The 115343-nt window shown below is 69.3% G+C and carries 108 protein-coding genes and 1 tRNA gene (2 of these 109 running past the window's edge); 69 read left to right on the top strand and 40 right to left on the bottom strand.

The window, feature by feature from the left end:
* From EQ874_RS07740 to EQ874_RS07725, 4 genes are all read right to left on the bottom strand, one after another.
* Positions 1 to 1076, bottom strand: the 5' portion of a protein-coding gene (locus tag EQ874_RS07740) for an acetyl/propionyl/methylcrotonyl-CoA carboxylase subunit alpha (protein ID WP_064065303.1). The gene continues 715 nt to the left of window position 1, outside the view; only the first 1076 of its 1791 coding nucleotides appear in the window; its start codon is at positions 1074 to 1076; its stop codon lies beyond the left edge, outside the window.
* A 121-nt stretch (positions 1077 to 1197) separates the two neighbouring features.
* Positions 1198 to 2658, bottom strand: a complete 1461-nt coding sequence (locus EQ874_RS07735) for a condensation domain-containing protein (protein WP_129976426.1) — start codon at positions 2656 to 2658, stop codon at positions 1198 to 1200.
* A gap of 7 nt (positions 2659 to 2665) precedes the next feature.
* Positions 2666 to 3079, bottom strand: coding sequence for a SufE family protein (locus EQ874_RS07730; RefSeq protein WP_016933808.1), 414 nt, complete (start codon positions 3077 to 3079; stop codon positions 2666 to 2668).
* The gene (locus EQ874_RS07725) at positions 3076 to 3969 is read right to left on the bottom strand and encodes a sulfurtransferase (protein ID WP_064065301.1); all 894 of its coding nucleotides are present in this window, start codon (positions 3967 to 3969) and stop codon (positions 3076 to 3078) included. The genes EQ874_RS07730 and EQ874_RS07725 overlap by 4 nt, the downstream gene beginning before the upstream one ends.
* A gap of 62 nt (positions 3970 to 4031) precedes the next feature.
* Here EQ874_RS07725 and EQ874_RS07720 point away from each other — a divergent pair, with 62 nt between their 5' ends.
* Positions 4032 to 4448: a group III truncated hemoglobin gene (locus EQ874_RS07720; protein ID WP_129976425.1), complete on the top strand. Its 417-nt coding sequence runs from the start codon at positions 4032 to 4034 to the stop codon at positions 4446 to 4448.
* A gap of 13 nt (positions 4449 to 4461) precedes the next feature.
* Here the strand turns inward: EQ874_RS07720 and EQ874_RS07715 are convergent, their stop codons facing one another.
* From EQ874_RS07715 to EQ874_RS07705, 3 genes are all read right to left on the bottom strand, one after another.
* Positions 4462 to 5124 (bottom strand): Maf family protein, encoded by a 663-nt coding sequence (locus tag EQ874_RS07715; protein ID WP_129976424.1) that lies wholly within the window; start codon positions 5122 to 5124, stop codon positions 4462 to 4464.
* A 1-nt stretch (position 5125) separates the two neighbouring features.
* Positions 5126 to 5452, bottom strand: a complete 327-nt coding sequence (locus EQ874_RS07710) for an acyl-CoA carboxylase subunit epsilon (protein WP_064065298.1) — start codon at positions 5450 to 5452, stop codon at positions 5126 to 5128.
* Between the two features lie 157 nt (positions 5453 to 5609).
* On the bottom strand, positions 5610 to 7250 hold the full coding sequence (locus EQ874_RS07705; protein WP_016933803.1) for an acyl-CoA carboxylase subunit beta: 1641 nt from the start codon (positions 7248 to 7250) through the stop codon (positions 5610 to 5612).
* Positions 7251 to 7365: 115 nt separating this feature from the next.
* Between EQ874_RS07705 and EQ874_RS07700 the strand changes: the two genes are divergently transcribed.
* The 4 genes from EQ874_RS07700 to EQ874_RS07685 all read left to right on the top strand — a co-directional run bounded on the left by EQ874_RS07700 (position 7366) and on the right by EQ874_RS07685 (position 10907).
* Positions 7366 to 8211 carry a biotin--[acetyl-CoA-carboxylase] ligase gene (locus EQ874_RS07700; RefSeq protein ID WP_129976423.1) on the top strand — a complete coding sequence of 282 codons (846 nt, stop codon included), beginning with the start codon at positions 7366 to 7368 and terminating at the stop codon, positions 8209 to 8211.
* 55 nt (positions 8212 to 8266) lie between these two features.
* Positions 8267 to 8830 carry a PH domain-containing protein gene (locus EQ874_RS07695; protein ID WP_064065296.1) on the top strand — a complete coding sequence of 188 codons (564 nt, stop codon included), beginning with the start codon at positions 8267 to 8269 and terminating at the stop codon, positions 8828 to 8830.
* A gap of 75 nt (positions 8831 to 8905) precedes the next feature.
* Entirely contained in the window at positions 8906 to 9589 is a 684-nt protein-coding gene (locus tag EQ874_RS07690; protein WP_024101522.1) for a response regulator transcription factor, read from the top strand.
* A 10-nt stretch (positions 9590 to 9599) separates the two neighbouring features.
* Complete coding sequence (locus EQ874_RS07685; RefSeq protein ID WP_129976422.1) at positions 9600 to 10907, top strand: HAMP domain-containing sensor histidine kinase; 1308 nt, start codon at positions 9600 to 9602, stop codon at positions 10905 to 10907.
* Positions 10908 to 10929: 22 nt separating this feature from the next.
* Here the strand turns inward: EQ874_RS07685 and EQ874_RS07680 are convergent, their stop codons facing one another.
* A complete protein-coding gene (locus EQ874_RS07680) occupies positions 10930 to 11463 on the bottom strand; it encodes a GtrA family protein (protein ID WP_064065294.1) in 534 nt (177 codons plus the stop codon).
* Positions 11464 to 11597: 134 nt separating this feature from the next.
* On the opposite strand from EQ874_RS07680, the gene EQ874_RS07675 reads away from it, so the two are divergent.
* The 7 genes from EQ874_RS07675 to EQ874_RS07645 all read left to right on the top strand — a co-directional run bounded on the left by EQ874_RS07675 (position 11598) and on the right by EQ874_RS07645 (position 19049).
* Complete coding sequence (locus tag EQ874_RS07675) at positions 11598 to 12872, top strand: 5-(carboxyamino)imidazole ribonucleotide synthase (protein WP_129976421.1); 1275 nt, start codon at positions 11598 to 11600, stop codon at positions 12870 to 12872.
* On the top strand, positions 12865 to 13377 hold the full coding sequence (gene purE, locus EQ874_RS07670) for a 5-(carboxyamino)imidazole ribonucleotide mutase (protein ID WP_016935202.1): 513 nt from the start codon (positions 12865 to 12867) through the stop codon (positions 13375 to 13377). Before EQ874_RS07675 ends, purE begins: the two co-directional genes overlap by 8 nt.
* Before the next feature lie 10 nt (positions 13378 to 13387).
* Complete coding sequence (locus EQ874_RS07665) at positions 13388 to 14557, top strand: histidine kinase (protein ID WP_129976420.1); 1170 nt, start codon at positions 13388 to 13390, stop codon at positions 14555 to 14557.
* Positions 14558 to 14567: 10 nt separating this feature from the next.
* A complete protein-coding gene (locus EQ874_RS07660) occupies positions 14568 to 15269 on the top strand; it encodes a response regulator transcription factor (RefSeq protein WP_277986178.1) in 702 nt (233 codons plus the stop codon).
* Positions 15270 to 15383: 114 nt separating this feature from the next.
* On the top strand, positions 15384 to 16166 hold the full coding sequence (locus tag EQ874_RS07655; RefSeq protein WP_064065291.1) for an ABC transporter ATP-binding protein: 783 nt from the start codon (positions 15384 to 15386) through the stop codon (positions 16164 to 16166).
* Positions 16163 to 18601, top strand: a complete 2439-nt coding sequence (locus tag EQ874_RS07650) for an FtsX-like permease family protein (protein ID WP_129976419.1) — start codon at positions 16163 to 16165, stop codon at positions 18599 to 18601. Before EQ874_RS07655 ends, EQ874_RS07650 begins: the two co-directional genes overlap by 4 nt.
* 52 nt (positions 18602 to 18653) lie before the next feature.
* Positions 18654 to 19049 carry a hypothetical protein gene (locus EQ874_RS07645; protein WP_037224883.1) on the top strand — a complete coding sequence of 132 codons (396 nt, stop codon included), beginning with the start codon at positions 18654 to 18656 and terminating at the stop codon, positions 19047 to 19049.
* On the opposite strand, the gene EQ874_RS07640 is transcribed toward EQ874_RS07645, so the two are convergent.
* Both EQ874_RS07640 and EQ874_RS07635 read right to left on the bottom strand, forming a co-directional pair.
* A complete protein-coding gene (locus EQ874_RS07640) occupies positions 19027 to 19737 on the bottom strand; it encodes a TIGR03089 family protein (protein WP_064065289.1) in 711 nt (236 codons plus the stop codon). The two genes, EQ874_RS07645 and EQ874_RS07640, sit on opposite strands and share 23 nt — an antisense overlap.
* Before the next feature lie 36 nt (positions 19738 to 19773).
* The gene (locus EQ874_RS07635; RefSeq protein WP_129976418.1) at positions 19774 to 21267 is read right to left on the bottom strand and encodes an LCP family protein; all 1494 of its coding nucleotides are present in this window, start codon (positions 21265 to 21267) and stop codon (positions 19774 to 19776) included.
* A gap of 349 nt (positions 21268 to 21616) precedes the next feature.
* On the opposite strand from EQ874_RS07635, the gene rfbD reads away from it, so the two are divergent.
* From rfbD to EQ874_RS07615, 4 genes are read left to right on the top strand one after another with little or no spacing between them, the layout of a single operon-like run.
* Positions 21617 to 22486, top strand: coding sequence for a dTDP-4-dehydrorhamnose reductase (gene rfbD, locus EQ874_RS07630; protein ID WP_064065288.1), 870 nt, complete (start codon positions 21617 to 21619; stop codon positions 22484 to 22486).
* Positions 22487 to 22545: 59 nt separating this feature from the next.
* Complete coding sequence (locus tag EQ874_RS07625) at positions 22546 to 23472, top strand: glycosyltransferase family 2 protein (RefSeq protein WP_051017577.1); 927 nt, start codon at positions 22546 to 22548, stop codon at positions 23470 to 23472.
* Entirely contained in the window at positions 23462 to 24547 is a 1086-nt protein-coding gene (locus EQ874_RS07620) for an NDP-sugar synthase (protein WP_064065287.1), read from the top strand. The genes EQ874_RS07625 and EQ874_RS07620 overlap by 11 nt, the downstream gene beginning before the upstream one ends.
* Positions 24548 to 24561: 14 nt before the next feature.
* Positions 24562 to 25326, top strand: a complete 765-nt coding sequence (locus EQ874_RS07615) for an SGNH/GDSL hydrolase family protein (RefSeq protein ID WP_064065286.1) — start codon at positions 24562 to 24564, stop codon at positions 25324 to 25326.
* A 43-nt stretch (positions 25327 to 25369) separates the two neighbouring features.
* On the opposite strand, the gene EQ874_RS07610 is transcribed toward EQ874_RS07615, so the two are convergent.
* The 3 genes from EQ874_RS07610 to cofD are packed head-to-tail and all read right to left on the bottom strand — an operon-like array spanning position 25370 to position 28283.
* On the bottom strand, positions 25370 to 25924 hold the full coding sequence (locus EQ874_RS07610) for an NUDIX domain-containing protein (RefSeq protein WP_129976417.1): 555 nt from the start codon (positions 25922 to 25924) through the stop codon (positions 25370 to 25372).
* A gap of 2 nt (positions 25925 to 25926) precedes the next feature.
* A complete protein-coding gene (locus tag EQ874_RS07605) occupies positions 25927 to 27294 on the bottom strand; it encodes a coenzyme F420-0:L-glutamate ligase (RefSeq protein ID WP_129976416.1) in 1368 nt (455 codons plus the stop codon).
* The gene (gene cofD / locus EQ874_RS07600; protein ID WP_129976415.1) at positions 27294 to 28283 is read right to left on the bottom strand and encodes a 2-phospho-L-lactate transferase; all 990 of its coding nucleotides are present in this window, start codon (positions 28281 to 28283) and stop codon (positions 27294 to 27296) included. The genes EQ874_RS07605 and cofD overlap by 1 nt, the downstream gene beginning before the upstream one ends.
* Before the next feature lie 334 nt (positions 28284 to 28617).
* On the opposite strand from cofD, the gene EQ874_RS07595 reads away from it, so the two are divergent.
* A complete protein-coding gene (locus EQ874_RS07595) occupies positions 28618 to 28884 on the top strand; it encodes a WhiB family transcriptional regulator (RefSeq protein ID WP_167352118.1) in 267 nt (88 codons plus the stop codon).
* A gap of 123 nt (positions 28885 to 29007) precedes the next feature.
* On the opposite strand, the gene EQ874_RS07590 is transcribed toward EQ874_RS07595, so the two are convergent.
* Positions 29008 to 29502: a metallopeptidase family protein gene (locus EQ874_RS07590; RefSeq protein ID WP_129976414.1), complete on the bottom strand. Its 495-nt coding sequence runs from the start codon at positions 29500 to 29502 to the stop codon at positions 29008 to 29010.
* Positions 29503 to 29589: 87 nt separating this feature from the next.
* On the opposite strand from EQ874_RS07590, the gene EQ874_RS07585 reads away from it, so the two are divergent.
* From EQ874_RS07585 to secA, 16 genes are all read left to right on the top strand, one after another.
* Positions 29590 to 29985 carry a DUF3499 domain-containing protein gene (locus tag EQ874_RS07585; RefSeq protein ID WP_172506056.1) on the top strand — a complete coding sequence of 132 codons (396 nt, stop codon included), beginning with the start codon at positions 29590 to 29592 and terminating at the stop codon, positions 29983 to 29985.
* Positions 29986 to 30062: 77 nt separating this feature from the next.
* Positions 30063 to 31433 (top strand): phosphomannomutase/phosphoglucomutase, encoded by a 1371-nt coding sequence (locus EQ874_RS07580; protein ID WP_064065280.1) that lies wholly within the window; start codon positions 30063 to 30065, stop codon positions 31431 to 31433.
* A gap of 102 nt (positions 31434 to 31535) precedes the next feature.
* Positions 31536 to 32621 (top strand): SIS domain-containing protein, encoded by a 1086-nt coding sequence (locus EQ874_RS07575; protein WP_064065279.1) that lies wholly within the window; start codon positions 31536 to 31538, stop codon positions 32619 to 32621.
* Complete coding sequence (gene manA, locus EQ874_RS07570; RefSeq protein WP_129976413.1) at positions 32621 to 33901, top strand: mannose-6-phosphate isomerase, class I; 1281 nt, start codon at positions 32621 to 32623, stop codon at positions 33899 to 33901. Before EQ874_RS07575 ends, manA begins: the two co-directional genes overlap by 1 nt.
* Positions 33902 to 34109: 208 nt before the next feature.
* Entirely contained in the window at positions 34110 to 35354 is a 1245-nt protein-coding gene (locus EQ874_RS07565; RefSeq protein WP_129976412.1) for an alkane 1-monooxygenase, read from the top strand.
* 2 nt (positions 35355 to 35356) lie between these two features.
* Positions 35357 to 35524, top strand: coding sequence for a rubredoxin (locus EQ874_RS07560; protein ID WP_064065325.1), 168 nt, complete (start codon positions 35357 to 35359; stop codon positions 35522 to 35524).
* Complete coding sequence (locus EQ874_RS07555; RefSeq protein ID WP_016694878.1) at positions 35521 to 35706, top strand: rubredoxin; 186 nt, start codon at positions 35521 to 35523, stop codon at positions 35704 to 35706. The genes EQ874_RS07560 and EQ874_RS07555 overlap by 4 nt, the downstream gene beginning before the upstream one ends.
* 84 nt (positions 35707 to 35790) lie before the next feature.
* Complete coding sequence (locus EQ874_RS07550) at positions 35791 to 36396, top strand: TetR family transcriptional regulator (protein WP_064065276.1); 606 nt, start codon at positions 35791 to 35793, stop codon at positions 36394 to 36396.
* Positions 36397 to 36509: 113 nt separating this feature from the next.
* The gene (gene ahcY, locus EQ874_RS07545) at positions 36510 to 37979 is read left to right on the top strand and encodes an adenosylhomocysteinase (RefSeq protein WP_016934217.1); all 1470 of its coding nucleotides are present in this window, start codon (positions 36510 to 36512) and stop codon (positions 37977 to 37979) included.
* Between the two features lie 31 nt (positions 37980 to 38010).
* Complete coding sequence (locus EQ874_RS07540) at positions 38011 to 38676, top strand: dTMP kinase (protein WP_129976411.1); 666 nt, start codon at positions 38011 to 38013, stop codon at positions 38674 to 38676.
* Entirely contained in the window at positions 38673 to 39359 is a 687-nt protein-coding gene (gene mtrA / locus EQ874_RS07535; protein ID WP_170318473.1) for an MtrAB system response regulator MtrA, read from the top strand. Before EQ874_RS07540 ends, mtrA begins: the two co-directional genes overlap by 4 nt.
* Positions 39360 to 39427: 68 nt before the next feature.
* A complete protein-coding gene (gene mtrB / locus EQ874_RS07530) occupies positions 39428 to 41077 on the top strand; it encodes an MtrAB system histidine kinase MtrB (protein ID WP_242496673.1) in 1650 nt (549 codons plus the stop codon).
* Positions 41074 to 42858 (top strand): MtrAB system accessory lipoprotein LpqB, encoded by a 1785-nt coding sequence (gene lpqB / locus EQ874_RS07525; RefSeq protein WP_064065274.1) that lies wholly within the window; start codon positions 41074 to 41076, stop codon positions 42856 to 42858. Before mtrB ends, lpqB begins: the two co-directional genes overlap by 4 nt.
* Positions 42859 to 42933: 75 nt before the next feature.
* The gene (locus EQ874_RS07520; RefSeq protein WP_129976409.1) at positions 42934 to 43578 is read left to right on the top strand and encodes a ComF family protein; all 645 of its coding nucleotides are present in this window, start codon (positions 42934 to 42936) and stop codon (positions 43576 to 43578) included.
* Positions 43579 to 43812: 234 nt separating this feature from the next.
* The gene (raiA, locus tag EQ874_RS07515) at positions 43813 to 44481 is read left to right on the top strand and encodes a ribosome-associated translation inhibitor RaiA (RefSeq protein ID WP_129976408.1); all 669 of its coding nucleotides are present in this window, start codon (positions 43813 to 43815) and stop codon (positions 44479 to 44481) included.
* Positions 44482 to 44623: 142 nt separating this feature from the next.
* Positions 44624 to 47479 (top strand): preprotein translocase subunit SecA, encoded by a 2856-nt coding sequence (gene secA / locus EQ874_RS07510; protein WP_129976407.1) that lies wholly within the window; start codon positions 44624 to 44626, stop codon positions 47477 to 47479.
* A 60-nt stretch (positions 47480 to 47539) separates the two neighbouring features.
* Here the strand turns inward: secA and EQ874_RS07505 are convergent, their stop codons facing one another.
* Complete coding sequence (locus tag EQ874_RS07505) at positions 47540 to 47905, bottom strand: Rv3235 family protein (RefSeq protein ID WP_242496672.1); 366 nt, start codon at positions 47903 to 47905, stop codon at positions 47540 to 47542.
* Positions 47906 to 48230: 325 nt separating this feature from the next.
* On the opposite strand from EQ874_RS07505, the gene EQ874_RS07500 reads away from it, so the two are divergent.
* The 6 genes from EQ874_RS07500 (at position 48231) to EQ874_RS07475 (ending at position 54477) form a co-directional block, all read left to right on the top strand.
* Positions 48231 to 48719 carry an HAD-IA family hydrolase gene (locus tag EQ874_RS07500; RefSeq protein ID WP_129976523.1) on the top strand — a complete coding sequence of 163 codons (489 nt, stop codon included), beginning with the start codon at positions 48231 to 48233 and terminating at the stop codon, positions 48717 to 48719.
* Positions 48716 to 50125 (top strand): wax ester/triacylglycerol synthase family O-acyltransferase, encoded by a 1410-nt coding sequence (locus tag EQ874_RS07495; protein ID WP_064065270.1) that lies wholly within the window; start codon positions 48716 to 48718, stop codon positions 50123 to 50125. The genes EQ874_RS07500 and EQ874_RS07495 overlap by 4 nt, the downstream gene beginning before the upstream one ends.
* Before the next feature lie 3 nt (positions 50126 to 50128).
* Positions 50129 to 50638, top strand: coding sequence for a hypothetical protein (locus EQ874_RS07490; RefSeq protein WP_129976406.1), 510 nt, complete (start codon positions 50129 to 50131; stop codon positions 50636 to 50638).
* Positions 50639 to 50736: 98 nt separating this feature from the next.
* Complete coding sequence (locus tag EQ874_RS07485) at positions 50737 to 51867, top strand: ferredoxin reductase (RefSeq protein WP_129976405.1); 1131 nt, start codon at positions 50737 to 50739, stop codon at positions 51865 to 51867.
* Between the two features lie 30 nt (positions 51868 to 51897).
* On the top strand, positions 51898 to 53178 hold the full coding sequence (locus EQ874_RS07480; protein WP_129976404.1) for an acyl-CoA desaturase: 1281 nt from the start codon (positions 51898 to 51900) through the stop codon (positions 53176 to 53178).
* 63 nt (positions 53179 to 53241) lie between these two features.
* Entirely contained in the window at positions 53242 to 54477 is a 1236-nt protein-coding gene (locus tag EQ874_RS07475) for a fatty acid desaturase (protein ID WP_129976403.1), read from the top strand.
* Between the two features lie 76 nt (positions 54478 to 54553).
* On the opposite strand, the gene rsgA is transcribed toward EQ874_RS07475, so the two are convergent.
* On the bottom strand, positions 54554 to 55573 hold the full coding sequence (rsgA, locus tag EQ874_RS07470) for a ribosome small subunit-dependent GTPase A (RefSeq protein ID WP_064065266.1): 1020 nt from the start codon (positions 55571 to 55573) through the stop codon (positions 54554 to 54556).
* Positions 55540 to 56826 carry a 3-phosphoshikimate 1-carboxyvinyltransferase gene (gene aroA, locus EQ874_RS07465; RefSeq protein WP_172506116.1) on the bottom strand — a complete coding sequence of 429 codons (1287 nt, stop codon included), beginning with the start codon at positions 56824 to 56826 and terminating at the stop codon, positions 55540 to 55542. Before aroA ends, rsgA begins: the two co-directional genes overlap by 34 nt.
* A 79-nt stretch (positions 56827 to 56905) precedes the next feature.
* Here aroA and EQ874_RS07460 point away from each other — a divergent pair, with 79 nt between their 5' ends.
* Positions 56906 to 57664, top strand: a complete 759-nt coding sequence (locus tag EQ874_RS07460) for an SOS response-associated peptidase (RefSeq protein WP_064065321.1) — start codon at positions 56906 to 56908, stop codon at positions 57662 to 57664.
* Positions 57665 to 57688: 24 nt separating this feature from the next.
* Here EQ874_RS07460 and ybaK read toward each other — a convergent pair whose 3' ends face one another.
* Positions 57689 to 58186, bottom strand: a complete 498-nt coding sequence (gene ybaK / locus EQ874_RS07455; protein WP_129976402.1) for a Cys-tRNA(Pro) deacylase — start codon at positions 58184 to 58186, stop codon at positions 57689 to 57691.
* A gap of 212 nt (positions 58187 to 58398) precedes the next feature.
* On the opposite strand from ybaK, the gene EQ874_RS07450 reads away from it, so the two are divergent.
* The 4 genes from EQ874_RS07450 to EQ874_RS07435 all read left to right on the top strand — a co-directional run bounded on the left by EQ874_RS07450 (position 58399) and on the right by EQ874_RS07435 (position 61312).
* Positions 58399 to 59037: a sigma-70 family RNA polymerase sigma factor gene (locus EQ874_RS07450; protein ID WP_051017571.1), complete on the top strand. Its 639-nt coding sequence runs from the start codon at positions 58399 to 58401 to the stop codon at positions 59035 to 59037.
* Positions 59034 to 59315 carry a mycothiol system anti-sigma-R factor gene (rsrA, locus tag EQ874_RS07445; protein WP_016934542.1) on the top strand — a complete coding sequence of 94 codons (282 nt, stop codon included), beginning with the start codon at positions 59034 to 59036 and terminating at the stop codon, positions 59313 to 59315. The genes EQ874_RS07450 and rsrA overlap by 4 nt, the downstream gene beginning before the upstream one ends.
* Before the next feature lie 271 nt (positions 59316 to 59586).
* The gene (locus tag EQ874_RS07440) at positions 59587 to 59802 is read left to right on the top strand and encodes a biotin/lipoyl-binding carrier protein (protein WP_026003384.1); all 216 of its coding nucleotides are present in this window, start codon (positions 59587 to 59589) and stop codon (positions 59800 to 59802) included.
* A gap of 34 nt (positions 59803 to 59836) precedes the next feature.
* Complete coding sequence (locus tag EQ874_RS07435; RefSeq protein ID WP_129976401.1) at positions 59837 to 61312, top strand: PAS domain-containing sensor histidine kinase; 1476 nt, start codon at positions 59837 to 59839, stop codon at positions 61310 to 61312.
* 91 nt (positions 61313 to 61403) lie between these two features.
* Here the strand turns inward: EQ874_RS07435 and EQ874_RS07430 are convergent, their stop codons facing one another.
* Both EQ874_RS07430 and EQ874_RS07425 read right to left on the bottom strand, forming a co-directional pair.
* Entirely contained in the window at positions 61404 to 61658 is a 255-nt protein-coding gene (locus EQ874_RS07430; RefSeq protein WP_006550236.1) for a WhiB family transcriptional regulator, read from the bottom strand.
* A gap of 259 nt (positions 61659 to 61917) precedes the next feature.
* The gene (locus tag EQ874_RS07425) at positions 61918 to 62868 is read right to left on the bottom strand and encodes a diacylglycerol kinase family protein (protein ID WP_129976400.1); all 951 of its coding nucleotides are present in this window, start codon (positions 62866 to 62868) and stop codon (positions 61918 to 61920) included.
* 86 nt (positions 62869 to 62954) lie between these two features.
* Between EQ874_RS07425 and EQ874_RS07420 the strand changes: the two genes are divergently transcribed.
* Positions 62955 to 63338: a hypothetical protein gene (locus EQ874_RS07420; protein WP_064065262.1), complete on the top strand. Its 384-nt coding sequence runs from the start codon at positions 62955 to 62957 to the stop codon at positions 63336 to 63338.
* Positions 63339 to 63343: 5 nt separating this feature from the next.
* Here EQ874_RS07420 and EQ874_RS07415 read toward each other — a convergent pair whose 3' ends face one another.
* Complete coding sequence (locus EQ874_RS07415) at positions 63344 to 63829, bottom strand: GNAT family N-acetyltransferase (RefSeq protein WP_064065261.1); 486 nt, start codon at positions 63827 to 63829, stop codon at positions 63344 to 63346.
* Positions 63830 to 63903: 74 nt separating this feature from the next.
* On the opposite strand from EQ874_RS07415, the gene EQ874_RS07410 reads away from it, so the two are divergent.
* On the top strand, positions 63904 to 64701 hold the full coding sequence (locus EQ874_RS07410; RefSeq protein ID WP_026003545.1) for an AAA family ATPase: 798 nt from the start codon (positions 63904 to 63906) through the stop codon (positions 64699 to 64701).
* Between the two features lie 40 nt (positions 64702 to 64741).
* Here EQ874_RS07410 and EQ874_RS07405 read toward each other — a convergent pair whose 3' ends face one another.
* Positions 64742 to 65953 (bottom strand): PQQ-binding-like beta-propeller repeat protein, encoded by a 1212-nt coding sequence (locus EQ874_RS07405; protein ID WP_129976399.1) that lies wholly within the window; start codon positions 65951 to 65953, stop codon positions 64742 to 64744.
* 4 nt (positions 65954 to 65957) lie between these two features.
* Positions 65958 to 67628 (bottom strand): DEAD/DEAH box helicase, encoded by a 1671-nt coding sequence (locus EQ874_RS07400; RefSeq protein WP_129976398.1) that lies wholly within the window; start codon positions 67626 to 67628, stop codon positions 65958 to 65960.
* 207 nt (positions 67629 to 67835) lie between these two features.
* Between EQ874_RS07400 and EQ874_RS07395 the strand changes: the two genes are divergently transcribed.
* Together EQ874_RS07395 and EQ874_RS07390 are read left to right on the top strand one after the other, a co-directional pair.
* A complete protein-coding gene (locus EQ874_RS07395; RefSeq protein ID WP_064065259.1) occupies positions 67836 to 68540 on the top strand; it encodes a ferritin-like fold-containing protein in 705 nt (234 codons plus the stop codon).
* A 57-nt stretch (positions 68541 to 68597) separates the two neighbouring features.
* On the top strand, positions 68598 to 68828 hold the full coding sequence (locus tag EQ874_RS07390) for a DUF3107 domain-containing protein (RefSeq protein WP_006550244.1): 231 nt from the start codon (positions 68598 to 68600) through the stop codon (positions 68826 to 68828).
* Positions 68829 to 68973: 145 nt separating this feature from the next.
* On the opposite strand, the gene EQ874_RS07385 is transcribed toward EQ874_RS07390, so the two are convergent.
* The gene (locus tag EQ874_RS07385) at positions 68974 to 69630 is read right to left on the bottom strand and encodes a TetR/AcrR family transcriptional regulator (RefSeq protein ID WP_006550245.1); all 657 of its coding nucleotides are present in this window, start codon (positions 69628 to 69630) and stop codon (positions 68974 to 68976) included.
* Between the two features lie 266 nt (positions 69631 to 69896).
* Between EQ874_RS07385 and EQ874_RS07380 the strand changes: the two genes are divergently transcribed.
* The 8 genes from EQ874_RS07380 (at position 69897) to EQ874_RS07345 (ending at position 79665) form a co-directional block, all read left to right on the top strand.
* On the top strand, positions 69897 to 70883 hold the full coding sequence (locus EQ874_RS07380; protein ID WP_242496692.1) for a DUF3152 domain-containing protein: 987 nt from the start codon (positions 69897 to 69899) through the stop codon (positions 70881 to 70883).
* 85 nt (positions 70884 to 70968) lie between these two features.
* On the top strand, positions 70969 to 72201 hold the full coding sequence (gene moeZ / locus EQ874_RS07375) for an adenylyltransferase/sulfurtransferase MoeZ (RefSeq protein WP_277986177.1): 1233 nt from the start codon (positions 70969 to 70971) through the stop codon (positions 72199 to 72201).
* Positions 72202 to 72276: 75 nt separating this feature from the next.
* Positions 72277 to 73131 (top strand): TIGR02569 family protein, encoded by an 855-nt coding sequence (locus tag EQ874_RS07370; RefSeq protein ID WP_006550248.1) that lies wholly within the window; start codon positions 72277 to 72279, stop codon positions 73129 to 73131.
* A gap of 122 nt (positions 73132 to 73253) precedes the next feature.
* A complete protein-coding gene (locus EQ874_RS07365; RefSeq protein WP_129976396.1) occupies positions 73254 to 74708 on the top strand; it encodes a nitrate/nitrite transporter in 1455 nt (484 codons plus the stop codon).
* Between the two features lie 30 nt (positions 74709 to 74738).
* Complete coding sequence (gene nirB / locus EQ874_RS07360) at positions 74739 to 77255, top strand: nitrite reductase large subunit NirB (RefSeq protein ID WP_129976395.1); 2517 nt, start codon at positions 74739 to 74741, stop codon at positions 77253 to 77255.
* Between the two features lie 90 nt (positions 77256 to 77345).
* Positions 77346 to 77780, top strand: a complete 435-nt coding sequence (gene nirD, locus EQ874_RS07355) for a nitrite reductase small subunit NirD (protein WP_129976394.1) — start codon at positions 77346 to 77348, stop codon at positions 77778 to 77780.
* Positions 77777 to 78916 (top strand): uroporphyrinogen-III synthase, encoded by a 1140-nt coding sequence (locus EQ874_RS07350; protein ID WP_064065253.1) that lies wholly within the window; start codon positions 77777 to 77779, stop codon positions 78914 to 78916. Before nirD ends, EQ874_RS07350 begins: the two co-directional genes overlap by 4 nt.
* Complete coding sequence (locus EQ874_RS07345; protein ID WP_129976393.1) at positions 78913 to 79665, top strand: sirohydrochlorin chelatase; 753 nt, start codon at positions 78913 to 78915, stop codon at positions 79663 to 79665. The genes EQ874_RS07350 and EQ874_RS07345 overlap by 4 nt, the downstream gene beginning before the upstream one ends.
* Position 79666: 1 nt before the next feature.
* Here the strand turns inward: EQ874_RS07345 and EQ874_RS07340 are convergent, their stop codons facing one another.
* On the bottom strand, positions 79667 to 81403 hold the full coding sequence (locus EQ874_RS07340; RefSeq protein ID WP_129976392.1) for an NTP transferase domain-containing protein: 1737 nt from the start codon (positions 81401 to 81403) through the stop codon (positions 79667 to 79669).
* Positions 81404 to 81475: 72 nt separating this feature from the next.
* Here EQ874_RS07340 and EQ874_RS07335 point away from each other — a divergent pair, with 72 nt between their 5' ends.
* From EQ874_RS07335 to EQ874_RS07325, 3 genes are read left to right on the top strand one after another with little or no spacing between them, the layout of a single operon-like run.
* On the top strand, positions 81476 to 81889 hold the full coding sequence (locus tag EQ874_RS07335) for a DUF6412 domain-containing protein (protein WP_064065531.1): 414 nt from the start codon (positions 81476 to 81478) through the stop codon (positions 81887 to 81889).
* A complete protein-coding gene (locus tag EQ874_RS07330; RefSeq protein WP_129976522.1) occupies positions 81855 to 82475 on the top strand; it encodes an ABC transporter ATP-binding protein in 621 nt (206 codons plus the stop codon). The genes EQ874_RS07335 and EQ874_RS07330 overlap by 35 nt, the downstream gene beginning before the upstream one ends.
* Positions 82466 to 83830: a DUF6297 family protein gene (locus tag EQ874_RS07325; protein ID WP_129976391.1), complete on the top strand. Its 1365-nt coding sequence runs from the start codon at positions 82466 to 82468 to the stop codon at positions 83828 to 83830. The genes EQ874_RS07330 and EQ874_RS07325 overlap by 10 nt, the downstream gene beginning before the upstream one ends.
* Here the strand turns inward: EQ874_RS07325 and EQ874_RS07320 are convergent.
* Complete coding sequence (locus EQ874_RS07320) at positions 83789 to 84130, bottom strand: MGMT family protein (protein ID WP_016934115.1); 342 nt, start codon at positions 84128 to 84130, stop codon at positions 83789 to 83791. The two genes, EQ874_RS07325 and EQ874_RS07320, sit on opposite strands and share 42 nt — an antisense overlap.
* Positions 84131 to 84133: 3 nt before the next feature.
* Positions 84134 to 84955, bottom strand: coding sequence for an alpha/beta hydrolase (locus EQ874_RS07315; protein ID WP_165369214.1), 822 nt, complete (start codon positions 84953 to 84955; stop codon positions 84134 to 84136).
* 122 nt (positions 84956 to 85077) lie between these two features.
* Here EQ874_RS07315 and EQ874_RS07310 point away from each other — a divergent pair, with 122 nt between their 5' ends.
* Genes EQ874_RS07310 through EQ874_RS07300 form a run of 3 tightly spaced genes read left to right on the top strand, consistent with a single transcriptional unit; the run spans position 85078 to position 92456 of the window.
* Positions 85078 to 88395: an ATP-dependent DNA helicase gene (locus tag EQ874_RS07310; RefSeq protein ID WP_207213513.1), complete on the top strand. Its 3318-nt coding sequence runs from the start codon at positions 85078 to 85080 to the stop codon at positions 88393 to 88395.
* Entirely contained in the window at positions 88392 to 91763 is a 3372-nt protein-coding gene (locus tag EQ874_RS07305; protein WP_129976389.1) for a UvrD-helicase domain-containing protein, read from the top strand. The genes EQ874_RS07310 and EQ874_RS07305 overlap by 4 nt, the downstream gene beginning before the upstream one ends.
* Positions 91764 to 91772: 9 nt before the next feature.
* Positions 91773 to 92456, top strand: a complete 684-nt coding sequence (locus tag EQ874_RS07300; protein ID WP_064064824.1) for an alpha/beta hydrolase — start codon at positions 91773 to 91775, stop codon at positions 92454 to 92456.
* Positions 92457 to 92522: 66 nt separating this feature from the next.
* Here the strand turns inward: EQ874_RS07300 and EQ874_RS07295 are convergent, their stop codons facing one another.
* Together EQ874_RS07295 and EQ874_RS07290 are read right to left on the bottom strand one after the other, a co-directional pair.
* Positions 92523 to 93587: an NAD-dependent epimerase/dehydratase family protein gene (locus tag EQ874_RS07295; RefSeq protein WP_129976388.1), complete on the bottom strand. Its 1065-nt coding sequence runs from the start codon at positions 93585 to 93587 to the stop codon at positions 92523 to 92525.
* A gap of 52 nt (positions 93588 to 93639) precedes the next feature.
* Positions 93640 to 94029, bottom strand: a complete 390-nt coding sequence (locus EQ874_RS07290; RefSeq protein WP_129976387.1) for a hypothetical protein — start codon at positions 94027 to 94029, stop codon at positions 93640 to 93642.
* Between the two features lie 121 nt (positions 94030 to 94150).
* On the opposite strand from EQ874_RS07290, the gene EQ874_RS07285 reads away from it, so the two are divergent.
* A complete protein-coding gene (locus EQ874_RS07285) occupies positions 94151 to 95239 on the top strand; it encodes a potassium channel family protein (protein ID WP_016934058.1) in 1089 nt (362 codons plus the stop codon).
* Positions 95240 to 95248: 9 nt separating this feature from the next.
* Positions 95249 to 96148, top strand: a complete 900-nt coding sequence (gene nudC / locus EQ874_RS07280) for an NAD(+) diphosphatase (RefSeq protein WP_129976386.1) — start codon at positions 95249 to 95251, stop codon at positions 96146 to 96148.
* Between the two features lie 69 nt (positions 96149 to 96217).
* On the opposite strand, the gene EQ874_RS07275 is transcribed toward nudC, so the two are convergent.
* A complete protein-coding gene (locus EQ874_RS07275; RefSeq protein ID WP_016934060.1) occupies positions 96218 to 96472 on the bottom strand; it encodes a mycoredoxin in 255 nt (84 codons plus the stop codon).
* A 121-nt stretch (positions 96473 to 96593) separates the two neighbouring features.
* On the opposite strand from EQ874_RS07275, the gene EQ874_RS07270 reads away from it, so the two are divergent.
* Positions 96594 to 98726, top strand: a complete 2133-nt coding sequence (locus EQ874_RS07270) for an ATP-dependent DNA helicase UvrD2 (RefSeq protein WP_129976385.1) — start codon at positions 96594 to 96596, stop codon at positions 98724 to 98726.
* A gap of 19 nt (positions 98727 to 98745) precedes the next feature.
* Here the strand turns inward: EQ874_RS07270 and EQ874_RS07265 are convergent, their stop codons facing one another.
* Positions 98746 to 99105 (bottom strand): VOC family protein, encoded by a 360-nt coding sequence (locus EQ874_RS07265; RefSeq protein WP_026002999.1) that lies wholly within the window; start codon positions 99103 to 99105, stop codon positions 98746 to 98748.
* 435 nt (positions 99106 to 99540) lie between these two features.
* On the opposite strand from EQ874_RS07265, the gene EQ874_RS07260 reads away from it, so the two are divergent.
* Positions 99541 to 99915, top strand: coding sequence for a WhiB family transcriptional regulator (locus EQ874_RS07260; protein WP_277986176.1), 375 nt, complete (start codon positions 99541 to 99543; stop codon positions 99913 to 99915).
* Positions 99916 to 99934: 19 nt separating this feature from the next.
* On the opposite strand, the gene EQ874_RS07255 is transcribed toward EQ874_RS07260, so the two are convergent.
* From EQ874_RS07255 to EQ874_RS07245, 3 genes are all read right to left on the bottom strand, one after another.
* Positions 99935 to 101260 carry an AarF/ABC1/UbiB kinase family protein gene (locus tag EQ874_RS07255; protein WP_064064819.1) on the bottom strand — a complete coding sequence of 442 codons (1326 nt, stop codon included), beginning with the start codon at positions 101258 to 101260 and terminating at the stop codon, positions 99935 to 99937.
* Positions 101257 to 102150 (bottom strand): TOMM precursor leader peptide-binding protein, encoded by an 894-nt coding sequence (locus EQ874_RS07250; protein ID WP_129976384.1) that lies wholly within the window; start codon positions 102148 to 102150, stop codon positions 101257 to 101259. Before EQ874_RS07250 ends, EQ874_RS07255 begins: the two co-directional genes overlap by 4 nt.
* A 94-nt stretch (positions 102151 to 102244) precedes the next feature.
* The gene (locus EQ874_RS07245; protein WP_064064817.1) at positions 102245 to 103690 is read right to left on the bottom strand and encodes a zinc-dependent metalloprotease; all 1446 of its coding nucleotides are present in this window, start codon (positions 103688 to 103690) and stop codon (positions 102245 to 102247) included.
* Between the two features lie 133 nt (positions 103691 to 103823).
* Between EQ874_RS07245 and EQ874_RS07240 the strand changes: the two genes are divergently transcribed.
* Positions 103824 to 104849 (top strand): PDZ domain-containing protein, encoded by a 1026-nt coding sequence (locus EQ874_RS07240; protein ID WP_129976383.1) that lies wholly within the window; start codon positions 103824 to 103826, stop codon positions 104847 to 104849.
* Positions 104850 to 104928: 79 nt separating this feature from the next.
* Here EQ874_RS07240 and EQ874_RS07235 read toward each other — a convergent pair whose 3' ends face one another.
* Positions 104929 to 105534 carry a PPA1309 family protein gene (locus EQ874_RS07235; RefSeq protein WP_064064815.1) on the bottom strand — a complete coding sequence of 202 codons (606 nt, stop codon included), beginning with the start codon at positions 105532 to 105534 and terminating at the stop codon, positions 104929 to 104931.
* A 192-nt stretch (positions 105535 to 105726) separates the two neighbouring features.
* On the opposite strand from EQ874_RS07235, the gene EQ874_RS07230 reads away from it, so the two are divergent.
* Positions 105727 to 108744, top strand: coding sequence for a UPF0182 family protein (locus EQ874_RS07230; RefSeq protein ID WP_026002997.1), 3018 nt, complete (start codon positions 105727 to 105729; stop codon positions 108742 to 108744).
* Positions 108745 to 108838: 94 nt separating this feature from the next.
* On the opposite strand, the gene EQ874_RS07225 is transcribed toward EQ874_RS07230, so the two are convergent.
* On the bottom strand, positions 108839 to 109354 hold the full coding sequence (locus EQ874_RS07225; protein WP_129976382.1) for a transglycosylase family protein: 516 nt from the start codon (positions 109352 to 109354) through the stop codon (positions 108839 to 108841).
* Between the two features lie 467 nt (positions 109355 to 109821).
* On the opposite strand from EQ874_RS07225, the gene EQ874_RS07220 reads away from it, so the two are divergent.
* Positions 109822 to 109898 (top strand) — tRNA-Met (locus tag EQ874_RS07220).
* Between the two features lie 48 nt (positions 109899 to 109946).
* Here the strand turns inward: EQ874_RS07220 and EQ874_RS07215 are convergent.
* The 4 genes from EQ874_RS07215 to hisN all read right to left on the bottom strand — a co-directional run.
* Entirely contained in the window at positions 109947 to 111650 is a 1704-nt protein-coding gene (locus EQ874_RS07215) for an acyl-CoA synthetase (RefSeq protein WP_129976381.1), read from the bottom strand.
* A gap of 204 nt (positions 111651 to 111854) precedes the next feature.
* On the bottom strand, positions 111855 to 113069 hold the full coding sequence (locus EQ874_RS07210) for an acyl-CoA dehydrogenase family protein (protein ID WP_129976380.1): 1215 nt from the start codon (positions 113067 to 113069) through the stop codon (positions 111855 to 111857).
* Positions 113070 to 113097: 28 nt separating this feature from the next.
* Positions 113098 to 114492, bottom strand: a complete 1395-nt coding sequence (locus EQ874_RS07205; protein WP_129976379.1) for an acyl-CoA dehydrogenase family protein — start codon at positions 114490 to 114492, stop codon at positions 113098 to 113100.
* Between the two features lie 153 nt (positions 114493 to 114645).
* Positions 114646 to 115343: the 3' portion of a histidinol-phosphatase gene (gene hisN / locus EQ874_RS07200; protein WP_064064810.1), read on the bottom strand. The gene runs 88 nt beyond the window's last position; the window shows 698 of its 786 coding nt (coding positions 89–786); its start codon lies beyond the right edge, outside the window; its stop codon occupies positions 114646 to 114648.

Below are 115343 nucleotides of genomic sequence, written 5' to 3'. Positions count from 1 at the left end.
GGGCCGGGGGCGGGAAGGAAGCCGCGACCGGCGTCCTCACCGTTGATGCGGAACTCGAAGCTGTGGCCGCGCGGGGTCGGGTCCTCGGTGAGCTCGAGCTTCTCACCGTTGGCGATGCGGAACTGCTGACGCACGAGGTCGATGCCGGCGGTCTCCTCGGTGACCGGGTGCTCGACCTGCAGGCGGGTGTTGACCTCGAGGAAGGACACGGTGTCGCCCTGCACGAGGTACTCGACCGTGCCGGCGCCGTAGTAACCGGCCTCGCGGCAGATGGCCTTGGCGGAGTCGTGGATGCGCTTGCGCTGCTCGTCGGTCAGGAACGGCGCGGGAGCCTCCTCGACCAGCTTCTGGAAGCGGCGCTGCAGCGAGCAGTCGCGAGTGCCGGCAACGATGACGTTGCCGTGCTGGTCGGCGATGACCTGGGCTTCGACGTGGCGGGCCTTGTCGAGGTACTGCTCGACGAAGCACTCACCGCGGCCGAAGGCGGCGACGGCCTCACGGGTGGCCGACTCGAACAGCTCGGGGATCTCCTCGATGGTCTGCGCGACCTTCATGCCGCGTCCGCCACCACCGAAGGCGGCCTTGATCGCGACGGGCACGCCGTACTTCTTCGCGAACTCGACGACCTCGTCGGCGTTCTTCACCGGGTCCTTGGTGCCGGCCGCCATCGGGGCCTTGGCGCGCTCGGCGATGTGGCGGGCGGTGACCTTGTCGCCGAGGTCGCGGATGGACTGGGGCGAGGGGCCGATCCAGATGAGGCCGGCGTCGATCACGGCCTGCGCGAAGTCGGCGTTCTCGGAGAGGAAGCCGTAGCCGGGGTGGATGGCGTCGGCGCCGGACTTGGCCGCGGCGTCGAGGATCTTGTCGAACACCAGGTAGGACTCGGCGGAGGTGGTGCCGCCCAGTGCGAACGCCTCGTCGGCGAGCTTCACGAACTGTGCGTCTGCGTCCGGTTCGGCGTAGACGGCGACACTGCCGTAGCCCGCGTCCTTGGCGGCTCGGATGACCCGCACAGCGATCTCGCCGCGGTTCGCGACGAGCACCTTCGTGATCTGCGCGCTGGCATGACTGGGCACGGAGCCTCCTGTTGATCGATCGTTAGGTTATTTCCGTCGACGGGCAGTCTAAGCGCCAATCGGATCGACGACGTAACCGGATGGCCCCTATACATTACGGCGGGCCTTCGAGCATCCGATGCTACTCACCGGTAGGTGGGACCGTCACCGTTTCCGGCTGCGCGATCCACGGCCCGCCGACCGCGACCTCGTGCATCAGCTCGCGGGAGCGTGCGATGAGGCGGGGGACGTTCTCGCCCGCGACCGTGTTGTCGGGGAATCGCGCCGACATGTTCACGCCCTCGGGGGTGCGATTGATCCAGATGTACACGTCGTGCGTGAAGCTGCGGCTGCGCAGGGCCCGGGCGTTCCATTCGGGCCACTGTGCTGCCATGGGAACGAACCGCACGTCCATGTAGGACACGACGAACCGGGGGCGGATGGGGACGCCGAGGAGTTCGCCCACCCGCACGAACGGCACTCGCGCACTCGCCCGGGTGCGGTGCAGTTCGTCGCCGGCGCGCATCGCCAGGACGTCGAAATCCGTTGTGCCCGTAAGGTTCAGGTCGATCGGTCGAAGGCCGACGAACCAGCCGAGCGAACCCGCCCAGATCGGACCGGCGCGGGTGTGCGCGGGCGCGACGGTCCGGAACCGCTCGGCGCCGGTGATCTCGGCCGTCGCCCGGCCGAAACACGCCAGCACGCCGGCGAAGAAACCCGTCCCCGCACGGCGGCAGCACGCGGAGAAGGCACTCGCCTCGTCGTCGTCGAACCAGCGCTCGGACAGTCGCTGCTGGGGTGTGGCGTGCGATGGTCGCGCGCCGATCGGCAGGGGGAAGGCGGGTGGTTCGCCTCCGCATTCGGTCAGGGTGCGCCGCCAGATCTGCACCGCCTCGTGATGGTCGTCCAGCTGTGCGGACTCGTCCCGTTCGGCGGCACCGAAATCGATGTAGCTCCCCACCGGGAACAGGTCGGCCGCGCGACCGGTGCGCTCCTCCTCGTAGAGCGCCGAGATCTCGTGCGCGACGAGTACCACGGAGTACCCGTCGATGATGGAGTGGTCGGCGCCGAAGAAGACCGTGAACCGCTCATCGGTGTCCTTCGCGCCCCCCGTGTCGCCGACATCCCCGTCCGGCGTCCGCTCGAGCGTCGCGAAGACGTAGGACGGCCACAGATGCGGCGTCGTGTAGTCGTCGAACAGGCCGAGCAGGTGGTCGCGGATCGTGTCCGGATCGGCGGGATCGTGCCGGATGGGACGCACCGACACCCTGCCCGGCGGTGCGGTGCGCCGCACCAGGTCGTTCCCGCTCTGCTCCCCCGCGAGGTGGGCGTGGCTGCGCAGCGGTTCGTGCCGGTCGATCCAGCGTTGCAGGGCCCGCCGGAACCGTTCGGTGTCGAGCGGCCCGGCGACTTCGAAGGCCGTGCCGAGCCAGGAGTCGCGGCCGCCGCCGTACCGGATCCCCGAAGTGCGCCTCAGATGCGCCTCGTGGATGTACGAGGCGGGACGGGGATCCTCGCGCCAGTCGTCCTCGGCCGCGCAGGGCAGCCATTCGGTCAGAACGCCGGGAGGGATCCGGTAGTCGGCGAGCTCGGTGAACTCCATGACCGCGTCAGGTTCGGAGGTGCCGCTTGATGCGCGTGAGCATCGCGCTCATCCCTCGCAACCGCAGCGGGCTGACGGCCTCGGCGAGCCCGAGCGAGGCGTAGAAATCGTCGGGCACGTCGAGGATCTCCTGCGCGCTGAGACCGTCGAGTCCCTGGTGCAGGATCGAGGCGAATCCGCGCGTGGTCGGCGCCTCGGGGGGTGCGCTGAAGTGGAGCTTCACCTGCGACCGGTCGGATGCGTCGACGGACAGGAACAGCGGCGACTGGCACTCGGGCACCGGCTCCATCGCCGCTTCCTCGAGTTCGGCGGGAAGCGGCGGGAGCTCGCGGCTGAATTCGAGAAGCAACTGCAGCTTGTCCTGACCTTCGACGGCAGCGAAGTCGTCGACGATCTCGGCGAGGGGGGCGGGGATGCTCATGCGGCCGGCGCTTCTCCGGGCTCGTCGCCCTTGGCGATGGGCACGCGGACCGCGTTGCCCCACTCGGTCCACGAACCGTCGTAGTTGCGCACGTTCGAGTACCCGAGCAGGTGGGTGAGGACGAACCACGTGTGGCTCGACCGCTCGCCGATCCGGCAGTAGGCGATCACGTCGGCGTCCTTCGCGATGTCGCCGTAGATCTCGTCGAGCTCGGCCCGGGCGCGGAACCGGCCGTCGGGCGCCGCGGCCTTCGCCCACGGGATCGACACCGCGGTGGGGATGTGACCGCCGCGCAGGGCGCCCTCCTCCGGGTAGTCGGGCATGTGGGTGCGCTCACCGGTGTACTCCTGCGGCGACCGCACGTCGACCAGCGGACCCGTGCCCAGGTGGGCGAGGACGTCGTCCTTGAATGCGCGGATCCGGGCGTCGTTGCGCTCGACGACCGGGTAGCCGCTCGTCGTGGCGGACGGGATGTCGAGGGTGGTGTCGCGGTTCTCGGAGATCCATGCGTCGCGGCCACCGTCGAGGAGGCGGACGTCCTCGTGACCGAAGAGGGTGAAGACCCACAGCGCGTAGGCGGCCCACCAGTTGGACTTGTCGCCGTAGATGATCACGGTGTCGGTGCGACGGATGCCCTTGCGGTCCATGAGCGCGGCGAACTGCTCGCCGTCGATGTAGTCGCGGGTGACGGGATCGTTGAGATCGAGATGCCAGTCGATCTTCACCGCACCGGGGATGTGCCCCACGTCGTAGAGCAGGACATCCTCGTCGGACTCTACGACCTTCACTTCGGGATGGCCGAGATGAGCGGACAACCACTCCGTCGACACGAGACGGCCGGGATCCGCATATGCGGCGAACGAAGGGTTGCTATCGGGTGCGACGGGCACATGGGCTCCTGAGGCTGTGGTGGCAGGTGCGCCGTCGATTCTAGGCGGTACCGTGACGGGACGTGACCCGCAGCAACCCTCACGCCGGGCGGCCGGCCCGCGCCGAACTCGCATCGCGGGACCACATCGACCTGCTGGTCCGCCGGTTCTACGAACGCGCACTCGCCGATCCCGTGCTCGCACCGGTCTTCGATGTTCTCGCCGTGGTCGGACTCGACGACCATCTGGTGGTCGTGGGCGACTTCTGGGAGCAGATTCTCTTCCGCACGACCCGTTATCGCGGCGCGTTCGTGCCGGTGCACCGGGCGCTGCACGGGCACCACGGACTGACCCCCGCCCGATTCGAGCGGTGGTTGCAGTTGTGGTGCGAGACCGTGGACGAGACGTTCGACGGAGTGGACGCGGACCGCGCGAAGGCCAAGGCCGGGGCGATGGTGACCTCGCTGCAGAAATCCCTGTACGGCGGCGCGACCCGATAGGGCCGGACACGGCCTAGTTCTCGAGCGACTCCAAGGGGATGGCAGCATTCTCGGCCCACAACCGCGCCACGGAGATACCGACCTCGGCGAGCAGGCGCCGCACCAGCGGGAGTCCGATGCCGATGACCGACGACGGATCGCCCTCGATGCGCTCGACGAACCAGCCACCGTGACCGTCGAGCGTGAAGGCGCCGGCCACTTCGAGCGGCTCACCGCTGTCGAGATACGCCTCGAGCTCCTCGTCGGTGGGGGTGCCGAAGTGTACGACGGTGCCGCTGTGGTCGGCGACCTCGGCGACGACCTCGTCGTCCCGGACGCGGAGCACGGCATGACCCGTGAGCAGCTCGCCGCTGCGACCGGCGATCGTCCGCCAGCGCTCCCGGGCCGCCTCGACGGTGCCGGGCTTGCCCTGCAGGTCGTCGTCGATCAGAAGCATCGAGTCGCAGCCGATGACGACGGCGTCCCGCAGACCCTGCTCGCGCAGGACCGGCAGGATGTCGGTGGCCTTGGCGCGGGCCAGCTCGGTGACCACCTGCGCCGGCGGCGTGCCGGGGCCGAGGGACGCGATGAGCGCGTCCTCGTCGACCTCCGACACCTGCACCAACGGCTTCACGCCCGCCGCGTGGAGAACCGCGAGGCGGGCGGGTGAAGCCGAGGCCAGAACGAGCCGGGGCACGTCAGCCGCGGTTCGGGTAGGAATACGGCGAGAACGGCGCCCACCGGCGGTGCATCCGGGTCGGATCCCCCCAGGTCTCGGGCGGCCGGGTGTCGCTCACGTCCTCGCCGGCCGACGCAGCGGCAGCGGCGAGCACGGCGACGAGAGCCGCGATCTCCTCGTCGGTCGGATTGCCCTTGACGATGCGGAGGGCGGCCGCGGTCTCGGCGACCGCGGGGCTCTCCGGAGCGGCTTCTCCCGCTCCGTCGTCGGGCGTGGCCTCGACCGTGGGCGACTGCTCGTCGACTTCGAACTCGGTGATGATCTTGTCCTCTGTCGTCGCTGTCACAGGGCACCCCCCGGATACGCGTCCGCACGGGCATCGGATGCCCACCGGGTCGCTGTCATGTCGATCCCTCTCTCGGGTTCATCGCACGTCGTCGGCGACGTGCTACGCCGTGCAGGTCGCGGCAGGACCGGGGTGCGCCCGGTCCTGCCGCAGAGCGTCACAGCGGAATGTTTCCATGCTTCTTCGGCGGGAGCGAAACCATCTTCCGCTCGAGCAGGCGCAGCGCGGAGACGATCTGGCCGCGCGTGTGCGAGGGCGGGATCACCGCGTCGACGTAGCCGCGCTCGGCTGCGACGTACGGGTTCACCAGGGTGTCCTCGTACTCGTTCTGCAGCTCGAGGCGCAGCGCGTCGACGTCCTCACCGTTCTTCGCGGCCTCGAGCAGGCGCTTGCGGTAGACGAAGCCGACGGCGCCGGAGGCGCCCATGACGGCGATCTGCGCGGTCGGCCACGCGAGGTTGACGTCGGCACCCATGTGCTTGGAACCCATGACGTCGTAGGCGCCGCCGTAGGCCTTGCGGGTGATGACCGTGATCTTGCCGACGGTCGCCTCGCCGTAGGCGTAGAGCAGCTTGGCGCCGCGGCGGATGATGCCGTTGTACTCCTGCTCGGTGCCGGGCAGGAAGCCGGGCACGTCGACGAGCGTGATGATCGGCACGTTGAACGCGTCGCAGGTGCGGACGAAGCGCGCGGCCTTCTCGGACGCGTCGATGTCGAGGCAGCCGGCGAACTGTGTGGGCTGGTTGGCGACGATGCCGACGCTGCGGCCGTCGACGCGGCCGAAGCCGACGATGATGTTCTTCGCGCGCTCGGCCTGCACCTCGAGGAACTCGTCGTCGTCGAGCAGGCGACGGATGACCTCGTGCATGTCGTACGGCTGGTTCGGCGAATCCGGGATGAGCGTGTCGAGCTCGATGTCCTCCGCGGTGAGGGAGTCCTCGATCGACCCGACGATCGGGTCGGTCGGCGCGAGACGCGGCGCGGCGGCCTGGTTGTTGCTCGGCAGGTAGGACAGCAGATCCTTGACGTAGTCCAGGGCGTCCTGCTCGCCGTCGGCGACGTAGTGCGCGACACCCGACTTGACCATGTGGGTGTGGGCGCCGCCGAGGTCCTCCATCGTGACGTCCTCGCCGGTGACGGTCTTGATGACGTCGGGGCCGGTGACGAACATCTGGCTGGTCTGGTCGACCATCACGACGAAGTCGGTGAGTGCGGGGGAGTAGACGTGACCACCGGCGGCGGGGCCCATGATCAGCGAGATCTGCGGGATGACACCGGAGGCCTGCACGTTGCGATGGAAGATCTCACCGTAGAGGCCGAGGGAGACGACACCCTCCTGGATGCGCGCGCCGGCACCCTCGTTGATGCCGATCAGCGGACGGCCGGTCCTGATGGCCAGGTCCATGACCTTGACGATCTTCTCGCCGTAGACCTCGCCGAGGCTACCGCCGAAGACCGTCGCGTCCTGCGAGAAGACGCACACGTCGCGGCCGTCGATGGTGCCGTAGCCGGTGACGACACCGTCGCCGAGCGGACGGTTGTCGGCCAGGCCGAAGTTGGTGCTGCGGTGGCGAGCGAGGGCGTCGAGCTCGACGAACGATCCTTCGTCGAGAAGCGCCTGGATGCGCTCGCGAGCAGTCAGCTTGCCCTTGGCGTGAACCTTCTCGACTGCGGCCTCACCGACCGGGATCCGAGCCTGGGCTTGACGGTTGCGCAGGTCGGCCAGCTTGCCGGCGGTGGTGTGGATATCGGGCGTACTCGCCGCCTCGGGCGCGGACGGCTCCTGGACAGTGGTCATGGCACGTCAGCTTAGCGATCGTCATACAAGGCCGTTGCATCGAGGTCCCGAAGGCCGGGCACCGCGCCGGACCTACCGGCGGGTAGGTGGCGAAGGTCCACTTTAGGCTGTGTACATGGCATCCGACCGTCCCACGACCGATCTTCCCGCCCTCCGCACACCGCTCGACGAGGCGGCGCTACGCGATGTTCTCGTCGGCGCCGAGCGTGAAGGCTTCTACACCCGTCTCGACGTCGTCGCCGACACGGCTTCGACCAACGCGGATCTGCTCGCCGTCGCCGCGACCGGCGACGACCGCCGGGTGCTCCTCGCCGAGTTCCAGCACGGGGGCCGGGGCCGCCACTCGCGCAGCTGGAACGGGGTGCCCGGCGCGCAGATCATCGTCTCGATCCTGCTGCGCCTGCCCGAGTGCCCGCTGCAGAACCTCGGATGGCTCCCGCTGCTGTGCGGCGTCGCCACGGTCGACGCCGTGCGATCGGTCACCGGCGTCGAGGCGAAATTGAAGTGGCCCAACGACGTTCTGGTCGACGGACGCAAGCTCGCCGGCATCCTCGTGGAGGTCGCCACCACCTCGCCGGTGCCCACGGTGGTCGCCGGGATCGGCATCAACGCCACCCTCGGGCGCGACGAACTGCCTGTGCCCACCGCCACCTCTCTGTTGCTCGAGGATGCCGCCGAACTCGATCGCACCCCGCTCGCGCAGGCGCTGCTGGCGGGTTTCGGTGAGCGGATCCGGGCATGGGCCCGCGCGGGATGGGACACCGCCGATCTGGCCGCGGCGTACCGCGAACGGTGCAGCACGATCGGGCAACGCGTCCGTGCGATCCTGCCCGGCGACACCGAGCTGCACGGCGTCGCCACCGACGTCGACGACCAGGGGCGCATCGTGATCCGCCCCGACGGTGGGGGAGATACCGTGGCGGTCGCTGCGGGCGACATCACACATCTGCGCCCGGTCTGATCGCCGGGCGACCGCTCGCATCGGCACGGCACCGGCATATGCCATCGTGAGCGGTATGGGATATCCGGAGGACGCCCTTGCACCCGAGGAAGAGTTGCTGCTGCATCGGCATCCGCACTGGAAGGCGCTCGTGCTGCCGACGGTGATCTTCCTCGCGTCCACGATGATCGCCGGATTCCTGCTGGGCACGATCCAGGCGCGCCTCGACGGTGCGGCCGCGACCGTGTGCGCCGTCGCCGTGGCCGTCGCATGGATCGGCATCGTCGGCCGGCTGTGCGTCCCCCGTTTCGTCGGGTGGCTGACGACGCATTTCATCGTCACCGACCGGCGCGTCCTCGTCCGCACCGGCGTCCTCACCCACACCGGTATCGACATCCCGATGGGCCGGATCAGCAACGTCCAGTTCCGGCACGGTCTCGTCGACCGGATACTGCGGACCGGCACGCTCGTCGTCGTCTCCGCGGCCGACGATCCCATCGAGTTCGACGACATCCCCGACGTGCAGCAGGTGCACGCCCTGCTCTACCGGCAGGCCTTCGACGCTCAGGAGTCGCGCCCCGACGACCGTCACACCACTCGCTACCGGCGCGACGAACACGAGCACCGGAAGGCCTGGTGACGGCGAGTGGAGCGACCGCCGACACAACCCGCTCGTAATCCCGACAAAGCGAACCCCGATCCGTAGGCTGGCGTGGTGACTGCCGTTCTACTCGCCGAAGACGACGACGCCATCGCTGCACCGCTGTCCCGCGCGCTGGGACGCGAAGGGTACGACGTGACCGTCGAGGACAACGGTCCGGCCGCGCTCGAACAGGCACTGTCGGGCAGGTTCGAACTGCTCATCCTCGATCTCGGTCTCCCCGGAATGGACGGACTCGAGGTGTGCCGCCAGATCCGGGCGAGCCGCTCCGATCTCGCCGTCCTCATGCTCACCGCCCGCACCGACGAAGTGGACTTCGTCGTCGGTCTCGATGCCGGTGCCGACGACTACGTCGGCAAACCCTTCCGCCTCGCCGAACTCATGGCGCGTGTGCGCGCGCTGCTGCGTCGCCGTGGCGGTCCGGAGAACGACGACATCGTGGACGTCGCCGGGATCCGGCTCGAGCGCGCCGCGCGCCGCGTCCTCGTGGACGGCTCGGAAGTGACTCTCGCCAACAAGGAGTACGAGCTCCTGCGTGTGCTGCTCGAGCACGCGGGGCAGGTCGTCTCTCGCGACGCCATTCTCGAGGAGGTGTGGGGCGACGCCGATCTGCGCGGTTCGAAGACTCTCGACATGCACATGTCGTGGTTGCGCCGCAAGATCGGCGACGAGGGACCGGCCGGGGAACGTCGCATCGCCACGGTGCGCGGCGTCGGTTTCCGGCTGAACACCGACTAGCCTTTCCGGCGTGCGCAGCCGCATCCTCAACGCCGTCCTGGCGACCGTGCTGCTCGTCGCGTTGTTGCTCGGCGTCCCCCTGGCCTACACGGCCTTCCTGTTCGTCGAGGACACCGCCCGGCGCGACCTGCAGACTCGGCTCGAACGCATGGCCGACGAGATCATCGCCCAGGAGGGCACCGACGGATTCGTCGTCGGGGGGCTCGATACGAGTTCGCTGCGCCTGCTCGTTCCCACCGACGGACGGGCCGTCGTGGTGTATCCGACCCCCGAGAACGTCGCGGCACGCCTGGACATCGGCACGCCGGTGCTCGGGGCGTCGATCGTCGAGTCGTTGTCGATGGGCACGTCGGGCTCGCTGCTCATCGAGGTGCCCTCGGAGAGCATGCGCACCCTGCAGCAACAGGTGCTCGCCGCGGTGAGTCTGCTCGTGTTGCTGTCCGTCGCGGCCGGGGCGCTGGTCGCGGTGGCGACCGCCCGCCGACTCGCCGACCCGCTGCGCGACGTGGCGAACCGGGCGGCCCGCCTCGCCGAGGGAGATTTCCGCCCGGTGGCCCGGCGGCACGGCATTCCCGAGCTGGATCGCGTCTCGGACGTGCTGGACGCGGCCGCCGTCGAGATCTCGCACCGCCTGCAACGCGAGCACGCGCTCGTCGGCGACGTGTCGCATCAGCTCCGCTCCCGGATGACCGCGATCCGGCTGCGCCTGGACGAGTTGTCCACCCACGAGGATCCCGCCGTGGTGGAGGAGGCCGATGCGGCCATGGCCCAGGTGGACCGGTTGACCACCGCGATCGACGGGCTCGTGCGCCAGTCCCGCGACAGCAGCGCCGACCAGCGCACGGACGTCTCGGTGGTCGGCGAACTCACCGGGGTCATCGCCGACTGGCGTGGGCCCTACGAGGAGGCCGGACGGGAACTGGTGCTGCGCGGCGACCCGTCGTTGCGGGCGGCGGTGACCGGTTCGCGGTTGCGGGAGGCGGTCGCGGTGCTGGTCGACAACGCACTCGTGCACGGAGGCGGCACGTGCACGGTCTCGGTGCGGCACGTCGCGACCCGCGGCGAGGTCACGGTGTGCATCGAGGTCGCCGACGAGGGGGAGGGCGTCAGCGACGAGGTCGCCCCGTACGTCTTCGACCGCGGGTTCTCCGGGGGTGGTTCGACCGGGGTGGGCCTGGCGCTGGCGCGTGCCCTCGCGGAGGCGGACGGCGGCCGGCTCGAACTGCAGCGCCGCCGGCCCGCACTGTTCGCCCTGTTCCTCGGGGCACAGCGCGATCGGGACATGCGGCCGGCGAGCGGGACACGCGAACCTCGTTAGACCCGATCGGGCCGGTCGGGGATCAGGATCGGTCGAGCTGCCCGGTGTGCTCGTCGGCGGGGGTGTCCGGAACCATCTCCTCGGGAAAGACGAACTTCCGGAAGCAGTAGAACCGGAAGATCATCTGCAGCAGGTTGCCGATGATGTACGCGCTGACGAAGTCGGCGATGTTCTCCGTCGCGAGGCTCACCTCGGGAACACGCAGGTCGAAGACGTAACTCGAGATCCACAGCGGGATGAAGGACAGCACCACCCCGATCCCGCTGATGAAGAAGAACAGGAACGCCTCGTGGGCACGCTCGCGGCCACCGCGGTTACGGAAGGACCATTCGCGGTTGAGGATGTACGAGCAGATCACTGCGACCACGCCGGCGATGATCTTGGCGGTCACCGGCTTCTCGGCCAGGATCGTGAGCTTGAGCGTGTAGAAGATCGACGAGTCGATCACGAAGGTCGTACCGCCGACGATGGCGAACTTGATCAATTCGCGATGCCGGAGCAACAGCCCCCGCAAAGGCTGGGGAACTCTGCTCAACGCTTCATCGACGACGGCCACTTGGAGAAGTGTACGAAACGTGGAGGTGAATTTCCGAAACCCGACCGCACATGTCGGCATTCCCACACGCCTCCGTCGCTCGTCCGTGGTGCCCCGGGACGGCGTGACGACATGCTGTGACACCATGGACAGCCGTGACAGGCAGACCTGATTCGTCCCCCCGATCCGATACCCCCCGCACCCTGACGACCGGCATGCCCGTCGTCACGATGATCGGCGGAGGCCAGCTCGCGCGGATGACGCATCAGGCGGCCATCGCCCTCGGTCAGACGCTGCGCGTGCTCGCGGCCGGCCCGGACGAACCCGCCGCGCAGGTCAGCCCGAACGTGGTGATCGGCAGTCACGACGACCTCGACGCCCTCCGCCGCGCCGCGACCGGTGCGCACGCGCTCACCTTCGACCACGAAGGCGTTCCCACCGAGCACCTCGAGGTGCTCCAGCGCGAGGGTGTCGCGGTGCTGCCGCCCCCGCAGGCCTTGATCTACGCCCAGGACAAGATCGCGATGCGGAAGCGGCTCGGTGCGCTCGGCGCGCCGATGCCGAAGTTCGCGGAGATCACCTCGGTCGAGGACGCCCGCGCGGCCCTGGACACGCTCGGTGATCCGTACGTGCTCAAGGCCGCGCGCGGTGGTTACGACGGCCGCGGTGTGTGGATCCTCGACGATCACGCCGAACTCGACCGGGTCGTCGCCGAGCAGCTCGCCGCCGGCGTCCCGCTCCTCGCCGAGGAGAAGGTCGAGTGGACGCGGGAACTGTCGGCGATGGTCGCCCGGTCCCCGTTCGGTCAGGGTGCGTCGTGGCCGGTCGTCGAGACCGTCCAACGCGACGGTCAGTGCGCCGTCGTCATCGCACCTGCCCCGGATCTGGCCGAGGACGTCGCGACCGCCGCCGAGCAGCTCGCCCTGCGGATCGCGGGAGAGCTCGGTGTCGTCGGTGTCATGGCAGTCGAGCTGTTCGAGACCCGCTCCGGTGAGCTGGTCGTCAACGAACTCGCGATGCGTCCGCACAATTCCGGCCACTGGGGTATGGACGGTGCACGCACCGGCCAGTTCGAACAGCACCTGCGGGCCGTGCTCGACTATCCGCTCGGCGACACGAGCCCGATCGCCCCGGTGACGGTGATGGCGAACGTGCTCGGTGCGCCCGAGGCGCCGGCGATGAGCATGGACGAGCGTCTGCACCATCTGTTCGCCCGGATGCCCGACGTGCATGTGCACCTCTACGGCAAGGGGGAGCGCAAGGACCGCAAGATCGGCCACGTCAACGTGCTCGGCGCACCGTCCGGATCGATCGACGATCCCGAGTACGTCGCTGCGGTGCGTGAGCGCGCCGAACGCGCGGCGCACTGGCTGTCGCACGCGGTGTGGACCGACGGTTGGAACGAACACACGGGAGAAAACGGTGAATGACGCGGTGCAGGGTGCACAGGTCGGCCTGATCATGGGCAGCGACTCGGACTGGCCGACCATGCAGGCCGCAGCCGAGGCGCTCGTCGAGTTCGGGATCCGCTTCGAGGTGGGTGTCGTCTCGGCGCACCGCACGCCGCAGCGGATGCTCGACTACGCGAAGGACGCCGCCGGTCGCGGTATCAAGGTCGTCATCGCCGGTGCCGGCGGCGCCGCGCACCTGCCGGGCATGGTGGCCTCGGCGACCCCGCTGCCGGTGATCGGTGTGCCGGTACCGCTGAAGTACCTCGACGGTATGGATTCGCTCCTGTCGATCGTGCAGATGCCGGCCGGCGTTCCCGTCGCCACCGTTTCCATCGGCGGCGCCCGCAACGCGGGTCTGCTCGCCGCCCGCATCCTCGGCGCCTCCGATCCGGCGCTGCGCGAGCGGATGGAACGGTTCCAGGCGGGTCTCGAGCAGATGGTGCTCGAGAAGGACGAGGCATTGCGGCAGAAACTGCTCGGCTGACGGGCCGAAGGTGCCTCTGGTCGAGCGGTGGCACCGCTGGAGCCGGGACCATGTCGGGACGATCGACGCGTTCCTCGCCGCTGCGCTCGTACTCCTGAGCGTGGTCGGGACGCTCTCCGCAGACGAAGGACCGTGGGCGACCGGCGTGGCCGTCGCGATGACGGTGCCGCTGGCGTGGCGACGCACTCGTCCCCTCGTCGCCGGGGGGATCGTGGCGGCCGCCGCCTACCTACATCTGGCGATCCTCCCGGAAATGAACGCCGCGGCACCGTTCGCGGTACCGGCCGCGGTGTACGCCCTCGCCGCCTACGCTCCGCGGTGGGCGGCGAACACCGCGCTCGTGGTGTCGGTCGTCGGTGGCGCGATCGCCGGAGTGCGGTACTTCGACCAGTACGAGGGCCGCACACTGTTCGTGACGGTGACGTCCGCGCTGCTCGTCGCGATGTTCGTCGCGGGGGTATGGGCGTTCGGCCGGATGCGTGGTCTGCGCTTGCGTGAGATGGACGCACTGACCGAGCGCAATCGGCTCCTCGAACTCGAACGTCTCAAAGAAGCCGAACTCGCGGCCACTCAGGAACGCACCCGCATCGCCCGGGAGATGCACGACATCGTCGCGCACTCGCTCACCGCGATCATCGCGCAGGCCGACGGCGGGCGATACGCCGCGGCCGCGAACCCGCAGACCGCAGCCGACGTACTCGGCACGATCGCCGACACCGGTCGCCGCGCGCTCACGGATATGCGCTCACTGTTGTCGGTGCTGCGCGAGGACTCGCCACGCGAGTTCACCACCACTCCCGGTGTCGACGACGTGCCCGCGCTCGTCGAGCAGGTGCGCGCGAGCGGTCTCGAGGTCGCGCTGGTGGTCGACGGCCGGGCTCGCGAGGTATCGGAGGGATTCGGGCTGTCGGTCTACCGGATCGTGCAGGAGTCGCTCACCAACGTGCTCAAACATGCCGGTCCGCGCGCACGTGCCCGTGTCTGCCTCGAATGGCGCTCCGAGATGCTCGTCGTGGAGATCGTCGACGACGGCAGGGGAGCGGCCGCGCTCGTCGAAGCGCGGCCGGGTGGGCAGGGACTGACCGGGATCGAGGAGCGTGCGAGATTGCACGGCGGTCGCGCGGTCGCCGGCCCCTGGCAGGGCGGTGGCTATCGTGTCCGCGCAGAACTCCCCACATAGGGTGGCGGACGTGACCGAATCCGCCGATCCCATCCGTGTCGCACTCGTCGACGACCAGCAACTCGTGCGGGCGGGTTTCCGCATGGTGCTCGAATCGCAACCCGACATCGAGGTGGTCGCCGAGGCGTCCGACGGTGAGGCGGCGATCACCGAACTCGCGCGGGTCCGGGCCGACGTGGTGCTCATGGACGTCCAGATGCCACGGGTCGACGGGATCTCGGCGACACGTGAGCTGCTGCGCTCCGTCGATGCGCCGAAGGTCGTGGTGCTCACCACCTTCGACAACGACGACTACGTGGTCCAGGCGATTGCCGCGGGGGCGAGCGGTTTCCTGCTCAAGGACGCACCCCCCGAGGACCTGCTGTCCGCGGTTCGCACCGTCTACCGTGGTGACGCCGTCATGGCGCCGCGCGCGACCCGCTCACTGCTGCAGCATGTCTCACCCCTGCTCGACGGAAGGGGAGCGTCGTCCGGGCGGATGGAGGTGCCGGAGGATCTCACCCCCCGCGAACTCGAGGTGCTCGTCGCGATGGCGCACGGCCTGACCAACGGCGAGATCGCCGAACGATTCGTGCTGTCGCCTGCGACGGTGAAGACCCATGTGGGCCGGGTTCTTGCGAAGACCGGTTCACGAGATCGCGTGCAAGCAGTGCTGTTCGCGTTCCGCGCCGGACTGGTGAGACCCGACGAGTTGCTCGGCGCGGGGGAGTAGGACTCCGGGTGGACCTCGCCCCGAGCGGGTCCTACCCGGGTACGACGGGGGCGACGAGGAAGATCGCACCGCTCTCCGATGTTCTTGTGCGGCAGAATTTCTACGGTTCGTAGTATGACTTCGACCAATTCTTTCGTCCCGGCCTGTTCCGCCGAGGACGTCGTGCGTGTCTACGGACGCGGCGACACCGAGGTGCGTGCCCTCGACGGGGTGTCCGTCGCATTCGAGCGCGGCCGCTTCACCGCGATCATGGGTCCGTCCGGCTCGGGAAAATCGACTCTCATGCATGCGCTCGCCGGCCTCGACGACATCGACGCGGGACGCGTCGTCCTCCACGGTGACGGCCGCCGGGCGGACGTGGAGATCAGTGCGGCGTCCGACGCCGTTCTCACCGGGTTGCGCCGCGACCGCATCGGTTTCGTCTTCCAGGCGTTCAACCTGCTGCCCGTCCTGACCGCCCGGGACAACGTGCTGCTGCCGATGCGGCTCGCCGGTACCCGCCCCTCGGCGGCCTGGTTCGAGGAGGTGACCGGTCGCCTCGGACTGGCCGATCGTCTCGATCACAAGCCCCACGAGATGTCGGGAGGCCAGCAGCAACGTGTCGCGGTGGCCCGTGCACTGCTGCCGCAACCCGACGTCATCTTCGCCGACGAACCGACCGGCAACCTGGATTCGCAGGCCGGAGCGGAAGTGCTCTCCCTGTTGCGGTCGAGTGTGCGGGAGACGGGGCAGACCGTGGTGATGGTGACGCACGACCCCGTCGCCGCCTCGTACTCGGACCGGGTGGTCCTCCTCGCGGACGGACGACTCGCGGGCGAGATCACCGACCCCACCGCCGATACCGTCCTCGACACCATGCGCCACCTCGGTGCATCCTCGGTGGTGTCGGCGCGATGAGACGGCTCGTTCTGGCGCAGGCGCGCGCCCACCGCGGCCGGTACGTCGCGTCCGCGCTCGCCGTACTCGTCGCGGTGGCCTTCGTCGTGACGACACTCGTGCTCGGCGACACGGTCGACTCGTCGATCACGAAGTCCACCGCCGCTCGCTACGACGGAGTCACGGCCGTCGTGGCCGAGGGGGAGTCCGATACGGAGCCGGACGATCTGCTCGCCGCGATCACCGGCGCCCCCGGAGTACGCGCGACGGCGTTGGACGTGTCCGGACCCGTGCACATCGTGGACGAGAACGGCGGATCCGGATACGGCGAGGCCATGTCGGTCGCGGCCGACGAGACCCTGCGCTGGCAGCGACTCCGGGACGGCCGGTGGCCCGCAGGCCCCGATGAGGTGCTCGTCGGTTCGTCGTCCGGGCGAGCGATCGGTGATTCGATGACGATCACCGACGTTCTCGGTACGGCGGTACCGGCGAGCGTCGAGGTGGTCGGCGTCGTCGACCTCGACGGCTCACCCCTCGCGCTGAATTCGCGCACGATCTTCGCCGATGCCGGGCCGGTACGCACGTGGACGGGTGAGATCACGGACTGGGAGGTACGCGTGACCGGGGACCCCGACGTCGTCCGCGACGCCGTGGCGGGCCTGGCACCGGGAGCAGTGGTGATGTCGGGGGCCGAGCGTGCCACGATGGTCGCCGACTCCTATGTCGGCGATATCGCCTTGTTGCGCAATATCCTTCTGTGCTTCGCGGCGATCGCCGTGGTCGTCGCCGGCCTCGTCATCGCGAACACCTTCGCCGTGTTGCTCGCTGCCCGGACCCGCGAGCTCGCACTCATGCGGTGCGTCGGTGTCACCGCCGTGCAGGTGCGCCGCAGCGTGCGGGGAGAGGCGCTCGTCGTCGGGTTCGTCTCGGCGGTTCTCGGAGTTCTGGCCGGGTACGGCCTCGCGGCGGCCGTTGTCGCCCTCGCTCGCGCGGCGGACGTCCCGCTCCCGCTGACATCGATCTCGGTGACCGTCACGACGATCCTGCTCGGCCTCGTGCTGGGAACCGTGGTGACGGTGATCGCCGCGAACGGTGCGGCGCGCGCCGCGACCCGGGTCCCCGCACTCGCGGCGATGCAGCCGCTCGAGACACAGCCCGAACCGATTTCGGATTCCCGGGCCCGGCGCATCTGTGCTGCGCTGGCGATCTCGGCGGGATCGGCGTTGCTCGTGGCCGGCGTCATGACCGCCAACGTGCTCCTCGCGTGCCCCGGAGGGTTGTCGCTCTTCGTCGGGGTGCTCCTCGCATCCCGGCGGACGGTGCCGGCCGCAGTGGGAGCGGTGGGAGATCTGCTGGCCCGATTCGGTGGTCCGACGGCCGCACTGGCCGCGGGCAACGCACGTCGTAATCCGCGTCGCACCGCCTCGACCGCGACCGCCCTGTTCATCGGCGTCACCCTCACATCGACCCTGGTCGTGGGTATCGGCACGGTGAAGGCGGGCGCTCCCGACCTCCTCGACGAGAACCTGCCGGTGGACATCGTGGTGACCGCGCCGGGTTCGGTTCCGGCCGGTGCAACCGACCGGTTGACGGCGATCGACGGCGTCCGGTCGGGCACCGAGGTCGCGACGGGTTCGGTCACCGTCGCGGACACGGAGTTCTCGGTACTCGGTCTCGACGCGCGATCGGCAGCGTCCACAGTCCGCGCCGACCTCCGATTGCCGGAACCGGGAACGATCGTGCTCGAGGAGTCTCTCGCCACCGAGTTGGGGGTGGGTGACGGCGAGATCGTGACGGTCGGCGGCGAGACCGGTACGCGCACACTGACGGTCGCGACGACCGAGCGAGGTGGCCCGGACCTGATGGACATCGGTGATCTGAGTGCGCTCGCTCGTTCCGCGGCGGACACGGTGTGGTTGAAACTGGACGACGGGTTGTCCGACGGCGATCTCGCTGCGGTCTCCGACGAGATCTCCCGAGTCGCCGCGACGGCGTTCCCCGGTAGCAACGTCGAGGGCGCGGTGCAGACGCGGCAGATGTTCGAGAAGGTCCTCGACACCATGCTGATGATCGTCGGCGGGCTGTTGTCGGTAGCGGTGGTGATCGCCTTGATCGGGGTGGGCAACACGATGGCGTTGTCGGTGCTCGAGCGACGCCGGGAGACCGCGGTGCTACGGGCCGTCGGCCTGTCCCGGGCGGGGGTGCGCAGCGTGCTCGTCCGCGAGGCACTGATCATCGCGGGCGTGGCGTCCGTCCTGGGCGTGGCTCTGGGGCTGCTGCTCGGGGCGGCGGGAACCGCGTCGGTGATCGGGGCGAACCACGTCGGCCTCGGATCGGTTCCCTGGTGGCAGCTCGCGGGCATCGTCCTCGCCGGTGGCGGTGCCGGGGTGATCGCCTCGCTGATCCCGGCGCAACGCGCGAGCAGGGTGTCGCCGGTCGCCGCCGCGGCGGGCTGAGGTCGCGGTGCGGCCGGGTCGGTAGAATCGGTTCGTGGCGAACGGAATCGGAATGCCCGACCGCACGACCCGGGCAGCGCGGGGAGTGCCCGCCGTGCGGGTCGTGACGATGCTGGCGCTGTGCTGGGCGCGACTGTGGGGCGGCACCGTGACATTCGATCCCGAGTACGGCCTCTACGTCGCCACCGGCATGCGTGGCGGGTTCGCGCGCGGCGGCACCACCGTCGGCGGGGTCTTCCTCACCCGGAAGGCTCCGCCGCGCCGCCTGGTGCGGCACGAGGCGATCCACGTCGACCAGTGGGCGCGATACGGACTCGGATTCGCGGTCCGCTACCTGGCGGAGGAACTCCGCAACCCCGGTCCCCGCAACAGATTCGAGATCGAGGCGGGTCTTGCGGACGGCGGCTACCGCACCGAGCGCAGCGTTACCCGTCCAGGCGAACCGTGACCTTCTCGCTCGCGACGCGTCGTTCGGTCGCGTCCGGATCGGGATTGCTCACCTGCACCAGGGAGGCCCCCGCCGCGAGCACGGCGAGCAGGCCGTCGACGAGTGCGTCCGGATCGGACCAATCACGGCTCGACAACACGCGATCGCTGCCGCGGATCCCCGCGGAGGCGGCCGAATCTTTCGCCGCCGCCACGACGTCCGGCACGGAGCGTCCGGCGAGGACCTGATCGCCCGACCCCGAGGACCGGAACTGGTCTCCGTGCATCCGCACATCCGTCGCATAGTCCGTGATCCCGGGCGGCAGGTCGCGCACGGGGGCGCCGAAGGCATCGAGCGACAGTGCCGCGACCTCGGGGATCGCATCGACCTCGTCCAGCCGGTCGGAAGTGACGAAAGCGAGCTCGGCGTCCGGATCGGCCTCGAGCACGACCTCGGTACCGGCCCACCACGCACCGAGCAGCACCGCGGCGCTCTGCCAGTGCGCGGGCAGCAGCACTGCGACGCGACCGCCGGGAAGGACGCCGAACTGCTCGCGAATCATGTTGGCCGTCTTGGCGGCCCAGTTCGCGAGGGTCAGGGCCGACAGTTCGATGCGTGCACCGGTCGCGTCGTCGTACCAGGTGATCCGCGGACCCGCCGGATCGTCGGCGAGGATCGGGTCGAGCAGGGCGTCGGTCAGGGTGGTCACGATTGTCTTCTTCCAGGATGTCGGTTCATGCAGCTGTCAGTTCACGCAGCGCGGGCCGTCGGATCCCGCATCGATGGGCGGTGCGGCGGGAGCCGGGGTGGCGGTGCCACCGGCCGGGCTCACACCGACGTCGGCGGCGGACGCGGCCGTGGACGACCCCGTGTAGGACGCCGAGCCCGGACCGGTGTAGTCGCCGGCGAGCACCACCCGCACGGTGCCGGCGGGCAGCGAGGGATCGGACGCGGTGTCGAGGCCACCGAGTGCCGCCGCCACCGCGCGGGTCTCGTCGGAGTCCTCGTCGGCACCGAAGACCGTCGAGGTTCCCACGCCGGAACCGGTGTAGTTGCCCACCTCGCCCTCGACGTATCCCTCGGCGGACAGAGCCGCAGCGACCTGCGAGGCCAGTCCGGACACCGATCCGGCGTTCGCGACATCGACCGTGACGGCCGATGCGTCGATGTCGGGGGCGGGCACCGGCGTGGAGGTGGTCTCGCTGCCGTCGGGCTCCCGGCCGATCAACTCGGCGACGAAGTCGCGTACCTCGTCCGGATCCACCTGGACCACCGATTCGCCGTAGTCGGTCATCGCGTTGATGTCCTGCACCGGGATCGTCGAGAACGTCACGTCGCCTCCGGCCAGGCCCTGCAGCTGGGTGGCCAGCGCCATGATGTCCCAATCGGAGTCGAGCACCACGGACCGCTGCACCGCGGCGGTCAGCTGACTCACCTTGGACGGATTGGACAGGGTCTTGGCGCTGAGCACCTTCTGTGCCAGCGACGCCATGAACACCTGCTGCCGTACGATCCGGTCGAGATCGCCGCGGGGAAGATCGTGACGTTGGCGGACGAAACTCAGAGCATCCGAACCCTGCAGGGTCTGCACACCTGCGTCGAACCTCGCACCCGAGAGCGGTTCGTCCACAGGCGCGTTCAGGCACACGTCGACACCGCCGACGGCGTCGGTGAGCAGCACGAACCCGAGAAGCCCGACCTCGGCGTAATGGTCCACCGTCACCCCGGTGAGGTCGGCGACCGATTCGATCAGGGCTTCCCGGCCCGCCTGGGTGGACTCGGCTTCGAGTTCGGCCTCGCTCGTGTCGGCGTCCGCCTCGATCAGTTCGGTGCGCCGGTTCGCCTTCGTGGCGCCGTACGCCGCGTTGATCTTCGACATCCCGATCTCGGGAACCTCGACATAGGTGTCGCGCGGGATCGACATCGCGGTCGCCGACCGGCCGTCGTTCGGCACGCGGATCAGGATGATGGTGTCGGTGTTGTTCGCTACTTCCTCACCTGCGCGCAGCGCGTCGAGTTCGCGCTGGGAGAGGGGATTGCCGTGCGCGTCGGTACGGCTGTCCGTACCCACCAGCAGGATGTCGACGGCACCGTCCTCCCCGTCGCCGAGGGCGAGCCCCCGTACCGACGCCAGCGACGACTGCAACGCGTCGACGCTGCGCCAGGCCACACCGGTGACGACCAGCACGAGGCACGCCGCGATCGCGACGGCGATCTGCCACGGCCTGCCGTTGTACACCCGCACTTCTCCCGGCGTGGCCCCGGCAGGAGGGGGCGGCCGGCGCCGGGCGGTACGCCGGGGCTGCCCGGCGGCAGAATCGTGACGGGGCTGCCCGGCGGCAGAATCGGGACGGGACCGCCCGGCGCGCGGTTCGCGGCGGTACCTGCCGTCGGCAGCTGTCGGATCGCCCGCACGGGTGCGGCGTCCCGTCGAACTGGGACGCCTTCCGGTGCGGCGACGCGGCTCTGGCGGCACCTGGTGCTCCTCCTGTGGGTGTTACGGGTCGATGGTCGAGTCTCTCGAGTGAAGGCTACTGGTGGGTGCGCTCGCTCGGCGCACACCACTCCGGCGTGCCAGACTTCTTCGAGTGCGTAGCGTTCTCGTCACCGGAGCCCGTGGCCAGCTCGGCCGTCATCTCGTGAACCGCGGCACGGCGGCGGGAATACCGATCCGCGGTGTCGGATCGTCCGAGGTCGACATCACCGACCCGCAGGCCGTGGCTGCCGCGGTCGAACCCGGTTCCGTGGTCGTCAACGCCGCGGCGTACACCGCCGTCGACGCCGCCGAGACCGACGAGGACCGGGCCGCCGAGGTCAACGGCACGGGCCCGGGCGTGTTGGCCGCGGTGTGTGCCGACAAGGGCGCGCATCTCGTCCATGTCTCCACCGACTACGTCTTCGCCGGCGACGCGACCGAGCCCTACCGCGTGGACGCGCCGACCGGCCCGCGCACCGCCTACGGCCGCACCAAACTCGCCGGTGAACGGGCGGTGCTGGAGGTGCTTCCCACCGCGCACGTGGTGCGCACCGCCTGGGTGTACACCGGCGACGGCAACGACTTCGTCGCGACCATGCGGCGGCTCGAGGGCGAGCGGGAGACCCTGCGCGTCGTCGACGACCAACGTGGTTGCCCCACCTACGCGCGCGACCTGGCCGACGGACTGATCGAACTCGCCGGGCACGGTGACCGGATCCCCGGTGGGATCCTGCATGCCACGAACGCCGGAGAAGCGACGTGGTTCGACCTCGCCCGGGCGGTCTTCGAGGAGATCGGCGCCGACCCGGAGCGGGTGCAGCCCTGTGGCAGCGACGAGTTCGTCCGCCCCGCGCCGCGGCCGGCCTATTCGGTGCTCGACGACAGTGCCTGGATCGGTGCCGGCCTGACGCGCTTCCGTCCGTGGCGGGAGGCGTTGCACGAGGCGATCGCCGGTGGCGGAACCGTGCCGCCCGCGCGATGACGTGTGAGGAAACGGCCCGTGAGGTGTCGCACACCGCCGAGGTCGCTAAGGTGACCGGCGTGGATTCGACGCTGGCCGTGGTGACGGTGACCTATTCGCCCGGTGAGCACCTCGAGAACTTTCTCACCTCGCTCACCTCCGCGACCGTTCTGCCGACACAGGTGATCCTGGCCGACAACGGTTCGACCGACGGTGCTCCCGAGGCCGCCGAGGCGGCACACGAGAACGTGCGGCTGCTCCGGACCGGGGGAAACATCGGATACGGCGGGGCGATCAATCGCGCGGTCGCCGAGATCGACCCGTCCGCGGAGTTCGTGATCGTCGTGAACCCGGACGTCCGGTGGCACCCCGGTTCGATCGACGAACTGCTCGAGGCGGCGCGTCGCTGGCCGCGCGCCGGCTCGCTCGGACCGCTGATCCACGAACCCGACGGCAGCGTCTACCCTTCGGCGCGCACCGTCCCCACCCTGGCGTCCGGTGCCGGTCACGCGCTGCTCGGCACCGTCTGGCCCGCCAACCCGTGGACACGCCGCTACCGCCAGGAGAACGAGGAGATCGGCGAGCGCCCCGTCGGCTGGCTGTCCGGATCGTGCCTGCTGCTGCGACGCGCGGCGTTCGATTCGATCGACGGCTTCGATTCGCGATACTTCATGTACATGGAGGACGTGGACCTGGGCGACCGGCTCGGCCGGGCGGGCTGGCTCAACGTGTACGTGCCGTCCGCGGTGGTCACGCACGCCAAGGGCCACGCGGCCGGACGGCACCCCGAACTGATGCTCCCGGCACACCACGAGAGTGCCTACCGCTTCCAGGCGGACCGCCACCCCCATCGGTGGCAGGCGCCGCTGCGATGGGCGTTGCGGGCCGGGCTCGCGGTGCGATCGCGGGTCGCGGTCGCGGCAGCCGTGCGGGAGCGTCGGAACGGGAGGACCGACCGGGACATTCGGGTCGGCACGACAGTGAACAGGGGAGACGATGACGAGTGAGTCGGCACCGCACACCGATGCGGTGATTCTGGTCGGTGGACAGGGCACGCGGCTACGGCCGCTCACCCTGTCGGCACCCAAGCCGATGCTGCCCACCGCGGGGGTGCCTTTCCTCACCCATCTGCTCGCGCGGATCCGTGAGGCGGGCATCAAACACGTCGTCCTCGGCACCTCGTTCAAGGCCGAGGTCTTCGAGCAGCACTTCGCCGACGGTTCCGACTTCGGCCTCGAGATCGAATACGTCACCGAGACCGAGCCGCTCGGCACCGGCGGCGGTATCCGCAACGTGCTGCCGAAGCTGCGCGCCGACAACGTGATGGTCTTCAACGGCGACGTGCTCGGTGGCACCGATCTCGGTGCGGTGCTCGACACCCACGTGCGGACCGAGGCGGACGTGACCCTGCACCTGGTGCGGGTGAGCGATCCGCGTGCCTTCGGCTGCGTCCCCACCGACGACGACGGCCGGGTGACCGCCTTCCTCGAGAAGACTCAGGACCCGCCGACCGATCAGATCAACGCCGGCTGCTACGTCTTCCGCCGCGAGATCATCGAGCAGATCCCCGAGGGCCGTCCGGTGTCGGTGGAGCGCGAGGTGTTCCCGACGCTGCTGACCGAGGGCAAGAAGGTGTACGGGCACGTCGACGCGGCCTATTGGCGCGACATGGGAACCCCGGAGGACTTCGTCCGTGGCTCGGCCGATCTGGTCCGCGGTATCGCTCCGTCCCCGGCGCTCCCGCCGCAGCGCGGCGAGTCGCTCGTGCATCCGGGTGCCTCCGTGGCCCCGGGCGCCCTGCTCATCGGCGGCACGGTCGTCGGCCGCGGCGCCGAGATCGGTGCGGGTGCCCGCCTGGACGGCGCGGTGATCTTCGACGGTGCGCGGGTCGAGGCCGGTGCGGTGGTCGAACGGAGCATCATCGGTTTCGGTGTACGGGTCGGTCCGCGGGCCCTGATCCGCGACGGTGTGATCGGTGACGGCGCCGACATCGGTGCGCGATGCGAGCTGCTGCGCGGTGCCCGGGTGTGGCCGGGAGTGAAGATCCCCGACGGCGGTATCCGGTTCAGTACCGACGTGTGAGTCGAGAGGTCGAAGTGGGTTTCGAAAGGTACGTGGCCCTCGGTGATTCGTTCACCGAGGGTGTGGGTGATCCGGATCCGGCGCGTCCCAACGGGGTACGCGGCTGGGCCGATCTCGTCGCCGGTGAGCTGGCGCGCCGGTCGGAGAACTTCGCGTACGCGAACCTCGCCATCCGGGGCAGGTTGCTGCGACCGATCATCGACGAGCAGCTCGAGACCGCCGTGGCGATGCGTCCCGATCTCGTGACGATCTACGCCGGCGGCAACAACCTCATGCGTCCGAAACTCGACCTCGACGCGCTCGCGGCGGAATACGACGAGGCGGTCGGCAAGCTCGCCGCGACCGGCGCCCGCGTCCTGATGTGGACGGCCTACGACGGCAGCTGGGCGCCGGTCTTCGGGATCCTGCGCGGCCGCTGGGCCGTGTACAACGAGCTCGTCCGGGCGATCGCCGACCGGCACGGCGCGACCATCGTCGACTTCTGGCGTTTCGACGAGTACCGGGATCTGCGCATGTGGGACTTCGACCGGCTGCACATGTCCGCGGCCGGCCACCACAACATGGCGATCCGCGTTCTCGACCTGCTCGGTGTCGAACACGATCTCGGACCGGTGGAGTTCGACGAGGCACCCGTCCTCACCCGGGCCCAGGAACGTGCCGCGGACCGCGCATGGATGCGGGGGTTCCTCGTCCCCTGGATCGGGCGGCGACTGCGCGGAGTCTCCTCCGGCGACGGCATCACCCCGAAATATCCCGAGCTCGGACCGATCCGGTTCTGACCTCCGCTCGTCCCGGCGGCCCGCCGGGACGAGCGCGGGTGTCTCAGGCCCGTCGGGCCGCCGCGAGCCGCACCAGGTGCGCGATCGTCTCGTGCTCGGCCTCCGGTGGCAGCGCGTCGACCGGCCACCACTGCAGGTCGGTGGACTCGTCGCTGCGCACCGGCCGGGCGCCCACGGGTGCCGTCACCAGGAACCGCAGGTCGAGGTGCCGGGTGGGTACTCCGAGCGAGCACGTGATCGGATGGGTGTGCGCCGAGAGCAGATCCGGATCGATCACCAGATCGGCGATGCCCGATTCCTCGGTGGCCTCGCGCAGTGCCGCGGCGACGACGGTCTCGTCCGACGCCTCGCAGTGACCGCCGAGCTGGATCCACCGCCCCACCCGAGGATGCAGGGTGAGCAGCACGTTGCGGTGATCGGCGTCGAGGACGATCGACGATGCCGTGATGTGCCCCGGCACGTGCTCGCGCAGACACCCGTCGGGCGCCGAATCGAGGAACGCCAGCATGGTGTGCCGCAGCGACTCGGCGTCCTCGGAGTCGGTGTGCCAGGTGGTGAGCCGGTCGATCGCCGAGGCGTGCAGGGAACGCGCCGACACGATTACAGCTCCACGAGGGCGTCGCCCGGATCCGCGGGTTCGCGCGGTTCCGGTTCGGTGAGCGGGTAGCCGACGGCGACCGCTCCGAGCGGCGACCATTCGGCGGGCAGCCCGAGTTCCCCGCGGACCACTTCGGGCGCGAAGATCGTCGAACCGATCCAGCAGCTCCCCAGGCCGCGGGTGGCCAGGGACACGAGCAGGCCCTGGACCGCGGCGCCGGCGGCCACGGTGAACATCGTGGCCTCGGCGGCGGTGCGACGCGCGTCGGGGTAGTGGTGTGCGCCGTCGGGCACCCGGAACGGAACGATCACCTCGGGCGCGTCGTAGAGGATCGCGCCGCGGGCGAGGCGGCGTTCGACGGCCACCGGGTCGAGTCCGTCGCCGCGGAGATCCTCGGCCCACTTCTCGCGCATGCGGTCGAGGAGCCGCCGACGGACCTGTTCGGTGCGCACCCACACGAACCGCACCGGGCGGGTGTGGTGGGGTGCGGGGGCGGTGAGGGCCTCGGCGATCGCCTCGCGCAGATCCTCGGGGTCGACGGGTTCGGCAGCGAACTGCCGCACCGACCGGCGCAACAGAAGTGCCTCGCGCCGGCCGCGTTCGAGGGCCTCCTCGGTGCCGAGCCAGAACAGGTCGTCCTCGCCGCTGCGGAGCAGGGCGCGGGCGGTGGAGCCGTCGTCGGGCAGGTCGAGTCCGCGCACCACGGCGACGGGCACACCGCCGAGCTTGCCCTTGACGAGATCGCCGGCCGCGGCGATCTCGTCGGCCACCGCCACGGACGTCACCTGCAGTTCGTTGCCCTGCGAATCGTGCGAGCCCGCGTAGCCGTGGAGGACGGGGAGCCCGGACGACCCGATCGCGGCGTCGGTCTGCCCGTTGCGCCAGGCGCGACCCATCGTGTCGGTGACCACCACGGCGACCCGCACGCCGAGCAGCGCACCGATCCGCTCGCGGAGGGCGGAGGCGCTCGCGTCGGGATCCTCGGGCAGCAGCGCGAGTTCGGCGCTGTCGACGTTCGACCCGTCGATCCCGGAGGCCGCCTGCACGATGCCCAGCTTGTTCTCGGTGATGAGGGTGCGGCCCTTGCGGGCCAGCACGCGCACGGCCTCCTCGTTCACGAGACGCCGGCGCAGTGCGTCTCGGGCATCGGGATCGGTGGGTGCGGCGACGATCCGTCCCTCGACCTTCGAGACCACCTTGCTCGTGACGACGAGGACGTCCCCGTCGGTCAGCCACGGTGCGGCCCGGGCGACGGCCGCAGCCAGGTCGTCTCCCGGGCGGAACTCGGGAAGCCCGGGGACGGGCAGGATCTCGATGGGACCGCCCGGCGCGTGGTCGCGCACCGAGGGGTCGGCGACGGCGTCCGGCATCACAGGTTCACTCCGGCGAGCTCGAGGGCGGCGCGGGCCATGTCGGCCGTCGCGTCGGTGTCGGTCATGAGCAGGGGAACGGACCGGACCTCGACGCCCGGTACCTCGGCGCGGTCGGTCGAGTGCACGAGCCACCCGTCGAGAATGCCCGTGCCGGAGCGGGCACCGTAGTACCGGCCGACGGCCTCGGCGGTGGTCTCCACCCCGATGACGTCCAGGCACGCATCGGCCATCCCGCGCAGGGGCTTGCCGTCGATGACAGGGGAGAGGCCGACGATCTTCGCGGACGTGGTGCGCAATGCGCCCCGGATACCCGGGATCGCGAGGATCGCGCCGACGCTCACGACAGGATTGGACGGGGCCAGCAGGACGGCGTCGGCGTTCTCGATCGCCTCGACCACTCCGGGAGCCGGCTTCGCCTCCTCCGCGCCGATGTGCGCGAAGCTGTGGGTCGGCACCTGGGCGCGGTGGCGGACCCACCATTCCTCGAAGTGCACGGCGCGCTGCTCACCGTCCTCGGGATCGGTGATGACGACGTGTGTCTCGCTGCGGTCGTCGGAGACGGGCAGCAGGGTCACGCCGGGTTTCCACCGGGTGCACAGTGCTTCGGTGACGGCGGAGAGCGGATAGCCGGTCCGCAGCATCTGCGTGCGGACGAGATGCGTGGCGATGTCGCGGTCGCCGAGACCGAACCAGTCGGGGATCGCACCGTAGGCGGCGAGTTCCTCCTTCGCGTTCCAGGTCTCGCCCGCACGGCCCCAGCCGCGTTCGGTGTCGATCCCACCCCCCAGGGTGTACATGCAGGTGTCGAGATCCGGACAGATCCTCAGACCGTGCATCCAGACGTCGTCGCCGACGTTGACGATCGCGGTGATGCGGTGTGCCGCGTCCGGATTCGGCTCGACGCCGGGAGAAATATCGAGAAGTCGGCGCAAACCTGAGAGAAAACGCGCCCCACCGACACCTCCGACCAATACAGTCACATTCACGGCCCAAGCCTAAGCGGTGCGTCATCTACCCGGTCGCGCGCCGTCCGAAACGCGTTTCGGCAAAGCGGCCGATGATATGTGAACAACGCCGCTCCGCTTGACCGCGACACACCCGAAGTGTCTAATCACATACATGTCATTCGATAATCGAATTCGAGATTCCTTGCGGTGAACCCGCATTCGAACGAGTATTCGAGGGATGGCAGCGGGTTGATCCCCGGTCATGATTCGGCGCTGCAGGTGAGGAGGGACAATGGCCGGCGAGCGCGACAGCTTCGAGCTCATTCGAAGCGATACTGCAGTCGAGGCTGTCTGTGACTACCCGGACGTCGGGGTGCCCGTCCTGAGTGTGATTTCGGGATTCGGCGACCCTGCGGATGGCGAGGAGCAGTGGCAGGAGCGTGCGCTCTGTGCGCAGACCGATCCGGAGGCATTCTTCCCCGAGAAGGGGGGATCCACCAGAGAGGCCAAGCGCATCTGCATGGGGTGTGAAGTCCGGGACGAATGTCTCGAATACGCCCTCGCTCACGACGAGCGGTTCGGTATCTGGGGCGGGCTTTCCGAGAGGGAACGCCGTCGCCTCAAGCGCGGAATAGTCTGACGAGGAGTTCGGCCCGGTACGGGGAGTACGGGACCGAGTGAAACACCGAATCGGATGACGAAGGCCGGGTTGCGGCCGTGGGGGACGAGCAACCCGGCCTTCGTCATGTGTCCGGAACGTTTCTCAGTCCTCGTCGTCCTCGTCGAGTGTCGGATCCACCACTTCCGGTTCGACGCCGAGATAAGTGGCCACCTGGTGCACGAGGACGTCGTGGACCAGATCCGTCAGATCGTCCGGATCCTTCGCTCGCACCTCGAGGGGGCGACGGAACAGCACGATCCGCGCCCGGGTGGCGGCCCCTCGTCGATCGATCCCGGCGGGCACGAGCCGGGACAGTGGCACCGGCCCGTCGGCGACCACTTCGTCGGGCCAGTTCACCGAGTCGGGATCGCGCGCCCGGATCTTCGGGACCTCGTCCACGGCGATGTCGAGCTTGGTGAGGCGGTCGTGCCAGCGCGCGTCGATCGGCGCGAACGCCCCGAGTACGAGCAGGTCGAACTTCTCGGCGCGGGTCTTCCAGGCGGGCAGGCTCTGCGGGACCAGGGGACCGCGGATTCCTCTGCCGCGGCGTGCCACGGAACGGGACGACACAGGGCGGGAACGTCGTGCGCGGACCATGCCATGGACACTACGACACGAAAATCCGCCGCCCGTTTCGGTGTGTCCGAATAGTCCTGGAGCGCTCGGCGCGCTACGCTCCCAGTCGTGAGAACACTGCGTCGATGCTGCCGGCCTGGGTGCAAGAACCCTGCTGTTGCGACGCTGACCTACGTGTACTCGGACTCCACCGCCGTCGTCGGCCCCCTGGCGACCGTCGCGGAACCGCACTCGTGGGATCTCTGCGAGATGCACGGTTCACGTATCACGGCCCCCAAGGGATGGGAACTCGTCCGGTACGAGGGAGCGTTCTCGTCGGGCACCCCCGACGAGGACGATCTGACCGCCCTCGCCGAGGCCGTACGCGAGGCCGGACTGGGTGAGCGTTCCCGCTCCGACTCGGCCGACGACGATGCCGAGGAACCCCAGCGGGCCGTCGTGCCGCCGACCACGCGCACCGGCCGACGTGGGCACCTGCGTGTGCTTCCCGATCCCACGTCCTGAGCCGTTCGCACTAGGCTGAGCGAGTGCGATGTCGCGGAGGACGGCATCGCACGAGTCGAGGTTCAGGAGTCAATACAGTGGCGAGAGCTGCCGAGTCGGTGTCAGCGGTCATCAAGGCGTACGACGTACGGGGAGTCGTCGGGGAGCAGATCGACGAAGAGTTCGTCCGCGAGGTCGGAGCGTCGTTCGCACGCCTGTTGCGCAGCGAGGGCAGCGCCGACCGCGTGGTGATCGGGCACGACATGCGCGCCTCGTCCCCCTCGTTGTCCCAGGCCTTCGCCGACGGGGTCACCTCCCGAGGACTCGACGTGGTGCTCATCGGACTCGCGTCCACCGACCAGCTCTACTTCGCGTCGGGTCTGCTCGACGCACCCGGCGCGATGTTCACCGCGAGCCACAACCCTGCGAAGTACAACGGCATCAAGCTCTGCCGTGCCGGTGCCAAGCCCGTCGGTCAGGACACCGGTCTGGCGCAGATCTCGGCCGATCTCGTCGAAGGTGTTCCCGCCTACGAGGGCGAGCGCGGCAGCATCACCGAGCGCGACGTCCTCGACGACTACGCCTCGTTCGTCCGCGGTCTCGTCGACCTTGCGCAGATGCGACCGCTCACGGTGGCGGTCGACGCCGGTAACGGGATGGGCGGCCACACCGTCCCCGCCGTCTTCGGCGCCCTGCCCGTCGACCTCGTCCCGCTGTACTTCGAACTCGACGGCACCTTCCCCAATCACGAGGCCAACCCCCTCGACCCCGCCAACCTCGTCGACCTCCAGCGTCTGGTCGTCGAGTCCGGCGCCGATGTGGGCCTGGCCTTCGACGGCGACGCCGACCGCTGCTTCGTGGTCGACGAGCGCGGCGAGCCGGTCACGCCGTCGGCGGTGACGGCGCTCGTCGCAGCCCGCGAACTCGCCGAGGAACCCGGTTCCACGATCATCCACAACTTGATCACGTCGCGGGTGGTGCCCGAACTCGTCACCGAGCAGGGCGGCAAGCCCGTCCGCACCCGGGTCGGGCATTCGTTCATCAAGCAGCAGATGGCCGAGACCGGCGCCGTCTTCGGCGGCGAACACTCGGCGCACTACTACTTCCGCGACTTCTGGGGCGCCGACTCGGGCATGCTCGCGGCACTGCACGTACTCGCCGCGCTGGCCTCGCAGGACGGCCCGCTCTCCGAGTTGATGAGCTCCTACAACCGGTATGCGGCGTCGGGAGAGATCAATTCGACGGTCGTCGACGCGGCCGAGCGCACCGAGGCGGTCGTCGCGGCGTTCGAGGATCGCGCGGTGTCGGTCGACCGGCTCGACGGTGTCACCGTGGACCTGCCCGACAACGCGTGGTTCAACCTGCGCGCGTCCAACACCGAGCCGCTGCTGCGACTCAACGTGGAGGCGCGCACGGACGGTGAGGTCGAGGCATTGGTGAAGGAGATCCTTTCTGTCGTTCGTGCGTAGACGGAGGGACAACAGGAATAATCGAGGTGCCGGTGCATGGCGTGCCGGGCTCGGTCAGGTGGCTCGCCGAGGTCGCGGCGGCGGAAGGAAGGTGATGCGGTCGTGACGGCACCCTCACCGCTGTTCGACTTCGACGATGCGGGCGGTCTGCTCGCCGCCGATGTCGACGGCATCCTCAGGAGCGCGGCCCTCGGCGGTGCCCAGATCCGTGCGGTCGCCGCGGCGGTCGACGAAGGTGTGCTCGGTCGGCTCACCGACATGCATCCTCGCAGTGTCGTCTTCGTCGGCACCGATGCCCGCGCCCGATCGGCCGCCGAACTGGTCGTCGCGTTGTTCGGGGACCGGGCCGGTGTACCGCTGGTCGCCGCACCGGCCACCCCGCCCTGGGTGGGTGCGCTCGACGTCGTGGTGGTCTCGGGAAACGATGCCGGCGATCCGGAATTGGCCCGCAGCATCGACGCCGGACTGCGGCGCAGCGCGGAGGTCGTCGTCGACGCGCCGGACGAGGGTCCCGTGCGGGCGGTCGCGGCCGGCCGCGCGATGTCGTTGCCGCCCCGGATCCGCGTCCGGACGCGGTACGTGCTCGCCCGGCACGTCGCGGTGTTCTGCGCTGTGCTCGGTGTGCTGCAGCGCGCCGTGCGGATCGCCGGTGTGCCACCGCTCGCCGACGTGGCCGACACGGCCGACGAGGAAGCGGCGCGCAATCATCCGGAGAACGAGGTCTTCCACAATCCTGCGAAGTCGCTCGCGGTGCGCATGCAATCGCGCCGAGTGGTGTTCGCGGGTGATTCCGCCGCGACGACGGTGCTCGCCCGGCACGCGTCGGAATCCTTGCTGCAGGAGGCGGGGGTGGTCTCGGGTGCCGCGGCGCTCGGCGACGTTCTGGTCGCGCGCGATCGGCTCATGGCCGTCGTCACCGCGAGCGGTGAGAACTACGACCCGTTCTTCCACGACGAGGAACTGGACGGACCGGCGCCGATCGCACCGGCGCGGGTGTTCGTGCTCAGCACGGACCCCGACCGGTCGGCGGCGCAGCGGAGGACGGCGGCACTACCGGATGTGGAAGTGATGTCCGTGGTCGGAGAATTCGAGTCGAGCACGGTGCCGACCGTGCTGGAACAGGTGGCAGTGTTGACCGTCCGCACAGAGATGGCGGCTGCATATCTCGGATTGGCAGGGGGGAGATAGTGCACCGACTCGAAGGTGCGGTGCGCTCGTACGCGTGGGGATCGCGAACCGCGATCGCCACCTTGCGTGGCCGCACTGTGCCGTCCCATCACCCCGAGGCCGAGTTGTGGCTCGGTGCGCATCCGGCAGATCCTGCCAGGCTGGTGGATTCGGACGGCGACGAGCACTCGCTGCTCGATCTGCTGTCGGCCGAGCCTCAGCGACATCTCGGCGACCGCGCTGTGGGGGCGTTCGGTCCCCGGCTGCCCTTCCTCCTCAAGCTCCTGGCAGCGGAGGAGCCCTTGTCGTTGCAGGCGCATCCCAGTGCCCGCCAGGCGGCCGAGGGGTTTGCTCGCGAGGAAGCACTGGGAATCCCGATCGACTCGCCCGTCCGCAACTACAAGGACGCGAACCACAAGCCCGAACTCGTGGTGGCGCTGACGCGATTCGAGGCGCTCGCCGGTTTCCGCGATCCGAAGCGGACGGTGGAGCTGTTCGAGGCGCTGGCGGTCCCGGAGCTCGACCCCTATGTGGGACTGCTCGCGGGACAACCCGATTCGAGTGGTCTGCGGGCGCTGTTCACCACCTGGATCACGTTGCCTCCGCCCGCTCTCGCGGCGCTGCTGCCGCGTGTGCTCGACGGCTGCGTGACCTATCTCGCCACCGGCCGGGACGGTGAACGCGACTTCGTTCCGGAGGTGCGTACGGCTCTGCAGCTGGCGGATTTCTACCCGGGCGATGCCGGGGTGCTGGCGTCCCTGCTGCTCAACCGCATCACTCTGCAGCCGGGGGAGGGACTCTATCTCGACGCGGGGAATCTGCATGCCTATCTGCACGGCATGGGCGTCGAGATCATGGCGAATTCCGACAACGTGTTGCGCGGCGGTCTCACTCCCAAGCACGTGGACGTGCCCGAACTGCTGCGCGTGCTCGACTTCGGCGCGGCGTCGGTGCCGATCCTCGAAGCCGTCCCGGAGATCTCGGCAGCGACCGATCCGGGGCAGCTCGGCCCGGCCGAACGCCGCTACCGCACTCCGGCGCCGGAGTTCGCGTTGTCGCGCATCGACCTCGGCGCCGGCGACGCCCTCGAGGTCGGTGCCGACGGCCCCCAGATCCTGTTGTGCACCGCGGGCGATGTGCGGGTCGAATGCGAGGGCGAGTCGGTGACGCTGAAGCCCGGCGACTCGGCGTGGCTGTCGGCCTGCGATCGGCGGCCGGCCGTCCACGGTTGTGCCGCGGACACGCAGGTCTTCCGGGCCCGCCTCGGCGAGGTGTCGGCATCGGTGGTCGACGAGTCCTGAGCCGGGTCCCGGTCGGGACCGATTCGAACGGAAGGCGAGCCCGCACGGGCTCGCCTTCGTCGTTTCCCGCCACCACTCGCGAGATTTACAAATTCGATCAAATGTCTAGACGCCGGACGAATACCGTTCTAGAGTCAAGCTATGAGTGGTGTGCGTCACCAAGGGGATGGCGTGCTCTGCGTTATCGACGGTGATGAGGAGACCCGACATGAGTACGGCATCGGCGGATTCGGTGGCCCGGCCCGATTTCCCATGGCGCGACCGCAAACGCCATCTGTGGCTTCTGGGGCTGGTGCCTCCGACGGCCCTGTTCGTCGCCACCGCGCTGGTGTGGGGCGGTAACCAGCTCGGACTGCAGAGTGTCACCCCGGTCCTGTGGTGGATCGGCCCACTGCTGATCTACGTCCTCGTACCGTTGCTCGACCTGTTCGTCGGGCCCGACGGGGAGAACCCTCCCGACGAGTTGTTCGAACAACTCGAGAACGACCGCTTCTACCGCTACTGCACCTACCTGTATCTGCCCTTCCAGTTCGCGTCGCTGATCTTCGCCTGCTATCTGTGGTCGGCCGACGACCTGTCCTGGCTCGGCATCGACGGCGGCCTCGGCGTGGTGTCGGAGATCGGTCTTGCCATCTCGGTCGGCGTGGTCGCGGGCATCGGGATCAACACGGCGCACGAGCTCGGTCACAAGAAGGTCGAATTCGAACGGCGCCTGTCGAAGTGGGCTCTCGCCCCCGCCTTCTACGGCCACTTCTACATCGAGCACAATCGCGGGCATCATGTGCGCGTCGCGACTCCGGAGGATCCCGCCTCGGCGCGGTTCGGGGAGAGCTTCTGGCGTTTCCTGCCGCGCAGCGTGGTCGGCAGTCTGCGTTCGGCATGGCGTCTCGAGCGGGCCCGCCTCGAACGGCTCGGCAAGCCGGTGTGGAGCGTGCACAACGACGTCCTCAGCGCGTGGGCGATCTCCGTCGCCCTGTACGCGGTGCTCCTCGGCGTCTTCGGTCTCTCCATCGCGCCGTATCTCGTGATCCAGGCGATCTTCGGCTTCTCGCTGCTCGAGGTCGTGAACTATCTCGAGCACTACGGCCTGCTCCGGCAGAAGACCGGTAAGGGGCGTTACGAACGCTGCTCGCCCGCGCACAGCTGGAACAGCGACCATCTGGTGACGAACATCTTCCTCTACCACCTGCAGCGGCACAGCGACCATCACGCCAATCCCACCCGGCGCTACCAGACCCTGCGAAGCATGGAGGTCTCGCCGCAGTTGCCGGCCGGCTACGCGACGATGATCACCCTCGCCTACATCCCACCGTTGTGGCGCAAGGTCATGGATCATCGTGTGCTCGACCACTACGACGGCGACATCACCCGCGCGAACATCGAGCCGCGTCGCCGCGAGAAGATCCTCGCCCGCTACGGAGTAGTGGATCACCCTGCCGCGGAAGGGAAGTGATCGTGGCGTCCTACCGTTGTCCCGTCTGCGAGTTCACCTACGACGAGAGTGCCGGCGCCCCGCGGGAGGGTTTCCCGCCCGGCACCGCGTGGTCCGAGGTGCCGGACGACTGGCCGTGCCCCGACTGCGGAGTCCGGGAGAAGATCGATTTCGAGGAGTACACCCCGTGAGTACCGATTACCGCTTGTTCCGTTGTCTGGTGTGCGGTTTCGAATACGACGAGGCCGAGGGATGGCCCGACGAGGGCATCGAGCCCGGCACCCGGTGGGAGGACATCCCCGACGACTGGTCCTGCCCGGACTGCGGTGCTGCCAAGGCCGACTTCGAGATGGTGGAGATCGTCCGCCGGTGAACCCCTGTGCGGTGAATCACAGCACGGTGGATCACGGTTCGCGTTGCTTTGACGAGCACATCCGTGCGTGAGAGCGTTCCTCCCATGCCGAACGCGCGGGTTCCCTTCCACGAGGCCAGTCGGGTGCTGTTGCGCTCGACGATCCTCGACGCCATGCGGGAGCTGCTGCTCGAACGCGACTGGTCGGCCGTCACGATGAGCGACGTCGCCCGGACCGCCGGCATCAGCCGGCAGACCCTCTACAAGGAATTCTCCTCCCGGCAGGGCCTGGCGCAGGGCTACGCGCTGCGGCTGGTCGACGAGTTCGTCGACGCCGTGGCCGATTCGGTGTACGCGCACGTCGGGGATGCGCGCGCCGCGCTCGTCGACGGCTTCGCGTTCTTCTTCGAGGCCTCCGCCGCCGACCCCCTCGTGCAGTCGCTGCTGAGCGGTGAGGCCAAGCCCGACCTGCTGCGGTTGATCACCACCGACGCCGCCCCCATCCTCGAGCGGGGCGCGGGCCGCCTCACCGAGACCTTCCATCACAGCTGGATCGCGGCGTCCGAATCCGACGCCGGGATCCTGGCGCGCGCCGTCGTGCGGGTGGCGCTGAGTTTCGTCTCCATGCCTCCGGCTTCGGGGCGCGACGTCGCCGCCGACCTCGCCGATCTGCTCGTGCCGTTCGTCGAACGGGCCGCCGTCCGCGGCTGACCGGCCGGTCGGCCGGGGCGGAACCGTCGGTGGACGATCTGCTCGGCCGATCCTTGCTCAGGTTGTATAGCCTGGAACCACCATTGTCTGCCGACAGGAAGAGGCATCTGCACGTGTCCGACACCACGCTCGTCGCCGACCGGGCCAACGGTCTCGATTTCAAGGTCGCCGATCTGTCCCTCGCCGAATTCGGGCGCAAGGAGATCCGGCTCGCCGAACACGAGATGCCGGGCCTGATGGCGCTGCGCCGCGAGTACGCGGAGGTGCAGCCGCTGAAGGGCGCACGGATCTCCGGCTCGCTGCACATGACGGTCCAGACCGCTGTGCTCATCGAAACGCTCGTCTCCCTCGGTGCGCAGGTGCGCTGGGCGTCGTGCAACATCTTCTCCACCCAGGACCACGCCGCCGCGGCGATCGTCGTCGGCCCGCACGGTACCGCCGAGGAGCCCGAGGGTGTCCCGGTCTTCGCGTGGAAGGGCGAGACTCTCGAGGAGTACTGGTGGGCTGCCGAGCAGATGCTCACCTGGCCCGGTGAACCCGCCAACATGATCCTCGACGACGGTGGCGACGCCACGATGCTCGTGCTCAAGGGTGCCCAGTTCGAGAAGGCCGGCGTCGTCCCGCCGATCGACGAGGAGCAGGACTCCGCCGAGTACAAGGTCTTCCTCGAACTGCTGCGCCGCTCGCTCGCCGCCGATTCGAAGAAGTGGACCACCGTCGCGGAGTCGGTCCGGGGCGTCACCGAGGAGACCACCACCGGCGTGCTGCGCCTGTACCAGCTGTCGGCGGCCGGCGAACTCGCGTTCCCGGCGATCAACGTCAACGACTCGGTCACCAAGAGCAAGTTCGACAACAAGTATGGCACCCGGCACTCGCTGCTCGACGGCATCAACCGCGGCACCGACGTGCTCATCGGCGGCAAGGCCGCGCTCGTGTGCGGTTACGGCGACGTCGGCAAGGGTTGCGCCGAGGCGCTGCGCGGCCAGGGTGCACGCGTGTCGGTCACCGAGGTCGACCCGATCAACGCGCTGCAGGCCATGATGGACGGCTACGACGTCGTGACGGTCGAGGACTTCATCGGCCGGGCCGACATCGTCATCACCGCGACGGGCAACAAGGACATCATCACCTTCGAGCACATGAAGGCGATGAAGCACCAGGCCATTCTCGGCAACATCGGCCACTTCGACAACGAGATCGACATGGCCGGCCTCGAGCGCGCAGCCGACGTCACGCGGATCAACATCAAGCCGCAGGTCGACGAGTTCACCTTCGCCGACGGTCATTCGATCATCGTCCTGTCGGAGGGCCGCCTGCTCAACCTCGGCAACGCCACGGGCCACCCTTCCTTCGTGATGAGCAACTCGTTCGCGAACCAGGTGATCGCCCAGATCGAGCTGTGGACCAAGCCCGACGAGTACGACAACGAGGTCTACCGCCTGCCCAAGCATCTCGACGAGAAGGTCGCGAAGATCCACGTCGAGGCGCTCGGCGGGCAGATCACGAAGCTGACCAAGGAACAGGCCGAGTACATCGGCGTCGACGTCGAGGGCCCGTACAAGCCCGAGCACTACCGCTACTGATCCCGGGCACTCGACGGGAAACGCGGAGCGCATGAGTGATCTGATCGTCGTCGAAGGTCTCGACGGGGCCGGCAAACGGACGTTGTCCGCCGGTCTCGTCGAGACCTGGCGCGAGGCCGGACGGAAGGTCGCGACGCTGGCCTTCCCGCGTTACGGGAAGTCGATCCACGCCGATCTGGGCGCGGAGGCGTTGCGCGGGCACCACGGCGACACCGCCTCGAGCGTCGAGGCGATGGCCCTGCTGTGGGCCCTCGACCGTCGTGATGCGGCCGACGAACTGCGGAAACTGCTCGCCGACAACGACATCGTGCTGCTCGACCGGTACGTCGCGTCCAACGCCGCGTACACCGCGGCGCGCCGGAACGAGGACGCGACCGGCCCGGCGGTGGAGTGGATCCGCCGGCTCGAGTTCGAACGATTCGGGCTTCCGGTACCCGATCTGCAGGTGCTGCTCCGCGTTCCCGTCGAATTGGCCGCGGAGCGCGCCCGCCGCCGCGCCGCGACCGAGGCGGACCGAGACCGCGACGCCTACGAGCGCGACGGCGGTCTACAGGAACGCACGGGCGCGGTGTACGACGGGCTCGCGCAGCAGCAGTGGATGTCTCCGTGGGAGGTCGCGGGCCCGCAGACCTCCGCGCCACAACTCGCCGTTCACATCTCAAATCTGCTTCACGACGGTGAAGGGGTGACACGATAGAGGCTATGAAGCCGAGGATTCTGGTAGTCGACGACGACACCGCGCTGGCCGAGATGCTCACGATCGTGCTGCGCGGCGAGGGATTCGAACCGTTCGTGGTGGGGGACGGCACGCAGGCGCTCGGTGCCGTGCGTGAGATCCGGCCCGACCTCGTCCTGCTCGATCTCATGCTCCCCGGCATGAACGGCATCGACGTCTGCCGCGTGCTCCGCGCGGATTCGGGTGTGCCGATCGTGATGCTCACCGCCAAGTCCGACACGGTCGACGTCGTCCTCGGCCTCGAATCCGGCGCCGACGACTACATCGTCAAGCCGTTCAAGCCGAAGGAACTCGTCGCACGCGTGCGGGCCCGTCTGCGCCGCACCGAGCAGGAACCGGCCGAGGTCCTGACGATCGGCGACATCACCATCGACGTCCCCGCCCACAAGGTCACCCGCGGCGACGAGGCGATCTCGCTCACGCCTCTCGAGTTCGACCTGCTCGTGGCCCTCGCGCGCAAGCCGCGCCAGGTGTTCACCCGTGAGGTCCTGCTCGAACAGGTCTGGGGTTACCGGCATGCCGCCGACACCCGGCTCGTGAACGTCCACGTCCAGCGCTTGCGCGCGAAGGTCGAGAAGGATCCCGAGAATCCCGAGGCGGTGCTCACGGTGCGGGGGGTCGGCTACAAGGCCGGACCGCCGTGATCCGAACCTACCGGCTTCGGCGGCGTATCACGCGTAGGACGCTGCCGCTGGTGAGGTGGTCGCGGTCGATGAGCAGCCGACTCGCGCACACCTGGCGACGATCGCTGCAGCTGCGGGTCGTGACCTCGACCCTCACGCTGTCGCTGATCGTCATGTTCGTGCTCGGAGTGGTACTCACGAGCCAGATCACCGACCGTCTGCTCGAAGTGAAGATCGACGCGGCGACCGAGGAGATGGATCGCTCGCGCGCACTCGTCGAGGGGCAGCTCGCGGGCGCCGACGACTCGGGCTCGCTCGCGGTCCGTCTCGACGGTGCCGCGGCGATCCTCACCAGCCGCGGCAGCGACGGGGGACAGGACACCGGCGTCGCCGGAACCTTCGATCCCGTCCTCATCGTCCCCGGCGACGGTCCGCGGGCCCCCACCTCGAGCGGGCCCGCCGACCAGATCCCGCAGAACCTGCGCGCCTTCGTCCAGAACGGGCAGATCGCATACCAGTTCGTGACCGTCGCCGATCCCGAGGGCTACACAGGGCCGGCCCTGATCATGGGCAGCCCCACCGATTCCGACATCTCGACGCTCGAGCTGTATCTCGTCTTCCCGCTCGGCGGTGAGGAACGCACCCTCGCCCTCGTCCGCGGCACCCTGCTCGTCGGTGCCGTGGTTCTGCTCGTCCTGCTGGCGGCGATCTCGATGATCGTCGCCCGGCAGGTCGTGCTGCCCATCCGGTCGGCCTCCCGGATCGCCGTGCGCTTCGCGGACGGGCGGCTCAAGGAACGCATGCCGGTCCGCGGCGAGGACGACATGGCCCGGCTCGCGATGTCGTTCAACGAGATGGCCGAGAGCCTGTCGCGCCAGATCACCCAGCTCGAGGAGTACGGCAACCTGCAGAAGCGGTTCACCTCCGACGTGAGCCACGAACTGCGCACCCCGCTGACGACGGTACGCATGGCCGCCGACCTCATCCACGACGGCAGCGACGACCTCGACCCCGTCCTCAAACGGTCCTCCGAACTGCTCGTCGCCGAACTCGACCGCTTCGAGAGTCTGCTCAACGACCTGCTCGAGATCAGCCGGCACGACGCCGGTGTCGCCGAGCTCGCCTCCGAGCGTCTCGACCTGCGGATGTGTGCGCGTGCCGCCGTCTCGACCGTGCGTCACCTGGCCCGCGAGACCGCGACCGAACTCATCGTCGACATGCCGGACGAACCCGTCGAGGCCGACGTCGATCCGCGTCGTGTCGAACGCATCCTGCGGAACCTCCTCGCCAACGCGATCGATCACGGTGAGGGCAAACCGATCCTGCTGCGGCTGCGCGCCGACGACACCGCCGCGGCCTTCGTCGTGCGCGATCAGGGTGTGGGTCTGCGACCGGGGGAGGAGAAGCTCGTCTTCAACCGGTTCTGGCGTTCGGATCCGTCGCGGGTCCGGCGTTCCGGTGGCACCGGTCTCGGACTCGCCATCAGCGTCGAGGACGCAAACCTGCACAACGGCAAACTCGAGGCATGGGGCGAACCGGGACGAGGTGCCAGCTTCCGGCTGACCCTGCCCCGCGAACGCGGACGTAAAGTGGGTCGCAGCCCCCTCCCTCTCGTGCCCGGCGCCGCGAAGGCCGTGCAGGGCAAGCCCCCACCGGACGACGACACCCCGGAGCAGCCGTCGACCGGAGAGTCCCCGACCGACCCTGCGAGCACGCCGTCCGAAGGAGCCAGTACATGAGCCGCTCGACTCCGCGTGCAGCGGGCGTGCTCGTCGTCCTCCTGACGGTGGCCGGACTCGTGTTGTCGGGATGTGCCACGCTGCCCGATTCGTCCTCCCCGCAGGCCATCGGAACCCTCGAACGCGGTCCCTCGACCACGGAGGTCGCCGCACCGGTGCCGGGTCGCGAACCCGATCTGCTCCTGCGCGACTTCCTGCAGGCCAGCACCGATCCGACCAACCGCCATCGCGCGGCCCGCCAGTTCCTCACGCCCACGATGTCCGACACCTGGGACGACGCCGCGAGCGCGACGATCGTCGACAAGGTCGACGTCCTCGTCGAGGAACGCGACGGCGACAGCGCCACCTATGTGGTGCGGGCGAGTACCGTCGGCTTTCTCGAGGAGGGCGGCATCTACCGCCCCGCCGACGGGGAGTTCGAGGCGCGGTTCTCACTCGTCCGCACCGACGGGGAGTGGCGCATCGACCGGCTGCCGGCCGGCGTCATCATGGACCGCCCCCGTTTCCTCAACACCTATCAGCGGCGCTCGCTGTACTTCCTCGACCCGACGGGCAACGCCGTCGTCCCGGATCCGCGCTGGATCACGGGCACACCCGAGCAGACGGCCTCCCAGCTGATGGGGTTGCTCGTCGAGGGCCCGAAGCAGGTCCTGGCACCTGCGGTCAAGAATCTGCTCGAGGACGTCACCGTCATCGGATCGGTGACGAAGGCCGACGGCCGCACGACCGACGTGGGCGTCGGGCTCGGCGGCATCCGCATCGACTTCCAGGGGGTCGGCTCGATGGGGCGGCAGGATCGCGAACTGCTCGCCGCACAGGTGATCTGGACCCTCGCCAATGCCGACATCAGCGGCCCGTACCAGCTCCTCGCCGACGGCCAGCCGCTCGACGAACGCTTCCCGAACGGGTGGACCACCGCGGACGTGGCGTCGATGAACCCCCTCGCCGCGTCGAGCGTGACGGTGGGTCTGCACGCGCTGCTCGACGGCGCGCTGGTGAGCGTCGCAGAGACGGGTGTGACCCCCGTACGCAGCTTCTTCGGTGCGTCCGACGACCTGCAGTCGGTCGCCCTGTCGCTGGACGGAGAGCTCGTCGCCGCAGTCGAGAACACCGGCAAACCGGCACCGGAACCGGCCGTGCAACTCATGGTGGGGGCCTACAGCGAGGGCGGTGCCGAGCCGGCGGTCGACGGCGAGTCGATCACCCGGCCGTCCTGGTCGCCCAACAACAATTCGGTGTGGGCGGTCGTCAACGGGACCTCGGTGGTGCGCGCGGTGCGCGAACCCGGCACCGGGCGGGTCACCGTCGTCGGGGTGGAGGCGGGCGCGGTCCGCGGTCTCGGCGGCCGCATCACCGAACTGCGCCTGTCGCGCGACGGTGTCCGCGCCGCCATGATCATCGACGGGCGGGTCTTCGTCGCGACCGTCGTGCCGACCACGACCGGCGAGTACTCGCTCACCAATCCGCGCGAGATCGGCTTCGGTCTCGGTGGTCCCGCGCTCGCCCTGGACTGGAGCACGGCCGACACGATCGTCGTCTCCCGCGCGTCGGCCGACGTGCCCGTCGTGCAGGTCGCGGTGGACGGCTCACGCATCGACGCACTGCCGAGCCGCAATCTCACGCCCCCGGTGGTGGCGGTCGAGGCGTCCACGGCGAGCGAGTTCGTCGCGGATTCCCGGACGGTCTTCCAGCTCAACAACCGCGACCCCGCCGGCGACCGGTACTGGCGGGAGGTGCCCGGCCTCGCCGGGATGGCCGCGATTCCCGTCCTGCCGGGCTGAGCGCGGTGCCGGTGACACCGGTTGTCGGTGCTGCCGTCGACCCCGGCTGTCGGTGACATCCGGCACACTCGCGGTGTGCTGACGGCCCTGCTCGATCTCGTCCTGCCCGCCCGGTGCGGGGGATGCGCCGACCCCGGGGTGAACTGGTGCCGAGAGTGCGCGCGGGAACTCGGCGACCATCCCGGGACGGTGACGCCCCGCGTCGAGCCCGGGGTCCCGGTGTGGAGTCTGGGCCCGTACTCCGGCCCCCGGCGTCGCGCGGTGATCGTCGCCAAGGAACGCGCCCGGCGGGATCTCGCCGAGCCTCTCGGGCTCGCGTGGGCGGTCGCGATCACGCGGCTGCGGAGATGGGGCGAGCTGCCCGGCGGGCCGTTGATCGTGGCGCCCGCCCCCACCCGGGCGCGGGCCGCGCGGGCACGCGGAGGCGATCCCGTCGCGCGTGCCGCCCGGGCCGCCGCGGCGCACGACCCTCACCTCCACGTGCATCCGATCCTGGGTGTGGCGGCGGGTGTGCGCGACTCGGTGGGGCTCACCGCGGCCGACCGGCAACGCAACCTCGCCGGCCGCGTGACGGTGAGCGCCGACGGGCTGCCGCGGACGATCCCGGTACTCGTGGTCGACGATGTGCTCACCACCGGAACCACCGCCCGCGAGTCGGTACGGGCTCTCCGGCGCGCAGGATTGTACCCGGTGGGAGTGCTCGTGATCGCCCACGCGTGAGTACTCCGACGGGTCCGGGCAGGGCCCCGTCCAGGACCGGAATGCGACGCGAAGTGAAATCGGGTGGGAACGGTGGCAGACCTTCGAGTTACGTACTAACGTCGCCATCAGACCCGGAAACAACAAGGTAGACGGGTGGAAACGCTTGTTCTTCCGATTCCGGGCGAGTGCGCTCTCGCGCTCATTCATCATGCCGGCGCGCGGGCTGCGCCGGCCGTAACTCGGGAGGTACGCGTGACGACCCCTTCGAAGTCCAGAGGTTCCGTTGCAGAGGCCGATGCCGCCACGGAAGGCCCCCGTGCCGATGTTGTCGTGAAAGGACGCAACGTCGAGGTCCCCGATCATTTCCGGATCTACGTCTCCGAGAAACTCGCTCGGCTCGAACGCTTCGATCCGACGATCTTCCTCTTCGACGTCGAGTTGCAGCACGAACGCAACAGGCGTCAGAAGAAGAGTTGCCAACGGGTCGAGATCACTGCCCGCGGGAAGGGACCGATCGTACGGGCCGAGGCCAGCGCCGACAGTTTCTACGCTGCCTTCGAGTCTGTGATCAGCAAGCTCGAATCGCGCCTGCGAAGGACGAAGGAGCGCCGCAAGGTCTCCTACGGTGAGAAGACGCCCGTGTCCGTGGCGGAAGCCACCGCGGCTCTCGCCCGTGACGACGAGCTCGCGATCTCGCCCGATCTGTCGTTCGGCGACAGCGAGAAGGAATCCCAGGACGGTCCCGGTCGCATCGTCCGGACGAAGGAACACAACGCTGCGCCGATGACCGTCGACGACGCCCTCTACGAGATGGAACTCGTCGGTCACGACTTCTACCTGTTCCACGACAAGGAGACGGACAAGCCGTCCGTGGTCTACCGGCGACACGCCTTCGACTACGGTCTGATCAGGCTCGTGTGACACTGCCGGGAGTGACCTGAGGCACCTCGCCATCGCGGTCACTCCCGCGCAGCGCCTACCATGGAATCCGGCCGGGGTCCGACAAGGCCTCGGCCGGATTTCTTGTCCGTGCAGGTACCCGAGATTGAGGACGAACACACCAGTGCTGTCGCTGACGAAGCTGCTCCGGATCGGTGAAGGTCGCATGGTCAAGCGGCTCAAGCACATCGCCGAGCATGTCGATTCCCTCTCCCCGGACTTCGAGGCCCTGACCGACGCCGAGCTCCGGGCCATGACGGAGCAGTTCCGGAGCCGCTACCAGGACGGCGAGACGCTCGACGATCTGCTCCCGGAGGCCTTCGCGACCGCCCGGGAGGCGTCCTTCCGGGTGCTCGGGCAGAAGCACTATCTCGTCCAGATCATGGGTGGCGCGGCGCTGCACTTCGGCAATATCGCCGAGATGAAGACCGGTGAGGGCAAGACCCTCACCTGCGTGCTGCCGGCCTACCTCAACGCGATCTCCGGCGACGGCGTCCATGTCGTCACGGTCAACGACTATCTCGCCAAGCGCGACGCCGAGTGGATGGGCCGTGTGCACCGTTTCCTCGGGCTCGAGACCGACGTGATCCTGTCCGGGATGACGCCGGCGCAGCGCCGCGCAGCCTATGCCGCCGACATCACCTACGGCACCAACAACGAGTTCGGCTTCGACTACCTGCGCGACAACATGACGCACTCGCTCGACGACCTCGTGCAGCGCGGACACAACTTCGCGGTCGTCGACGAGGTCGACTCGATCCTCATCGACGAGGCCCGGACGCCGCTGATCATCTCGGGTCCCGCCGACGCGTCGAGCAAGTGGTACTCCGAGTTCGCCCGCATCGTGAAGCTGCTCAAGCCCGAGGTGCACTACGAGATCGACATCCGGAAGCGGACCGTCGGTGTGCACGAGGCCGGTGTCGAATTCGTCGAGGACCAGCTCGGCATCGACAACCTGTACGAGGCGGCGAACTCGCCGCTGGTGAGCTACCTGAACAACGCCATCAAGGCCAAGGAGCTCTACGCCAAGGACAAGGACTACATCGTCCGCAACGGCGAAGTCGTCATCGTCGACGAGTTCACCGGTCGTGTGCTGTCGGGCCGCCGCTACAACGAGGGCATGCACCAGGCGATCGAGGCCAAGGAAGGCGTCGAGATCAAGGCCGAGAACCAGACGCTGGCCACGATCACGCTGCAGAACTACTTCCGCCTGTACGACAAGCTGTCGGGCATGACGGGTACGGCCGAGACCGAGGCCGCCGAGCTCCACCAGATCTACAGCCTCGGGGTCATCCCGATCCCGACGAACCGTCCGATGGTGCGTGTCGACCAGGGCGACCTGATCTACAAGACCGAGGAAGCGAAGTTCGCGGCCGTCGTCGACGACGTGGTCGAGCGTCACGAGAAGGGGCAGCCGGTCCTCATCGGTACGACGAGCGTCGAGCGGTCCGAGTACCTGTCGCGTCAGTTCACCAAGCGTGGTGTGCCCCACAGCGTGCTCAACGCGAAGTTCCACGAGCAGGAAGCGCAGATCATCGCGCAGGCCGGTCGTTCCGGTGCGGTGACCGTCGCAACCAACATGGCCGGTCGTGGTACCGACGTCGTGCTCGGTGGCAACCCCGACATCCTCGCCGACATCGCGCTGCGTCAGCGTGGTCTCGATCCGGTGAACACTCCGGAGGAGTACGAGGCGGCCTGGGACGAGACCCTCGAGCGGATCAAGGCCGAGTCGAAGGCCGACGCCGAGAAGGTGCGCGCGGCCGGTGGCCTGTACGTGCTCGGCACCGAGCGGCACGAGTCCCGTCGCATCGACAACCAGTTGCGCGGCCGTTCCGGCCGTCAGGGCGACCCGGGCGAGTCGCGGTTCTACCTCTCGCTCGGCGACGAACTGATGCGGCGCTTCAACGGTGCGGCCCTCGAATCGATCATGACCCGGCTGAACCTGCCCGACGACGTGCCGATCGAGGCGAAGATGGTCTCCAAGGCCATCAAGAGCGCCCAGACACAGGTCGAGCAGCAGAACTTCGAGATCCGCAAGAACGTGCTCAAGTACGACGAGGTGATGAACCAGCAGCGCACCGTCATCTACGAGGAGCGTCGCCGGATCCTGCGCGGCGAGGACCTCGAGGGTCAGGTGCAGCACATGCTCACCGACGTCGTCACCGCCTACGTCGACGGCGCGACCGCCGAGGGATACGTCGAGGACTGGGATCTCGAGCAGTTGTGGACGGCGCTCAAGACCCTCTACCCGGTGGGTGTCGACCACAAGACGCTCGTCGCCGAGAACGAGGACCTCGACCGCGACGGTCTGCTCGAGGTCCTGCTCGAGGATGCCCGCGCCGCCTACGCGCGTCGCGAGGCCGAACTCGAGGCCATCGCCGGTGAGAACGCGATGCGCGAACTCGAGCGTCGCGTGCTGCTGTCGGTCCTCGACCGCAAGTGGCGCGAGCATCTCTACGAGATGGACTACCTCAAGGAAGGCATCGGCCTGCGCGCGATGGCGCAGCGCGATCCCCTCGTCGAGTACCAGCGCGAAGGTTTCGACATGTTCACCGCGATGCTCGAGGGTCTGAAGGAGGAGTCGGTCGGATTCCTGTTCAACCTCCAGGTCGAGGCTGCGCAGCAGCAACAGCAGCCGGGTGTGGCGGTCACCGCGGCCTCGGCGGCAGCGGCCGCACAGGCGGCTCCGAGCCTGGCCGCGGCGGCTCCCGTGCAGGCCGCACGTCCTGCTCCGGCGCAGCCCGCCCGGCCCGCGCAGCCCGCACATGCGGCGCAGCCCGCGCCGGCCGCGCTGCAGGCGAAGGGTCTCGACGAGACCGAACGGCGCCTGACCTACACCGGTCCCGACGAGGACGGCCGCGCCCACGTCGCGCGGACGACCGCCGGTTCCGATGCGGGATCCGCACCGAAGCAGGCGGGCACCCGCAAGGAACGTCGTGCCGCCGCCCGGCGCGACGCGAAGACCAACCGGCACCGCTGACCCCGCCCGGTAGGGCGCGTACTGCGCGGCCGGCGCCGGACCACCTCACGACCCTGTGGCTCAGCCGAGCCACAGGGTCGTGATCGTCCAGCGATGCGGCGCGCGTGGACGGGGACGCTTGCACACCATCCGCCCGGCGAATGCGAACACCCGTTCCCCCCGGGCGTAGCTGCCGAACAGTTCGACGGTGTCCGCGTCGACGGGGCGCACGCGTGTGCGCAACAGGACCGCGGTGCTGCGACCTGCGCGTGGCGTGCGGCCCGTGACGATCGTGGAGACGAGCCGTGGGTCGAGGACGGTCGCCGACTGCACGGCAGGACGGCGACCGTCCACCACCTCGAGGACGAGGCGCACGGCCGACTCCGCCACCCGTCCGACTGCCGGATCGACGGGGAGATCGGGCCGGTCGTCCGTGTTCGCGGCCACGCCGGTACTCCCGATTCCCTGGTGCCGGAACGGGATTCTCCCGGAGCGACCATCGTGCGGGGTGGCCCGGCGGGTCGCGTGGCTGCGGGAGCGACCGCAGTTCTCCTCGGCGGGGGGTTCGAGGCAGGTGAGGCGGCGCACGTAGCGCCCGGTGTGATGCGGCATGAGCTCTCCCGAAAGTCGTGACGGCGAATCGGCGGCACGGGTGGACCGGTGCCGAGGAATCGGTTCGGGAGAGGACGAACCGCGCACATGATGCCACACCTGCGGGGCGCCGGCGCGATAGGACGCGATCGGGGTGCCCGGGACATACGGTGGTGTCGTGCTGCGAGGACTCGTACTCGATGTCGGTGGCGTCCTGGTCGGGCCGGGAAGCGACCCCGGCACGTTCGGTGCGGTCGTGGCGTTCCTGCGTGCGCGGGGCGTGCGGACCGCTCTGCTCAGCAACGATCCCGGTGGCCCCGGCGCGCAGTGGCTGCGCGATCTCGAAGGTGCCTTCGTCGACCGCGTGGTGCTCTCGGGTGATGCGGGCGTCGCCAAACCCGACCCCGAGAGCTACCTGCTGGTCGCGCGACTGCTCGACCTCGGGCCGGGCGAGTGCGTCTTCGTCGACGATGCGGTCGGCAACGTGCGAGGTGCTGCCGCTGCGGGGATGGTCGGCGTCCACCATGATGGTTCACACGACGCGCCGGGCGAACTGGCCGTACTCTTCGATCTCGATCCCGAGGAGATCGGGGGCGGAGCTGCGGGCGGCGCCGAGCCGTGGTGGCGATGCTCGGCAGGTTCGGGTCAGGAGGGGGAGCGGGGTCGATGACGAGCCGGATGACGGCGCAGGACGCGTCGTACTACTACTTGGAGACGAGCAACACGCCGATGCACGTCGGTTCGCTCGCGATCCTCGAACCTCCCGAAGGCGGCCTCGACTACGAGAGCGTGCTCCGGCTGGTCGAGCAGCGGCTGCCCGAGGTGCCCCGCTACCGGAAGAAGGTGCGGGAGGTCGCATTCGGGCTGTCCCGCCCCGTCTGGGTCGACGACCGCGACTTCGACATCACCTATCACGTGCGGCGCTCCGCGTTGCCGAGACCCGGCTCCGACGAACAGCTGCACGACCTCGTCGCGCGCCTGGTCTCGCGGCCGCTGGACCGCACACGGCCGCTGTGGGAGATGTACCTCGTCGAGGGGCTCGCGAACGATCGGGTCGCGTTGTTCTCGAAGTCGCATTCGGCGCTCGTCGACGGTGAGGAGGCCCTCGACATCGTGCAGGTGCTCTTCGACCAGGAGCCGGTGCCGCGTGAGGTTCCCGAGGAATTGTGGATGCCCGAACGCGAACCGTCGGAATCCGCGCTGCTCGTCGGGGCGCTCGCCGAACTCGTCGCGCGCCCCGGGGAGGGGGTCGCCGCCCTCCGCTCGGCCGTGGGCGACCTCACGGCGACCCTCACCGAGACCGTCGACGCCGTCGGGCGCCTCGCCCGCACGGCTGCGCAGTCGGCACCCGAGACGCCGCTGAACACGCAGATCTCGAGGAGCCGCCGATTCTCCGTGGTGCGGTCCGATCTGGCGCCGTACCGCAAGATCCACTCGCGCTACGGCTGCACGATCAACGACGTCGTACTCGCGGTTCTCGCCGGGGCATTGCGCTACTGGCTGCTCTCCCGCGGGGAACCGGTCACCGAGGCCACCGTCGTGCGGGCGATGGTCCCGATGTCGGTGTACACCCAGGATCCGGACGACGGCGCCGGCAACGACACGATCCAGGTCCATCCGCAGGGCGAGGTGTCGTCCTTCCTGCTGGACCTGCCGGTGGGGGAGCCGAACGCGGTGGTCCGGCTCTCGCACATCGCGCACGCCGGCGAGGCCTATTCGCGGCAACGGCGGCGGGTGGCGGCCCAGACGATGGTCCGGTTGTCCGGCTTCGCCCCGGCGACGATGCACGCGGTGGGTACCCGGGTCGCGATGGGTTTCTCGCAGCGGATGTTCAACCTCATGATCACCAACGCCCCGGGTCCCCAGCACCCGCTCTATCTGACCGGGGCCCGTCTCCTGGAGATCTATCCGGTCTCGCCGTTGCTGAAGAATCAGGCCCTGAGCATCGCGTTGACGTCCTACGACGGCAAGATCTACTACGGTTTGAATGCGGATCGTGATGCGATGCCCGATGTGGACGTGGCAGCGACGCTGATCCAGGAATCTCTCGAGGAGTTGACGGATGCCGGCAGGTGAGAAATGACGCGTGTCTATGTACCGGCAACGCTCGCGATGGTGCAGCGACTCGTCGCCGACGACGAGGTCGATCCGGTGAGCAGGACGGCCTTCGCGGTGACCCCCACGTTGCGGGAGGCCTACACGGCGGGTGACGACGAAGAGCTCGCCGAGGTCGCGATGGCGGAGGCGGCACGTGCGTCGCTGCGATTGCTCGCCTCGGAGGAGCCCGGTGATCACCCGTCCTTCGCGTCCCGCCGTGTGGTGATCGCGGCCGATGTCGACGAGGTGAAGCCGCGGCCGGATCTCGATGATGCGGTCGTGCGGCTCACCGGGCCGATCCCGATGAGTGCGGTGGCCTCGGTGCACATCGACCTGCAGGAAGCGGAGACCGACGTCGCGCGGGCGCGTGAGGTCGTCGATGCGGCCGAACTGGGCGACGAGGAGGCGGAGTTCGTCCTCGGCGACGCGGAGGACCACGAACTGGCCTGGTACGCGACCCAGGAATTGCCTTTTCTGCTCGACCTGCTCTGACCCCGCCTTCGGTGTGACGGCCGTCTCGACCGCAACCTACGCTTCCGTAACCTCTGATAACCTACGGAGGCGTAACCGGAGTGAGGAGAAACGGTCGGATGGGTCTGAAGGAATGGATCGAAAAGCCTGCGGTACACGTCGCGCCGGGAGAGAAATCGCTCTCCAACGTCCTGCGCGGCGCGGTGGCCCGGCTGACCACCCCTCTGCTTCCCGACGACTATCTGCATCTGGTCAACCCGCTGTGGTCCGCCCGTGAACTGCGCGGGCGCATCGTGTCGGTGCGCCAGGAGACACCCGATTCCGCGACGATCGTCATCCGTCCGGGTTGGGGCTTCGACTTCGGATACGCCCCCGGCCAGTACATCGGGATCGGCCTGCACATCGAAGGTCGCTGGCACTGGCGCTCCTACTCGCTGACCTCCTCGCCCACCTGGGACGACAAGGTCATCTCCATCGCCGTGAAGGCGATGCCCGAGGGGTTCCTGTCGAGCCACCTCGTCGGCGGTGTCCCGGAGGGGACCGTCGTGCGCCTCGCGGCCCCGAAGGGCGATTTCGTCCTGCCCGATCCGCCGCCGGCGAAGATCCTGTTCCTGACGGCCGGTAGTGGCATCACGCCGATCATGTCGATGCTGCGCACGCTCGACCGGCGCGCGATCGAGCGCGAACTCGATCTGCCCGACGTCGTGCACATCCACTCGGCGCCGACGGCCGAGAACGTGATGTTCCGCTCGGAGCTCGAACGCTTCGACGCCACCCACGACCGCTTCCGGGTGCACGTGCGTCACACGCGCGAGAAGGGCAAGTTCGCGCTGTCCGAGCTCGCCGAGGTGTGCCCCGACTGGCGTGAGCGCCAGACCTGGGCGTGCGGTCCGCAGCAGATGCTCGACGACATCACCGCGCACTGGGCTGCGGAGGGACTCGATGACCGGGTCCATCTCGAGCGGTTCGCCGTCAGCCGCGCCGATACCTCGGGGTCGGGCGGAACGATCACGTTCGCGAAGTCCGGTAAGACCGTCACCGTGGACGGTGCCACGACGATTCTCGAGGCCGGTGAGAGCGTCGGCGCGCTGATGCCCTTCGGGTGCCGCATGGGAATCTGTCAGACTTGTGTGGTGCCGCTCGAGAAGGGGCACGTCGTCGATCTGCGATCCGGCAAGGAACACGCAGAGGGCGAACGCGTCCAGACCTGCATCTCCGCCGCTGCCGGCGACTGCACACTGGACGTGTAGACACCGACAGCAACCTCCGAAGGATCCCGCTTGGCCATCACCGACATCCGCGCGTTCTCGCACCTGACCGAAGACGATATCGTTGCTCTCGCAAACGAATTCGACGCGATTCGACGGGATGTGGAGAATTCGCGCGGCCCCCGGGACGCGCGTTACATCCATTCCGTCATCCGTCTGCAGCGTGTGCTGGAGGTGGTCGGACGCTGCGCGCTGTTCGGTTCCCGCCGCCGGTCGCGCTGGATCGTCGGTACCGCCGCGCTGTCGCTCGCCAAGATCATCGAGAACATGGAGCTCGGGCACAACGTGATGCACGGGCAGTGGGACTGGATGAACGATCCGGAGATCCACTCCACGTCCTGGGAGTGGGACCAGACCGGCCCGTCCGAGCACTGGAAGCGCGCCCACAACTACGCGCACCACACCTACACGAACATCGTGGGCATGGACGAGGACGTGGGATTCGGCATCCTGCGGATGACGCGCGACGAGAAGTGGCGTCCGCGCAATCTCGCGCAGCCGATCGCCAACATCGTCCTCGCCCTGACCTTCGAATGGGGGATCGCGCTGCACGATCTCTCGGCGAAGAAGGAACTCGAAGGCGTCCCGCCCGCGCAGTGGAACTCGGGGCCCAACAAGGAATTCGCGGTGAAGGCCGGTCGGCAGGTCGTGAAGGATCTGGTGTTCTTCCCGGCGCTCACCGGCCCGGCCTGGCGTAGCACGCTGTCGGCGAACCTCGCCGCCAACGTGATCCGCAACATCTGGGCGTATCTCGTGATCTTCTGCGGCCACTTTCCGGACGGCGCCGAGAAGTTCACCACGGAGCACTACGAGAACGAAACCCGCGGAGAGTGGTATCTGCGCCAGTTGCTCGGCAGCGCAAACATTTCGGGTGGGCGCGCGATGGATTTCCTCACCGGGAATCTCAGCTACCAGATCGAGCATCATCTGTTCCCTGATCTGCCGAGCAACCGCTACCCGGAGATCGCCGCGCGCGTGCGGGCGCTGTGCGGGAAGTACGACCTGCCGTACACCACCGGCTCTCTCGCCCGGCAGTACTGGCTCGCCCTGCGCACGATCCACAAGCTCGCGGTGCCCGACCGCTTCCTGAAGGCGACCTCCGACGACGCCCCGGAAACCTCCTCCGAGCGCAAGTTCGATCGGTGGCGCCCGGAGGCGCCGGCGACCGAGGCGTCCACCGGCCGGCGCCGGGGATTGCTCACGGCCCTCCGGGTCCATGCCGAGCATGCGGTAGCAGAGCGTCGGCGTCGCCGTGGTGAATCGGGTCGTCGGAGGCCTCCTGTGGCTGTGTGATTCGCGCCACAGCTCCGATTTCGGCTAACCTACGGAGCCGTAACCTACGGTAGAGTAGCTCCCATGGCGATATCGGATGTCAAGGAGTACGCACACCTGACGGATGCGGATGTCGAGGCCATCGGCCGCGAACTCGACGCCATCCGGCGCGATATCGAGGAGTCCCGCGGTGAGCGCGACGCTCGATACGTCCGCAACACGATCCGGTTGCAGCGTGGCCTCGAGATCGGTGGGCGCCTCGTGCTGCTCGGCTCGAACAGACGCCCGTTGTGGCTGCTGGGCACGGGCATGCTCTCCCTGTCGAAGATCATCGAGAACATGGAGCTCGGGCACAACGTGATGCACGGGCAGTGGGACTGGATGAACGACCCCGAGGTGCACTCGGCCAACTGGGAGTGGGACAACGTCGACCCGTCGGCGCACTGGAAGATCACTCACAACTACCTGCACCACAAGTACACCAACATCCTCGGCATGGACGACGACGTGGGATACGGCCTGCTGCGCGTCACCCGCGACCAGCGGTGGAAGCCGTTCTACCTCGGCAACGTCGCCTACAACGCGATTCTCGCGGCGCTGTTCCAGTACGGCATCGCCATCCAGCTCCTCGAGCTCGGCAAGGTCGTCCAGGGACGCGACGACCGCGAGCTGACCAAGGCGCGCGGCAAGGAGGTGCTCGCCAAGCTCGGCAAGCAGCACCTGCGCGACTACGTCGTCTACCCGGCGCTGAGCGGTAAGTCGTGGAAGTCCACGATGAAAGCCAATGCGACCGCGAACTTCGTGCGCAACATCTGGACCAACGCGGTGATCTTCTGTGGTCATTTCCCCGACGGTGCGGAGAAGTTCACGAAGCAGGACATCGAGAACGAGACGCGCGCCCAGTGGTACCTGCGTCAGATGCTCGGTTCCGCGAACATCTCCGGCGGCCGGGTCATGGACTTCATGACCGGCAACCTGAGCTACCAGATCGAACACCACATCTACCCCGACCTGCCGTCCAACCGGTACGCCGAGATCGCGGTGCGCGTGCGCGAGCTGTGCGAGAAGTACGACCTGCCGTACACCACGGGTCCGCTCGCGGTGCAGTACTGGAAGTCGTGGCGCACCATCGCCAAGCTGTCGCTGCCCGACAAGTACCTCAAGGACGATCGCGACGCCGCCCCGGAGACCGCCTCCGAGCGGGGCTTCGGCGGAGTGCCGGAGATCGATCCGGTCACCGGTCGCCGCATGGGTCTGGCCACCACCATCGAGAAGACCCGCAAGCGCGGATTCATCCGCCGCGCGCTCGGCATGCGCTAGCGGTCACGAGAACGAGAACGAACCCCGGCACCCGGAGAAGGTGCCGGGGTTCGTTCGTTCGGTCACCCGGGTTCGATCACCAGGCGTCGTTGGAAGCCAGAGCCGTGAGCAGTTCGCGCACGGCCGTCGCCCGGCGGTGCGACTTGCCCTCCAGGGCGTCGAAGGCGCATTCGGGGTCGGCCGGCGGCCCGAGATGCGTGCATCCGCGCGGGCAGTCCTCGACCGCCTCGGACAGGTCCGCGAACGCCGCGACGACATCGTCGGGGCCGATGTGCGCGAGCCCGAACGACCGGATGCCGGGGGTGTCGACCGCCCAGCCGCCTTCGGGGAGATGCAGCGCCACCGACTGGGTGGAGGTGTGCCGTCCCTTGCCCACCCCGGAGACCTCGCCGGTGGCCCGGTCGGCGTCGGGGACGAGCCGGTTCACCAGCGTCGACTTGCCGACCCCGGAGTGCCCGATCAGCGCGGTCAGACGACCGTCGATCCGGTCGTGCAGGGCGGTGAGATCGTCGTCCTGCCCGACCAGCAGTACCGGGATGTCGAGATCCGCGAAGTGCGCGGCGAACTCGTCGGGATCGGCCAGGTCGCTCTTGGTGAGCCCCAGCAGGGGAGTGAGCCCGCCGGCGTAGGCCGCCACGAGTGCGCGTTCGACGAGTCCGGTCCGGGGCGGGGGATCGGCCAACGCGACCACGATGAGCAGCTGTTCGGCGTTGGCGACGACGATGCGCTCGAACGGATCGGTGTCGTCGGCGGTGCGTCGCAGGACGGTGCTGCGCTCCTCGACCCGCACGATGCGCGAGAGCGTGTCGGGACGGCCGGAGAGATCACCCACGACTCCCACCCGATCGCCCACCACGATGGGGGTCCGGCCGAGCTCGCGTGCCCGCATCGCCGTCACGATCCGCTCGGGATCGCCGCCGAGTGCGACACCCCACCGTCCCCGGTCGACGGACACGACCATGCCCTCCTCCGCGTTGCGGTGGGCGGGGCGGTCCTTCGTGCGCGGCCGCGAGCCGCGCCCGGGGCGGACCCGGACGTCGGACTCGTCGTACTCGCGCCGCCTCAGGAGTCGCTCCTCGTCAGCAGCGACTCCCACAATGCCTCGAAATCGGGCAGGGTCTTGGCGGTGGTGCCGATGTCCTCGACCTCGATCCCGTCGACGACGAGTCCGAGGATCGCGCCGGCGGTGGCCATCCGGTGGTCGGCGTAGGAGTGCCAGACGTCGCCGTGCAGCGGAGCCGGTTCGATGTGCAGGCCGTCCTCGGTCTCGGTGACCGAACCGCCGAGGCGGCCGATCTCGGTGGCGAGAGCGGCGAGCCGATCGGTTTCGTGACCGCGCAGATGCGCGATACCGCGCAGGTTCGACGGCGAGGTGGCGAGCGCCGCGAGGGCCGCAACGGTCGGCGTGAGCTCACCGACGTCGTGCAGGTCCACGTCGATGCCTGTCAGCTCGTGAGGGCCTCGCACGGTGAGCGTCCCGTCGGCCCACGACACCTCCGCGCCCATCTGCTCGAGGATCCCGCGGATCGCGTCACCGGCCTGCGTGGTCGACTCCGGCCACAGCGGTACCGAGACGACACCGCCGGTGACGGCCGCGGCCGCCAGGAAGGGGGTGGCGTTCGACAGGTCCGGTTCGACGGTGACATCGAGTGCCTCGATCGTCGACGGCGGCACCCGCCAGGTGTTCGCCTCGGACGTGTCGACGGGGACTCCGGCCGCCCGGAGCATCTCGACGGTCATCTCGATGTGCGGCATGGACGGCACCGGCTTGCCGTCGTGGTGCACCACCACTCCCTCGTCGAAGGCGGCGCCCGAGAGGAGCAGACCCGAGACGAACTGCGACGAGGCCGACGCGTCGATCGTCACCGCACCACCCTCGAGGCCCCCGCGGCCGTGCACGGTGAAGGGGAGCCGGTCGCCGTCGATGTCGGCACCGAGCGCGCGCAGCGCGTCGAGCACGGTGCTCATCGGGCGGACGCGTGCCTGTTCGTCGCCGTCGAACCGCACGTCGCTGTCGGCCAGCGCCGCCAGCGGCGGCACGAATCGCATGACCGTGCCGGCCAGTCCGCACGCGACGTCGCCTCCGCGTAGCGGCCCGGGGGTCACGTCGAGAGTGGTGCCGCCGTCCCGCTCGGTGACGGTCGTGCCGAGCGTGCGCAGGGCTCCGATCATCAGATCGGTGTCGCGGCTGCGCAGCGCGCCGGTCACGGTGGACGGCCCGTCGGCGAGTGCGGCCAGGATCAGGGCACGGTTGGTGATCGACTTCGATCCCGGCAGCGTCACCGACGCTCGAACCGGGGACACGGCGCGGGGTGCTCTCCACAGACTCACCCGACCATCTTCGCCCATCCGGACCGGTGCGGGCACCCTCGCCCACCCGTGTGCGCCGGTGTCGGTTCCGTCACCCCCCGATGCCACACTCGACGGCATGTGCGGAAGGTATGTCTCCACGGCCGACCCGGCGATGCTCGCCGTCGAACTCGACGCACTCGACGAGACCGGCGACGACACCGGCGGGGACGAGCGGGGACCCGACTACAACGTCGCGCCGACCAGCGAGGTGCTCACCGTCGTCGCCAGGCACGACGGTGAGGATCCCGACGGCCCGGTCCGTCGTCGTCTCCGCCGCATGCGCTGGGGCCTCGTGCCTCCGTTCGCCGAGGAGATCGGACGGTCCGCTCCGCTGATCAACGCTCGATCCGAATCGGTCGCGACCAAGCCGAGCTTCGCCCGGTCGCTGCGCCGCAAACGGTGTCTCGTCCCGATGGACGGCTGGTACGAATGGCAGGTCGAGCCGGCACCGGACGGCAAGCCCCGCAAGGTTCCGTACTTCATGTCGCCGGCCGACGGATCGCGGATCTGCATGGCCGGACTGTGGGCCGAGTGGCGCGACCCGCGGAACCCGAAGGCGCCCCCGTTGTCGAGCACGGCGATCCTCACCGCGCAGTCGGTCGAGCAACTCGGCAACGTGCACGAGCGGATGCCGCTGATCCTCCCGCCGGAGCGATGGGACGCGTGGCTCGACCCCGACAGCCTCGGTCACCCGGAGCTGATCGTGCCGAGCGTCGAGGCGATCTCGGCGATCGAGATCCGCCGCGTGTCCGCGAAGGTCAACAGCATCCGCAACAATGGTCCCGAACTGCTGCAACCCGACGACGGCGCCGGCGATCAGATGGTGCTGTTGTAGGCGCGCCGCTGGAGCGGACGGGCCCTACGGACCGGCCGTGATCGGTGCCACGACCGCGCCGGTCAGTCGGATCAGATCGTGCGGATCCAGTTCGATCTCGAGCCCGCGCCGACCCGCGCTGCACAGCACCCGGTCCCACTGCGCGGCGGAGACGTCGATCACGGTGCGTAGACGCCTGCGCTGCCCCAGCGGTGAGATGCCGCCGACGACGTAGCCGGTCGCGCGTTCGGCGGCGGTGTGATCGGCCATCACGGCCTTGCCGCCGCCCAGCGCCCCTGCCACGGCCTTGAGCGACAGCGTCGCCGGTACCGGGATCACCGCGACGGCGAGCTTGCCGTCCGCCGACGACACCACCAGCGTCTTGAAGATCTGCTCGGGGGAGACCCCGAGGCGCTCGCCCAGTTCCTCGACGGCCTCGGCGCCGAAGGACGCGGCCCTCGGGTCGTGCGCGTACTCGTGGACCCGGTGAGCGACCTTCTCGCGTTTCAGCAACACCGTCGCGGGAGTGGATGTCGAGGCCATCCGATCACTCTAGAAAACCGGAGGTGGGGAACAAGCGCAGTGGGTGCGGCGTTGCATTCCGACGGGTGGGTCCACCGGCCACCCGACACCCGACGATCGGAGAATTCGTGGCAGTGCTGTGCCCGCCTCGACCGGACGCCGTCCGGCGTCCCCCCGATCCGGACGCCGTCGTACCGGTAGCCTTCTCGACAGGCGTCGATGAAGGGATCGGTGTGGTCGAGGAGTCTGTGGAAGAACTGACGGAGCGGTTCGAGCGGGATGCGCTTCCCCTGCTCGATCAGCTCTACGGCGCTGCGCTGCGGATGACCCGCAACCCCTCCGACGCCGAAGATCTGGTGCAGGAGACGTACATCAAGGCGTTCTCCGCCTTCCGGTCGTTCCGGGAGGGAACCAACCTCAAGGCGTGGCTGTACCGGATCCTCACCAACACCTACATCAACTCGTACCGGAAGCGGCAGCGGCAGCCCGCGCAGTATCCGACCGACGAGATCACCGACTGGCAACTCGCCGCCACGGCCGAACATTCGTCCACAGGTCTGCGGTCCGCCGAGGTCGAGGCGCTCGACGCGCTTCCCGACGACGACATCAAGGCGGCGTTGCAGGAACTTCCCGAGGAGTTCCGCATGGCCGTCTACTACGCCGATGTCGAAGGATTCCCCTACAAGGAGATCGCAGAGATCATGGGCACGCCGATCGGCACCGTGATGTCGAGACTGCACCGGGGACGCAAGCAGCTGCGCGGCCTGCTGGCCGACGTTGCGCGCGATCGTGGATTCATGCGGGGGAAGGCCGTGGACGCGGCAACCGGAACAACCGATCCGGCCGAGAGCGGAAAGGGAGCAGCGCAGTGAGCGAACCCGACTTCGATCGACTCGACTGCTCGGCGGTGATCGCGGACGTCTATCTGCTGCTCGACTCCGAGTGCGACGCCGGTTCCCGGGAGAAGCTGCAACGGCACCTCGACGAGTGCGGCACGTGTCTCGAGGCCTACGGGATCGAGGAGAAGATCAAGTCGCTGCTCGGTCGCAAGTGCGGCGGCGAACACGCCCCCGAGGGGCTGCGGGAGCGGCTGATGTTGCAGATCCGCCGCACCGTGGTGATCACCGAAACCGACATCACCGAGTCGTAGCGGGACGACGCACGGGCTCCCGTTCGGGACGGCGCCGAACACGACAGGTCCGAACGTGACAGGGGCCGGAAAGCTGCTGCTTTCCGGCCCCTGTTCGCGTCTCAGGCGTTGGGACGCTTGCCGTGGTTGGCGGCGTTACCCTTGCGGCTGCGCTTCTTGCGACCTCGCTTACCCATGGTGGGATCTCCTTTCTCGTTCATTACAGTGTTTCACGTGCGGTCGAGTGGTCCTGTCGGCAGGTCCGCCGCCGGAGCGTGAAACGAGGTGTTCGATGGCGGAAGACGTACGCGCGGAGATGGTATCGACCGTGTTCGAGGTCGTCGTGCGAGAGGGTGACGTGGTGGCCGAGGGCGACACGCTGGTGATCCTCGAGTCGATGAAGATGGAGATTCCGGTGCTTGCCGAGACGGCCGGCACGGTGACCTCCGTGGGCGTCACGGTCGGGGACGTCATCCAGCAGGGCGACCTCATCGCCGTCATCTCCTGACGACGGATATCTCCTGAGTACGAAAGCGGTTCCCGTGTCCACACTCAGCTCGTTGCTCGCGAGGTACACCGATCTTCCGGGCGCGGCCGTCGATCACCTGCAGCGGGTCGTGGGCGAGTGGCAGTTGCTCGCCGATCTGTCGTTCGCCGACGTTCTCCTCTGGGTCGATGCCGCGCCGTCCGGAATCGTGTGCGTCGCGCAGTGCCGGCCCACCACCGCGTCCACGGTCATCCCGGAGGACGCTGTCGGCACCCTCGTCTCCGACAACGAACATCCTTACGTGCGTGAGGCTTTCGAGACCGGCACGATAGTCGACGTCAAGTCGTCCCCGGGCGCCGGAATCAACATCCGGCAGGCCGTGCCCGTGCGCTGGGACGGCCGGGTCGTCGCGGTGCTCAGTCGCGACGCCGCGCGCGTGTCGCGGCGGTCGGCCAGCGCTCTCGAAACGGCCTATCTCGAATGCGCCGACGACCTCTATCGCATGATCAGCGAGGGCACCTTCCCCACGCCCGAAGCGCGCTCCGACACCAAGTCGAGTCCGCGGGCAGGCGACGGGTTCATCCGTCTCGACCGGGCGGGCAGGGTCGTCTATGCCAGCCCCAACGCGCTGTCGGCCTACCACCGGATGGGTCTGAACTCCGACCTGATCGGCCAGGATCTCGTCGGGACGACCCGCGCGCTGGTCACCGACCCCTTCGAGAGCCGCGACGTCACCGACTACCTCCGCGGGGCCGTGGAGGGTCGTCTCGGTCAGCGTATGGAGGTCGAGGCACGCGGTGCCACGGTCCTGATCCGTGCACTGGTCCTGAATCCGGGGGGGAAGATCCGGGGCGCCGCGGTGATCGTCCGCGACGTCACGGAGGTCAAGCGTCGCGACCGCGCCCTGCTGAGCAAGGACGCGACCATCCGGGAGATCCACCATCGCGTCAAGAACAATCTGCAGACGGTCGCCGCTCTGCTGCGTCTGCAAGCGCGCCGAACCGGTAACACGGAGGCCCAGCAGGCCCTCGGGGAGGCGGTCCGTCGCGTCACATCCATCGCCCTCGTGCACGAGGCCCTGTCGATGTCGGTGGACGAGGAGGTCGATCTCGACGGTGTCTTCGACCAGCTGATCCCGATCGTCGTCGACGTGTCGACGGTGGGCAGTCAGATCCGGGTGGTGCGGGAGGGAAATCTCGGTGTGTTCCCCGCCGACCGCGCGACGCCGCTGGTGATGGTGCTGACCGAGCTCGTCCAGAACGCGGTCGAGCACGCCTTCGATCCGGGCGTCAACGGCACGGTCACCGTCAACGCCCAGCGTTCGGCCCGCATGCTCGACGTGGTGGTACGCGACGAAGGGAAGGGTCTTCCCGAGGGCTTCAGCCTCGAGGCGTCGAACCGGCTCGGTCTGCAGATCGTCCGGACGCTGGTGGCCGCGGAACTCGGCGGATCGCTGGAGTTGACGGCCAACGACACCGGCGGAACCGATGCGCGCCTGCAGTTGCCGCTGGGCAAGGTGCCGGTCGCCTGAGGCGTCCGGCGTCCCGATGTGTGTAAGCCCGACGTTCGAAGGCCCGGCCTCCGTGAGGAGACCGGGCCTTCGAACGTATGTCGGAGTCCGCTCAGACCGCCGTGCGAGCGCGGGTGCGAGCGTTGCGGCGCTTGAGAGCGCGGCGCTCGTCCTCGCTCATTCCGCCCCACACGCCGGCATCCTGGCCGGACTCGAGTGCCCACGAAAGGCATTCGGCGGTGACGGGGCAACGGTTGCACACGAGCTTGGCATCCGCGATCTGCGCGAGAGCCGGGCCGCTGTTCCCCACGGGGAAGAACAGTTCCGGATCCTCGTCGCGGCAGATGGCCTTGTGGCGCCAGTCCATGCTTCTACTCTCCTTCGATGGTGCGTGCGCACCGGCTGATCGGTCAATGCGTGTTCACGCCTGCGGCACGGAGTGTTTCCGCGCGGTTACTTGTGAATGCTTTCACGAACGAGCGTGGAGTCAATAGAATCGACCATGATCGTGGGGAAGCTCACGCTGGTGTGAGTTTCGAGTTCGCCGACCCCTCTTTCTACTCCCTTTCGGCCGAGAAGGTAGTGGTAATCACAGAATTCGTGCTTCTCTTTCGGCCGCTGCCCCGCTACAGGGACTGTGGACGAGGCGCGACGACATCGAGGATCGACGGTACGGCCACGAACTCGACCTCGGTGCGGAGTCCCAGATAGTCGCCGTCCACCTGGAGTCCGATCGGGCGCGACGCCCGGGCGCGGACGCACGCGATGTCGTCCGCACGCACCAGGTACGGGGACGCCGGCTCGCCACGGGCGGCCAGGAGTTGCCTCACCACCCGCAGGCTCGGAAATACCCGGGTGGTGGTCATGGCAAACACCCCGAGTCCGGTGGTGAACGACGTACCGGGATTCGTGTGCACCGGACGGGACTCGAGATACGTCCACGGACTCGAGTTCGACACGAACGCATAGTGCACACCCGGAATCGGATCGGATCCGGGCAGCTCGAGCGTGAGCGTCGGCTCGTCCCGCTTCGCCGCGAAGAACCGGGTCACCGCATGCCGCACGTAGCGCGCCGTGGTCACCTTCCTGCCCTCCGCGCGGCTGAGGTCGATGGCCTCGCACACCTGGGCATCGAGACCGAGCCCCGCATTGAAGGTGAACCATCGCCCGTCGCAGTGACCGAGACCGATGCGGGTGCTCCTGCCCTCCCGCAACGACTCGAGCACCTGTCCGGTCGCCTCGAGTGGATCGGCCGACAGGCCCAGGGAGCGCGCGAAGACGTTCGCCGAGCCACCCGGCACCACCGCGAGCCGGGGGAGCGTCGGATCGGCGGAGCGATTCGGGGACGGGCCGAGCAGACCGTTGACGATCTCGTTGACGGTGCCGTCACCCCCGTGCGCGACGACGACGTCCATCCCGTCGCCGTGCGCCGAGCGCGCGAGTTCGGCGGCGTGCCCCCGATGGGTGGTGTGCGCGACGGTCAACGCGAGCCGGCCCCTCAGTGCGTGAGCGAGGCGGTCGCGACCGGCAGGAGTGGTCGTCGTCGCATTCGGGTTCACGATCAGAAGGGCGCGCACGGAACATCAGCCTAAGTGGTACCCGGCGGGTCCACTACGCTGGACGGGTGCCTCTCGAAACACCTCGCAGCAGCGTTCCGTCGACCGTGCGTGCCGCCGGCTGGCTCGTCGTCCTCGAGGGGCTCGTCGCGATGGGGTTCGCGGTGTACTCGATCATCCGTGCCGCCTCGGGCGAGCACGATCAGTCGGTGACCAACGGCTACGGCTTCGCGCTGTGGTTGTTCGTTCTGTTCGGCGGAGTCCTGGCCGGCGGGATCGCACTCGTGCGCGGTGTGCGCTGGGGGCGTGCCGTGGCGGTGCTCGCGCAGTTGCTGTTGCTGCCCGTGGTGTGGTCGCTGCTGACCGACTCGCACCAGCCGGTCATCGGCACCGTGCTGGCGCTCGTGGTGGTGCCCACGCTCGTGCTGCTGTTCAGCCCGCCCACCTCGCGGTGGCTGGCGCACGAGTACGCGCCCGACGCCGACGAGTGAGCCGCTCAGCTCCCGAGGGCGCGCAACGCGGGTCCGCTGAGCCGGAAGGTCGTCCACTCGTCCTGCGCGACGGCTCCGAGCGAGCGGTAGAAACCGATCGACGGCTCGTTCCAATTCAGTACGGACCAGGACAGACGGGTGTAATCGTGCTCCACGCATTCGTGGGCGAGTGCCGCGAGCAGCGCACGTCCGTGCCCCTTGCCGCGATGCTCGGGTAGGACGAACAGATCCTCGAGGTAGATGCCGTGCACGCCGTCCCAGGTGGAGAAGTTCCGGAACCACAGCGCCACGCCGACGACACGCGCTGGTCCGCCGTTCTCACCCGGTTCCTCGGCGACGTGCGCGTAGACGGAGGGTCGCGGGCCGAACAGGGCCTCGTGGATCTGCTCGGGGACCACCGTGCACTCGTGCCGGGCCTTCTCGTATTCGGCGAGGTCGTAGATCAGGCCGGTGATCGCGGGGACGTCCTCGGGTATGGCTCTGCGGATCACGACGGGCTGCCTCCTGTGGTCTCGTGCGTGGATTCACCTCGCGCCGCGTCGTCGAGTGCGCGAGGATCGGGGTCGTGGCAACGGTACTTGCAGTGGCAAATCAGAAAGGTGGCGTCGCCAAGACGACCACCGTCGCGTCGTTGGGTGCCGCACTGTCGGCGCTGGGCCGGCGGGTGCTCGTCGTCGATCTCGATCCCCAGGGATGTCTGACCTTCTCGCTCGGACACAACCCCGACAAGCTCGAACAATCCGTGCACGAGGTGCTCGTCGGCGGTGTCGAGACGAAGGACGTCCTGCTCGGGACAGCGGAAGGGATGTCGCTGCTCCCGGCGACCATCGACCTCGCGGGCGCGGAGGCGATGCTGCTCATGAAGCCGGGGCGTGAATACACCCTGAAGCGGGCGCTCGCGTCGGTGGAGGACGATTACGACGTCGTCGTCATCGACTGCCCGCCCTCTCTGGGCGTCCTCACCCTCAACGGGCTGACCGCGGCGCGGTCCGTGCTCGTTCCGCTGCAGTGCGAGACGCTCGCGCACAGGGGAGTCGGGCAGCTCCTGCGCACGGTGAACGAGGTGAAACAGATCACCAATCCGGATCTCGAGCTGCTCGGCGCGCTGCCGACCCTCTACGACTCACGCACCACGCACAGCCGCGACGTGCTCGCCGACGTCTCCGATCGGTACGACCTGCCGGTGCTGGCGCCGCCCGTGCCGCGCACGGTCCGCTTCGCGGAAGCCTCTGCGTCGGGTGCCACGGTGCTGGCGGGACGGAGGAACAAGGGGGCCGCAGCCTACCGCGCTCTCGCCGAGAACCTGATGCGCTACTGGTCGGGTGAGGCGGAACTCGTGACCTTCGAGACCGTTACGGACTGAGACGGCCCCGCCGTCGATGCCGAACGGGACGGCCCCGCCGTCAGCGCAGCGCGACGAGTTCGTCGCCGCGCTGCTCGACGACGACGTCCCCTGCGACGGCGATGTTCACCGACGACACTGCACCGCGCTCGACATCGATGCGCGGCCCGCGCTCCCCGGTCCGGGAGTCGACTCCCAGCAGGGCGTCCTCGACGGGGAGCAACAGTGAACCGGCCATGATGTCGCCGGTTCCGAGTGTGTCCTCGACGGTCCATTGCGGAGCGAAATCGGTGGTGGACAGTGCGACGGTATCGCGGCCGGTCCACCACACGAGTACACCGCCGCGTTCGAGTGCGGGATCCTCGGATGCTCCGGCCGGACGCGGCAGGATGTGGGTGTCGACGAGGGTGCCCGCGCTGTCGAAGACCTCGATGCGCGGCCCGGCGGTGTCGTCGGGCGCCAGGTAGACCGCCGTGCGGTCGCCGACCACGGCAACGACCCTGGCCTGGGAGTCACGGTCGGCATCCGGAAGCACCGACGAGGCGAGTTCCTCGGGTTTCTGACTGTCGTCGGGGGTGGGCTCGAGCAGGGTGAGCCGAGTGGTCGGCTCGTTCGCGCACTGTTCGAGGACGGCCAGCACCTCGGCTCCCGCATCCGCCGAGCGCAGTTCGCACCCCGAGCGGGGCTGGGCGTTCGGGTTCACCGGGGCGTCGACCCGCCCGTACTCGACGGTGCGCACCAGATCGGAACGCCACATCTCGAGGCGCGTGTCGCCGAGAGCGATCAGGTGTGAACCGGTGTCGACCAGCCGGATCGGATCGTCGGCGTCGCTCGACCGCTGCGCGCCCCGGGCGCCGCTACCGGCGTCGAGTGCGGTGACCTGACCGCATCCCCGCGGGTCGCGGTAGACGGAGACCACATCGCCCCAGGCCTCGGTGGCCGCGCACAACGCCCGGTCGCGGTCGTACCGCCAGCGCTCCTCACCCGACTGCGGGTCGCGGCCGACGACCGCACCACCGTCGGCAGTGGCGATCGTGCCCCCGGCCACCACCGGTGCGGTCGTCGCGGCGCTCGGAGCACGCCACAGTTCGGCGAGGGTCAGGGGGAGCGACTGTGCGGTCGCGGGAGTGGGGACGGGTCCGTCCCAGGTCGTCGACGTGGTGCCCCGCGCATCCGACGTCAGCCAGACGACACTCGCCGCCACCAGAGCGGTGACGACGAGTGCGGCTGCGACGAGAAGGTCGGTGCGGGTGCGGCGCTCGGGCGCGAGCACGTGGCTATCGTGCGGACGACGTCGAGACTGCTTCCACGCTCGACGTGTCCTGCTGCTCTGCGCGACCGGCGGGGCCCTCGCCCGAACGGGTGCGACGGCGACGACGGCGACGGCGGGCCGGAGTCTCCGCCCCGGTGCCCTCGCCCGTCTCGGATGCGGCCGGCTGTGCCTCGGTCGCCGTCGAGTCGTCGGCACCGGTAGGAGCGGCGTCCGTCGCGGAACCGTCGGCCGACCTGCCGCGCACGGTGCGGCGGCGGACCCGGTTGCGCTTCGGTCGCGATCCCGCCTCGCGGCCGGCGCGCTCGCGCTTCTCGCCGTCCTCGGCGGGAGCGGCGGCGGGGGCGGCCTTGCGGACACGCCCGGTGGCGTCGGTCGGGATGTTCAGTTCCTCGAACAGGTGCGGGGAGCTCGAATAGGTCTCGATCGGCTCCGGGATGCCGAGATCGAGCGCCTTGTCGATGAGCTGCCAGCGCGGCACGTCGTCCCAGTCGACGAGGGTGATCGCGATACCGGTACGGCCGGCGCGACCGGTACGGCCGATGCGGTGGACGTAGGTCTTCTCGTCCTCGGGGCACTGGTAGTTGATGACGTGGGTGACGTCGTCGATGTCGATACCGCGCGCGGCGACATCCGTCGCGACGAGCACGTCGATCTTGCCGCTGCGGAACTTGTCGAGTGCCTTCTCGCGCGCGATCTGACCGAGATCGCCGTGCACCGCGCCGCATGCGAAGCCGCGCTCGACGAGATCGTCGGCGACCTTCTGCGCCGTGCGCTTGGTGCGGGTGAAGACCATGGTGGCGCCGCGGCCCTCGGCCTGCAGCACGCGGGCGACGAGTTCGGCCTTGTCGAGGGCGTGCGCACGGTAGACGAACTGCTGGGTGCGTTCGTGCACGGCCGACGATTCGGCCTCCTCGGCGCGGATGTGCGTCGGGCGGTTCAGGAACGTGCGGGCGAGGGTGATGATCGGGCCGGGCATCGTGGCCGAGAACAGCATCGTCTGACGTCGGTCGGGGACCATCGTGAGGATGCGCTCGATGTCGGGCAGGAATCCGAGGTCGAGCATCTCGTCGGCCTCGTCCATGACGAGGACACCGATCTTGCCGAGGATGAGATGACCCTGGTTGGCGAGGTCGAGCAGACGACCCGGCGTGCCGACGACGACGTCGACGCCCTTCTTCAGCTCGTCGATCTGCTGCTCGTAGGGGCGACCGCCGTAGATCGACAGGACCTCGAGGCCGGACTTGCGGCTGCCGGGCAGGTACTTGGAGGCGTTCACGAGGTCGTTCGTGACCTGGATGCACAGTTCGCGGGTCGGGACGATCACGAGGGCACGGGGGGTGCCGTCGAGCGTGGTCGTGCCGGATCCCTCGGTGGCGATGCGGTGCAGGAGGGGAACGCCGAATCCGAACGTCTTGCCCATACCCGTGCGGGCCTGACCGATGAGGTCGTCGCCGGCGAGGGCGAGCGGCAGGGTGAGTTCCTGGATCGCGAAGGTACGTTCGATGCCGACTTCGGCGAGGGCGCGAACGATCTCGTCGCGGACACCGAGCTCACCGAAGGTGGGGGGTACGTGGGTGGAGTCGAGTTGCGCGGAGACGGTCGTCTCGCTCGCGTCGTCTTCGTGGTCGATGGTGATCTTGCTCAGGGGTCTGGCCTTCCTGGTCTCGGCACGCACGCACGAGGGGGAAAGGCGACCGGCCTGCACCTCAGCACGAGCGGTGTCGAACCGGGCTCGGCGAAGCGCGGCAGCGATCCGCAGTTCGGGTGCGCGCACATTATCTGGGAAGCTCGCGGGCCACGGTCGGCGGCTCGAAGCGCGGGCTTCCCGGACCATTGTACCGGTTCCAGCGCATTCCACGAGGTAGTACTACGCTTCGTCGTCATGGGAGCCGAAAAGTCGCCGTCCACAGCAGAGCCCGGCCGGGCGCCGGAAGAGGCCGCAGTCCCCGCCGATCATCCCGGTGTGTCGGAGTTGTTCGCCGTGCTCGCGTACGGCGAGATCTCGGCGTTCTACCGGCTCGCCGAGGACGCCCGGTTCTCCCCGTCCCTGCGCGGCCGGGTCGCGCTCGCAAGCATGGCAGCTGCGGAGATGAGCCATTTCGAGACGCTCCATACCGCCCTCACCGAGCGCGGAGCGGAGATCTACGCGGCGATGGAGCCCTATCGCAAGGCGCTCGACGCGTACCACGCGTCGACCACCCCCTCGACCTGGCTCGAGGTGCTCGTCAAGGCGTATGTGGGCGACGGCATCGCCGCCGATTTCTACTGTGAGATCGCCGACATGCTCGCGCCGGAGGTGTCCACGGTGGTCCGGGAGGTCCTCGCCGAGACCGGGCACTCGGAGTTCGTGGTGCAGGAGGTCCGCGAGGTCGTCGAGCGGAGTCCGCTGCAGAAGGACCGTCTGATGTTGTGGGGACGCCGGCTGCTCGGTGAGGCCATCACCCAGGCGCAGTACGTGCTCGCCCAGAACGAGGAACTCGCCGAACTGGTGATTCTCGCGTCCGGCGACCTGACGAACATCGCGGCTCTGTTCGATCGTATGCAGGTCGAGCACGCCGAACGGATGTCGGTGCTCGGACTGCATTAGCCTGGGGCGGACAGCAGTACCCGCTCGGTTTTCATGCATGAGATTCGGAGGTCCACCGTGGAGGTCAAGATCGGCGTCGCGGACAGCCCGCGCGAAGTTGTCGTCGTCAGCGACCAGACGCCCGACGAGGTGGAGAAGCTTGTCCGGGCCGCGTTGAACGGCGCCGACGACGGAGTGCTCGCCCTCGTCGACGAGAAGGGCCGCAAGGTTCTCGTGCAGGCCGCCAAGATCAGCTACGTGGACATCGGTCCTGCCACGCTGGGCAAGGTCGGCTTCGCCGCCAACTGAGAGCGACCGACGAGAACGGGCCGGGGCTTGTCGCCCCGGCCCGTTCGTCGTTCGTACGGTGCCGTCAGTGCCGACGGTGTTCGCTCTCTCGTCAACGCCGACAGTGTTCGCTGTGTCGTCAGCGCCGACAATGTTCGCTGTGTCGTCAGCGCCGACGGAGTTCGGGCTGCAGCGGCACGTGCTTGAGACCGCCCCAGGCCAGAGCGACCGTGGTGTCGACCGCGTCCTCCTTGGGGATCGGGCGTGCGGCGTCGAGCCAGTAGCGTGCGGTGAACTGGCTCGTTCCCACCAGGCCGACCGCGAGGATGCGGGCCCGGTACGGATCGAGACCGGAGTCGTGGCTGACGAGGTCGAAGACGGCGTCGACGCACGCCTCGGTGGCCTGCTCCACCCGCCGCGACACCTGCGGTTCGCCCATCAGATCGGATTCGAAGACGAGCCGGAATCCCTGGCTGTCGTTGTCGACGAAATCGAAGAAGGCCTGCACCGCGGCGCGCACGCGCTGACGGTTGTCGGTGGTGGACCGCAGGGCCTGACGTACGCCGTTGATGAGGGTGTCCACATAGTTCTGGAGCACGGCGCAATACAGTTCGAGCTTGCCGGGGAAGTGCTGGTACAGGACGGGCTTGCTCACTCCGGCGCACTCGGCGATCTCGTCCATGCCGGCCGAGTGGTAACCGCGTGTGACGAAGACCTCGCTGGCAGCCTCGAGCAACTGGGCACGACGCTCGTCACGCGGCATCCGGGCGCCCCGTTTGCCGTTGGAACCCCGGCCGGATGCTCGTTCGGTGACGTCGGTCATGCTTACTCCCAATCTGCACTACTTCCGAACGTGGCCTGTACCACCTCGGCGCTCCTCGTCTCTGCACGTTACAGGTGAAGTCGCGTGTCGAACGGATCGGCCTACCGCCCAGTATCCGTTCCCGGTGCACGAATGGGGGCGCAGGTTCGGCGCTTCGGATATCGAAATGGTCTCGATATGACATCCTGACATCCGTGATCGAGCGTGGAGGAGTGCGCGAGAGCAGGGGCCCGCAGGGCTCCTCGCCGACAGATCCTTCCCCGACGCTGCCCGGTTCGTCCCGGTCGCGAGGAACGGAACGACCCGAGGCGGGTCGCCGGTCGCACCAGCCCCTGCGTGCCGTGTGGGACCCGGTGGGACGGCCGGACCGGCCGCCGCGCCGACCGCGACCCGAACGGGACGTCCGCAAGCAGACCCGCGTGGGCAGGTTCGTCGCCACCTACGGCTGGCGTGCCTATGCCGTGCCGATCCTCGCCGTCGTGACCCTGGTCGTGCTGTGGGACGCCGTGCGCGGGGGAGGCGAGAACATGCCCGCCGAGACGGCCGTGGCGGGCGAGGTCACCGACATCGTCGTCGAGGCGCCGCGGGCAGAGGGAACCTTCCCGGAGTCGCTCGAGTCCGGCGCCCTGCCGGCCGGTGGCCCGTTCACGGCGGCCGGTGCCCGGCAGTGGCGGATCCTTCCCGGCACCACCGGACAGGCAGGGGCGGGACAGACCCGCGTGTTCACCTACACGGTGGAAGTGGAGGAGGGGATCGACACCACCGGCTACGGCGGCGACGCGGCCTTCGCGACGATGGTGGATCGGACCCTCGCCGATCCGCGCAGCTGGATCGGCGACGAGGCCCTGGCCTTCCGCCGGATCGACACCGGTGAGCCGGACTTCCGGATCTCCCTCACCTCGCAGATGACCATCCGCGAAGGATGCGGCTACGACATCCCGCTCGAGGGTTCGTGTTTCAACCCCTCGATGGAGCGGGTGTTCCTCAACGAGGCGCGATGGGTGCGCGGGGCCGTCGCCTTCCAGGGAGACATCGGGTCGTACCGCCAATACCTCGTCAATCACGAGGTCGGTCACGCCATCGGCCTGGCGCAGCACGACGCCTGCACCATCGACGGTGGTCTGGCGCCGATCATGATGCAGCAGACCTTCGGAACCGCCAACGACGACATCGCCCGCCTCGACCCGGACGGCGCCGTCCCGGCCGACGGACTGCGGTGCCGGTTCAATCCCTGGCCGTACCCGCGGGCATAGCCGCCGGGGCACAGTTGTCGGGGGCACAACCGCCGGGGCACAACCGTCGGGAGGGCTGTCGGGGGAGGCTTCCGCGAATGGCACGATGGACGGTGACGCACGACGCATCGCGACAGGAGAATCCGTGACCGCAACGACACCGTCGACGCGACGACCTCTTCCGCCGCTCGTGGAGCCCGGCGCGGAGCTCGGTCGCGAGGAGGTCGCCCGGTACAGCCGTCACCTGATCATCCCGAATGTCGGGGTCACCGGCCAGCGTCGCCTGAAGAACGCGCGGGTGCTGTGCATCGGCGCCGGCGGCCTGGGTTCGCCCGCCCTGCTGTATCTCGCGGCGGCGGGGGTCGGCACGATCGGCATCGTCGAGTTCGACGACGTGGAGACGTCCAACCTGCAGCGCCAGGTGATCCACGGCCGCTCCGACGTCGGACGGCCCAAGGCGGACAGTGCCCGCGACAGCATCCTGGCGATCAACGACGGTGTGACCGTGCGCCTGCACGAGACGCGCCTGGAGTCGAGCAATGCCGTGCAGCTGTTCGAGCAGTACGACCTCATCCTCGACGGCACCGACAACTTCGCGACCCGCTATCTCGTCAACGACGCCGCGGTCCTCGCGGGCAAGCCCTACGTGTGGGGATCGATCTTCCGTTTCGAAGGCCAGGTATCGGTGTTCTGGGAGGACGCCCCGGACGGACGCGGCCTGAACTACCGCGACCTCTACCCCGAGGCACCGCCACCGGGGATGGTTCCCTCCTGCGCGGAGGGCGGGGTGCTCGGCGTCCTGCCCGGCACGATCGGCACCGTCATGGCGACCGAGGCGATCAAACTCGTCACCGGGATCGGCGAGCCGCTGCTCGGTCGCCTCCTGATCTACGACGCGCTCGCGATGTCGTTCCGGACGGTGACCCTGCGCCGGGATCCGGGACGGGTGCCCGTCACCGAACTCGTCGACTACGAGGCCTTCTGCGGGATCGTTCCCGATGCCGCCGCGTCGGCTCGCTCGGCCGTCACCCCCAGCGAGTTGCGCCGGATGCTCGACGAGGGCCGCGACATCGCGCTGATCGACGTGCGCGAACCCGTCGAGTGGGAGATCGTCCGCATCGACGGTGCCCGGCTCGTGCCGAAGGACCGCATCCTCTCCGGTGAGGTCCTCGCCGACCTGCCGCAGAACACGCCGATCGTGCTGTACTGCAAGACGGGAATCCGATCGGCCGAGGCGCTCGAAGTGCTTGTGCGAGCCGGATTCTCGGACGCGACACATCTGCACGGCGGGGTGATCGCGTGGGCGCAGCAGGTGGATCCCTCGCTACCGGTGTACTGACGGTGACCTCGTTGTGACCTGAAACAGCGGAGTGCCTTCCCGATCCGGGCGGTGTGCGGCGGTAGGTTGAGCTGCGTGAGCTCACTCGAACCGCCTCAGCACGTGTGCTCCACATTCGGTCTCCGCGACGTCGAACCGGTCCCGCTCGGGCCCGACTGGGACGGCGGTTTCCGGTGTGGGGACGTGGTGCTGTCCCGAGTCGCCGATCATGCTCGCGCGGCCTGGTCCGCCAAAGTGCGGGAGACCCTGACCGTCGACGGTGTGCGGCTGGCCCGTCCGGTGCGGTCCACCGACGGTCGCTACGTGGTCTCCGGATGGCGCGCCGACACCTACATCGTCGGTACGTCCGAGCCCAGGCACGACGAAGTGGTCTCGCTGTCGCTGCGGCTGCACACCGCCACAGCGCAGCTCGAACGCCCCCGTTTCCTCATGCAGCCTCCGGTCGCACCCTGGGAGGACGTCGACGTCTTCGTCGCGGCCGACCGCGCGGCCTGGGAGACCGTGCCGTTGCGCAGCGCCCGCGCGGCCGGTGCGCCCGAGACGGTGACACCCGACGGCCGCAAGAGCCTCGACCTCATCAACCAGCTCGCGACCTTCCGCAAGCCGGTGCACCTGCCCGACCAGCTCGTCCACGGCGACCTGTTCGGCACCGTCCTGTTCGCCGGGCGCGCGGCCCCCGGGCTGACCGACATCACCCCCTACTGGCGTCCGGCCTCGTGGGCGGCCGCCGTCGCCGTCGTCGACGCACTGTCGTGGGGCGGCGCCGACGAAGGACTCATCGGCCGGTGGGAGGACCTGCCGGAATGGCCGCAGATGCTGCTGCGCGCGGTGATCTTCCGGCTGGCCGTGCACGCGCTGCACCCGCGTTCGACCGAGGACGCCTTCCCGGGCCTCGCGCACACCGCCGACCTCGTGCGGTTCCTCCTGTAACACCTCACAGGGCGGCGGGCGCCGGGGTGAGCAACTCTTGACGCGACGGACACCGCGGGCAGCACCGTAGCAACACCCGTTTCCTACCTTGGGGATCGACACGGACCCGAGGAGGAACGGCGATGACGATCTTCATCGAAAAAGAAAGTCTCCGAGACAAATTCGCGCGGAGGCACAATATCGAGCGGTGGGACGCCGAGGATGTCGAGGCGTGGGAGGCGGGCGGCAGGCAGGTCGCCAAGCGCAACCTGATCTGGTCGGTGATCGCCGAACACGTCGGCTTCTCCGTCTGGTCGATCTGGTCGGTCATGGTGCTGTTCATGCCCACCGAGGTGTACGGCATCGACGCCGCCGGCAAGTTCTTCCTGGTCGCGGTGCCCACACTCGTCGGCGCGATCCTGCGCATCCCGTACACCGTCGCCACCGCCCGCTTCGGTGGCCGCAACTGGACCATCTTCAGCGCCCTGGTACTGCTGATACCCACCCTCGGGGCGCTGTACCTGATGCTGAACCCGGGCCACTCCTACACCACCTTCATGCTGGTCGCAGCACTCGCCGGCGTGGGCGGCGGCAACTTCGCGTCGTCGATGACCAACATCAACGCCTTCTACCCGCAGCGCCTGAAGGGCTGGGCACTCGGACTCAACGCCGGTGGCGGAAACATCGGTGTCCCGGCCGTCCAGCTGATCGGTCTGCTCGTCATCGCCACCGTCGGCAACACCGAGCCCTGGATCGTGTGCGCGGTCTACCTGGTCCTGTGTGCCGTCGCAGCCCTGGGTGCCGCACTGTTCATGGACAACCTCGGTGATCAGAAGGCCGACCTGCGGGCCATGGGCGCCGCGCTGAAGTTCCGCGACTCGTGGATCATCTCCTTCCTCTACATCGGCACCTTCGGTTCGTTCATCGGTTTCGGCTTCGCTTTCGGTCAGGTCCTGCAGATCAACTTCCTCGCCGGCGGCGACACCCCCGCCCAGGCCGCCCTGCACGCCGCGCAGATCGCCTTCATCGGCCCGCTCCTCGGATCGATCTCGCGGCCGCTCGGCGGAAAGCTCGCGGACCGCATCGGCGGCGGCAGGATCACCCTCTACACCTTCGTCGCGATGGCCCTGGCCGCCGCGGTGCTCATCGGCGCCGGCACCCTCGACGACCGCGCCACCGGCGCAGCGACCGGTGGTGTGCTGACCGCCATGGTGCTCGGCTTCATCGCCCTGTTCCTGCTCTCCGGACTCGGCAACGGTTCGGTCTACAAGATGATCCCGTCCATCTTCGAGGCCCGTGCGCAGGATCTCGACGACCTGGATCGCGACGAGAAGGCCGCCTGGTCGCGCAGCATGTCCGGTGCCCTCATCGGTTTCGCCGGTGCCATCGGCGGCCTCGGCGGCGTCGGCATCAACCTGGTCTTCCGCGCCTCCTACGGCGGCCAGGCCCAGTCCGCGACGATGGCCTTCTGGGTCTTCGCGATCTTCTACCTCGTGTGCATCGTCGTGACCTGGTTCGTCTTCCTCCGCCGTCCCCATCCGACCGCCACGAGCGAACCGTCCACCGAGGCTCCCGCCCCGGTGCGCGTCGCAGTCTGACCGATCCCCGGCACGAAGGAAGAGAACATCATGAGCCGCAAGAACGTCGTGGTCGTCGGACACGGAATGGTCGCCCACCGCTTCGTCGAAGCCCTGCGTGTCCGCGACGGGCAGGGCGACTGGTCGGTGACCGTGCTCGGCGAGGAGACCGACGCCGCCTACGACCGCGTGGGACTGTCGTCCTACGTGGGGTCCTGGGACCGCAAGGAACTCGCCCTGTCCGGAAACGATTATGCAGCAGACGATCTCGTCGACCTGCGGGTCGGCACCCGCGCCGTGGGCATCGACCGCGCGGCCCGGACCGTCACCACCGCCGGCGGTGACGTTCTGCGCTACGACAGTCTCGTCCTCGCGACCGGCTCGTATCCGTTCGTCCCGCCGGTGCCCGGACACGACCTGCCGGACTGCTTCGTCTACCGCACCCTCGACGATCTCGACGGCATCCGCGCCGCGGCCCGACGCGCCGAGGCCACCGGCCGCGCCGGTGTCGTCATCGGCGGCGGTCTGCTCGGGCTCGAAGCCGCCAACGCGCTGCGTCTGCTGGGCGTGACCCCGCACGTGATCGAGTACAACAACCGGCTGATGCCCGCCCAGGTCGACGAGGGCGGCGGCCGTGTCCTGGACCGTCTCGTCACCGACCTCGGACTCGTCACCCACCTCGGTGTGGGCACCGAGAAGATCGCATCGGGGCCGGAGGGGCTGCAGGTGAGCCTGTCCGACGGAAGCGTCATCGAAGCGGGTCTCGTCGTCTTCTCCGCCGGTGTCCGTCCCCGCGACGAACTCGCCCGGGAGGCCGGACTCGAACTCGGTGGTCGCGGCGGTGTGCTCACCGACCGCTCCTGCCGCAGCACCGCGGACGCGGACGTCTACGCGATCGGCGAATGCGCAGCCGTGGAAGGCACCTGCTACGGACTCGTCGCCCCGGGCTACAGCACCGCCGAGGTCGTCGCCGACCGGCTCGTCGGCGGCACCGCCGAGTTCCCGGGCGCAGACCTGTCCACCAAGCTCAAGCTGCTCGGCGTGGACGTCGCGAGCTTCGGTGACGCCCACGCGACGACGCCCGGCGCCCTCGAGGTCGTACTGTCCGACTCCGCGAAGGGCACCTACGCCAAACTCGTCGTCTCCGACGATGCAAAGACCCTGCTCGGCGGCATCCTCGTCGGCGACGCCTCCGCTTACGGCACGCTGCGACCGCTGGTGGGCCGCGAACTGCCGGGTGATCCGGCCACTCTGATCTCCCCGGCGGGGGAGAAGCCGGGCGCCGGTGCGCTGCCCGACGACGCCGAGGTGTGCTCGTGCAACGGTGTCACCAAGGGCGCGATCTGCGGCGCGATTTCCGAGGGTGCCTGCGACATCGCGCAGATCAAGTCGTGCACGAGCGCCGGCACCACCTGCGGCGGCTGCCTCCCGAGCATCAAGCAGCTGCTCGCCCGGTCGGGTGTACAGATGTCCAAGGCCCTGTGCGAGCACTTCGAACAGTCCCGCGCCGAGCTGTTCCAGATCGTCCAGGCCACCGGCATCCGTACCTTCTCCGCACTCATCGCGCAGTACGGCACCGGGCACGGTTGCGACATCTGCAAGCCGGTGGTCGCCTCGATCCTCGCCTCCACCGACTCCGACCACATCCTGCACCCGAAGCAGGCCGGCCTGCAGGACACGAACGACCACTTCCTCGCCAACATCCAGAAGAACGGCACCTACTCGGTCGTGCCGCGCATGCCCGGCGGCGAATGCACGCCCGAGCAGCTCATCGTCATCGGTGAGGTGGCGCGCGATTTCGGCCTCTACGTGAAGATGACCGGCGGTCAGCGCGTCGACCTGTTCGGTGCCCGAGTCGAACAGCTCCCGCAGATCTGGAAGCGTCTCGTCGACGCCGGAATGGAATCCGGCCAGGCGTACGGCAAGTCGCTGCGCACCGTCAAGAGCTGCGTCGGCTCCACCTGGTGCCGATACGGCGTGCAGGACTCGGTCGGGATGGCCGTCGCCCTCGAATTGCGTTACCGAGGACTGCGATCGCCCCACAAACTGAAGATGGGTGTGTCGGGCTGCGCCCGTGAATGCGCCGAGGCGCGCGGCAAGGACGTCGGTGTCATCGCGACGGAGAACGGCTGGAACCTGTACGTGTGTGGCAACGGCGGCCAGTCGCCCAAGCACGCGCAGCTTCTTGCCGGTGGTCTCGACGACGAGACCCTCGTCCGCTGCATCGACCGGTTCCTCATGTTCTACATCCGCACCGCCGACCGGCTCCAGCGCACCGCCCCCTGGCTCGAGGCGCTCGAGGGCGGGCTCGAGCACCTGAAGGAGGTCGTGTGCGACGATGCCCTCGGGATCGCCGACGACCTCGAGGCCGCCATGGCCAAGCACGTCGGCGGTTACAAGGACGAGTGGGCCGGCGTCCTCGAGGACCCGGAGAAGCTGGCGCGGTTCGTGTCGTTCGTCAACGCGCCCGAGCAGCCCGACCCCACGGTCCGCTTCGACCACAGCGGCCCGCGCAAGGTCCCCGTTCTCGTGGGTATGCCGGGTATCGGACCCGGAACCGGGGCATGACGACCGCTTACCCCGAGGGAACGAGCGGGTAATGCGCTCGAAACACCGGGCACCCACACTTCAGGACAGCAGTGTCAAGGGAGGACAGCGATGACCGTCATCGAGACGCACACCGTAGGGGGATCGACGCGCGAGAGCGTGTTCGACGGGCGACTGGAATGGACCTCGGCCTGTCCGCTCAGCCATCTCATTCCGGGCCGTGGAGTTGCGGTGTTGCTGCGTGGCGGTGAGCAGGTTGCCCTGTTCCTGCTCGACGACGGAACGCTGCGCGCGGTGGGCAACTTCGATCCGTTCGGCCGCGCCGCGGTGATGTCGCGCGGAATCGTCGGCGACCGTGCCGGCGAGCCCACCGTGGCGTCGCCGCTGCTCAAGCAGGTCTTCTCCCTCGACGACGGCCGCTGCCTCGACGATCCGTCGATGCGGCTGCCCGTCTACGAGGTGCGCGTGTGGGCGGGAGTGGTCCAGATCCACAGCCTCGTGCCGCTGGACCAGCGGCACGAGGGCGCGACCGGAGAGGGTTCGTGAACGACGACACCCCACCGTTGCGGGGATTCACCATCGGCGTGACGGCGGCTCGACGCGCCGAGGAATTCGCCACGCTCCTCACCAGACGCGGGGCCGAGGTCGTGCACGCTCCCGCCATCCGCATCATCCCGCTGTCCGACGACGACGAACTCGAACGCGTCACACGGTGCATCGTCGCGCAACCCCCGGACATCACGATCGCCACCACGGCGATCGGATTCCGCGGCTGGATGGGCGCAGCGGAGGGATGGGGACTCGCCGACGGCCTCGCGCAGGCACTCGGCACGAGCCGGATCCTCGCCCGCGGCCCGAAGGTCACGGGCGCGATCCGGGCCGCCGAACTCCGGGAGGAGTGGTCTCCCTCCTCGGAATCGTCCGCCGAGGTGCTCGAGCTCCTGCTGAACGAGGGAGTCACCGGCCGCCGCATCGCCGTGCAGTTGCACGGTGAGCGCACCGAATGGGAGCCCGGGACCGATGTGTGCGAGGCACTGCGCGCCGCGGGTGCCGACGTCGTCCCCGTCCCGGTCTACCGGTGGACACCCCCCGAGGATCTCACGGCGCTCGACCGGATGATCGAGCAGATCGTCGAACACGGACTCGACGCCGTGAGCTTCACGAGCGCACCGGCCGTCGCGTCGATGCTCATGCGGGCCAAGGAGACCGGTTGGCTCGAACCGATGCTGCGGTCGCTGCGCACCGGCGTCACGGCCGTGTGCGTCGGTCCCGTCACCGCGGCACCGCTCATCGAACTCGACGTCCCCGTGAGCATGCCCACCCGTTCCCGGCTGGGTTCGCTCGCCCGGCACATCGCCGAGGAACTACCCCGGCGGGCCGTGCGCATCGAGGCCGGCGGCCACGTGCTCAGCCCGCGGGGACGCTGCGTGATCGTCGACGGCACCGTCCGGTGCCTTCCCCCTGCCGGGATGGCCCTGATGCGCACGCTCGTCGCGCGCGCCGGCCTCGTCGTCTCCCGGGAGGAACTTCTCGCGGCGCTGCCCGGCGGGGGCGGCGACACCCACGCCGTCGAAACTGCGATCGCGCGGGTGCGCTCGGCGCTCGGAGCACCGGCGATCGTGCAGACCGTCGTCAAGCGCGGTTACCGCCTCGCCGTCGACCCGGAAGGAATGCACCCGTGACCGGTACACCTGCCGACCCCGCCCTGCTGCTCGTCGCCCACGGCACCCGCAATCCGCGCGGTGTCGACATGATCGCAGCGCTCGCCGACGCCGTCTCCTCCCGCGTCGGTTCCACCCGCGTCGCCTTCGTCGACGTCCTCGGGCCGTCGCCGTCCGAGGTCCTGCGCGACACCCACCGTCCGACCGTGCTCGTTCCGGCCTTCCTCGCCTCCGGCCACCACGTGCACACCGACGTTCCGCGCGAGGTCGCGGCGGGTGGGAACGATGCGGTGACGATCACCCCCGCACTCGGTCCCGACCCGGCCCTCGCCCGCGTTCTCGTCGAGCGGTTGCGGCAGGCCGGCTGGACCGAGGGCGACGACGTGGTCCTCGCGGCAGCCGGTTCGTCGGATCCTCGTGCCCGCCACGATATCCATGTCACGGCTCGCATGGTCTCCGCGCTCGTGGGCACCCCGGTGCGGGTCGGATGGATCGCCACCGGCGAACCGCGGGTCGCGACCGTGGTGGACGAGGTCCGCGCACGTGGCGCACGCCGCGTGTTCGTGGCGTCCTGTCTGCTCGCCGACGGCCTGTTCCATCGTCGCCTGTCCGAGGTCGGTGCAGACGGTGTCGCCGCACCGATCGGAGTGGCCGAACCCGTCGTCGACCTCGTCGTCCGGCGCTACCGCTCCGCGGTCGACGTGCTGCGCGCGGTCGCGCCGAACGAGGCACCGCGCCGCGCCTGTGGGATCGGCTCGCCGCGCGTCTGACTCAGTGGGGGAGCGGTAACAACTCCACGGGATCGCCGTCCGCGGCTCCCGGCGGCACCACCGCGATCGCGGTGCGCCCGATGAGACCGGCCAGATGCGCTGTGCGAATCGTGTTGTCGCACAACCATCGTCCCTGTTCGTCCTGGCGGGCAGGAAGCAGGCGTGTGATGTCGCCGACGACCTCCGAGGCATTGGCCAGCGGCGCGGTCACGGCCGCGGCGGGTGTACGGAGCGTGCGGCCGTCGGCGATCGCGGGCAGCATCACCAGCAGGGTCGACACCGCCGCCACCGGATTTCCGGGCAACCCCAGCACGGCGCGGCCGTCCGGCAGCGTCGCCGCGACCTGCGACCCGCCGGGCTTGCACCGGACCCGTTCGACGACCACCTGCGCGCCGGCCCGCGCCAGCGCCCCCCGCAACTGATCGGCGGCACCCCCTCCCGTCGCCCCCACGATGACGATCGCATCGGCATCGGTGCCCGCGAACAATGCGTCGAATCCGTCCGCGGTGTCGCGGAGATGCCCGTCACCGACCACCACCGCACCGCACCAGCGGACGAAATCGGGGAGCACCGGCCCCAGCGAGTCGCGCGTCTGCCCCTCGCGGAGCGGGCCGGTGCGGCGGATCTCGTCACCCGTGAGCGCGATGTGCACCCGCACGGGACCGCGCACCTCCACTTCCGTGACCTCACCGCTGACGGCCGCGGAGACCACCGCGGGGCTCACAGCGGTGCCGGCAGGGGCGAGAATCGTTCCCGGCTCCCAGTCCTCACCGCGGCGACGCGCGTCGTCGCGGATCGGCGCATCGGACAGGCGGGAGACGAGACCGTTCTCGACACGGACGAATTCGTCGCGCACGACGGCGGTCGCGCCGGTCGGCAGGTGGGCACCCGTCGCGATCCGGGCCGCCTCCCCGTCGTGGAGCGTGAGCGATCCGCCGTCGCCCGCATAACGGATCTCGTTGCGCAGCAACCACGGTCCCTCGCCGGCCACCGCGTAGCCGTCCATGGCCGAGGTCCGCACCCGAGGTAGTGCCTCTGCCGCGACGAGCGGCGCCGCCAGCGTGGTGCCCCGCGCGTCCTCGACTGCGGCGATACGAGACGGCAACGGCACCAGCGCTTCCCGTAGCATCCTGCGCGCATGACCGGGGTCGGCGGCGACCTGGACGGTCGCGGATCCGGCGCGCGCCGCCCGAAGGTCGTCCGGGGTGTCGCAGTCGGTGGCCTCGGGCACCGCGACGGTGACGTACCGCTCGGGAACCAACGCCTTCATGGGCCGGTTCGCGACGTCTCCCCCGAGAGCGGTCAGACGTGCGGCCAGTGCCGGTGTCCGCCATGCGGCGAGCAGGAACTGTATCCGCCCGGTCTCGTCCACCGCGAAGGCGGCCTCGGCCCTCGCGTCCTCGTTCAGGGCCTCCAGCAGGGCTGAGACGGTCTTCGGCGTGACGAACGGAAGGTCGGCGGCGAGGGTGACCACGAGATCGGCGACCGGATCCGCCGCTGCCAGCGCCGCCACCGGACCCGCGCCCGGCGGTGTCTCCTGGATCTGCAGCACGTGCGGGCCGAGATCGTCGCGGTGCGGGCCGATCACCGTCACCCGTGCACAGCCCTCGACCGCGGCGAGAGCGGTGTCCAGCATCCTCCGGCCACCGACCGTCAGAGCGGGCTTGTCGACGCCTCCCATGCGGGTCGCGCGACCGCCCGCGACGATCACGGCTTCGACGTGCGTGAGCGTGCTCATGCCTTCATGCTGCCTCATCCGCCCTCACAGGACCGTCCCTGCGTACGCACCGCGCGGCATAGACTGCCGGTCATGTTCTTCGGATGGCGGAACGGTGCCGCGGTATGCGTCGTTCTCCTGTCCTGGCTCGTCGCCACCGTCGTGCCGGTCACCGCCGTGTCCGCCGGCGACACCGCCGGACTGCTCGCCGGACTTCTGATGGTGCTCCTTGCGACGCTCGCGTTCGTCGCGGCCGCCGACGACCCGTTGTTCGCCTTCGGCCGCAGTGTCCGAGGGCCGACCTCCGAGGAACGACGCCTGCGCGGTGGGTTCCGTCGCCACTCCCACCCCGACACCCCCGGACGGCCACGTCCACGCTCACCCGGTTCCGTCCTCGCGTTCGACACTTCGTCCGACGAGGAACACCGGGAGACCTTCCATGTCCGATCCCATCCGATGCGGCGCACCCGCCGTGTCCGTCCGGAATGCCCACCGTTCGTTCGGTGACCTGACCGTCTTCACCGGGGTGAACATCGACCTCGCCCCGGGCCGATGTTGCGCCGTGATCGGGGCGAACGGCAGCGGCAAATCCACTCTGCTCAGATGCATCGTCGGCGCCGACCGGCTCGACGAGGGTGTCGTCGAGATCGACGGCGTCCCCGTCGACGAGAGCTCCCCGACGTTGCGCCGGCGGGTCGCCGCAGTCCTCGGCGACGTCGCGACGTTCGCGCATCTCACCGCACACGAACACCTGCAACTCGTCGCGACCGGTCACGGCGTGACCGACCCGTTCGCCGCCGCCACCCGGGTTCTCGAGGAGGTCGGTCTCGCCTCGTCGGCGGATCGACTGCCGGTGACCTTCTCGGGTGGCCAGCGCCGCCGGCTCGCCCTGGCCTCCGCGCTGGTCCGACCGCGGCGGCTGCTCGTCCTCGACGAACCCGAACAACATCTCGACGACGACGGGCGCCGGTGGCTGGCGTCCACGCTCGCGGCCGAGAAGCGCGCCGGCGGCACCGTGCTGATGGTCTCGCACGATGCCGGGCTGGTGGACGTGGTCGCCGATGTGGTGGTGGAGGCGGACCGATGGAACTGACCGCGGTCGTCCCCGGCGCGCGGGATCTCCGCGCGCTCCGTCGCAGCTTCGAGCGTCGACACGCCCCGTTCGCGGATCGTCCCGCTGCGGTCGTGCTGATCCTCCTCGGCCTGTATGTGGGTGGGGGATCGGCGTGGTGGCTGTTCTCCCTGCCGTCGGCGCCGGTCGCCTGCACGGCTCCGATCGGGCGTGACGTGGGGTGCACCTCGGCATGGGGATGGGCGGTCGTCGCGGCCGCGGCCGCGGTGGGGACGGCGTCCGCCCGGGCTGTCGGTCCGGTGACGTGCGGTGGCGAGACGGAGTTCTGGCTGCTGTCCACACCGATGGATCGCGGCGCGGCACTGCGGCCCGGAGCGGCGGCGATCCTGATGGGCGGTGCGGTCGCGGGTGCCCTGGCAGGACGGCTCGCGACCTTCGTGGCCGCCCCGCCGGATCGGCTCGCGTTCACGCTGCTCACCGTCGCTCTCGGCGTCGGCGCCGTCGCCCTTCCGATGCTCGCGCAGTGCCGGATGCTCCCGCCCGCCGTCGTGAGCACCGTGATCCGGCTGTGTTTCTCGGCCCTACCGGGCGTGGTGATCGTCGCCGCCACCGGCGTGCCGATACCGCCACCGGGGCCGGTGCTCGTCGCCGCCGTCTGGGCCGTCGTCGCGGCACTGGCGATCTCGGCACTGTTCGCGTGCGGCAGGATCGCCGCACCCGAGTGGAGGGCCGGAGCGGGCACCGCGGTGGGTGTGTCGGCCTCGCTCACCGCGCTGGATCCGTCACTGCTGGTCGACGTGGTCGAGCACAGGGCGTGGCTGCGCATCGGAGCCCGTCGCTCCCGGATGCTGCCGCGCGGCCGGATCGCGGCGCTCGTCCGTGCCGATCTGCTCCGCCATGCCCGCCGGCCGGCACCCGTGCTCCTCACGTGTGCCGCTCTGCTCGGCGTCGTGGTCCTCGCGTCGGTCGTATCGCCGCCTGCCGCCGCGGTCGTGCACCTCGTCACCGTCTTCGTGGTGGCTGTGGCCTCCGGTGCGGGTCTGCGCGACGTGTGCCGCGACCCCGATGTCGCCGTTCTGCTGGGCGCGAGCGACACACAACTGCGTCCTCCTCTTTCGGTCGTCCCGGGCGCGGCCGCCGTGATCGCCGCCGTCGTCACGGCCCTCGCCGGGAGTGCGTCGGTGGTGAGCGCCGCGGTCGGGCTCGTCGGTGGGTGCGCGGCCGCCTACCGTATGCGCACGCGACCGCCGATCGGGTACGACGGCCTGATCCTCGAGACGGCGGTCGGGCAGATTCCGGTCGATCTGCTCCGGCAGTGGGCCAGGGGACCGGATCTACTCGTCGTCTGCGCGTGGCTCGTCGCCGTGCTCGCGTGAGCCGTGCGGGAACCGGTGGCGTGCCCGGGACAGGTCGACCCTGTCGCCGGAGATCGGGACGCCTTCGAGTTCGAGGCGTGCGAGCTGCCGTCGGGCGATGTGCGCGGCCGGCCGGCCGGAGGCCGGGACCACGCGATGCCACGGCAGGTCGGCGGAATCGGTCCGCATGATCCAGCCCACCGTCCGCGCACTCGAGAGGCCCGCCGCGGCGGCGATGTCGCCGTAGGTCACGACCTGCCCCGCCGGCACCGAGGCCACGAGTTCGCGGACCCGTTCGATCTGCTCGTCCGTGGTGGCCACCGGCTACACCATCCGGGCCACGAGTTCGGCGGTCTCGGCGGGACGCGTCTGGTCGATCATGTGGTCGCAGTCGAATTCGAGCACGGTCAGGTCGTCGTCGAGCCGCTCCGCGAGGTCGCGACGGAAGTCCGCCGTGGTGTACGGGGGCCGGACCTTCCCGGCCTGCACGAGGATCGTCGGGATGCCGGACGGCGGCAGGACGGGTTCGCGGGCGAGCTCGCCCCACGAGGCGACCAGGGCCGGTACGCACACCCGCCAGCCGACGCGCCCCGAGTCCAGCTTCACGAGATGTTCGGCGATCTCCTCGTCGAGCAGCTCGGGTGCCACCTCACTCCAGTCGCCGTGGACCTTCTCCGCACGGGCTTCGGCCTCGTCCGTGTAGTCGGGATGACGGTGGGTGAGGTCGGCGATCTCGAGCATCCGGCCGGCCGGGAGACCGATCGCCGGGTCGAGGAGCACCAGCACCCGCACCCGGTCGGGCACCGCGGCGGCCAGGTGCAGCGCGAGGGCGCCGCCGAAAGAATGCCCCACCACGGTGACGGGACCGGTGGTGTGCGCGTCCAGCACCGCCGTCAGGTCGGCGACGTGGGCTTCGAACGACCAGGGGGGAGTCCACGGGGAGCGTCCGTGTCCGCGCAGGTCGGGGGCGACGAACCGCAGGTGGGGCAGGTGCCGCTCCGCGAGGTTCCGCCAGCGCCGGCCGTGACCGGTGAGGCCGTGCAGCGCGAGGACCTCCGGTCCGTCGTCGGGCCCGAACAGATGGGTGTGCAGAAGCTCGGTGGCACTCACGCCGACCACTATCGCAGTCGTCGTGGCGCCACGCATCGCGCACCGGACCTGTCGTACCGATCTGGTGGGATGGGGTCATGCTCGACGTCGACACCGGCATCCCCGACCTGCACCCGACCCGGGCGCAGGTCACCGACCTGCCTGCCACCGTCTCGCGCATGTCCGAACCCCATCTCCCCGATCGTGTCCGCCGTCCGGCCGCGCGTCTGGTGCGCCGGTCCGGCGAAGCGCCGGCGGCACGCGAATGGCCCGACGACGTGCGCGTGGTGTTCGACGATGCTCCTCCCGCGCTCCGCTGGCGGCCCTGGCAGATCCTCGGCGGGCCCGGCACCGGCAAGACGTCCCTGCTCGTCGATCTCGCGGTCCATCGCATCGCGAACGGTGCCGATCCGGAGTCGGTGCTGATCCTCACCCATTCGCGGCGGGCGGCCACCGCCGTGCGCGAGGCGATCACGGCCGGTCTGATCGCCCTCGGCGACGGTGCCGTGCCCCGGGCCACGCGCGAGCCCCTCGTCCGTACCGTCCACTCGTACGCCTTCGCGGTGCTGCGACTGCAGGCGTCGGCGCACGGCAACCCGCCACCGCGTCTGATCACCGGTGCCGAACAGGACGCCGTCCTGCGCGAACTGCTGCGCGGCGACATCGACGACGGCGCCGGGATGTGGCCCGAACGGTTGCGTCCGGCGCTCGGCATGACGGGCTTCGCCGTCGAACTGCGCGATCTCATGCTGCGCGCGAACGAGCGCGGTCTCGGTCCGGAGGATCTGATCGCGCTCGGAGAGCGCCGCGGTCGGCCGGAGTGGGTCGCGGCCGGGCGTTTCGCGGAGCGGTACGAGCAGGTGATGCTGCTGCGCGGCGCCGTCGGGCTCGAGGCTCCCGAAGCCACCGCTCCCGCCCTCGACGCGGCCGAACTCGTCGGTGCGGCGCTCGCGGCGTTCGCCACCGATCCCGATCTGCTCGCCTCCGAACGCCGCCGGATCCGTCATCTGCTCGTCGACGACGCCCAGCATCTCGATCCGCAGGCCGCCGATCTCGTGCGCGTGATCGGTACCGGTACTCGCACGAGCACCGTCGCGGGCGATCCCGACCAGGCCGTCTTCGGCTTCCGCGGCGCCGACACCTCCTTCCTCGAGAGCCTCGGCGAGGCCGACGGATCGCGCCGGATCGTGTTGGGCGTCCACCATCGCGCCGCTCCGGAGGTGGCGTCCGCTGCCGCCGGGATCGCGCGCCGGCTGCCGGGTCTGCCGCCCCACCGCGGCGTGGCCGAGCATCGCGACCCGCAGGGCGATCCCGGCCTGGTGCGGGTGGCGGTGTGCTCGTCGCAGGCCAAGGAGGCCGCGCTGGTCGCCGACACCCTGCGTCGATCCCACCTGGTCGACGGCGTGCCGTGGTCGCGGATGGCGATCGTCGTCCGGTCCGTGCCCCGGGTGCTGGCACCCTTGCGCCGCGCGCTGCTCGCGGCGGGTGTCCCGATGACGACCGCCGCATCCGAACTGCCGCTGGCCCGCCAGCACAGCGTCGCGGGGCTGTTGCTCGTGTTGCGCGCGGTGTCCGGCAGTGGCTTCGGAGGCGACGAAGCACTGGCCCTGCTGTCCGGGCCCATCGGCGGCGCCGAACCGGTCGCGCTGCGGAGACTGCGGCGTGGTCTGCGACGGGTCGAGCTCGCGTCGGGCGCGGACCGCGATTCCGCCGAACTGCTGCGCATCCTGCTCACCGAGGGCGACGACACCGCCGAGAACGCACATCTCGTGCGCGGGATCACCGAGGTCGAGGCGGCACCGCTGAAGAAGGTGCTCGGAGTGCTGCGCAAGGCCCGTTCGGCGACGCTGCGCGGGGGCGGTCTCGAGGACGTGCTGTGGGAGGCATGGCAGGCCACCGGACTCGAACGGCGGTGGGCCGCCGCGTCGGCCTGGGGCGGGCCGATCGGTGCGCAGGCCGACCGCGATCTCGACGGGGTCGTGGCGCTGTTCGACGCCGCCGCCGACTACGTCGACCGTCTGCCCCGCGCGCACATCGCGGGATTCGTCGACTACCTCACGGAGCAGGAGATCCCCGCTACTGCCCGTACCCGCGTGGCCGCCGAATCCGAAGCGGTCACGGTCGTCAGCGCGCACTCCGCCGCCGGTCGCGAATGGGACGTCGTCGTGGTCGCCGGCGTCCAGGAAGGCCTGTGGCCGAGCCTGCGGGCCCGCGGCACCCTGCTCGGCATCGAAGCCCTGATCGACGCCCTCTCCGGTGCCGACGGTGGCGACGGCACCGGCACGCGGCTGTCCCGCACCGCGCCGCTGCTCGCCGAGGAACGCCGGCTGTTCCTCGTCGCGTGCAGCCGCGCCCGCACCCACCTCCTCGTCACCGCCGTCGACTCCGTGAGCGGCGACAGCGAACTCGTCCGCTCCCGTTTCGTCGACGAACTGCGCGGTGGCGACACCGACGCACCCGACGATCTCCTCACCGACCCGGTGCCCGACGAGGTCCGCACCCGGGTGCTGGCCCTGCCCGCCCTCGTCGCCGAACTGCGCAGCGTGGTGTGCGATCCCGAGATCGCCGACACCGAACCCGAACGGCAGCAGCGGGCCGCCCAGCAACTCGCGCGGCTCGCACGCGCCGGGGTACGCGGCGCCCACCCCGACGAGTGGTACGGCACCGCCGATCCCAGCACGGCCGACCCGCTGTGGGATCCCGACGACGACGCGGTGCGGTTGTCCCCGTCCACGGTCGAACAGCTCACGACCTGCGCGTTGCGGTGGATGTTCGAGCGGCACGGCGGCTCCGACGGCGAGAACAGCCACGCCGTCACCGGCACCCTCGTGCACACCCTCGTGCAGGCGCTCGCCGGGCGCATCCCGCCCGATCGCATCGATCAGGCGCTCGAGAAGGCCTGGGATTCGGTCGATCTGGGTGCCGACTGGTATGCGCGACGCGAACTCGAACGCACCCGCCGCATGCTCGACACCTTCTCGACCTGGTTGCAGGGCACGCGCGGAGAACTCACGGAGATCGGCGTCGAGGTCAAGGTCGACGGCATCCTCGAACCCGACTCCGACGACAAGCCCCGGGTGCGGCTCCGCGGCCGCATCGACCGGCTCGAACGCGATGCCGAGGGCCGCCCCGTCGTCATCGACGTCAAGACCGCGAAGAATCCGGTGTCCAAGGACGCCGCGCGCGACCACGCCCAGCTCGCCGCCTACCAGGTGGCCGCGGCGGCCGGCGCGATCGAGGGCGAACCGGCCGCGACGCCCGGCGGCGCGCGTCTGGTCTTCGTGGCGAAGCCGCACAACAAGGAGGGCGCGACGCAGCGTGTGCAGCCGCCCCTCGACGAGGACGGTCTGGCGCAGTGGCGGGAGATCATCCACGACGCCGCGGCCGCGACCCGCGGTCCGCGCTTCGTCGCGAGGGTCAACGACGGGTGCCGGCACTGCCCGGTGCTGTCGAGCTGCCCGGCACACGACGAAGGCAGGCAGGTGACCGGAGAATGAACGCACCACGGGTGAGTGCGACGCGCCTCGCGGATGCACTGGGACAGCTGCCCCCCACGACGGAGCAGGCGGCGGTCATCGAGGCGCCGCCCGGGCCGATGCTGGTCGTGGCGGGCGCCGGTGCCGGCAAGACCGAGACGATGGCGGCCCGCGTGGTGTGGCTCGTCGCGAACGGGATCGTCGAACCCGAGCAGGTGCTGGGCCTGACCTTCACCCGCAAGGCCGCGCAGCAGCTCACAGCCCGCATCCGGGCGCGACTCGCCAAGCTCGCCGGGTCGGCGCTGCTCCGCGACCTCGACCCGAGCGGTGGTTTGCGTGCCCGGATCCTCGGCAGCGAACCCGAGGTGAGCACGTATCACGCGTACGCCGGTCGCCTGCTCACCGAGCACGGTCTGCTGCTGCCCATCGAACCGTCGGCGACCCTGCTGTCCGAGACCGAGCTGTGGCAGGTTGCGCACCGCGTGGTCAGCTCGTGGGACGGCGAGCTCGACACCGACCGCAATCCCGCGTCGGTGACCGAGGCCGTGCTCGCCCTGTCCGGTCAGCTCGCCGAACACCTCGTCGAACCGGATCGGCTGCGCGCCGCCCACGTCGAACTCGAACAGCTCGTGCACACCCTCCCGCCCGGCCCGGGGCAGCGGGGAGCGCCGTCGAAGACCCTGCTCGGCTACCTCGACACCCAGCACGCGCGTCTGCAGTTGCTTCCGCTCGTCGAACGGCTGTCCGAGACCCTGCGTCGCGAAGGCGCCCTCGACTTCGGCAGCCAGATGTCGCTCGCCGCGCGGGTCGCCCGCGACCATCCCGAGGTGGGCGCCGGCGAACGGAGCCGGTTCCGGGCCGTGCTGCTCGACGAGTACCAGGACACCGGGCACGCCCAGCGCGTCCTGCTCGCCGCGTTGTTCGGCGGCGGCGCCGATCCGGGCCTCGCGGTGACCGCGGTGGGCGATCCCATGCAGTCCATCTACGGCTGGCGCGGGGCGTCGGCCGCCAACCTGCCGCGCTTCGCGAGCGACTTCCCGGCGTCCGACGACGGGCCGGCGCCCACCCGCGAACTGCTCACCAGCTGGCGCAACCCGCCGCAGGCCCTCGAACTGGCGAACGTCTCGTCCGAACCCCTGCGCGATCGGGGGGTGCCGGTCAGCCGGTTGCGTCCCCGTCCCGACGCGGCCGCCGGCGACGTCCGGCTCGCGCTGCACCCCGATGTCGCGACCGAACGCGACTGGGTGGCCGACCGGATCGCCGCCGAGTACGCCGCTGCACGCGAGGACGGGCGGACACCGCCGACGGCAGCGGTCCTGGTCCGCCGCAACGCCGACGCGGCGCCGATCGCCGAGGCGCTGCGCGCCCGCGACCTGCCGGTGGAGGTCGTCGGCATCGGCGGACTACTGCACACACCGGAGGTCGCCGATGTGCTCGCGATGTTGCGGCTGGCGGCGGATCCGCTCGCCGGAAGCGCGGCGGTGCGGGTGCTCACCGGTGCCCGCTGGCAACTCGGGGCCGCCGACCTGAAGGCACTGTGGGAGCGCGCTCAGGAACTGGCCATCGCGGGCCGCTGGGGTGTCACCGGTGCGGTGACCGACCCCGGCGCCCTCGAGGACGCACTCGATTCGGCACTGCCCGGCGAACATGCCGACCAGGCCGGACTCGCCGACGCGATCTCCGATCCCGGCGACAGCCACCGTTACTCGAAGTTCGGATACGCGCGCATCGTCGCGCTGGGCCGCGAGCTGACCTCTCTGCGGGAGCGGCTCGGTCAGCCCCTCACCGAACTGGTGGCCGAGGTCGAGCGCGTGCTCGGTATCGGCATCGAGACCGAGGCCCGCGTGGGCAGCCGGCGCGGCGTCGCCGGCCGCGAACATCTCGACGCGTTCGCAGGGGTGGTCGCGTCCTATGCGGGGCGCACCAACGCGACCCTTCCCGGTCTGCTGACCTACCTGGCCGCCGCGGAGGAGATCGAGCAGGGTCTCGCGCCCGGTGAGGTGGAGGTCGATCCCGATCGCGTGCAGGTCCTCACCGTCCACTCGGCGAAAGGCCTCGAATGGGAGGTCGTCGCGGTCCCGCACGTCGCGGCGGGAGTCTTCCCGTCGTCCACGGCCGCCACGACCTGGCTCGGATCCACGAGCGAACTGCCCCCGCATCTGCGTGGCGATCGGGTGCTGCCCGACGACGATCCGGGGAGCACCGACGGTGTGCCCGTGCTCGATCTCGGCGACGTCGCCGATCGCAAGATGCTCGAGCGGGCCGTCGACGCCCACAAGGACGCCCTCAAACGGCGCAAGCTCGACGAGGACCGCCGTCTGTTCTACGTCGCCCTCACCCGCACCGAACGAGCCCTGTTCGTCTCCGGCCATCACTGGGCCGACACCGGCTCCGAACCGAAGGGACCCTCGCCCTTCCTCGAGGAACTGCACGGGATCGTCACGGCGCGACCCGAGCTCGGTTCGATCGATCATTGGGCGCCGGAACCCGAACCCGAGCAGGAGAACCCCCTCACGGCGTCACCGCGCAGCGCGCTGTGGCCGCGCGACCCGCTCGGCGCCCGGCGCGGCGACGTCGAACGCGGCGCAGCGCTCGTCCTCGCCGAGTTCGACCGGACCGACCTCCCGACCGGGTACGACGACGATCCCGACGAGTGGGCCACCGACGTCGACGCGTTGCTGGCCGAACGCGAACAGCGCGCCGAGCAGAGCGCCGAAGTGGTGCTGCCCGCGCAGCTGTCCGTCAGTCAGCTCGTCGACCTCGCCACCGACCCCGATGCCCTCGCGGCCCGGTTGCGCCGTCCGTTGCCGTTCCGGCCCAATCCGCTCGCGCGTCGCGGCACGGCCTTCCACGCGTGGCTCGAGCGCAGGTTCGGCGCGACGCGCCTGCTCGACCTCGACGAGCTTCCCGGCGCCGACGACGAGGACGGCGACGATTCGCACTTCGACCGGCTCCAGGAAGCGTTCCTGCGGTCGAAGTGGGCGTCGCGCAACCCCGTCGAGGTGGAGGTGCCGTTCGAAACCGCTCTGGCCGGCACCGTCATCCGCGGACGCATCGACGCGGTCTTCGAGGATTCGGACGGAGGCTGGACGGTCATCGACTGGAAGACCGGTGCCGAACCGGAAGGGGACAAGCTCGCCACGGTGGGAGTTCAGCTCGCCGCCTACCGCCTCGCCTGGGCGCAGCTGATGGCGGCACGCACCGAACGGCTCACCGGCCGACCGGCCGAACTGCCGCTGCACAAGGTCCGAGCGGCTTTCCACTACGTCCGCACCGGACGCACCGTTGCACCCGACGAGTTGCCCGGCGCGGCGATGCTCGAACGGCTCGTTCTCGAGGCGGGGAACCTGCGGCGCGAATCCACCGCGGATTCCGACGCGGAGGACTAGGAAAGAACTGTGGCGACCTTCGTGCTGCTCCCCGGAGCCGGATCCGACCCGTGGTACTGGCATCGGGTGATCCCGTTGCTCGAACGTCACGGGCACCGCACGATCGCGGTCGACCTGCCCTATGCGGACGGGTCGGCGGGCCAGTACGACTACGCCGATGTCGTCGTCGGGGCGATTCGGAACGTGCCGCCCCCGCTGGTGGTGGTGGCCCAGTCGATGTCGGCCTTCACGGCGGTGCTCGTCGCCGAGCGGTGCATCGTCGACGAACTCGTCCTCGTCGCGCCGATGATCCCGGCGCCCGGCGAGTCGCCGGGCAGCTGGTGGGGGAACGTCGGGCACGAGGAAGCGAGGCGTGAACAGGACGTCGCTGCGGGTCGCGATCCCGATGCCCCGATGGATCTGCGCGAGTTGTTCTTCCACGATGTGCCCGACGACGTCGTCGCCGACGCGTTCACCCACGAGGCATCAGCGCCTGCCGATGCGGCCTTCGAGCCGGCCTGGAACGCCGATCGGTGGCCGGGCGTGCCCGTGCGTGTGGTCGCCGGGCGGCACGACAGACTTCTGCCGCTGCCGCTGGTGACGCGCCTGTCGCGCGAACGCCTCGGTGTCGAACCCGAACTCGTCGACAGCGGCCACCTGCCGGCGCTGGCGCGACCGGCCGAACTTGCGAAGATCCTGTTGTCGTCGCGGTGACGAGCCTCGGGAGCGCTGCCCGAACCCGTTCGAGCTCGGGGGGGCACGGCCCGAACCCGTTCGGGCTCAGGGGCGCTGTCCCACCCCGGTGGCCACTTCGTGCGCCCGGCGCCCGGCGGTGTCGGGGGCCAGTGGAGCCGTGGGCATCCCGGCTCCCTCCCGCAGGCCCGACAGGAACTCCTCGAGGATCTCGGGCGGCGAATACCGCGGTTCCCAGCCCAATTCGGTGCGGGCGCGGGTGCTGTCGAGCAGCGGAAGTTGCAGCACGGTGTCGAGCAGACCGGGGGAGGCCGGGACGAGGTGCGCGTGCCACGCCGCCCGCACCGCCGCGCGGAGGGCCGCACGCGGCACCGCAATCTTCCTGGCGGAGAACATCTCCGCCAGGAACGCGCCGTCCACCGGCGGTTCCGTCGCAAGGTTGAACGCGCCGCGGACCGGCCGGACCGTCGCACGGACGAAGGCATCGGCCACATCGCTCGTGTGCAACACCTGGGCCCGCAGATCCTCGACCAGCGGCATCGCGGGCAGCAGTCCGCTACGCAGCAGATTCCCCGGCAGCAGGGGACCGACGAACAGGCGCCGCTGCGAGGTCGCCGATTCGCGCTTGAAGATGAAGTAGGGCCGCATCCGCACGATGCGCATCTCCGGCGCCCGTAACTCGAGGGTGTCGAGACAGCGCTCCAGATACGACTTCTCGCGCGGATAGGCGGCGCCCGGCCACCCGTGCGTGGGCCAGTCCTCGGTGACACGATCCGTCGACCGTCCGGGCGAATAGGCGGCCACCGACGACGAGTAGATCAGGGCGGGAACCTTCTCGGCGGCCGCCGCCTCGAACACCGAGATCGCGCCGAGCACGTTGTTCTTCCAGGTCACCTCCGGGCGGTGGGTGGGCTGGAACAGCCACGCCAGATGGATCACCGCGTCGGCGCCCCGCACGATCGGACGGAAGTCGTCGGTGGACGTGTCGGCGACCGTGAAGGTCGCCTTGGGCGCGGTCCACTCCGTCGGCCGTCGTGCGACGCCCACGATCTCCGCGACGGCGGGTTCCCTGCCGAGCGCCTCGACGATGCCGGTTCCCAGATTGCCGGTCGCGCCGACGACGACCACCTTCAGACCACGTCCGGTGTCCATACCGACGCATACCCGCTCGCTGTGGCCTCAATCACCGCGAACGGTCGATCGCTCAGCGAGCCGAGGTGCGGCGGACCTTCAGCGCTTCGGTGACGAGCGGGATCTGCAGCGGCAGCCGGGCGAGGGACAGGGCCTTGGCGGCAGGGGAGAGCTTCGGGCTGCGCAACCACGTCGCGGCCATCTGCAGGTTGGCGGGGAAGACCGCGAGGAACAACGCCGCGGCCAGGGAACCACCGAGACGACGGGTGCGGGGGGCGGCGAGCGCGCCGGCGACGGCGATCTCCGCCACCCCGGAGGCGTAGGTGTAGGTGCGGGCATCACCCGGGAGGGCGCGCGGCACGATGCCGTCGAAGAGTTCCGGTCGCACGAAGTGCAGGATGCCGACGCCGAGAAGAAGACCTGACAGCCGGATCGCAGAGCGCTGCGCCGCGTTCGTGGACATGCGTGCCACACTAGCGCGCGGCGGTACGCTGCGATCCGGTATCGGGCGCAGTCCGTTCGGTACCGCGACGACCGAGGGTGGCCGCCAGTGGAGGCCGACAGCAGGAAGGTGGGACACCGCGATGCCCGGGAGGTTGCGTGCGCGGTTCAGCCGCTCCGATCAACTCACCGAGCGCCCCGACTTCGCGCTCGTCGGTGTGCTGCGCGTACCCCAGGAGCAAACCAGTCCCGGACTCGCGATCGCCCGTCGCATCGGCTATGCGTTCGCGGCGCTGTTCCTCGCGGTCGTCGTCGTCTACCTCGATCGGGACGGGTACATCGACTCCCAGGACAACGAACTGTCCCTGCTGGACTGCGTCTACTACGCCACGGTCTCGCTCTCGACCACCGGCTACGGCGATGTCACCCCCTTCACCCCCGAAGCACGCCTGATCAACATCCTGCTGATCACGCCGCTCCGGGTGTTCTTCCTCATCGTGCTGGTCGGTACCACTCTGTCGGCACTGACCGAGAGTTCCCGTCAAGCATTCAAGATCCAGCGTTGGAGGCGCCGCGTGCGTAATCACACCGTCGTCATCGGTTACGGCACCAAGGGCCGTACAGCGGTCGACGCCATGCTCGGCGACGGGGTCCCCCCGTCCGAGATCGTCGTGGTCGACACCGATCCGGTGGTTCTCGAGTCCGCCGCCGGGCAGGGCCTCGTGACGGTTCAGGGTTCGGCGACGAAGTCCGATGTGCTCCGACTCGCCGGCGTGCAGCACGCGTCGGCGGTGATCGTCGCCGCGAACCGCGACGACACCGCGGTGCTGGTGACCCTCAGCGCCCGCGAGATCGCCCCGCGCGCGAAGATCGTCGCCGCCATCCGCGAGTCGGAGAACACCCACCTGCTGCGTCAGTCGGGTGCCGACTCGGTGGTCATCTCGTCGGAGACGGCGGGTCGCCTGCTCGGTATCGCCACGACCACGCCGAACGTCGTCGAGATGATCGAGGACCTGCTCACACCGGAAGCGGGATTCGCCATCACCGAACGCGACGTCGAGCCCGGCGAGGTGGGGGGATCCCCCCGGCATCTGAAGGACATCGTTCTCGCCGTCGTCCGCGACGGGCGGATGTGGCGGATCGGTTCGCCCGAGGTCGACGCGCTCGAAGCGAGCGACAAACTGCTCTACATCCGGCTGGTGGGTTCACCGCCGGGCGCCATGCGTGGCTAGGGTGCTGGTGTGACCGGTTTCGCTCTGTCGGGTACCCCGCTGCTCTCCCGTACCGTCGTCGACCGGGCGGAGGAACTGCGGTCGGACGAGGATGCCCTGCGCACCGGATGGGCCGACGCGAAGCTCCTGCGGGTCGACCGGCGGAACCAGGTCCGTGTGTCCGACGGCGCGCTCGTGTTCGGTGAGGCGTCCGAACTCGGCCCCGAACCGGTCGCCGGCGCGATCTTCCTCGGCATCCGCGACGGACGCCACGTCTGGGCCACCCGGGTCCTCGCCCAGACGGGTACGGTGACCGACCTGCGGCGTGTCGGCGAGCACCTCGACGATGCCGATGCCGACCTGCTGGTCAGCGCGGTCGCCTTGCTGAACTGGCACGACAACGCCGGCTACAGCGCGGTCGACGGCTCGCCCACCCGCCCGACGATGTCCGGCTGGTCGCGGATCAGCACCGACACCGGGCACCAGGAGTTCCCCCGCACGGATCCGGCGATCATCTGCCTCGTGCACGACGGGCACGACCGTGTCCTGCTCGCCCGGCAGCCGGTGTGGCCCGAACGGCGTTTCTCCGTCCTCGCCGGTTTCGTCGAAGCCGGCGAGTCCCTCGAATCATGTGTGGTCCGGGAGATCCGGGAAGAGGTCGGCGTCGAGGTGCGCGACGTGCGGTATCTCGGCAGTCAGCCCTGGCCGTTCCCCCGGTCGCTCATGCTGGGATTCGCGGCGATCGCCGATCCCGAGCAGGCCCTGGACTTCCGCGACGGCGAGATCGGCGAAGCGCGGTGGTTCACGCGCGAGGAGGTCCGCGCGGCACTGGCGACGGGCGACTGGGCCTCGGCCGACGACGCCCCGCTGCTGTTGCCCGGCTCGATCTCGATCGCGCGCGGGATGCTCGAGGGCTGGGCCAAGGAATGACCGGGGTTCGGCGATGAGAGGAGCCGGCCGCGGTGAACGCGACCGGCTCCGTGGACGAGCGACGAGAACCTACAGCCCCAGAGCGCGCTGGACCTCGGCGAGCGACGGGTTGGTGGCGGTGCTGCCGTCGGCGAACTTGACGGTGGGCACCACGTGGTTGCCGTTGTTGACGCTGCCGACGAACTCCGCGGCGGCCGGATCCGATTCGATGTCGACCTCGGTGTACGCGATGCCGTTCTGGTCGAGCTGGGTCTTCAGCCGCCTGCAGTAACCGCACCAGGTGGTGGAGTAGACGGTGAGGGCGGGTGCATCGGTGGTCGTCATGTCTTCGAGAACACCACAGCGGCCGGGCATGTTCCGCGACCGGGGTCAGGTGTGATCCGCACCACGCACTCGGCGTCACCGGTGGCCTGCACTGTCGGCGGCCACTGTCATGATGGAGGCCATGTGTGCGGATGTGGTGGAGGGTCTCGATCCCGAGCAGGCGGCAGCAGTACTCGCCCCACGAGGACCGGTCTGTGTGCTCGCCGGTGCCGGCACCGGCAAGACCCGCACCATCACCCGACGCATCGCGCACCTCGTCTCCGCCGGGCACGTCTCGGCGAGCCAGGTCCTCGCCGTCACTTTCACCGCCCGTGCGGCAGGGGAGATGCGCTCACGTCTGCGGGCCCTCGGTATCGGCGGCGACGGCACCCAGGTGCAGGCACGCACCTTCCACGCGGCCGCGCTGCGGCAGCTGCGGTATTTCTGGCCGCAGGTCGTCGGCGACACGCCGTGGCAGTTGCTCGACCGCAAGTTCGCGGCCGTCTCACAGGCGGCGCACCGCTGCGGTTTCCCGACCGACACCGACACCGTGCGCGACCTGCTGTCGGAGATCGAATGGTCCAAGGGCACACTCGTCGCACCCGAGGACTATCCCGCCGCGGCCGCCCGCGCCCACCGCGCCCCGCCTGCCGATCCCGAGCGGGTCGCCCGCGTGTACGACACCTACGAGCAGCTCAAGAACCGGTCGGGCGACGGAATGTACCTCGATTTCGACGACCTGCTCCTGCACACCGCCGCCGCCCTCGAGAACAACCTCACGGTGGCGGAGGAGTTCCGCGACCGCTACCGCTGCTTCGTCGTCGACGAATACCAGGACGTCACGCCACTGCAGCAGCGTGTCCTCGACGCGTGGCTCGGCGACCGCGACGATCTCACGGTGGTCGGCGACGCCAACCAGACCATCTACTCGTTCACCGGCGCCACCCCGAAGCACCTGCTCGACTTCTCCCGCCGGTTCCCCGACGCCACCGTTGTGCGCCTCGAACGCGACTACCGATCCACCCCGGAGGTGGTCGACCTCGCCAACCGCGTGATCGGTGCCGCACGGGGTCGCATCGCCGGAACACGCCTCGAGCTCGTCGGTCAGCGTCCGCCCGGTCCGGAGCCGACCTTCGCCGAGTTCGACGACGAGCCGGCCGAGGCGCAGGCAGTGGCGAAGGCTGTCGCCAAGCTGATGGGCAAGGGGGTGCCCGCTGCCGAGATCGCGGTGCTCTACCGCATCAACGCCCAGTCCGAGGCCTACGAGCAGGCCTTCACCCAGGCCGGTATCCCGTACCAGGTGCGCGGTGGTGAGGGTTTCTTCAACCGCGCGGAGGTCCGGCAGGCCGTCAACGCCCTGCGCCAGGCGGGTGCGCGCGACGATCTCCCGGAGGACGCCGGCCGCGGTGCCGGGCTGCTCAGCCTCGTGCGGGCCACCTTGGTGCCGCTCGGCCTGACCGACACCGAGCCGGTGGGCACCCAGGCACGCGAACGATGGGCGTCGCTCGTCGCGCTCGTGCAGCTCACCGAGGAACTGCTCGAGCACGAACCGGAACTCGACCTCCAGGGCCTGCTGCGCGATCTCGCGGCCCGTGCCGAGGCGCGGCAGCCGCCGACGGTCCAGGGCGTCACGCTCGCGTCGTTGCACGCGGCGAAGGGCCTCGAATGGGACGCCGTCTTCCTCGTCGGACTCACCGACGGCACCCTGCCCATCACCCACGTCACGGGCGACAAGGACACCCCTCCGGACGAGGCCGGTATCGAGGAGGAGCGTCGGCTTCTCTACGTCGGCGTCACCCGCGCCCGCGTGCACCTGCAGCTGTCGTGGGCGTTGTCCCGCACTGCAGGCGGACGCCGGTCGCGCCGGCGTTCGCGTTTCCTGCACGGGCTCATCCCCGACAGCTCACCCGCGTCGAAGATCGCCGAACCGGCGTCCCCCCGGAAGAAGCGCCCACAGTGCCGCGTCTGCGGCAAGCCGCTGATGGGCACCACCTCGACCATGCTCGGCCGCTGTGAGGCCTGCCCGTCCGACCTCGACGAGAACCTGCTCGTCGCGCTCAAGGAATGGCGTCGGGAACGGTCGAAGGAGATGAAGGTGCCGGCCTACGTCGTCTTCAGCGACAACACTCTCGTCGCGATCGCCGAGCAGCAACCGCGCGACGACCGCGCGCTGGTCGCCATCCCGGGGATCGGCGCGAAGAAACTCGAACAGTACGGCGCCGACGTGCTCGCACTCGTGCGGGGCGAGCGCACGGTCGACATCCTCGATCTCTGACCCCTGTCGTCGTCCGAAATCAGCCGGCGCACAGGCAGAAATAGTGTCCGGCCGGGTCGCGGAACACCCGGAACGTGCTCGTGCTCGACCCGTCGTCGGCGCGCAGTGCGTCGAGACCGAGGACGAGACGTTCGGCCTCGTCGAGGTCGGGTACGTGGAAGTCGAGATGGGCATGCACCCCGTCGGCCGGCCAGTGACGCGGTGTGAAGTCGGGGTCGCGCTGGAACGCGATGGCGGTCGAGTCGTCCCGGGTGAGTTCGACCCAATCCTCCCTGTCGTCGGTGATCGTCCATCCCAGCAACCGGCGATAGAAGTCGGCGAGCCCGCGCGGGTCCGGGCAGTCGAGCACGGGCAGGAATCTCGTGGTCGCGAGGGACATGCTGTCCGACTGTAGTCCCGAGACCGGATGAGCGACACGAAACCGCAGGTAGAAAATCACTTGTGCCGATCGTGCCCGCGAATCTAGGCTGGATGACGATGTCACGGGAGACGGCCCGTGCGCGACGCGAAAGTGAGGTGGCCCCGATGCTCGGCTTCGACGCTCCGGCAGCGGCAGCGGCCCCTCGTGTCGCTGTGGCCGCCGCTGTCACCCGCACTGCCACATCTGTGGCTCTCGCAGTGGCAGCCGCGCCGCGTGCACGCCGTCGTGTGTACGCCGCTGCCGTCTCGTCCGTGGTCGGAAGTCGATCGGGAAGTATCTCCCCGTAGACCTTTCGTTTCCTCCAGGCCACGGACCCCGCCCAGCGGACCGTGGCCTTTCTCGTTTTCGGGCCGGGTTCGCATCGTATTTTCACGAACCGACGAAGGAGCTCACGTGCCGAGCGACAACCTGCCGAGCCTGTCGAACCGAACGGAAGGAGACGAGATGCGTCGTACCGACACCCTCCTGCCGTGTCACGGCGGTACGGATCTGCCGTATCACAGCGGTACCGATCTCCCGTGCCGCGACAACGATCCCGACCTGTGGTTCGCCGAGACCCCGGCGGAACTCGAGTACGCCAAGACGCTGTGCGCGGGCTGCCCGGTGCGGGCCCAGTGCCTCGATGCCGCTCTCGAGCGGGAGGAACCGTGGGGCGTGTGGGGCGGGGAGATCATCGACCGCGGTGTCGTCGTCGCACGCAAGCGGCCGCGGGGCCGGCCACGGAAACATCCGGTGCCCGACTCCCGCAAGGAACTGGTTTGTGCGTGAATCCGGTTGCCCGGCTTCGTCACTCCACGGCGAAGCCGGGTAGCCATTCGCTCAGGATGCGCATGTACGGCGCCTCGGCGTCGAGCTGAGCGCAGATGCCGACCGATCCCAGCAGCACCCGGAACACGCTCACGTACTCGGGCGGCAGGTTCAGCGTCCGGGCCGTCCTGAAGGTGGAACTCGAGAAGTCCGTGGCTGTTCCCGCCACTCGCTGCAGCCACGCGCGGGTGAAGTGGAACGACTCGGTGTGGATCGGATCGGTGAACGGCCGCAGGTAGTCGGCGATCTCCTCGTCGGTGACCGTACGGCCGGGCAGAACGAACTTGTTGTCGTAGAGGAGTCGGGTGAGCTCGTCGAAACGTTCGTCGAGGGCGAGCCGGACCATTCGACCGAGCACCGGAGGGAACCCGTCGGGCATCGCCGCGGTCGCGCCGAAGTCGATGACCCCGAGGCGGCCGTCGTCGAGAAGCATGAAGTTGCCCGGATGCGGGTCGCTGTGGAGCAGGCCGGCGCGGGCGGGCGAACAGAAATGGAACTCCGCGAGCAGCGCGCCGGCGCGGTTGCGCTGCTCGCGCGTACCACCCGCGATGATCACCGACAGTGGTGTGGCCGAAAGCCATTCGGTCACAACGACCTTCGGTGCACTGGCGACGACGCGCGGGACGACGAACTTCTCGTCGCCGGCGAAGGCCTTCGCGAAGGCCCGCTGGTTGTCGGCTTCGATCCGGTAGTCGAGTTCTTCCTCCGTGCGTGCGGACAACTCGTCGAGCAGCGCGCGCACATCGGCACCCGGCATCATCGTGGCGAACAATCCGGCGAACCGGGACAGCGTGCGCATGTCGGCGCGCAGAGCCTCGTCGGCACCCGGGTACTGGACCTTTACCGCGACCTCGCGACCGTCCGACCACACGGCCCGGTGTACCTGGCCGATGCTCGCGGAGGCGACGGGCACGTCGTCGAACGATTCGAAACGCTCGCGCCACTTGGTGCCGAGCTGCTGGTCGAGCACGCGGTGCACGGCTCGGGCGGGCAGGGGAGGGGCCTCGGCCTGGAGCTTGGTCAACGCCTCCCGGTACGGTTCGGCGAACTCCTCCGGGACGGCGGCCTCCATCACGCTCAGGGCCTGCCCGAACTTCATGGCACCGCCCTTGAGCTCACCGAGCACGCTGAACAATTGCTCAGCGGCCTTCGCTGTCATCTCGGCGTCGATCTCCTCCCGATCGCCGCCGGCGAGCCGACGACCGAAGCCGACGGCGGCGCGCCCGGCGATTCCCAAGGGGATGCTCGCGAGCTTGGCAGTGCGGGACGAGCTTCTGCGAGGGATGTCTGGCACGCCCCCCATCATGCCTGACCGGCCGGAGCGATGGCCGAGCAGTCGCAGTGGGGATGACGGACCCATCGCCGCGTGACGATGCGGTGGGTTCGCAGGTCGAGTTCGAGTGTGCGGTCGACTGCCGGAGTGACGGAGGGGTCGCCGGAGAGGAACGCCTCGACCTGCCCGACGGCCATCGCGGCGGTCGCCGAGGTCACGGCGCGGCCGGCGTGACCCTGCCGTCCGTACAGTTGGCTCGCCAACCGCGGCCAGGACGGATCGAGGTCGGTCCGTACGAGATCGGCGCAGCGCAGACAACTGCTCCGCCCGGGCAGCACGAACGGGCCCACGACGCCGCGTCCGTCCCGGATCCGCACCACGAGATGTGGGACACGGGCGCGGACGAGGGTCCTCACGAGGTGGGGATCGGGTACCTGACGGTCGGCGAGTACGACACAGTCGGCGGATCCCTGCGGTTCGTCACCGGACGTCGACCGCACCCACCGCACCTCCCACACCGGAAGATCCTCGACGATCGCCGCGGCGAGCGGACCCGAGCCGTGCACCCGCACCCGACGCGGACGCGTGGAACCGGCCGCGGGCGCCGGGATCCGGTGGACGGTGCCCGTCGCGGCAAGTTCGTCGAGAACCTGCCGGACCGGTCCGGACGGGAGACCGCGCAGCGCGGCAGCGTCCAGCACCTCGTCGAGCGTGAGGCGCCCGTCGAGCAGCCGGACGAGAATGCCGAGGTCGAAGCTGTCCATGCCCTCGGGTGGAACGACGACCGTCGCGGTGTCGGGACCCCAGCCGAGCTGGATCGAGCCGTCGGACCGTTCGAGCACGGCCAGTTCCGGATCGACCCGGAGAACCGCCCGCTCCGGCGGTGCGGGGGTCGTGGTCGTCTCACGCGGTGCGGTGATCATGGAGACAGCCTGACAGCGCCCGCGCCTTCGGACCGCTCACGAGAAGTAGTTGTCCACAGGGCGGGCGTGTCCGGTCGCCACCGGCGAAGCCGATCTACGGGGTGGGGTCGTCTCCGGGACGATCCTCGTCGGGTCGATCCTCGGCCGCGCGATCTCGTTCGGCCTGCTCGCGTTCCATCGTCGCCTGCAACTGGGCGATCGGATCCTCGAAGGCCCCGGTGCCGCCGCCGATCACGCGGTCGACGAATGCCGCCGGGTTGTCGAGATCCGACGAGTCCGGCAGCAGGTCGGGGTGTTCCCAGACGTGGTCGCGAGCTTCGGTGCCGGCATCGGTGGTCAGACGGCGCCACAACGCAGCGGCCTCGCGAACCTTCCGCGGCCGGAGTTCGAGACCGACGAGCGTGGCGAAGGTCTGCTCGGCGGGTCCGCCTGTGGCGCGGCGACGACGCAGCGTCTCGGTCAGGGCCGATGCACCCGGCAGTCGCTCGCCGAGCGCGTCGGCGACGACCGTCTCGACCCATCCCTCGACGAGCGCGAGCATCGTCTCGAGCCGTTCGAGTGCGGCCTTCTGTTCCGGGGTGGTCTGCGGTTCGAACGCGCCTTGCTTGAGGATCTCCTCGAGCTTGGACGGGTCGCTGAGCGCCGAGGGGTCGAGACCCTGCGCGAGGTCCTCGATCGACGACATGTCCATGCGGATTCCGCGCGCGTACTCCTCGACGGTCGCCAGCATCCGCTGACGCAACCACGGCACGTGGCTGTAGAGGCGCTGGTGGGCAGCTTCACGTGCGGCGAGGAAGACGAGCACTTCCTGGGCGGGCTGCTCGAGTCCCTCACCGAAGCTCTCGACCGCGGCCGGCAGCAGTGCGGCCGTACCCTCCGGGCCGAGCGGGAGTCCGATGTCGGTGGAGGTGAGCACTTCCTTCGACAGCTGGCCGAGTGCCTGGCCGAGCTGGGATCCGAAGGCGACGCCGCCCATCTGGGAGAACATGCCCATCATGGGTCCGGCCATCGCGCGGGCCTCTTCGGGCAGACCGCCGAGCATCATGCCGTTGACCTGCTCGGCGATCGGATCGCACAGACGCTTCCACGTCTCGAGGGTGTTGTCGAGCCAATCGACGGGTGTCCATGCGACGGCCTTCGACGCCCCCGCGGGCAGCGTGGTGGCCGCGTCGAGCCACAGTTCGGCGAGCCGCGCGGCGTCGGCCACGGCGTCGGCGGTGCGGGGGGAGACGGGTGTCACGGACCCGATCTGCTGGCGTGCGAGTTTCGTCGCGATGTCGTAGTTGACCGGACCCGAGCCGCCACCGGAACCCATGGCACTGCCCATACCGGCGAGCATCTGCCCGAACTGGCTGAGCATCTGACCGAACTGCGCGGGATCGAAGCCCTGACCACCGAACGGGTTGTCGCCCCCACCGCTGCCGGGGAGCCCGAATCCGAAGGGGATACCGCCACCGGAGCCTCCGCTACCGGATCCCTCGTCCTTCTTGCGGTCGGGGTCGTCGTCGGGATTCGAGAATCCGAAGGGCGTGTCGCTCATGCATCCAACGGTACAAGGCCTGCGGAGGCGGGACCGGTCTCGTGGTCACGCTGACGGCGAACACCGCGTGCTACGCCAGGGGACGGCGCGGTCACGCCGAGGACCGGTGTCGGCCGACCGCTACCCTGGCCGGGTGAATCGTCGCTACGTCCTGCCGCTCGCGCTCGTACTCCCCATCCTCGTCATCGTGGTCGTGGCGTTCAACGTCCGGGCGCCGTACGTGGCGCTCGGTCCCGGCCCCGTCTTCGACACGCTCGGCGAGATCGAGGGCACACCGGTCGTCGCGCTCGACGGGATCGAAGCGGACGAGACCGAGGGCAGTCTGTACATGACGACCGTCGGGGTGACCGACAATCTCACTCTCGCGCAGACCGTCACCGCCTGGCTCAGCGGACGGTACGGCGTCGCCCCGCGCGAACAGGTCTATCCGCCCGACCGCAGCAAGGACGAGGTGCAGGCCGTCGACCAAGCGCAGTTCGCCCAGTCGGAACGGTCCGCCGAACTCGCCGCCCTGCACTACCTCGACCTACCGGTGACCCTGCGGATCGCCGAGGTGGGCCAGGACGCCCCGGCCTCCGGGGTGCTCGAGGCGGGCGACAGGATCATCGCCGTCGGCGGCGAAGCGATGCGCACGGCCGGCCAGGTACAGCGCGCGGTCGGCGAGGTCGCGCCCGGCGAGTCGGTGGACATCACGGTCGTGCGCGGCGAGGCCGAGGAGTCGTTCGACGTCCCGGTCGGTCCCCGGCCCGGCGACCCGGACAAGGGTTTCCTGGGTATCGCGACCGAGGAGGTTCCCGAGGTGCCCTTCGAGGTCACGTTCAACCTGGCCGACATCGGCGGCCCTTCCGCGGGCCTGATGTTCAGTCTGGCTGTCGTGGACAAGCTCAGTCCGGGTCTGCTCAACGGCGGCCTCACCGTCGCCGGTACCGGCACGATCGACTCGGACGGGATCGTCGGCCCGATCGGCGGGATCACCCACAAGCTCACCGCGGCCTCGGAGGACGGCGCGACCGTCTTCCTGGTTCCGGCCGAGAACTGCGCGGAGGCGTCGAGCGGCGCACCCGAGGGGGTGCAGCTCGTGAAGGTCGACACCCTCGACAGTGCGATCGACGCGCTCGAGGCCGTCACGGACGGACGCGAGGCGCCGGCCTGCAGCTGACTCCCATCAGCCGCCCGGAGAGGACCGACACCCCGGTAGTCGACCTCCCCGGTAGTCGACCTCCCCGGTAGTCGACATCTCAGTAATCGTCGTCGCTCGCCTCGAGGGTCGCGTACAGCGCCGCCACGACGTGCGGGGCGAGGTTGTCGTAGGTCCGCAGTTCGGCGCCCGCGAACGGATCGTCGTCGTCGAGGGGACGCAACTGCAGAAGCGAGAGCGACGGCCCGTCGCGCAGGACCGCGGAGACGAGGCGGGCGGCGCGGCGTTCCGGGTGACTGTGCGCGGCGAGCCGTGCCGCCTCGTCGGCCGCGTGGGCGTCGGCGAGCAGCGGTGCGAAGGCGTCGTCGAGTTCGTTCTCCGCGCTCGGCGGCAGTACGACCACCTCCTGGACGAGCGCGCACCCGGCGACCGAGCCGGGCCAGGTGGTGGTGGCCAGGAACTCCTCGAGTGCGGGACTGCCGCCCTCGACGTCGTCGGGGAACGATTCCTGCGCGATCGGGGTGTACTCGTGTCCTTCGTCGAGCTGGTCGGCGAGGGCGGGTTCGGCGGCTGCGAGAAGCACGGTCGGGACGAGCGCGAACATCACGGGAGGGCGGTCCCAGCCCTCCGCATCCGCGAAATCGATGATCTCGTGGACGGTGCGCGCGAGTGCTTGTTCGGAAGGTACGGGAAGACGTTGGCTCACCGGCCTATCCTGGCACCCGTACGTGGGTGTGCGCTGCCGGACCTGCGTCGTGCGACCCCCTGTACGAGGATTCCGTAGAGTGGGGCGAAACGGTCACTCCGTGAGAACGAGGCGTGTTCGCACACGTTCGTCGAGCGCGAGGTGAACAGATGCGGTGCGTTCGCGCCGCCGGACGAGTTGGGAGCGTGGCACGTGGGCATGAGGCCCCCGACCGGAGTACCTACATTGTCGAAGCGGAGCAGAGTTCTGCTGATCCTGGCAGTGGTGGCGGCTGTGCTGCTTCTGCTGGGACCACGGTTGGTGGACACATACACCAACTGGCTCTGGTTCGGCGAGGTCGACTTCCGGGACGTTTACGTCAAAGTTCTCCTGACCCGGATCGCACTGTTCCTGGTGGTCGGGTTGTTCGTCGGCGGTGTCGTCTGGCTGGCGATGCTGCTCGCCTACCGATCGCGCCCGGTCTTCGTGCCGACCACCGGCCCCAACGATCCGGTGGCGCGCTACCGCACCACCGTGATGACCCGCATGCGCGCGTTCGGCATCGGCATCCCCGTCGTGCTCGGTGTGCTCTCCGGCCTGGTCGCCCAGGCCGGCTGGGTCACCGTGCAGATGTTCTTCAACGGCGGCGACTTCGGCACCACCGATCCGCAGTTCGGTATCGACGTCGGCTTCTACGCCTTCGACCTGCCGTTCTACCGTTTCGTGCTCAACTGGTTCTTCGTCGCGATCGTGCTCGGGTTCATCGCGAACCTCGTCACCCACTACATCTTCGGAGGAATCCGTCTCGCCGGTCGCGGCGGAAGCATGTCGACGGCCTCGCGCGTGCAGCTCGCCGTCCTCGCCGGTCTGTTCGTCGCGTTCAAGGCGGTCGCCTACTGGCTCGACCGTTACGAACTGCTCTGGAGCAGCCGCAAGGAACCGACCTTCACGGGCGGTGGCTTCACCGACATCAACGCGGTCCTGCCCGCCAAGCTGATCCTCCTCGCGATCGCCGTCATCTGCGCGATCGCGTTCTTCGCCGCGATCTTCCTGCGCGACCTGCGGATTCCCGCGCTCGCGACGGCGCTGCTCGTGCTCTCGTCGATCCTCGTCGGGGCGGTGTACCCGCTCATGGTCGAGCAGTTCTCGGTCCGCCCGAACGCTGCCGACAAGGAGAGCGAGTACATCGAGCGCAACATCGCCGCGACCCGCGAGGCGTACGGCATCACCGACGACAAGGTGACCTACGAGGACTACCCGGGCGTGGGCACCACCTCGCCCGAGAGCATCCCGGCCGACATCACCACGATCGCGAACGCCCGCCTGCTCGACCCGAACGTGCTTCCCCGCACGTTCACGCAGCAGACCCAGCTGAAGAACTTCTACGGTTATCCCGAGTCGCTCGACATCGACCGGTACGAGATCGACGGCCGTATGGAGGACTACATCGTCGCGGCGCGTGAGCTCTCGCCCACGAGCCTGACCGGCAACCAGACCGACTGGATCAACCGCCACACCGTGTACACGCACGGCAACGGTCTCGTCGCGGCGCCCGCCAACCGCGTGAACGCCGCCGCGAGTGCGTCGGCGGAGGAGGCCGCGAACAGCAACAGCGGCTATCCCGTCTACTTCGTCAGCGACCTCGCGTCGCTCGCCGCGGAAAATCAGGTCATCCCCGTCGAACAACCCCGCATCTACTACGGCGAGGTCATCGGCGAGGCCGATCCGGACTACGCGATCGTCGGCAACAGCGCCGACTCGTCCGGGCCGAGGGAGTACGACACCGACACCGAGAAGTACACCTACACCGGTTCGGGCGGCGTCGACATCGGCAACTGGTTCAACCGTCTGGCTTTCGCCGCGAAGTACGGCGAGCGGAACATCCTGTTCTCGAGCGCCATCGGCAGCGATTCGAAGATCCTGTTCAACCGCGACCCGCGTGAGCGCGTGACCAAGGTCGCGCCGTGGCTGACCGCCGACGGCGACGCCTACCCGGCGGCGATCGACGGCCGGATCAAGTGGGTCGTCGACGCGTACACCACGCTCGACTACTACCCCTACGCGCAGCGTGCGTCCCTCGAGGGACTCGTCGAGGACAGCATCGACCAGAACACCGGCCGGTTGCTTCCCCGCAAGGAGGTCTCCTACATCCGCAACTCGGTCAAGGCCACGGTCGACGCGTACGACGGCACCGTCACGCTCTACCAGGTCGACGAGCAGGATCCCGTCCTGAAGGCGTGGATGGGTGTCTTCCCCGACGCGGTGACCCCGCAGGATCAGATCTCCGACGAGCTGCGCGCGCACTTCCGGTACCCGGAGGACCTGTTCAAGGTGCAGCGCGAGATGCTCGCGAAGTACCACGTCGACGACCCGCGCGAGTTCTTCACGAACAACGCGTTCTGGTCGGTGCCGGCCGATCCGACGGTCGACACCAGCGCAAACCAGCCGCCCTACTACCTGCTGATGGGCGATCGTGAGACGGCGGATCCGCGGTTCCGCCTGACCTCGGCGATGGTGGGCTACAACCGCCAGTTCCTGTCGGCGTACATCTCGGTCGAATCCGACCCGAAGGACTACGGGAAGTTCACGATCCTGCAGCTACCGACGGATACGCAGACCTTCGGTCCGGAGCAGACGCAGAACGCGATGATCTCCGACACCCGGGTGGCCTCCGAACGGACACTGCTCGAACGGTCCAACCGGATCCAGTACGGCAACCTGCTCACCCTGCCCATCGCGGACGGCGGCATCCTGTACGTCCAGCCGATGTACACCGAACGCAACGCGACGGCGGGCAGCACGTCGACCTTCCCGCAGTTGTCGCGTGTGCTCGTCAGCTACCGGGAGCCGGGTGCCAGCGGTGGTGTCCGGATCGGTTACGCGCCCACCCTTGCCGGGGCACTCGATCAGGTCTTCGGATCCGGTGTCGGCGACGCGGCCACCGCTCCCGGTGGTGAGGCGCGGCCGACTGCCGTGGTCGACGACGAGACCCGGGGCGAGGTGCTCGGCGAGGGCGCGACCGGCGAGAACCGGCCCGGCGATCAGCAGCAACAGCAGCCGGCTGCGCCGGCTCCGACCGCTCCGGCGAACCGCGATGCCGCGGTCGCCGAGCTCGACTCGGCGCTCGCGGAGCTGTCCAACGCTCAGACCAGCGGTGATTTCGAAGCCTACGGGCGAGCGCTGCGACGGGTGCAGCAGGCGGTCGACGCCTACGAGTCCACCGGCGGCTGATCCGGGAACGGAATCGGGTACGACGGAATCGGATACGACGAAGGCCCGCGGTTCGCACCGCGGGCCTTCGTTGCATTCGTCGAGGCGGTCGGCGTCAGCGACCGGCCAGCGTGATGTCGACGATCTGCGAGAACTCGGCACCGAAGCCGTACTGCTCGGCGAGCTGGTTCGCGGTGTCGACCGCCTGGGTGAGCTCGGCCGGCAGCTCGGGGGCGGCAGGCGCGGGAGCCTCGGGCGCAGGCGCGGGAGCCTCGGGCGCGGCCGGGGCCGGAGCGGATTCGGTGGTCAGGTACTGACCGCAGACCGGCCACGCACCCGGGCCCTGGGTCTGCAGGACGTTCTCGGCGACGCGGATCTGCTCCGCCTTCGAGGCCTGGTCGGCGGTGCCGCTGCCGCCGTGGGCCTCCCAGGTGCTCTGCGAGAACTGCAGACCGCCGTAGTAGCCGTTGCCGGTGTTGATGGCCCAGTTGCCACCGCTCTCGCACTGGGCGACGCCGTCCCAGTTGTGCGAGGCAGCGGACGCGGTGCCGGTGGCGAGCGCGAACGGAACCGCGGCGAGTGCGCCGGTGACGACGGCAGTGCGGAATGCACGCGTGCTGAAGATGGTCATGCTGTGGAGTCCTTCCCGCGCTCGCGGAAGCGCGACGGCCCTCGTCGATCTCGGGCGACGGAGAATGTCTCCGTCCGGATCGGGGACCGCGTCGATCGCGTCCCTGCCCCTCGGGTCTTCGTAGGCACCGGATCCCGCGGGGCAGAACTGGCGGCGACGGGCCGGTGGTGGCTCGGCTGTTTCGAGCCGGGACCGACAGTACAAAGCGTGTCGCGGTCCGTCATCCCCGCCTCGTGAAGCAAAGATGTCCACGTTGTGGGATGCATCCGTTGCGTTTTCGCTGCTCAGGGCAAAGATAACGGGAATAGATGCATGATTGTTACGCCTTCGTTATGTGACGATAGTCATGGAGGAAATGTGAACGGGGCCACCTCGGGGTCTCCGATCGGGGGTGCGAACGCGCGGATTCGCCTCCGACGAGGCGATTTGCATTCCGTTTCCGCGCTCGTGTAGGTTCGTTCATGCAACGCGGGGTGGAGCAGCTCGGTAGCTCGCTGGGCTCATAACCCAGAGGTCGCAGGTTCAAATCCTGTCCCCGCTACCACCACGAAGGCCGGTCGTCTCGGACGACCGGCCTTCGTTCGTTCGGGGCTCAAGCCCCGGCGGTGGTGTACTCGCTCTCCGGATTCTCCGGCACATCCAGGTCCACCAGCACCCGGCGCAGCAGTTTCCCCGTCGCGTTGCGGGGCAACTCGTCGAGGAACACCACCTCACGCGGAACCTTGTACCGGGCGAGGGTGGACTTCACGAACGCCTTGATGTCCTCGGCGTCGCGGGCCGACTCGGGGGAGGGGACCACGAACGCTCGCAGCCGCTGCCCGAACTCGGAATCCGGAACGCCCACCACGGCGGCGTCGAGCACGTCCTCCCGTTCGGCGAGCAGGTTCTCCACCTCGAGCGGATAGACGTTCTCGCCGCCGGAGACGATCATGTCGTCGTCGCGGCCGTCGACGAACAGCAGTCCGTTCTCGTCCCGGTGCCCGATATCGCCGATCGACAGCAGTCCGTCGATGCGTTCCTTGTCGCGACCGTCGGTGTAACCGGCGAAGGACAGGCCGCTGGAGACGAAGATGCGCCCGGGGACGTGTGGTTCGGTGATGCGGTTGCCGTCGTCGTCGAACAGGACCACGCGGCAGGTCACCGGTGGGCGCCCCGCCGTGCCGGGTGCCTGCCGGATGTCGTCGGGAGTCGCGACCGTCGCGACGGCGCATTCGGTGGACCCGTACAGGTTGTAGAGCACGTGCCCGAAGGCCTCCGTCGTCCGGCGGCATACGTCGGGCGAGAGCGACGAACCCGCGGAGAAGACGATCTTCAGGCTCGAGGTGTCGTACTCGGCGATCTTCTCCGGTCCGAGGTCGAGGATCCGCTGCAGCATGGTCGGGACCACGACCAGCACGTTCGCGCCGTGCTGCTCGATGAGGCCCAGGGTGTCGACGGGGGAGAAGCGCCGCATCATCACCACGGTCTGGCCGAGCGCGAGGGCGAGCGCGAACTGAGAGACGCCGGTGCCGTGGAAGGCGGGGGCGGCCATGAGCATCGTCTGACCGGGGCGCAGCGGAACCCGATCGAGGAACTGGGCCGACGCGAACGGTGACGTGCGGCCGCGCGGTGCTCCCTTCGGGGTGCCGGTGGTGCCGCTGGTGAGCAGTACGAAGCCGCCGAAGACCTCCGGGGCGGGCAGGGACGAGCCGTCCAGCCCTTCGATCGACTGCTCGAGTGTCGGGATGCCGGGGACCTCGTCGTCCACCCAGGAGACGTACCGGCGCACATCGTCGGGCAGTGCGGCGGCGACCTCGGCGAACTCGCTGTCGAAGACGAACGTCGAGACCTGTTCGCGTGCGGCGACATCGACGAGTTGCCGCGGCGCGAAACCGGTGTTCATCATCACGAGCCGCACGCCGAGCTTGGCGGTGGCGAGCATCGTCAGTACGAGTCCGCGGTGGTTGCGGGCCATGATGCCCATGACCGATCCCGGTTCGACCCCGGCGCGCTGCCACGCACGCACGAGGGCGTTGGACCGGGCCTCGAGTTCCTTGTAGGTGACATCACCGGCTTCGTCGATCAGTGCGACGGCGTCGAGGCCACGTTCGGCCTGTGCGTGCACGGAACCGGCGAAGGGGCCGTACTTGTCGGCCGCCATGATCGTCCCGATGCTGCGGTCCACGCGCGGGAAGTGCAGCAGACCTGCGCGATGGAGTACTGCGAGTGATCCGACGATGTCCTTGACCTGGCCGATCGTGTCGTCGAGCGTGATCCGCCCGCCTGTGATCCTGCCGAGAATGTCCTGACCGAGCATCCGTCCCCCTAGCTGTGTGTCGGCGTCAGGACACACAATAGCGGTGACGTATCTCACATTCCAGGCGAACTTCCTCGTATGGGCAGGGCCCTCGCCGCACCTACGGCGAGGGCCCGTCCCCCGGGGGATCCCCCGAAACGCCCGGTACCGTCGCCGGCCCCGATCATCCTTCCGGGACCGGCGACGGACCCCATGACCCGGGCGTTATTTCAGTTCGGAGGACGACTTTCCGAGCACCCGTCGAGCGACGATGAGCTGCTGGATCTGCTGGGTGCCCTCGAAGATGTCGAGGATCTTGGAATCGCGTGCCCACTTCTCGAGCAGCGGCCGCTGCGAGTAACCGTAGGTGCCGGCGAGTTCGACGGCCTTGAGCGAGACCGCGGTACCGGTGCGGCCGGCCTTCGCCTTGGACACCGACGCCTCGAGGGAGTTGGGCTTCTTGTTGTCGGCCATCCACGTCGCGCGCAGCGCGAGCAGGTAGGCGGCCTCCCAATCGGCCTCGAGTGCCAGGAACTCGGCGGCCGCGGCGTGCTGGTTGTTCGCGGGAATGTCGTAGGAGACCTCGACGCCGGCGTCCTTCAGGATCGACCGCAGTTCCTCGAGCACCGCGCGGCCGAGACCCACGGCCATACCGGCCACGATCGGACGCGTGTTGTCGAAGGTCTGCATGACCCCGGCGAACCCCTTCTCGGTGTTCACCTCCGGGGATCCGAGGATGTTGTCCTTCGGGATGCGGCAGTTGTCGAGCACCAGCACGGCAGTGTCGGACGCCTTGATGCCCAGCTTCTTCTCGAGACGCGCGACCGAGAGGCCGGGAGCCTCGCGCGGCACGACGAACGACTTGATCGCGGCGCGGCCCTTCGACCTGTCGACGCTCGCCCACACGACGATGTGGGTGGAGCGCTCACCGGCGGTGACGAAGATCTTCTCGCCGTTGAGGACCCACTCGTCGCCGTCGAGCGCGGCCGTGGTCGTCACGGCCGCCGAGTCGGACCCGAAACCGGGCTCGGTGATCGCCATGGAGGCCCACACCTTGCCGAAACGCTCGAGCTGCTCGTCGGTGGCGACTGCGGCGATCGCGGAATTACCGAGGCCCTGATAGGGGATCGACAGCGTCAGGCCGACGTCGCCCCAGCACGTCTCGATGACGTTGAGGAGCCCGGCCATGTTGCCGCCGTTGGCATTTCCGGCGGGACCGTCCTGCTTGGCCTTGCTGTCGCGGCCGAGCGTGGCACCCGCTGCGCCCTGACCGGAGTCGTTGAGTCCTTCGACCATCGCGGCCATGGTGTCGAGTTCGACGGGGTACTCGTGCTCGGCGAGGTCGTACTTGCGGGAGATCGGCCGGAAGATCTGCGCGGCGACCTGATGGGCCTGGTTCGCGGAAGCCTTGAGCTTCCGGGGAAGTTCGAGATTGATCATCACAGGTTCCTTGTTCGGGTCGGGCCGATCAGACGAGGACGACGCCCTCGGCGACTCCGATTGCTCGCAGGTCGCGGTACCAACGTTCGACGGGGTGTTCCTTGGTGTAGCCGTGGCCGCCGAGCAACTGGACGCCGTCGAGGCCGAACTGCATGCCCTTGTCGGTGGCGAGCTTGCGGGCCAGGGCCGCCTCGCGAGCGAACGACAGTCCCTGCTCGGCCCGCGACGCACCGCGCAGGGTGACCAGACGCAGACCGTCGAGCTCGATCTTGATGTTCGCCACCATGAACGCCACCGCCTGCCTGTGGCTGACAGGCTCACCGAACGCTTCGCGCTCGTTGACGTAGGGGACCACGTAGTCGAGCACGGCCTGTCCGGTGCCCGTCGCCAGAGCGGCCCAGCCCAGACGCGACAACCGCACGGCGTCGGCGTACTGCTCGGCGCGGATGTCGGCGTCGTCGTCGCCGAGACGTGCCGACTCCGGCACCGCGACATCCTCGAGCAGCAGGCGTCCCAGGCCGGCGGCACGCAGGCCCATACCCGGATCGGCTTCGATGACGACACCCTTGCTCTTCGCCTCGACGAGGAAGAGGGACGGCTTGCCGTCGAGTTCGGCAGCCACGACGAACAGTTCGGCGCTGCCCGCGGCCGGGACGAACGACTTCACGCCGTTGAGGCGGTATCCGCTGGGGGAGCGCACGGCCCTGGTCTGCAGCGCGAAGGGATCGAACAGGGCGCGGGGCTCGGCGATCACGACGGACGCCTGGGGGACGTCGTCGCCGGCGAAGGCCGGCAGGTAGGTCTTCTGCTGGTCCTCGGTGCCCCACTGGGTCAATGCCACGGCCACACCGCTCGGCGCGAGGATCGGCAGGGCCAGTCCCATGTCGCCGTGGGCGAGGGCTTCGGCGACGAGCACGTTGGTGACCACGCCGCGCTCGTCGGCGGCGCCGTCGAACGCCTCGGGCACGTTGACCATGGTGATGCCCAGTTCGGCGGCGCGTGCGAGGAGATCGGCCGGGGCCGCGGCCGCCTCGTCGGCGTCGTGCGCGGCGGGCCGGAGGATCTCGGCGGCGAACTCACGCACCGTCTCGGTGATCATCTGCTGATCGTCGGTGGGGGTGAGGTCGAAGAAGTCGGTGTTCTTCGCGGTCGTGAGACGCTGCGGGCCGCTCGCGCCGCCCGACACCTTCTTGAAAGTGCGCGTCGCGGCACCGAGAGTCTTGAAACCCGTCTTCGTGGACTGATACGTGATCCGGTCGATCGTCTCGCGGATCTTGTACCGATCCGCGAGCTCGGATCCGGTGATGCGGGTGAGCACCCGCATGGCGGCGCCCATGGCGTCCCGTCTGATCGGGTTGAGGCCGACGGCGGACGTGTCGCGAGGCGTGTGGCGGGCCACGCTGTCTTGCTTGCTCATGATCACCAGAAGTCTCTCGATGCGGGAGCGGACGACATCCGATCTTACTTCCGAGTAAGGTTGCTGTCTACCGTACGGTAAGTTCCGGTCGCGGCGCACGACGAACTCGGTGGGCCCGAACCCGCCGAGCAGGGTCGAACCCACCGTGATCGGGCCGGATCAGGAGAGCCGGGAGAGCACCTCGTCGTGCAGCCTCCCGTTGGTCGCGACCGCGCTGCCGCCGTGCGGACCGGCCGCGCCCTCGAGGTTCGTGAACCGTCCACCCGCCTCGCGCACCAGGATGTCGAGCGCCGCGAGGTCCCACAGCGACACCTCCGGTTCGAGCGCGATCTCGAGGGCGCCCTCGGCGAGCAGGCAGTACGAGAAGAAGTCGCCGTAGGCGCGCACCCGCCACACGTCGTCGGTCAGGGCGACGAAGCGATCGCGGATGCCACGTTCGTGCCAGCCGCTCAGGCTCGAGAAGCTCAGCGACGACGATGCGAGATCGGCGACCTGCGACACCGAGATGCGGCGCGGCTGCTCGCGGTCGTGCGAGACCCACGCCCCGCTGCCCACAGCTGCCCACCATCGACGGTTCAGTGCCGGGGCGCTGACCACACCGACGACCGGCACGCCGTCCTCGAGCAGCGAGATCAGGCTCGCCCACACCGGCACGCCGCGCACGAAGTTCTTCGTGCCGTCGATGGGATCGACCACCCACTGCCGTCCACGGAAGACCGCGTCGCCACCGAACTCCTCGCCCAGCACCGCGTCGTCGGGCCGCTGCTCGCCGAGCATCTCGCGGATGGTGCGCTCGACGGCGAGGTCGGCGTCGGAGACCGGGCTCAGGTCCGGCTTGTCGTCCACTTTCAGATCCA

The sequence above is a fragment of the Rhodococcus sp. Q1 genome (assembly GCF_004153645.1).
Classification (GTDB): domain Bacteria; phylum Actinomycetota; class Actinomycetes; order Mycobacteriales; family Mycobacteriaceae; genus Rhodococcus; species Rhodococcus gordoniae.
The sequence above is the reverse complement of the archived record's forward strand: the minus strand, read 5'-3'. Positions and strand labels throughout refer to the sequence as shown.

Bases quoted from the DNA above. Each gene is read 5' to 3' on its own strand.
- EQ874_RS07735 (WP_129976426.1), bottom strand. From the start codon at position 2,658: ATGGAGTTCACCGAGCTCGCCGACTACCGGATCCCTCCCGGCGTTCTG.
- EQ874_RS07730 (WP_016933808.1), bottom strand. From the start codon at position 3,079: ATGAGCATCCCCGCCCCCCTCGCCGAGATCGTCGACGACTTCGCTGCC.
- EQ874_RS07705 (WP_016933803.1), bottom strand. From the start codon at position 7,250: ATGACCACTGTCCAGGAGCCGTCCGCGCCCGAGGCGGCGAGTACGCCC.
- EQ874_RS07700 (WP_129976423.1), top strand. From the start codon at position 7,366: ATGGCATCCGACCGTCCCACGACCGATCTTCCCGCCCTCCGCACACCG.
- EQ874_RS07695 (WP_064065296.1), top strand. From the start codon at position 8,267: ATGGGATATCCGGAGGACGCCCTTGCACCCGAGGAAGAGTTGCTGCTG.
- EQ874_RS07655 (WP_064065291.1), top strand. From the start codon at position 15,384: ATGACTTCGACCAATTCTTTCGTCCCGGCCTGTTCCGCCGAGGACGTC.
- EQ874_RS07650 (WP_129976419.1), top strand. From the start codon at position 16,163: ATGAGACGGCTCGTTCTGGCGCAGGCGCGCGCCCACCGCGGCCGGTAC.
- EQ874_RS07645 (WP_037224883.1), top strand. From the start codon at position 18,654: ATGCCCGACCGCACGACCCGGGCAGCGCGGGGAGTGCCCGCCGTGCGG.
- EQ874_RS07620 (WP_064065287.1), top strand. From the start codon at position 23,462: ATGACGAGTGAGTCGGCACCGCACACCGATGCGGTGATTCTGGTCGGT.
- EQ874_RS07605 (WP_129976416.1), bottom strand. From the start codon at position 27,294: ATGCCGGACGCCGTCGCCGACCCCTCGGTGCGCGACCACGCGCCGGGC.
- EQ874_RS07590 (WP_129976414.1), bottom strand. From the start codon at position 29,502: ATGGTCCGCGCACGACGTTCCCGCCCTGTGTCGTCCCGTTCCGTGGCA.
- EQ874_RS07565 (WP_129976412.1), top strand. From the start codon at position 34,110: ATGAGTACGGCATCGGCGGATTCGGTGGCCCGGCCCGATTTCCCATGG.
- EQ874_RS07550 (WP_064065276.1), top strand. From the start codon at position 35,791: ATGCCGAACGCGCGGGTTCCCTTCCACGAGGCCAGTCGGGTGCTGTTG.
- EQ874_RS07540 (WP_129976411.1), top strand. From the start codon at position 38,011: ATGAGTGATCTGATCGTCGTCGAAGGTCTCGACGGGGCCGGCAAACGG.
- mtrB (WP_242496673.1), top strand. From the start codon at position 39,428: ATGAGCAGCCGACTCGCGCACACCTGGCGACGATCGCTGCAGCTGCGG.
- lpqB (WP_064065274.1), top strand. From the start codon at position 41,074: ATGAGCCGCTCGACTCCGCGTGCAGCGGGCGTGCTCGTCGTCCTCCTG.
- EQ874_RS07495 (WP_064065270.1), top strand. From the start codon at position 48,716: ATGACGAGCCGGATGACGGCGCAGGACGCGTCGTACTACTACTTGGAG.
- EQ874_RS07490 (WP_129976406.1), top strand. From the start codon at position 50,129: ATGACGCGTGTCTATGTACCGGCAACGCTCGCGATGGTGCAGCGACTC.
- EQ874_RS07485 (WP_129976405.1), top strand. From the start codon at position 50,737: ATGGGTCTGAAGGAATGGATCGAAAAGCCTGCGGTACACGTCGCGCCG.
- EQ874_RS07475 (WP_129976403.1), top strand. From the start codon at position 53,242: ATGGCGATATCGGATGTCAAGGAGTACGCACACCTGACGGATGCGGAT.
- aroA (WP_172506116.1), bottom strand. From the start codon at position 56,826: ATGGGCGAAGATGGTCGGGTGAGTCTGTGGAGAGCACCCCGCGCCGTG.
- EQ874_RS07460 (WP_064065321.1), top strand. From the start codon at position 56,906: ATGTGCGGAAGGTATGTCTCCACGGCCGACCCGGCGATGCTCGCCGTC.
- ybaK (WP_129976402.1), bottom strand. From the start codon at position 58,186: ATGGCCTCGACATCCACTCCCGCGACGGTGTTGCTGAAACGCGAGAAG.
- EQ874_RS07440 (WP_026003384.1), top strand. From the start codon at position 59,587: ATGGCGGAAGACGTACGCGCGGAGATGGTATCGACCGTGTTCGAGGTC.
- EQ874_RS07430 (WP_006550236.1), bottom strand. From the start codon at position 61,658: ATGGACTGGCGCCACAAGGCCATCTGCCGCGACGAGGATCCGGAACTG.
- EQ874_RS07395 (WP_064065259.1), top strand. From the start codon at position 67,836: ATGGGAGCCGAAAAGTCGCCGTCCACAGCAGAGCCCGGCCGGGCGCCG.
- EQ874_RS07385 (WP_006550245.1), bottom strand. From the start codon at position 69,630: ATGACCGACGTCACCGAACGAGCATCCGGCCGGGGTTCCAACGGCAAA.
- moeZ (WP_277986177.1), top strand. From the start codon at position 70,969: ATGGACGGTGACGCACGACGCATCGCGACAGGAGAATCCGTGACCGCA.
- EQ874_RS07365 (WP_129976396.1), top strand. From the start codon at position 73,254: ATGACGATCTTCATCGAAAAAGAAAGTCTCCGAGACAAATTCGCGCGG.
- nirB (WP_129976395.1), top strand. From the start codon at position 74,739: ATGAGCCGCAAGAACGTCGTGGTCGTCGGACACGGAATGGTCGCCCAC.
- nirD (WP_129976394.1), top strand. From the start codon at position 77,346: ATGACCGTCATCGAGACGCACACCGTAGGGGGATCGACGCGCGAGAGC.
- EQ874_RS07340 (WP_129976392.1), bottom strand. From the start codon at position 81,403: ATGAGCACGCTCACGCACGTCGAAGCCGTGATCGTCGCGGGCGGTCGC.
- EQ874_RS07335 (WP_064065531.1), top strand. From the start codon at position 81,476: ATGTTCTTCGGATGGCGGAACGGTGCCGCGGTATGCGTCGTTCTCCTG.
- EQ874_RS07325 (WP_129976391.1), top strand. From the start codon at position 82,466: ATGGAACTGACCGCGGTCGTCCCCGGCGCGCGGGATCTCCGCGCGCTC.
- EQ874_RS07315 (WP_165369214.1), bottom strand. From the start codon at position 84,955: ATGCGTGGCGCCACGACGACTGCGATAGTGGTCGGCGTGAGTGCCACC.
- EQ874_RS07310 (WP_207213513.1), top strand. From the start codon at position 85,078: ATGTCCGAACCCCATCTCCCCGATCGTGTCCGCCGTCCGGCCGCGCGT.
- EQ874_RS07305 (WP_129976389.1), top strand. From the start codon at position 88,392: ATGAACGCACCACGGGTGAGTGCGACGCGCCTCGCGGATGCACTGGGA.
- EQ874_RS07295 (WP_129976388.1), bottom strand. From the start codon at position 93,587: ATGGACACCGGACGTGGTCTGAAGGTGGTCGTCGTCGGCGCGACCGGC.
- EQ874_RS07290 (WP_129976387.1), bottom strand. From the start codon at position 94,029: ATGTCCACGAACGCGGCGCAGCGCTCTGCGATCCGGCTGTCAGGTCTT.
- EQ874_RS07285 (WP_016934058.1), top strand. From the start codon at position 94,151: ATGCCCGGGAGGTTGCGTGCGCGGTTCAGCCGCTCCGATCAACTCACC.
- EQ874_RS07275 (WP_016934060.1), bottom strand. From the start codon at position 96,472: ATGACGACCACCGATGCACCCGCCCTCACCGTCTACTCCACCACCTGG.
- EQ874_RS07270 (WP_129976385.1), top strand. From the start codon at position 96,594: ATGTGTGCGGATGTGGTGGAGGGTCTCGATCCCGAGCAGGCGGCAGCA.
- EQ874_RS07265 (WP_026002999.1), bottom strand. From the start codon at position 99,105: ATGTCCCTCGCGACCACGAGATTCCTGCCCGTGCTCGACTGCCCGGAC.
- EQ874_RS07255 (WP_064064819.1), bottom strand. From the start codon at position 101,260: ATGATGGGGGGCGTGCCAGACATCCCTCGCAGAAGCTCGTCCCGCACT.
- EQ874_RS07250 (WP_129976384.1), bottom strand. From the start codon at position 102,150: ATGATCACCGCACCGCGTGAGACGACCACGACCCCCGCACCGCCGGAG.
- EQ874_RS07245 (WP_064064817.1), bottom strand. From the start codon at position 103,690: ATGAGCGACACGCCCTTCGGATTCTCGAATCCCGACGACGACCCCGAC.
- EQ874_RS07225 (WP_129976382.1), bottom strand. From the start codon at position 109,354: ATGACCATCTTCAGCACGCGTGCATTCCGCACTGCCGTCGTCACCGGC.
- EQ874_RS07215 (WP_129976381.1), bottom strand. From the start codon at position 111,650: ATGCTCGGTCAGGACATTCTCGGCAGGATCACAGGCGGGCGGATCACG.
- EQ874_RS07210 (WP_129976380.1), bottom strand. From the start codon at position 113,069: ATGATCAATCTCGAACTTCCCCGGAAGCTCAAGGCTTCCGCGAACCAG.